The following is a 95,729-nucleotide window of genomic DNA, read 5'->3' on the forward strand; positions in this document are numbered from 1 at the left end:
GCGGGTCGCTGGCCGCGACGCCGATGCGAACGTCTCCCACGTCGACCGCAATTCGTACTCCGCGTCTCAAGGTCGGCTCTCCGTCACAGACTCTGCGTCACTGACTATTCGGGCATGACGCCCCGGCATACAAGTCCCCCGGGGGTGCGGGAGTCCGGTTCCAGACTTCCACACCCACCGGGGGAACGAGGGTAGGGGACGACTCAGGATGTACGTTCGGCGACTGTCCGGGTGACCGCGGCCAGCGCGTCGGCCACCTTCGTCGGGTCCGAACCGCCGCCCTGGGCCACGTCGTCCTTGCCGCCGCCGCCTCCGCCGAGGGTCTGCGCCGCGACACGAACCAGCTCGCCGGCCTTGACGCCACGCTCGCGCGCGCCGTCGTTGGCGGCGACCACGACCATCGGCTTGCCGTTCACCACCGACACGACCGCGACCGCGGCCGGGCGGGTCGCGAGCCGGCCGCGTACATCCAGCGCCAGCTTGCGCAGGTCGTCGGGTGTGGTGCCGTCGGGCAGCCGGCCGACGGCCAGCGCCACGCCGTGCACGTCCTGCGCGCCGTCGGCCAGACCGGCGGCGGCCTGGAGCACCTGGGCACCGCGCAGCGCGGCGATCTCCTTCTCCGCGTCGCGCAGCTTGGCCATGATCGAGGCGACCCGCTCGGGCAGCTCCTCCGGCCGACCCTTCACCACGTCGGTGAGCTGGTTGACGATGGTGTGCTCGCGCGCCAGGAACTTGTACGCGTCGGCGCCCACCAGCGCCTCGACCCGACGCACACCGGCGCCGATCGAGGACTCGCCGAGCAGCTTGACCAGGCCCAGCTGTGCGGTGTTGTGCACGTGCGTGCCGCCGCACAGCTCCTTGGAGTAGTCCCCCATGGTGACCACACGGACCCGGTCGCCGTACTTCTCGCCGAACATCATCACGGCGCCCTGCTTCTTCGCCTCGTCCATCGACATCACCTCGGCGGTGACGTCGAGGTTGCGCGCGAGCACCTCGTTGATCTTTTGCTCGACGTCGGTGAGCACGCTGCCCGGCACCGCGCCCGGCGCGCCGAAGTCGAAGCGGAAGCGGCCCGGCGCGTTCTCCGAGCCGGCCTGCGCCGCGGTGGGGCCGAGCGCGTCGCGCAGCGCCTGGTGGGTCAGGTGAGTGGCGCTGTGCGCGCGGGCGATGGCGTTGCGCCGGTCGGTGTCGATCTGCGCCAGCGCCTTGGCGCCGACCACGACCTCGCCGACCTGGACCCGGCCGCGGTGCACGGTGACACCGGCGACGGGGGTCTGTACGTCGCGGACCTCGACCACGGCGCCGGTCTCGAGGCGGATGCGGCCGGTGTCGGCGAGCTGGCCGCCGCCCTCGGCGTAGAAGGGGGTGTGGTCGAGCACGACCTCGACCTCGTCGCCCTCCTGCGCGGCGGGCGCGGGCACGCCGTCGACGAGCAGGCCGACCACGGTCACCTCGTTGGCGGTGTCCAGGTAGCCGGTGAACACGGTGCCGCCGGCCGAGTCCGCGACCTCGCGGTACACGGACAGGTCGGCAAGGCCCTGCTTGCGCGCCTGCGCGTCCTTCTTGGCCCGCTGCCGCTGCTCGTTCATCAGCCGGCGGAAGCCGTCCTCGTCGACCGCCAGGCCCTGTTCGGCGGCGATCTCCAGGGTCAGGTCGATCGGGAAGCCCTCGGTGTCGTGCAGCAGGAACGCCACCTCGCCGGGGAGCACGCGCGAGCCCGCGCTCTTCGCCTTGACGATCGACTCGTCGAGCAGCGCGGTGCCCTCCTGGAGCCGGGCCAGGAAGCGCTTCTCCTCGGCCACCGAGACCGCGTCGATGCGCTCGGCGTCCTCGACCAGGTTCGGGTACTGCGGACCCATCGCCTTGATCGTGGTCTCGACCAGGTCGTGCAGCGTCGCGCCCTCGGCGCCCATCAGCCGCATGTTGCGGATCGCCCGGCGCATCATCCGGCGCAGCACGTAGCCGCGGCCCTCGTTGCCCGGCACCACGCCGTCGCCGATCAGCATCACGGCGGTGCGCACGTGGTCGGCCACCACGCGCAGCGACACGTCGGTGGTGTGGTCCTGCCCGTAGACCTTGCCGGTGAGTTCGGCGGCGCGGTCCAGGATCATCCGCGAGGTGTCGATCTCGTACAGGTTGTCGACGCCCTGGAGAATGCACGCCAGGCGCTCCAGGCCGAGCCCGGTGTCGATGTTCTTCGCGGGCAGGTCACCCAGGATCGGGTAGTCGTCCTTGCCGGTGCCGGCGCCGCGCTCGAACTGCATGAAGACCAGGTTCCAGATCTCCAGGTAGCGCTCGCCGTTGACCGCCGGGCCGCCCTCCTCGCCGTACGCGGGGCCGCGGTCGTAGTTGATCTCCGAGCACGGGCCGCACGGTCCCGGCACGCCCATCGACCAGAAGTTCTCCGACTTGCCCAGGCGTTGGATGCGCTCGGGGGGCACGCCGATGACGTCGCGCCAGATGCGTTCGGCCTCGTCGTCGTCGAGGTAGACGGTGATCCACAACTTCTCCGGGTCGAGCCCGTAGCCGCCGTCGGCGACCGAGTTGGTCAGCAACTCCCAGGCGAGCGCGATCGCGCCCTCCTTGAAGTAGTCGCCGAACGAGAAGTTGCCGCACATCTGGAAGAACGAGCCGTGCCGGGTGGTCTTGCCGACCTCCTCGATGTCCAGCGTGCGCACACACTTCTGCACGCTGGTGGCCCGCTTGAAGCTCGGCTTGACCTCGCCCAGGAAGTAGGGCTTGAACGGCACCATGCCGGCGTTCACCAAGAGCAGCGTGGGGTCGTCCGCGACCAGCGACGCCGACGGGACGACGGTGTGTCCGCGTTCTTCGAAAAAGCGCAGCCAGCGCTTGCGGATCTCTGCCGACTCCATCAGGTGCCGTCCCTTCGGTCGTACCGTGCCTTGCCTTCGTACAGCTCGCGCGGGTCGTAGTGCTCCCGCCCGTCGTGCCGGTGCTCGTGCGGCTCGCGCGCGCCGGGCAGTATCCGCCGGCTCGGGGCGGGCGGCAGGGCCGCGGCGGCGACGTCGGCGCCGATCGCCCGGTACAACTCCTGCTCGCGCTCCGCCATGCCCGCGCGGACCTCGTCCGCGAAGTACTTGATCGCCTCGCCGATGCCCGTGACATTGTCGGCGACGCCCTCGGGCGTGTACTTGTATGCCTTGTCCTTGACCTTGCGCGCGGCCCAGACGCCGGCGCCGGCGCCGACCGCGATCCAGAACAGTCTCGCCATCGGTCAGCCCCTTCCGCGCATGCTGCGTTGCCGTGCGACCTTCTGCGCCTTCGCCGCGGTACGCACCCGGCGGCTGAGCTCGGCGCGCTGCTGCGCGGACAGCGCGCGGCGCACACCGTAGCTGAACGCGGCGGTCTTCACGAGTGGCCCGCCGAGCGTGGCGGCGACCGTGGAGGACAGCGCGGTGGCGTTCGTGGTCATGGTCTGCACGTTGCCCGCGATCTGGTCGACGCGGCCCATCTGGGCGTTGGTCGCCCGGACCGTCTCGGTGACCTCGTCGAGCAGCGGGACCGCCCGGTCCGCCACCCCTGCGACCAGGGTCGTGGCCTCCTTGAGCACCTTCGCCAGCTTCACCAGAGCCACCGCGAGAAAGGCGACCAGGATCGCCCAGAAAACGGCGATGATCATCAGCGCGACTTCGCCACCCGACACCGTCATGCGCTCCTTGATGAGTGGGATCAGTCGAGGCGGCGGATACGCGTCGCCCACCTCGGAAAACCCGACCCTACCGCGACCGCGCGGGTCCCCTCGTCCGAGGAAACCCGCGCGGTGGGCGTGGCGTGTGTCGCGACCCGGTGTCGTGTGTGGATCGACCTTCGGTGTCGGTTTGTCGATGTCGTCGATCAGCGGGAGTAGTACTCCACGACCAGCTGCTCGTCGCAGATCACCGGGACCTCGCGGCGCTGCGGGAGACGGTCGAGGCGGGCCATCAGCTTGTCGAGGCGGGCCTCGATGTAGCGCGGGGTCTCGGCGGCGGCGAAACCGCCGGCCTGGACCACCTGGAACAGCGGCTTGGCGCGGCTGCGCTCGCGCACGGCGACCACGTCGTCGGGCTTGAGGCGGTAGGAGGGCTTGTCCACCTTGCCGCCGTTGACCTCGATGTGGCCGTGGGTGACCATCTGCCGCGCCTGGTAGACGGTGCGCGCGAAGCCGGCCCGGAGCACGAAGGCATCCAGGCGGCGCTCGAGGTCGACCACCAACTCGTCGCCGGTCTTGCCGGCGTGCTTGTTGGCGCGGTCGAACGCGGCCCGCATCTGGACCTCGGAGATGTCGTACTGGAAGCGCAGGCGCTGCTTCTCCATCAGCCGGGTCTTGTAGTCGGAGGTCTGCTTGCGACCGCGGCCGTGCTCGCCCGGCGGGTAGGGCCGGTTCTCCAGGTACTTGGCGGCCTTGGGGGTGAGCGCCACTCCGAGCGCGCGGCTGCGGCGGATCTTGGGGCGCGTCTGGTTGGTCAAGGTCGGGTCCTCCGTGCAGGGCCGTTCGGGCGGTTCGGGTGGTCGGGGCGATGCGGGTGTGGCCGGTCCGGTCGTGGGTCGAGGCGCCGGGCCGGAGCGGTGGGCCGCCGGTCGGGCCGTCTTGCCAAGATCGGGATACTTAGGTAAGCCTAACCTTAACGAAGACGCGGCCGTTAGCCCACTCGGGGGTCGCAAACGAGCGCCGTACCTGAGCGCCACACCTGGAGGACGCCATGTCTGTTCCCACCGAGGCCAACGCCGGGCGCACCGATGTCTCTTCCCGGCGACCGCGCACCGCCGAGCGGGCCCGCACCCTGGCCGCCCACGCCGGGTCGGCCACCCTGGACCTGCCCGGCGACCGGGAGGAGCATGTGATCCCCGCCGCACGGGCCGTAGAGGCCGACGGCTCGCTGCTGCTGCTCGTCCCGAGCGAGACCGCCGCGGTGGTGCTGACGTCCCGCGACGACGTGGCCGCCGTGCTGCACCTGGTCGACGTCGCGCCGGTGGCCGTGCCGCACCGGGTCCGGGCGCACTGCTGGATCGCGGGCTGGCTGAGCATCCCCACCGGCCCCGACGCCGAGCGCGCCGCCGCGCTGTTGGCCGAGGCGGCTCCCGACCCCACCGCGTCCGAGCGCGCCGGGACGGTCGTGCGGCTGGAGGTCGGCGAAGTGCTGGTCGACGACCTGTGGGGCACCGGGCACGTCGAGCCCGACGACTACGCCGACGCCGCGCCCGACCCGCTGGCCGGGCACGAGGCCGAACTGCTCCAGCACCTGGCCGCGGCGCACGGCGACGACCTGTACCGGCTGGCGATCGTGGCGGGCGCGCCGGCCTGCGCGGACCGGGTGGCGCCGGTGTCGCTGGACCGACACGGCATCCGGTTGCGCACCGGCGGCCCGGACCGCACGTGTGACGTGCGCTTCGAATTCGAGCACCCGGTGGCCGACCCGACGGAGTTGGGCGGCGCACTGCGCCGGCTGCTGCACGGGGTGCACGGGGAGAGCTGAGGCTTTGGCCGGCCGCTGCGGGGCGGGCGCGCGTCGGGGGCGGTCGTCCGGCTCGCGCGAGGTGTTTCGGCGCGGGCTTCGTCCGCCGATCCCGCCGGCCCGTGGCCTCGCATGATGCGGCGCCCGCCGGGCAGTCTCCTCCTCCGTGATCGGCCGTGCCGGGCCGGGCCCCGGTCGGGAACCGGCTAACGTTTCCGGTCGCGGCACCGGGTGGCGATCCACCCGGACGGATCGCCACGGCCGACCGGTCGACGGTGCCGCCGGCGCGAGCCGGATCGCGGCGGGAACGGCGGAAGGGACGACACGGGGTGTCGGAGCAGCACTCGCGACACGAACCGGAGGGATCGGCGGACGAGGTCGGCCGCGCCCATCCGGGCCCTCGCGCGCCCTGGGAGCCGGAGCGGCCGGCGACACCGCGATCCGGCGCCAGCCCGTGGCAGGACCGGCTGCGCACCCAGCTGCGGTTCAGCGGACACACCGCGAGCATCCCGATCGTGCCCGCCCCGGAGAAGCCCGAGGCCGGCCCCTCGGTCCCGCGCGTACTCGATCTCGCGCTGCGCACCGGCGAGTTGCTGCTGGCCAGCGGCGAGGGCGGGGAGGACGTCGAGGCGGCGATGCTCGGCATCACCGACGCGTACGGCCTGGAACGCTGCCAGCCCAATGTGACCTTCGTCGCGATCACCCTGTCCTACCAGCCCTCACTGGTCGAACCGCCGGTCACGGGCGAGCGCGTGGTGCGCCGCCGCGCCGTCGACTACACCCGGCTCGACGAGGCACACCAACTGGTCGAGGCGATCACCCGATCCGAGTTGACCCTGGAGGAGGCGTACCACCGCCTCGCCGACATCCGCCGCAACCGACACCCGTACCCGCGCCCGCTGTTGCTGCTGTCCGCGGGGCTGATCGCGGCCTTCGCGAGCGTGATGGTCGGCGGTGGACCGATCGTGGCCGTCGCGGCCTGCGTCGCGGCGCTGATCGGCGAGCGGTTGGCGCAGCTGCTCGCCGAGCGCGGCGTCCCGGAGTTCTACCAGTTCGTGCTCGCCTCGATGCCGGCCGCCGCGATCACGGTGGTGATGATCAAACTCGGCGCGGGGATCAACCCGTACGCCGTGGTCACCGGCGGGCTGTTCGCGCTGCTGCCGGGGCGGGCCCTGGTCGCCGCCGTACAGGACGGGCTGACCGGCTTCTACATCACCGCCGCGGCCCGGTTGCTGGAGGTCTTCTACCTGATCGTCGGCATCATCGTGGGCATCTCGATCGTGCTGTACATCGGCGACCAGGTGGGCGTGAAGTTCACCGTCGAGGGGACGTTCAACCTCAACGACAACCCCCGCATCGTGCAACTCCTCGCGGCGGGCGGGGTGTCGCTGACCTTCGCGGTGCTGGTCCAGGTACGTCGGGTGCTGCTGCCGATGGCGGCGGCCGGCGGGGCGGTCGGCTGGGCGGTGTTCCAGGTGCTGCGCGAGGCCGGCGCCGCACCGGTCCTGGCCACGGCGGTGGCCACCGGGCTGCTCGGGCTGCTCGGACAGTTGCTCGCCCGGTGGCACGGGACATCGGCGCTGCCGTACGTGATCCCGGCGATCGGCCCGATGTTGCCGGGCAGCGCGATGTATCAGGGCATGCTCGGCCTGGCCCTCGGCCACACGGACAGCGGCTGGCGCAGCCTGGTGAACGCGGCGTCCCTGGCCCTGGCACTCGCGGCGGGCGTCAACGTCGGCTCCGAGGCGGCCCGCTTCGTCCTGCCTTCCCCGCCGCCGCGCACGGGCCGCGAAATGCGCCCGGCATCGAAGCGCACCCGGGGCTTCTGACCGACGGAGGCGGCGGGGATGCGGGCGAGCGGGCGACCGGGTTGCGGGGGCGGCCGGCTCGGCGACACCCACCGGCGCTCGCGGGGCCGGGCGACCGGGGCCACAGCCGCAGGTGCCACAACGTGAACTCCGGCAACACACCGCCCTACGGGCCCGCCTGGCGTATCGAGGAGCGTGCAGACCGGCTCGGCGACGGTGGGTGTCGGCCAAGTCCGCGTAGCCCGCCACGAGGTGCTCGGGGCAGGGTCGCGGGCGAGCGACCACGGGGCCAGTGCACTCGGTCGCGGTCGCAGGGGGCAGGGCCGCAGGCGCTGTCGCGGTCGCGGGGGCGTGGTCGCAGGGGCTGTCCCGGTCACGGTCGCAGGCGCGGGGGCACGGTCGCAGGCGCTGTCCCGATCGCGGTCGCAGGCGCAGACGCGGGGGGCACGGTCGCAGGCGCTGTCCCGATCGCGGTCGCAGGCGCAGACGCGGGGGGCACGGTCGCAGACGCTGTCCCGATCGCGGTCGCAGGCGCAGACGCGGGGGCACGGTCGCAGACGCAGGGTCACGGTCGCGGGCGCGGTCGCGGGCAGACATCAAGGCGCTCGGGGACGCCCACGGTCGCGGGTGCAGGCGCAGGCGTCGACCCGGTCGCGAGCGTAGGCGGCCGAGGGCATGGTGCGCGTGATTGGCATCGCGGGCGGGCGCTCATGCGGGCCGGGTTCGAGTGAACAGGGGCGTGCTCCTGGCAAGCGGGCGCGGCGGCGGGGGCAAGTCTGTACGCGTGCATGGACGTTGGCGGGGCGTGGACGTCGGCGCGGGCACGCACGTAATCGTCGGCGTGGACATGCCCATCGTCGCGGAGTTGGACGTCCGCGCGTGCCGGGCGTCCGCGTCGGCGCCCGTGACCGTGCCCGCGTTGGCGTGCGCGTCGGCGTTGGCGTTGCCGTCGGCGCCCGTGTCCACGTCGGCGTCGGCACGCCCATCGGCGCGGAGCTGGACGTGAGCGCGTCCCAGGCGTCGGCGTCGGCGCCCGTGTCCGCGGCGGCGGTGTCCGCGGCGGCGGGAACGACCCGGGTGGTGGGGGCGTTCGGGTTTTGGGGCTGTGGTCGTGGAGGCCCCGCTTCGACGCGAGTGGGCCTGGCTGCCGGGGCCACGCCGACAGCATGGAGGGCGCCGCATGCCGGACGCGCACGCATCCAACGGGCCGTTCGCCGCGCTGCGCAGGTGGTCGCCGCCGCGTGACACGCCTGTGCGCGCGGTTGTCCTGGTCCTGCCCGGTGGCCGGGCGTACGGTCGGCAACCCGCCTCCACCCGCAACCTGGCCTATCGACGCATGGTGCCGATAGCCCGCTCCGTACACCGCGCGACCCACGCGGCGGGCGCCGAGACCTGGCTGCTGCGCTACCGGGTGCGCGGCTGGAACGAACCCGATCGCGACCCGGTCCAAGACGCGTGGTGGGCCCTCGACGGCATCCGTGCCCGATACCCCGACGCCGAGGTCACCCTCGTCGGCCACTCGATGGGCGGCCGCACCGCGCTGCGGGTGGCCGGCCACGACAGCGTGCGTACGATCTGCGCGCTGGCGCCCTGGATCGAGGACGACGAACCGTACGCACAACTCGCCGGCCGGGACCTGGTCGTGGTACACGGCACGGCCGACCACACCACGAGCCCGAAGGCCTCGCACCGCTACGCGCTGGCCGCGCGCGAAGTCTCCGACCGCGTCTGCCGATTCGAACTCCCAGACGGCCACGCAATGATGCGCCGCGCACCGGCCTGGACCGAACTGGTCCGGCGCACCGTGGTGGGCGCGGTCACCGGCCGCCTGGACCCCGAGATCGCCCGCGCCATGCGAACACCGGCCCCGGACGGCCTCCGCGCCCCCGCGATCGGCGCGAGCGGCTAGTGCTCTGACCGCGTAGGTTCGCCGGGTTGTGCAGCCGCCGGCCGCGCTTTGTCCTCATCGCCGGACGGACCGGCAACCATCCGGGCACACCACCAACGGCTCACGGTCACACAGAGCCGGGGTCGGCATGCAGGGACAGGGCCGCGACGTCGCCGCCGAAGCCCACCACGAGCGAGCCTTCCGGGGTCACGGTCAGCGCATGGACCGGCGCGGGGAACACCAGCTCCCGGCCGATCCGCCGCCCGGCAGCCGGCTCCCACAGGCACACCGTTCCATCCGAACCACCGGTGACGACCCTGAGTTCTCCACCGATCACCGCGGTCTCCACCGCGGACACAGTGCCATCGTGGCCGACCAGCCTGCCGACTTCCCGTCCCATGACCAGGTCCCATACGCGCACGGTGGCGTCGTAACCTGCCGTGATCGCGTGGGCTCGGCCGCCGACGACCGCTGTCGCGACCGCCCACGCCTCGCCGTCGTGGCCCGGCAGAGGCTCCCCGATCGATTGTCCGGTGGTCAGGTCCCACTGCCAGACCGAGCCGCCGCTCATACAGCCCACCGCATGGGGTCTGTCATCGATCACCAGCGTGTCGACGGCCATCAGGAAGTCGTCGTGTCCGGTGAGTTCGCCGACCTGTTCCCCACCGACCAGATCCCAGACCCGCACGGACACGTCGTCGTCGCCGGCGAGCACACACGGTCGCCCGTGGATGACAGCGGTGCCCAGACACCACACCTCACCGTTGATCCCCGGCAGCTCGCCCGTCTGCTGTCGGGTGGCCAAGTCCCACGCGCGTACCGCCCAGTCGCCGGCCGTGACGACGTACGTTCGACCGTCCACGACCTCCGTCGCCACCGCCCACACTCTGCCGGCGAGGTCGCTCATGGGTCCGCCGACCGGCCGGCCGGTCTCAAGGTCCCGCACCCGGACCGTCCGGTCCTTGCTGCCGGTGACCACGACCTGGCGGCCATCCGCGAAGGCTGTCACCACCGCGTCGACACCGCCGGTGTGACCCGACGGGTTCATCCGGAAGTGCCGGTCACTCTGCGCGCCGGTGGACCACAGCACCCGCCATGGCTCGGCGAAGACATCCTCCACCGGCACGGCGGCTATCCGCGAGGACAACTCCCGGTCCCCGTACCGAGCCGCGTCCAGGGCCGGCAGTTGCCGCCGCACCCACGGTGGCACGTCCCGGTGGACGTCCACCGACGCCCGGTAAACCGCAGCCATGAGTCGCGCATCAGAAGTCGCATCGGAAGCCGGCAACCCCATAACCCGCTCCGGATCAGCGTTGACCAACCATCGCAGGTCCGTCCACCACCCTTCCGCCCCCGACGGATCCGATGCCGAAGCAGTCATACGAACCTCGTCACTCACGGCCGAAACTCTAGTGCTGTGACCGGATTGGTTCGTGGTGTTGGTGTGTCGCCGGTGCTGTCGGGTGAAGTCTCGCCTGCCGGCCGGCAGGAACACCGTGCCGGTGATCGCCCGCCTGGTGCAGGCCGACGAGGACACCGTGCGGGAGGTGATCCACCGGTTCAACGAGATCGGGATGAAGTCTCTGGACCCTCGGTGGGCGGGAGGCCGTCCCCGCCTGCTGACGCCTGAACAGGAGGACTTCGTCGTGGCGACGGCCGGCACACGCCCGGCGGGACTCGGCCGACCGTTCACCCGTTGGTCGATCCGCAAACTCGCCGACCACGTGCGAGGCCTGCCGACCCCTCGCATACGCATCGGCCGCGAAGCCCTGCGCGCATTGCTCGAACGCCGGGGCGTCACGTTCCAACGGACGAAGACGTGGAAGGAGTCGGCCGACCCGGACCGCGAGCGCAAGCTCGACCGGATCGAGCACGTCACACGGTACTTCCCCGATCGTGTCTTCGCGTTCGACGAGTTCGGCCCGTTGGGCATCCGGCCCACCGCGGGCGGCTGTTGGGCCCCGGGGGCCGGCCCGACCGCCACCCGGCCACCTACACACGCACCCACGGCGTCACGTACTTCCATGGCTGTTACTCCATGGGCGACGACACGTTGTGGGGCGTGAACCGCAGGCGGAAGGGCATCACGCCGACCTGGGCGGCCCTGCGCTCGATCCGCGCGGCTCGACCCGACGGCGCCTCGAACCACCCCAACCACACCGTCCAGACGCGGCGGCTGCACGCGTATCTGCGATGGCACAACGCGAACGCCCGCCACCCCGACGTCCTCGCCGCACAGCGCAGGGAACGCGCACGCATCCGCAGCGAGAAGGGCATCCGTTGAGGCGGACGCCACCTCGACAACGCCGCATGATCCACCAACCCGGCGAACGTTTCCGGTCACAGCACTGGCTAGGACGTGGCTGCAAGCCCCGTCATTCGGCACCGATCGCGGTCAGGACGTCGGTGCGAGCGGCGGTGCGCGCCGGCCAGACCGCCGCGACGACGCCCACGACGACCCCCAGGGCGAGGAATCCGGCGACGCCGGCCCAGGGCACGACCAGGACCAGATTCGGCAACTTGTCGCGCAGCGTGCCCAGGATCCCCCAGGCCAGGAACGCCCCGACCAGCAGCCCGAGCACCGCACCGAACACCGAGATGACCGTCGACTCGACCCGGACCATCGTGCGCACCCGCGAGCGGTCCAGCCCGATCGCGCGCAACATGCCGATCTCCCGGCGGCGTTCGAACACCGACATGGCCAAGGTGTTGATCACCCCGAGCACCGCGATCAGCACCGCCATGGCCAGCAACCCGTACATGATGTTGAGCAGCAGGTCGACCGTGCGACTGAAGGACTTCCGGATGGCCGCACGATCCTCCACCTGCACGAGCGGGTTGTCGCCGATCGCACGCTCGATCGCCCGCGTGGTCGCGGCGCTGCCGCCGCCCTCGACGCGCACCATGATCGAACGGATGTCGCGGTCGACCGTGTGCCGCTCCAGCAGCGCGGCCGGCACCGTCACCTTGGTCAACTGTTCGAGGTCGCCCTGGATGCCGCCGATCTTGACGGTGCCCCGGGCGCCGTCGGGGTAGCCGATCGGGATCACCGAGCCGACGCCCCATCCCCGCCGCTTGGCGATGTCCGCGCTGATCAGGATCTCGCCGCGGCGCAGCGCGTCGGCGGCGGCGGTACGGCTGCCGGTCTCGGGCGCGGCGAGGCCGTCGAAGTCGATCAGGTGCTCGATGCCCTTGGGGTCCACTCCGATCACCGCCGCCTCGTGGCCGTCCAGCAGCACCGAGTCCCGGATCAGCGGCGAGATCGCGGTGATCCCGGGCACGCGGGCGACGGCGGCGGGCACGCCGGCGTCGAGCGAGGCGCCGTTGACCGTGCCGATCCGGTAGTCCGCGGCGATCTCGGCGATCGCCCGTTCCTCGACGGCCTGCCGGATCGACGCGCCGAGCATGGTCAGGCCGGCGATCAGGGACAGGCCGATGGTCAGCGCGGACGCGGTGGCGGCGGTACGTCGGGGATTGCGTACCGCGTTGCGCCGGGCCAACCGACCGGCCACGCCGAACACACGATCCAGCAGCGGAGTACCCACGGCGATGGCGGGTCGGGCCAGCGACGGAGTGAGCACGAGGACGCCGATCAACAGCAGGAACGCACCGAGCGCGACCGGGACCCGGCCGCTGTCGCCGGCCGCCGAACGCCCGTACACGGTGAGCGCCGCACCGACCGCCGTCACCAGCGCCCCCAGCGCACCGCGGCCGCGCAGTCCGCCGCGGCCCGCCGGTCGCTCCACCGCGTTCAGCGCGGCGACCGGGGGGATCCGGGACGCCCGCCGAGCGGGCAACCACGCGGCGAGGAGGGTGACCGCGCCGCCCACGAGCAACGCAACCGCGATCGTACGGCCCTCCACGATCAGCGGGCCGGCGGGCAGGTGTGCGCCGAATCGTTCCAGCAGCGCCCGGAGCGCACCGGCCAGCGCGATGCCGGTGGCGAAGCCGAGCAGAGAGGCGATCACGGCGACGGCCGCGGCCTCGAAAAGCACGATCCGGGTGACCTGTCCGCTGCGGGCGCCGACCGCGCGCAACAGGGCCAGTTCGCGGGTGCGTTGGGCGACCAGCATGGTGAAGGTGTTGGCGATGATGAACGTCGCGACGAACAGCGCGATGCCGGCGAACGCGAGCAGCGCGATCGTCATCTGCCGGGTGCCGGCCTCGATCATGTCCACCTGCTCGCGGGCGAGCGTACGTCCGGAGGCGACCCGCAGATTGTCCGCGTCCGGCACCACCCGCCGGGCCGCGGCGCGCAACGCCGCCTCGCTCGTACCGGGAACCGGGACCAGGTCGATCTCGGCGTAGCGCCCCGGCTCGAGCAGCAGCCGCTGTGCGGTCGCGGTCTCGAACAGCACGAGCGAACCACCCGACGACACGCGCGGATCGTCGGTCGCGAACACCCCGGTCAGCCGGGCCGCGATCATCGGCCCGCCGAGCGCGACGCGCACGGTGTCGCCGACCCGGAAGCCGCCCTTGTCCGCGGTCCGCACGTCGAGCGCGATCTCGGCGGCGGCGGCCGGTCCGCGCCCGGACCGCATCGGAAAGCGGGGATCGGTGCCGTCGCCGACCGGCGCGAAGTTCGTCCCGATCGTCGTCCACCCCGATCCGAGCAGGTCACCGTGCCGGTCCACCACGCCGGTGAACCCCTCCAGCACACCACGCGCCCGCGCGACACCGGGCAGCGCGCGCAACCGGGCGAGGGTTTCGTCGGTGAGCGTGGGTTCGGGCCGACCGTGCGCGCGCGAGCCGGTGCGGTCGACGTTGTCGTCCAAGACGGCGACGGACACGTCCGCGAAGCTCTTGGAAGCGGTGTTCTTGAACGCCCGCCCCAGGGTGTCCGACAGGACGAGCGTGCCCACGACGAACGCCACACCGAGCAACACCGCGACGGCGGTCATCGCCAATCTGGTCCGGTGTGCAACAACATTGCGCAGCGCGAAACGAAACACGGGCAACTCCAGAAGGACCGAGCACGAACAGCGGAATCCCGCTCATCCTCACCCGCCCCCACCAGCGCGGACGTCCCCCACCGGTAGCCCTCCGCACCCCCCGATCCATCCCCCTGAAGCCCGACCCGACCCCCAAAAGACGGACCCACACGCCACCCCGACGCACGTCCCGAACGCGTCCCGACGCCGGACAGAGCCACCGAGCGGCACGCGGGGGGAACAGCACGGCGCGCGGTCGCGTAGGCGCCATGGGGCCGCCGCACGCAACGGCTCGCCGCACACCGCCGTCCCACGACAGCCCGCACGCAGTCCGGGCCGACCGCGTGCGCCGACACGGGCCTTCTCCGCGAGGTCCGCGCCATCCGGGACGCCCCACCCGGAACGACTCACCTCGCGTAGGCACCTCCACCACACCGATCACCCGACGCGCATCGCCCCCGCGTATGGGGTGGTCGCGGGTCGGTCCAAGGGCGCCCGCGAACGCGCACGCCCACCGTCGCAGGGGGCGGGTGCGAGTGTGTCCTCCCGCCGCGCCGGGCGGGGGCGCCTTCACCTCTGTCGGGGCGGGCGGGGGCCCTTCCCGCCGCGACAAGGGTGCGCGGGGTGGGGTGGAGTCCTCGCGTCGGTCAGGACTTCGGCGGGGTCGGCGTGTTCAGGCGCGTGCGGAGCCACGTGGTGATGTCGGCGTAGCGGGCCTCGGCGCCGTGGCGGGTGGGCTCGTAGTAGGTGCGGCCATGGATGGCGTCGGGCGCGTATTGCTGCGCCGCCACGCCGTCGGGGTCGTCGTGCGGGTAGAGGTAGCCCTGCGCGTGGCCGAGTTTGGCGGCGCCCTTGTAGTGCCCGTCCCGCAGGTGCGGTGGGACGGGACCGGCCAGCCCCTTCCGGACGTCGGCGAGCGCGGCGTCGATCGCCAGGTAGGCGGCGTTCGACTTGGGTGCGAGGGCGAGGTGGATGACCGCCTGGGACAGCGTGATCCGCGCCTCGGGGAAGCCGATCAGCGCGACCGCCTGCGCGGCGGCCACCGCGACCTGGATCGCGGTGGGATCGGCCATCCCGATGTCCTCGCTCGCCGAGATCATCAACCGCCGGGCGATGAAGCGCGGATCCTCCCCCGCCTCCACCATCCGCGCGAGGTAGTGCAGCGCGGCGTCCACGTCCGAGCCCCGGATCGACTTGATCAACGCGCTCGCCACGTCGTAGTGCTGATCCCCGTCCCGGTCGTACCGCACCGCCGCCCGGTCCACCGCGCTCTCCAGCGTGGCCAGGGTGATCGATTCCTCGCCCTTGTCGGCGGCCGACCCCGCACCCGCCTCCAACGCGGTCAGGACACGCCGCGCGTCACCACCCGCGATCCGCAGCAGGTGCTCCTCGGCGTCGGAGTCGAGGGTGAGCGTCCCGGCCAGGCCCCGTTCGTCGGTGAGCGCGCGCTGCACCACCTCGCGCAGGTCGTCATCGGTCAACGACTCCAGGGTCAGCAGGAGCGACCGGGACAGCAGCGGGCTGATGATCGAGAAGTACGGGTTCTCGGTGGTCGCCGCGATCAGCGTCACCCATCGGTTCTCCACGGCCGGCAGCAACGAATCCTGCTGGGCCTTGGAAAAGCGGTGGATCTCGTCGAGGAAGAGCACCGTGTCCCGCCCCTGGGAGCCGGCGTGCCGACGCGCGTCCTCGATCACCGCGCGCACTTCCTTGACGCCCGCCGTGATCGCGGACAGTTCCACGAACCGCTGACGGGTGACATGGCTGACCACATAGGCGAGCGTGGTCTTGCCGGTACCGGGCGGTCCCCACAAAATCACCGAACTCGGCGCGGTGACCCGACTCTCCGACGCCACCAGCCGACGCAACGGCGACCCTTCACCCAGCAGGTGCCGCTGCCCGACCACCTCGTCCAGATCACGCGGCCGCATCCGCACGGCAAGCGGCGCAAGCGAGGGGTCCTTGGCCTGCCGCGCCTCGGCGGCAGCAGTAAAAAGATCGGCATCCACCCAACGACCCTAACCCGCACCCCCGACCCCAACCCCGACGGCAGCCACTCACGAAAACCCCCGGCACGCCCCGAGGCCATCCGGCCCGAACGGGCAAGGACCGGCAACAATCCGAACCAGGCTTCGCGATGCCCACAGACCGAGGCGGGTCGCGGGCAATCCAACGGCTTGCGTTCCCCGGCACCGGCGGCGGCAGAGCTGGAGGACGACCGGATCGACGCCACCGGCGAGACTTCTCGAATGGGCCGGGTACCCCCACGCCCGTTTTACTTCGGTTGCGGGCCGCCGCTCCGGGACCGGGTCCGTCCCGAGGCATCGGCCGCCGCCGGCGCGCGGGGCTCCGAGACCGGGGCTCCCGACGAGACAACTGCACTACTCAACGAAACCCGGCCGGCAACGGCGGAAAAGGCGGGCGCCCAGGTCGAGTCCACCGTGGAACCTGCAGGGGTGGCCCGGGCGCTCCCAACGCGCACGCCGCACCTTTGGCCCCGGGTGGCCGGTCCGAGGCCGGTCCGAGTCGGTGCATGGGCCGCCGCCGGCGTGCGGGGCTTCGAGACTTGGGCTCCCGACGAGACAGACGCATTGCTCACCGAAAACCGGCCGGCAGCGGGGGCAGGGAGGTGGTCGGGTCGAGTCTGCCGAGGAGCCTTCCCGAGGGGGTCGAGTGCTTTCGGCGGGCGTTGCGCTTGCGGTGGCGGGTGGCTGGTGCGGGGCCGGCCAGAGTCGGTGATGGGCCGCCGCCGGCGTGCGGGGCTCCAAGGCCCGGCGCTCCCGACGAGACAGACGCATTGCTCACCGAAAACCGGCCGGCAGCGGGGGCAGGAGGGGCCCGGGTCGAGTTCGCCGGGAGCGTTCCCAAGTGGGTCGGGGCATTTCGGGGGCGTTTGGGAAGAGGGTTGGGGTCCGGAACCGGATCTCGGCGGGTGGTTGGTGGGCTTCGAGCTTCGGTGACCTGCGGTTTTGCGTGGCCGGGGTGAAAAGTCGGGCGCCGAGTGCCGGTTTCGTATGCTGCGCCTCTCTCAACACCGGAACGGAGACCGAAGCCACCCGATCGGAGCCGAATTCGAGCGCTACGACTACCCAAAGGCCGTCGAGAAGACCAAAAGTGCCCAGCAGAGGCCAAACCCGGATCCCGAGACGCCCCAAACAATCCTCACCTGCACTGACCTGCAGTTTTCTCTCGCACCGAGGCAACAGCACCCCACGCAATCCAGGTTCGTGAACCTTCGTCACCCACACGCCCACCGCCCGCCGGAAACACCCGGCCCCCTCACGAAGGCACCCCAGAGGACTCAACCCGACCACCCACCCTGCCCGCCGCCGGCCGGTTTTCACCGACCAACACACCCGCCCCACCGAAACCCCGAGTCTCGAAGCCCCGCACGCCGGCGGCGGCCCACCACCGACTCGGACAGACCCCGCACCAGCCAGCCCGCCACCGCAAGCGCAACGCCCGCCGAAAAGACTCAACCCCCTCGGGAAGGCTCCTCGGCAGACTCGACCCGAGCACCCACCCGCTCCCCCGCTGCCGGCCGGTTTTCACCGACCAACACACCCGCCTCACCGGAAACCCCAAGTCCCGAAGCCCCGAGCGCCGGCGGCGGCCCATCACCGACTCTGGCCGGCCCCGCACCAGCCACCCGCCACCGCAAGCGCAACACCCGCCGAAAGCACTCGACCCCCTCGGGAAGGCTCCTCGGCAGACTCGACCCGAGCACCCACCCGCTCCCCCGCTGCCGGCCGGTTTTCACCGACCAACACACCCGCCTCACCGGAAACCCCAAGTCCCGAAGCCCCGAGCGCCGGCGGCGGCCCATCACCGACTCTGGCCGGCCCCGCACCAGCCACCCGCCACCGCAAGCGCAACGCCCGCCGCCTGTCGCCCTCGCGTCGTCCCGCCCCCGCGCTGCCCCCGCGCGTGTCGCGATTCGGGCCGGGTGGCGCGACGGCCGACGCCGGCCCGGGGGTTCGTCGGTGGCGTGGGTCAGCGTAGGACGCCGGCTGATTTGGCTGTTTGGAGCCATTCGGGGAATTCGTTCATCAGGTTGTCGTAGAGCGTGGCGTCGGGCATGCGGCGGGGGTCGGCGCCTGCTTCGAAGAAGCCTGCGTTGTCGACCACGCGGTACTTCGGGGCGGGCAGGTCGTCGAGGCGGTGCAGGAAGCGGAATTCGTCTCGGCCGAAGCCGATGAACTGCCAGAAGATGGGCAGTTCGGCCGCCTTGCACAGAGCCTTCTCCGCGGCCTTGGCGTTGTTCGGCGCGCCGTCGGTCTGGAAGATCACGAAGGCCGGGTCGGTCGCGCCGCACGAGCGGTAGTGCGCGATCACCGCCTCCATCGCGGACACGTAGTCGGTGGTGCCCATGTGGCCGAGCTTCTTGTGCAGCGCGGCGATGCGGCCGCCGTAGTTGTCCAGCGAGATCTCCTCGGCCGCGTAGGCCTTCGTGTCGAAGAAGATCACCGGCACCGTGCCGTCGTCGTCGAAGTGCGCGGCTGCGGCCAACACCCGGTCGGCGAGCGCCTGGACGCTGCCGTTCTTGTAGAACGGCGCCATGCTGCCCGAGCGGTCGAGCACCAGATAGACCGCCGCCCGCACACCGGCCAGCCTGTTCTTCTCCAGGCTGACCCCGGCCGCCTTGTAGAGGCTGACCAGGCCGGGCGCGGAACGCTCGATCTTGTCGAGGCTGACCGCCGAGCCGCTGCCGCTGCGCACGGTGGCCGAGGGTGTCGCGCCGACCGGAGGCGGAGCCGCCGGGGCCGGTGCAGGCTTCGACTTCTTGCGACCGAACAGCGAGAAGGGCATGGCGAGGCTCCCAGCAGTCGAACGAGTCGGGTGGCCGCCCCCTCCCGGGGGCTTCCCGCGCCTACGCTCCCAGATGCCCCACCCCCACGAACAGGGGCAGATCCCTCACGAATCGGCCATGTCGCACCCCGCCCGCCCGCGCCGAACCCGGTCGGCCGTCCACCCCGGCGGCACCACCACCACCTCGCCCACGTCCCCGGCCCACATCACCTGCGGCCCGAACGCCTCGGCCAGCGCCACCACCGCCCGCTCCACCGCGCCCTCCCCCGGAGCCCGGCAGGTCAGCCCGGACGCCGGCTCGTCGGCGCCGATCCGCTTGCGCTCACCCGCGACCGCCAGCGCGAGGCCGCCCAGATGATCGCCGTCACCACCCCCGGGCCGCTCCGGGAGCGGATCGGCCACCTCCGCGCCGTCGACCCACAGACTGAACCAGCAGCGCGCCGACAACCCTTCGCCCCGCAACACCCCCAACAGATCGCCGACTTGCGGATACGACGCGGCACGCGCCTCCTCCAGGAGGTCGGCCGGCACGGGCGTGCCGAACGACTCGACGAACTCCAGGCCTCCCTCGCCGTCGGTGAACCACCGCAGCGGATTGATATGCACGGTGTGGCTCATGCGACCTCCCGATTCGAGCCCCGACCTCGACCCGCTCCAGCATCCCGCCCGCCTCCGACATGCGAGGCGACCCGAACCCCCGCCCCGGCCTCGGCGCCGGCCCCCGCCTCCACGGCAACGAGCGCACCACCTCCGCCCGTTGCACCATCGCCGGCCTCGCCGCTCGCCGCCCGCTCCAGTGCCGCCGCGCGCCGCCGCCGCGACGCGTAGAACCACTCCTGCCATTCCCGCGTGCCCTCGATCGCCTGCACGCGCGCCATCGCGTACAACCGCACCGGCGGCGAGCCGCGATATCGCATATTGGCCATCGTCCCGTCGGGCTCGGTCAGGAAGCGCCCGATGGCGCCCTGCGTCCAGCCGCGCCCCAGCACGGTCGACCGCGTCACGTACTCCGCCGGCGCCCGCCGCTTGGTCAAGTCCACCGCCATGTCGGCCTCCCCGAGGTAGTGCGAACCGATCTCGGCGACCGGCTCGACTCCCAAGGTAGGCATCGATGCCTGTGCTTGCTTCCCTCTTGTGCAGAAGCGTTTTTCCTACGCCCGCTCCCGTCTCCACACGCCCCCACCTCCGCGCGCCCCGCCCCACACACACCCGCCCCACCCCCGCACGCCCCCAACGCCGAAGGGCGGCCGAGCCATTGGCCCGACCGCCCCACAACATCCACCGACGGATGGTTACGCCTTCTCTGCCGCTTCCGCAGCCGCGCCCTCACCCGAACCCGAGCCGGACCCCGAACCCGACTTCGGCTTCGCGTCGATCCCCGCCTCCCGCCGCTGCTGCACCGTGATCGGCGACGGCGCCCCGGTCAACGGATCCCCACCGGAAGCCGTCTTCGGGAACGCGATCACATCCCGAATCGACTCCGCCCCGCCCAACAACGCCACCAGCCGGTCCAACCCCAACGCGATCCCACCATGCGGCGGCGGCCCATACGCGAACGCGTCCAGCAGGAACCCGAACTGCGACTGCGCCTCCTCCTCCGACATCCCGATCGCCGCGAACGCGCGCTCCTGCACGTCCCGACGGTGGATACGGATCGAACCGCCGCCGATCTCGGTGCCGTTGAGCACGATGTCGTACGCGTTCGACAGCGCCTCGCCCGGGTTCTTGTCGAACCCGTCCAGCCACTCCGCCGTCGGCGCCGTGAAGGGGTGGTGGATCGCGTGCCAGCCCTGGTGGTTGCCGGCCGCGTCCTCGATCGGCTCGAACATCGGGAAGTCGACGACCCAGAGGAAGTTCCACTTCGACTCGTCGATCAACGACCCGCGCCGGGCGATCTCCAACCGCGCCGCGCCCAGCAGTTCGAGCTGCGCCGTGCGCCGCCCGGCCGCGAAGAAGATGCAGTCGCCCCTGCTCGCCCCGGTCGCCTCGACCAAGCCGGCCAGGTGCTCCTCGGACAGGTTCTTGGCCACCGGGCCGCGCAGTTCGCCGGTCTCCGCGTCGACCAGCACATAGGCGAGCCCGCGCGCCCCGCGTGCCTTGGCCCAGTCCTGCCAGCCGTCCAGCTCCTTGCGGGTCTGCGCGGCGCCGCCGGGCATCACCACCGCGCCGATGAACTCGGCCTGGAACACCCGGAACGACGTGCCCTCGAAGTAGGCCGTCAGGTCTACCAGTTCGCACCCGAAGCGGGTGTCCGGCTTGTCCGAGCCGTAGCGCGCCATCGCCTCGGCGTAGGGCAGCCGGGGCAGCGGCAGCGCGATCTCCACGCCGTGCACCTCGCGCCACACCCGCGCGATCAGCTTCTCGGTCAGCGCCAGGATGTCCTCGGCGTCGCAGAACGACATCTCGACGTCCAGCTGGGTGAACTCCGGCTGCCGGTCGGCCCGGAAGTCCTCGTCCCGGAAACAGCGCGCGATCTGGTAGTAGCGCTCCATGCCGGCCACCATCAACAGCTGCTTGAACAGCTGCGGCGACTGCGGCAGCGCGTACCACGAGCCCGGCTGCAGCCGCACCGGCACCAGGAAGTCGCGGGCGCCCTCGGGCGTGGAGCGGGTCAGGTACGGCGTCTCGATGTCGAGGAAGTCGTGGTCCTCCATCACCTCGCGGATCACCCGGGTGACCTTCGAGCGCAGCCGCAGGTTGCGCGCCATCGACGCGCGCCGCAGGTCGAGGTAGCGGTGCTTGAGCCGCACCTCCTCGTTGACCGTGCCTGGGGTGTACTCCTCGATCGGGAACGGCAGCGGCGCCGCCTCCGACAGGATCTCGAAGTCGTCCACGACGACCTCGACCGCCCCGGTGGGGATCTCGGTGTTCTCGTTGCCGTCGGGACGCACCCGCACGTCGCCGGTGACCCGTACGCAGAACTCGGAGCGCAGGTTGTGCACCGTCTCCAGGTCGCGGAAGACCACCTGCACGGTGCCCGAGGCGTCGCGCAGGTCCACGAACGCCACGCCGCCGTGATCGCGCCGCCGGGCCACCCAGCCGGCGAGCGTCACGGTGTGGCCGGCGTGCTCGGCGCGGAGCGTCCCGGCGTCATCGGTGCGGATCACTGAAGCTTCTCCTTCAAGACGGTGACGACCTGGTCGAGCGGGACCGGGGTCTGGTCCCCGTTCGACAGGTCCTTGATCTGGGCGACGCCCTCGGTGAGGTCACGATCGCCGACGACGATGGCGTAGCGGGCGCCGGATTGCGACGCGGCCTTCATGGCGCCCTTGAGCTTCTTCCCGCCGAACGCCATGTCGGCGGGAATGTCCTCGATCCGCAGCTGGGTGACCATGGCGAACACCGCGCGGCGGGCCGCGTCGCCGATCGCCACGCCGTAGACGTCGCAGTCGGCGGGCGTCTCCACGGTCTGGCCCTCGGCCTCCATCGCGAGCATCGTGCGACCGATGCCCAGCGCCCAGCCCACCGAGGGCAGGTCGGGGCCGCCGAGGTCCTCGGACAGGCCGTCGTAGCGCCCGCCGCCGCCGATCGCCGACTGCGCGCCGAGGCCGTCGTGCACGAACTCGAACGTGGTGCGGTTGTAGTAGTCGAGGCCCCGGACCAGCCGGGGGGTGTCCTCGTAGGCGATCTCCAACTCGTCGAGCATGCCGCGCACGAACGTGTGGTGTGCGGCGCACGCCTCGCACAGGTGGTCGGTGATCAGCGGGGCGTCGGCGATCAGCGCCTGCACCTCGGGCCGCTTGTCGTCGAGCACGCGCAGCGGGTTGATCTCGATCCGCGCGTGCGTCTCCGCGTCCAGGTCGAGCGCGCGCAGGAACTCCTGCAGCTTGGCCCGGTAGACGGGGCGGCACTCGCGGCAGCCGAGCGAGTTGAGCAGCAGCCGGAAGTCGCGCAGGCCGAGCTTTTGGAAACCCTCGGTGGCCAGCGCGATCATCTCGACGTCGACCAGCGGGTCGTCGCTGCCGATCGCCTCGGCGCCGACCTGGGTGAACTGCCGGGTACGGCCGGCCTGCGGACGCTCGTAGCGGTAGTACGAGCCGAAGTACCACAACTTCACGGGCAGTCGGCCCGCGTACAGGTTGTGCTGGAGCACCGAGCGCATCACCGCCGCGGTGCCCTCGGGGCGCAGCGTCAGCGAACGGCCGCCGCGGTCCTCGAAGGTGTACATCTCCTTGGTCACGATGTCGGTGGACTCGCCGACGCCGCGCAGGAAGAGGCCGGTCTCCTCGAAGGTGGGGGTCTCGATGTACTGGAATCCCGCGTCGCGCAGTTCCAGGCCGAACTGGATCCGGATCCGGTTGAACGTCTCCGAGTACGGCGGGAGCATGTCGAAGGTGCCCTTGGGGGCGTTGAAGGTACTCACGGTATGAAAATCCGTCACATTCCTCGGTGCGGTCCCGCGGGCGGCGTCAGCTCTTGCAGATACGGATTGCTCGCGCGCTCGCGGCCGATCGTCGTCTGGGGGCCGTGGCCGGACAGGACGACGGTCTCGTCCGGCAGGGGCAGACACACCCGGGACAACGAGCGCAACATCTGCGCGTGATCGCCGCCGGGCAGGTCGGTGCGTCCGATGGAGCCGGCGAACAGCAGGTCACCCGAGTACAGGATGGGCGGGATGTCCGCGCTTCCCTGGGTGCCGAAGGCCACCGACCCCTGTGTATGGCCGGGCGCATGATGGACCGTCAGCTCAAGGCCCGCGAGTTCGAGCACGGCGCCGTCGGTGAGCAGGCGCACGTCCTCGGGTTCGGTGAAGGTCATCCCGCCGAACAACTGCTGTCCCACGCCGAGCGACAGGCCCTTGGCCGGGTCGGAGAGCAGGTCGCGGTCGTCGGGGTGGATCCACGCGGACACCTTGTGCTCGGCGCACACCGGTACCACCGAGAACATGTGATCGATGTGCCCGTGGGTCAACACCACCGCCACCGGGCGCAGCCCGTGCTCGCGGACGATGTCCTGTACGCCGTCGAACGCGTCCTGCCCGGGGTCGACGATCACGCACTCCTCGCCGGCGCCCGGAGCGACCACGTAACAGTTGGTCTGGAAGGACCCTGCGGGGAACCCGGCGACGATCACGTTCGTCCTCTCGGTCTCGGGGTCTTCCGGCGACGGGGGCAAGCACGGAAGTATGCGGCGGACGTGGGAATCGGATACGAGACTACCGGCGCGCGGGGGCGGATCGCGAACCGGTTCCGGGGGTGCGTGCCTAGACTGTGCGCGAGCTGCGGCCGGTTCTGCGCGTGTGGGATCACCGCAGGTCGGGACCGGTACACCGATCCCGTCACGGTGCCGGAAGCCGTCGTCCGGCGCAGGCTCGGTCGCACGGCCGTCCGGGTCGAGTCCCATCCACATCGAGTCCGTTCGAACCATTCGAATCCAGGAGAGCACGCGGTGGTCACCAAACAGCAGCGCCAGCGACAGCTCGCGCGCGAGAAGTTCGAGCGCCAGCAGCAGCGACGCGGGACCGCGCACGCACGCCGGCGCCGGCGCAATCAGGTCGTCGCCGCGGTCGCGGCGGTGGTCGTGGTGGCGGGTGGCGGGGCGTGGCTCGCGGTGGCGACGAGTGACGACGACAAGGACGACAAGAAGACGAACGCGGCGAACACCCCGCCGAGCACGCAGCCCTCCGCGCCGCAGTCGCCGCCGCCCGCCGCCAAGCCGAAGACGTGTGCGGCGCCGGCGCCGGGCGAGCCGACGAAGGAGCAGTTCGGCGCGGAGCCCGCGATGTCGATCGACACCGCGGGCGCGTACACGATGACGCTCAAGACCACCTGCGGCGAGGTCAAGGTCGCCCTGGACGCGGCCAAGGCGCCGCACACGGTGAACTCGTTCGCGTTCCTGGCGGGCAAGAAGTTCTTCGACCACACCAAGTGCCACCGGCTGACCACGGGCGGCCTGGCGGTGCTCCAGTGCGGCGACCCGACCGGCACCGGCACGGGTGGTCCGGGGTACAAGTTCGTCGACGAGAACCTGGGCACCGCCGGCGCGGACGGCACCGCGCCCTACCCCGCGGGCACGGTGGCGATGGCGAACTCCGGTCCCGGCACCAACGGCAGCCAGTTCTTCCTGGTCACCGGGGACAGCAAACTGCCGCCGAACTACACCCCGTTCGGCAAGGTCACCGGCGGGATGGACGTCCTGCAGAAGATCGCCGCCGCGGGCACCGAGGACGGCGGCAGCGACGGCGCGCCGCACGAGAACGTGGTCCTCGACAGCGTGACCGTGGCCAAGTAGCAACCGACCGCACGCGTGTTCCACCGCGACTCCCCGGGCACGGCCCGGCCCGCGCCCGGGGGGTCCTGTGTAGAGTGCGCCGCATTCAGCATCGAAGGAGGCCGCTGTGAGCAGCGACCCGTGGGGCCGCGTGGACGAGCAGGGAAACGTCTTTGTCAAGACGGCGGACGGTGAACGCTCCGTCGGTTCGTGGCAGGCGGGTTCCCCGGACGAGGCCCTGGCCTACTTCCGGCGCAAGTACGAGGGACTCGCCGTCGAGGTGGAGTTGCTCGCGCGACGGGTACGGACCACCGACCTTGCGCCCAAGGACGCCCACCACGCGATCGAGCGCCTGCGCGCGAGCATCGTCGACGCGAACGCGGTCGGCGATCTGGAATCGCTGGTCAAGCGCCTGGACGCGCTGGTGACCGTGGTGGATTCCAAGCGCGAGGAGCGCAAGGCCACCCGCGCGAAGGCGCAGGAGGAGGCGCAGGGCGCCAAGGAGCGGATCGTCGCCGAGGCCGAGCAGCTGGGCCAGAGCACGGACTGGCGACCGGCCGGCGAGCGACTGCGCGCGCTGGTGGACGCCTGGAAGGCCGTGCCGCGCCTGGACCGCAAGGCCGACGACGAACTGTGGCACCGGTTCTCCCAGGCCCGGTCCAACTTCGCCAAGCGCCGCAAGGCGCACTTCGCGGAGCTGGACGGTCAGCGCGACAGCGCCAAGCGGGTCAAGGAGAAGTTGGTCGAGGCGGCCGAGGCGCTGTCCTCGTCCACCGACTGGACCGACACCGCGGCGCGCTACCGCGACCTGATGAACGACTGGAAGGCCGCCGGTCGGGCCCAGCGCGATGTCGAGGAAGAGCTGTGGCAGCGCTTCCGGGCCGCGCAGGACGTGTTCTTCGCGGCGCGCAGCGAGGTGTTCGCCGAGCGCGACTCCGAGCAGCGGGAGAACCAGGCCGCGAAGGAGGTGCTGCTCGTCGAGGCCGAGGCGATCCTTCCGGTGACGGACGTCAAGGCGGCCCGGGCGGCGCTGCGCTCGATCAACGATCGCTGGGAGGCCATCGGCCACGTCCCGCGCGATGCCCGGCCGAGGATGGAGGCCCGGCTTCAGACGGTCGAGCGGGCCATCCGCGAGGCCGAGGAGGAGCTGTGGAAGCGCACGAACCCGGAGGCCCGGGCTCGCGCGCAGGCGGCGGTGGACCAGATCCAGGCATCCATCGACAAGCTCACCCAGCAGGCGGAGAAGGCCCGCGCGGCGGGCAACGAGCGCAAGCTGCGCGAGGCCGAGGAGTCGATCGCGGCTCGCGCGCAGTGGCTGGCCGAGGCGAACAAGGCGCTGGAGGAGTTCTCCGGCTGAGCGGGTCGAGCGGCCGGCCGGACGGGCCGAGCGGTTCGAGTCGCGCGGGCGCGCGCGTACGCGGACTCCTCGCGTAGGCGCGGCCGGCGCCGCGACGCGGCGACGCACACCAGGCACGGGCGGACCCGGATCGGCAATCAGCCGGTCCGGGTCCGCCCGTGCCTGGTGTGCGGCCCGTTATCGGTCCGCCCCCGTCCGACGCGCGAGTGCCGGAACCGGGCCGCTGCTCGCTCTCGCGGCGGGGACACGCAACCCCTCGGCGCGCGCCCGCCGCGTACCTCCTCGGCCGCCGAGCCGACGCGATCGGGCGATCAGTCGATCCGCGTCCACCCCTCGCGCTGTCGGCCCCACCACGTCCGACGCGCGGATGCCGCAAACGGGCCGCTGCTCGCTCTCCTGGCGGGCCCGCCGCGCAGCGCGCGCACCCGCGGCGCGTCCCCTCCGGCCGCCGAGTCGACGCGATCGCCCGTGTCCCTCGCAGGTCCGCCTCACCGGTCGGCGTGCGCCGAGCCGGTCCGACCTAGCGGATCACCCCGGGACACCTCGCGGCCGTCGATCCTGGTCCGGCAGTCCCGGCGCGGCCGAGCCCACCGCGTTCGCGGCCCGCCTTCGGTCACACTCGCGACCGACCGCTCCCGAACGCCCCACCCCGCCCGCAGGCATCGCGGCGGCTCCGAGCGCCGCCCACAGCGCCCCGCCTCGCTCCCCCGGATGCGATGACCGAGCGGCGCCGGAAAACCCTCCCGACGCCGCCTCCCGCCCCGCGACGGGCTACTGCTGCCGCCCGCTGGTCACCCGGTACGCGTCGAACACGCCCTCGACCCCGCGTACCGCCTTGAGCACGTGCCCCAGGTGCTTCGGATCGCCCATCTCGAAGGTGAACCGGCTCACCGCGACCCGGTCGCGCGTGGTGGCCACCGACGCCGACAGGATGTTCACGTGCTGGTCCGACAACACGCGCGTGATGTCCGACAACAACCGGGACCGATCGAGCGCCTGCACCTCTATCGCCACCAGGAACACCGAGGACGCGGTCGGCGCCCACTCGACGTCGACGATGCGCTCCGACTGCCGGGACAACGACTCCACGTTGCCGCAGTCCTGGCGGTGCACCGAGACGCCGTTGCCCCGGGTGACGAATCCGATGATCGGATCGCCGGGCACCGGCGTGCAGCAGCGGGACAACTTGACCCAGATGTCGTCGACACCCTTGACCACCACGCCCGGATTGCCGGTCGAACGCGGCCGGCGCCGGGTGGTGGTCGGCCGGGTCGCCTCGGCCAGGTCCTCGGTCGCGCCCTCCTCGCCGCCCAGCGACTCGACCAGGCGCTGCACGATGGTCTGCGCCGAGACGTGCCCCTCGCCGATCGCGGCGTACAGCGAGGAGATGTCGGGGTAGCGCAACTCGTGCGCCAGCGTCACCAGCGTGTCCCCGCCGCCCGACATCAGCCGCTGCAGCGGCAGGCCCTGCTTGCGCATGGCCCGGGTCAGGCCCTCCTTGCCCTGCTCGATCGCCTCCTCGCGGCGCTCCTTGGAGAACCACTGGCGGATCTTGTTGCGCGCCCGGGGCGACTTCACGAAGCCGAGCCAGTCGTGGCTGGGCGCCGCGGTCTCGCTCTTGGAGGTGAACACCTCCACCAGGTCGCCGTTGTCCAACCGGCTCTCCAGCGGCACCAGCCGCCCGTTCACCCGGGCGCCGATGGTGCGGTGTCCCACCTCGGTGTGCACCGCGTAGGCGAAGTCGACCGGGGTCGAGCCGGCCGGCAGCGCTATCACGTCGCCCTTGGGCGTGAAGACGAAGACCTCCTGGCTGGAGAGGTCGAAGCGCAGCGACTCCAGGAACTCGCCCGGATCCTCGGTCTCCCGCTGCCAGTCCAGGAGTTGGCGCAGCCACGCCATGTCGTTGGCCGGGTCCTCGCCCTTGCGCGCGGACTTGGTGTCGGTCTTCGCGGCGCCCTTGGCACCGACCGCCTCGGCCTTGTACTTCCAGTGCGCGGCGATGCCGTACTCGGCGCGGCGGTGCATGTCGAAGGTGCGGATCTGCAGTTCGACGGGCTTGCCCTCGGGCCCGATCACCGTCGTGTGCAAGGACTGGTACATGTTGAACTTGGGCATCGCGATGTAGTCCTTGAACCGCCCGGGCACGGGGTTCCAGCGCGCGTGGATCGTGCCGAGCGCCGCGTAGCAGTCGCGGACCGAGTCGACCAGGACCCGGATGCCCACCAGGTCGTAGATCTCGGTGAACTCGCGGCCGCGCACGATCATCTTCTGGTAGACCGAGTAGTAGTGCTTCGGCCGCCCGGTCACCGTCGCCTTGATCCGCGCCGAGCGCAGGTCGCCCTGCACCTGGTCGGTGACCAGGGCCAGGTATTCGTCCCGCTTGGGCGCGCGCTCGGCGACCAGGCGCACGATCTCGTCGTACATCTTGGGGTAGAGGATGGCGAAGGCCAGGTCCTCCAGCTCCCACTTGATCGTGTTCATGCCCAGGCGGTGCGCCAGCGGGGCGTAGATCTCGAGCGTCTCGCGGGCCTTGCGCTCCTGCTTCTCCCGCTTGAGGTAGCGCATGGTGCGCATGTTGTGCAGCCGGTCGGCGAGCTTGATCACCAGCACGCGCGGGTCCTTGGCCATCGCGATGACCATCTTGCGCACGGTCTCGGCCTGCGCCGCCTCGCCGAACTTGACCTTGTCCAGCTTGGTCACGCCGTCCACGAGCATCGCGACGGTGTCGCCGAAGTCGCGGCGCAGCGCGTCGAGCCCGTAGTCGGTGTCCTCGACGGTGTCGTGCAGCAGTCCGGCCATCAGCGTCGGCGGGTCCATGCCCAGCTCGGCCAGGATGGTGGCGACTGCGAGCGGGTGGGTGATGTACGGGTCGCCGCTCTTGCGCCGCTGGCCGCGATGCCAGCGCTCGGCGGTGGTGTAGGCGCGCTCGATCTGGCGCAGGTCGGCCTTGGGGTCGTTGACCCGGACCACCCGCAGCAGCGGCTCCAGGACCGGGTTGTAGACGCTGTTGCGCTGCACGCCCAGGCGGGCCAGGCGGGCGCGGACCCGGCTGGGCCCGTCCACCCGCAACGAGCGCGAGCGCTCGCCGGTGCGCGAGGCGCCCGCCGCGCCGGGTGCCGCCTTGGCGACCGGTCGCGGGCCTCGGGCCTCGGGTCCGGCCGCACCGGCCGCGGGGCCGCTGTGGCCGTCGCTGCCACGGGGGCCGTCGGCGCTGTCCTCGGACGCGGGGCCGCGGGTCTCACCCGGGCCGGGCCGGTTCGCGGGCGGCTCGGCCGACGCCGCGGGCCGCTCCTGCGGCGGTTCGGCGTGCGCGTCGGCGCGGGCCCGGGCAGGAGCCTCCTCGGCTCCTCCGGCGCTCACCGGCGGATGACCCGCGGGTCCCGGTGTGGCACGTGTGGCGTCGTCCGAGGGAGCCGCGTGTTCGACGGCATCCCCCGAGGACGACGCGACGGGCGCGACCTCGTCCGGCAAGGGAACTCCTCCCACAGATGACGGAAATTCCATCGTACTGACCCGCGCCGTCGACACTCGGCCATCCGGTTCGGCGGCCGCCGAAACGGCGGAGGCCGGAGGCTCCCCGGCTGGGGCGCCTCCGGCCTTCGGACACCGGCCGCGGGCGGCGTGTCACACGACGATGAACGACTCCAGCGCGCCGTCCGGCAACACCGGCGCGAGCCGGGCCCGGCCGGCCAGGAAGCCGAGTTCGAGCAGGACCTCGACCCCGACCACCTCGGCTCCGGCCCGCCGGACCAGGTCGATCGTGGCCTCGACGGTCCCGCCGGTGGCGAGCACGTCGTCGATCACGAGCACCCGGTCACCGGCCTCGAACGCGTCCTGGTGCACCTCGAGGGTGGCCGAGCCGTATTCCAGCTCGTAGGACTGCGCGTAGGTGGCGCACGGCAGCTTGCCCGCCTTGCGCACCGGCACGAAGCCGGCCCGGGCCCGCAGGGCGACCGGAGCGGCGAGGATGAAGCCGCGGGCCTCGATCCCCACCACCTTGTCCACCCGGCCGGCGCAGCGCTCGGCCAGCGCGTCGACCAGGGCCGCGAAGGCGACCGGGTCGGCGAGCAGCGGCGAGATGTCCTTGAACACCACGCCCGGCTTCGGCCAGTCCGGCACGTCCCGGATCCGGCTGTCGAGCAGTTTGCGCAGCTCGTCGGGGTCGGTGGCCATCAGCGCTTCCTCTTGCCGCCGGGACGGGTGCGCGCCCGGCCGCGCGCGGCGCCGGCACGCGCCGCGCCGCCCTGCGCGGGTACGGTCTCGTCCTCGTCCGCCTCGCTCTGCTCGTCCACGTCCGGGTGACCCTCGGCCTGGTCCGCGGGGATGCCCGCGGCCTCGGCGGCCTTGGCCGCCTTCGCCTCGGACGCCCGACGCTGGGCCACCTTCTTCGCGAGCAGCCGCATCTCCGGCGACCGCTCCTTGAGGTCGGCCAGTATCGGCGTGGCGATGAAGATCGACGAGAACGCACCGGCGGCCAGGCCCACGAACAGTGACAGCGCGATGTCCTTGAGCATGCCCGCGCCCAGCAGCCCGCCACCGACGAACAACAGCGAGGCGACCGGAAGCAGGGCGACCACGGTGGTGTTGATCGAGCGCACCAGGGTCTGGTTCAGACCCGCGTTGGCCGCTTCGCTGTAGGTGCGCTTGGTCTGCTTGGTGATGTTCTTGGTGTTCTCCTTGACCGTGTCGAATACCACGACCGTGTCGTACAGGGAGTAACCGAGAATCGTCAGCAGACCGATCACCGTGCCCGGCGTCACCTCGAAGCCCACCAGGGCGTACACCCCGATGGTGATCACGATGTCGTGGATGAGCGCGACCAACGCCGCCACGGCCATACGCCACTCGAAGGCGAAAGTGAGGTAGATCACCACCAGGATCATGAAGATCACCAGGCCCTGGAGGGCCTTCTTGGAGATCTCCTTGCCCCAGCTGGGACCGACCACCTGCGTGTTGATCTTGTCGGGCGCGACCTTCAGATCCTTGGCGATGGCCGCCGCGATCTGCTTGGTCTTGTCCGCGTCGGACTCGGCGAGCTGGATCCGCAGACCGCTGCCGCCGACCTTTTGCACTATGGCCTCGGTGCCGTCGGTGAACGGCTCCACCGCCTTGCGCGCGTCGCCCTGCGAGGCCGGTGTGTCCTGGATGGTGTAGACGGACCCGCCCTTGAACTCGATGCCCTCGTGCAGCCCGCGGCCGAGCAGGCCGCCGACCGCGAGCACCAGGATCAGCGCCGAGATCGAGTACCAGATCTTCTTGCGACCGACGAAGTCGAACGAGACGTCACCGTGGTGCAGCCGGACGCCGATGTTCTTGATGTCACCGAAGCGACTCATCACGCCTCCTTCACGCCGGGCGCGCGCCCACGGGAGCGACGACCGCGATACGACTGGCGCTGATTGGCACCGAGCGCGACGGGGTCGAGGCCGGACCACTTGTGGCCGTCCGCGAAGAACCTGCGCCGGGCGAGGATCGTCATGAGCGGCTTGGTGAACAGGAACACCACCACGACGTCGAGCAGCGTGGTCAGGCCGAGCGTGAACGCGAAGCCCTGGACCTTGCCGACCGAGACGATGTAGAGCACCGCGGCGGCCAGGAACGACACCGCGTCGGACACCAGGATGGTGCGCCGGGCGCGGGGCCACGCCTTCTCCACTGCGGGTCGCAACGTGCGACCCTCACGGATCTCGTCCCGGATGCGTTCGAAGTACACGATGAACGAGTCCACCGTGATACCGATCGCGGCGATCGCGCCGCAGACCGCCGGCAGGTTGAGTGCGAAGCCGATGCTTCGGCCGAGCAGACACATGATGGCGTAGGTCAGGGCCGCCGAGACCACCAGACTCGCGATGCTCACCAGGCCGAGGCCGCGGTAGTAGAACAGCGAGTACAGGATGACCAGGACGATGCCGATCGCACCCGCGATCAGACCGCCCCGGAGCTGGTCGCCACCGAGCGAGGCGGACACCGTGGTCACGTCGCTCTTGGTGAAGGACAGCGGGAGCGCGCCGTACTTGAGCACGTTCTCCAGGTCCTTGGCCGAGCTGCGCGAGAAGTCGCCCGAGATCACCGCGCTGCCGCCGGGGATCTCCGCCTTGACCGACGGGGCGGAGACGACCACACCGTCCAGGTCGATCGCGAAGCGGTTGGTCGGGTACTTGCCCTGCGCCAGGTCACCGGTGATCTTGGTGAACTTGCCGGTGCCGGAGTCGCTGAACTTCAGCTCGACTTCCCAGCCACCGACGGAACCGTTCTGCGGCAGCTGCGCCTTCGACGAGGACACGTCGGTGCCGGGGATCAGCACCGGGCCCAGGATGTACTTCTCGGCGTTCTCGCCCTGGGTGCGGCTGCACGCCACGGTGGGCTTGTCCTCCGGAATGGGCTCCGTACCCAGGCCCCGGTTCTCCGGGAGGTTGCAGTCCAGATTGGTGTACTTCGCGCGCAGCTCGGGCGTGATGCCGTTCGCGTCGGCGCCGGCCGGCGGGGTGTTCGCCGGAGGCGTCGCGGGCGGAGTCGTCGCGGGCGGAGTCGTCGGCGGCGGCGTCGGGGCACCGGACGCGTCCTTCAGGTTCGGGATCACCCGGCCCTGCGGCTTGTTCGACTCGGCAGCCGGCGGCGTACCCGCGGGCGGGGTGCTCGCCGGCGGCGCGCTCGCGGGCGGCGTCGACGGCGGGGTCAGCGGCAGCTTGGTCCCGCTCTGGGGAGCGACCGGCCCGGCCTCGAGCACGGGACGGAAGAACAGCTTCGCGGTCTGTCCGACCTGCTCCGCCGTCTCCTTCTCGTTCTTGCCCTTGGGGATGCTGATGACGATGTTCTTGTCGCCCTCGGTCTGCACCTCCGCCTCGGACACACCGAACGCGTTGACGCGCTGGCGGATGATCTCCACCGCGGTCTGCATGTTCGTCTTGTTGACCGCGCCGTTACGGCCCTGGTCGGCCTTTGCGGTGAGCGTGACACTCGTGCCGCCCGCGAGGTCGATGCCCAGACGTGGGGTCTTGTCCCCGGTCGAGAACATGATCGCGTACAACGCCACGATCACGACCCCGATGAAGGCAAGGACCCGTCCCGGGTGCCCTCGGGAACTCGATTTCGGTGCTGCCACCTTCGCCCAATCTCCCTCTCGATGCCGCCGCGTCGGGATTGCCCCACGGTCGCCGGCACGGCACGGCGCCCGACGGATGGTCGGGCGCTCTCGTATCCGGGGTGTCACCCCCGGTCACATGACTGTATTGCTCCGCGGTGGCCCTGGGACCACCGCGGCCACCACGAGCCGAGCTAGTCCTGCTTGTCGTCCTTGCGCAGCCGGTCGCCGGTCTCGGGCGCCTTGCTCGCGCCCTCGGCCTTGGTCACGTCCACGGTCTTGCCGTCCGCGGCGTCGGCGTCCTCGCCGGCCTCGGGCTTCTTGTCCAGACGTACGGCGTCGTCGCCGGGCTCGGCGGCGTCGTCGTGCTCGTCGTCGGCCTCGTCGTCCTCGGGCTCGTCGCCGGAGGACAGGACGGCCGCGATGGCGCTCTTCACGAAGCGGCAGTGCACGTCGGGGGCCACCTCAAGGATGACGGAATCGTCCTCGACCTCGGTGACCGTCGCGTACAGACCCGCGATCGTACGGACCTCGGCCCCCGGAACCAGCGAGTTCTGCGTTTCCATGGCCTGTCGCTGGCGTGCCTTCCCGGGCTTGATGATCAGGAAGTAGAACACCACGACGATGATTACTGGCAGGAGGAGGGTAAGCGGGTCCACGGCTTGAAACGATTCCTTCCCAAGGCCGCGCGGCGGCCCGGACGGTGACACTCGGCCGGCCACGGCGCGGCAGCCTCGGCGGAGTCTAGACGGGTACTTACTACAGGAACAACGACTACCGGCCGCATGCGTTCCCGACACGCAGCGGCCTCACTCGGTTGCATCCTTACCGGTCACGGCGCCGTTGTCGAACAACACGCTCTGTTGTGCGCCGTGCCGATCGGGCAGCGCCCCCTGTGGGGGGTTCAGTCCCAGATGCGCCCACGCCTTGGCGGTGGCCACCCGGCCGCGGGGCGTGCGGGCCAGGAAACCGCTGCGGACCAGGAACGGTTCGGCGACCTCCTCGACCGTCTCGGTCTCCTCCCCCACCGCCACGGCCAGCGTGGACAGGCCCACCGGACCGCCGCTGAACAGCGTGGCCAGAGCCTGGAGCACGGCCCGGTCCAGCCGGTCCAGACCCAGCGCGTCCACCTCGTAGACGTCGAGCGCGCGGGCCGCGATGTCCCGGTCGACCTTGCCGTTCGCCCGCACCTGCGCGTAGTCGCGGACCCGGCGCAGCAGCCGGTTGGCAATCCGCGGCGTGCCCCGCGAGCGGCCGGCGATCTCCGCCCCGCCCTCGGCGGACAACTCGACGTCGAGCAATCTTGCCGAACGATTCAGTACCCGTTCGAGTTCGGCGGGCGCGTAGAAGTCCATGTGTCCGGTGAAGCCGAACCTGTCGCGCAGCGGCGGCGGCAGCAGTCCCGCCCGGGTGGTCGCGCCCACCAGGGTGAACGGCGGCAGGTCCAGCGGGATGGCGGTGGCCCCGGGTCCCTTGCCGACGATGATGTCGACCCGGAAGTCCTCCATCGCCATGTACAACATCTCCTCGGCGGGCCGCGACATGCGGTGGATCTCGTCGAGGAACAACACCTCGCCCTCGGACAGCGAGGACAGGATCGCGGCCAGGTCGCCTGCGTGCTGGATGGCCGGGCCCGAGGTGATCCGGATCGGTACGCCCATCTCGGCCGCGATGATCATCGACAGCGTGGTCTTGCCGAGCCCGGGCGGGCCGGACAGCAGCACGTGGTCCGCGGTCGCGCCGCGGCCGAGCGCCGCGGTCAGCACCAGGGACAACTGCTCGCGCACCCGCTCCTGGCCGATGAACTCGTCCAGGTTCTTCGGGCGCAGCGCGGCCTCGACGGCCTGCTCCTCGCCGTCCGCCTCGGCGGTCACCAGGCGTTCGCCGTCCTGCGTCATCGTGTTCCGCCCAGGGTCGTGGTCGTACGGCCTGCGTTCATCCTGCCGGACGCCGGCGACATCCCCGGCACCGCGCTTGCCGCGTCGTGGCCGGCTCGCCGGGAGGGGTTCATCGGCGGTTCAGGCCGCGCAGGGCCGATTTGAGCAGGGCGCCGATGTCGGGGGTCGCGGCGCCGTCGGCCTCGGGGGCGACCGCGTCGACCGCCTCCTCCGCCTCGCGGGCGGCGTAGCCCAGGCCGACCAGGGCGGCGTGCAACTGGTCGCGCCAGCCCGCGCTCACCGGGCCGGCGACGCCGACCGCGCCGGTGGGCGCGCCGAGCTTGTCCTTCAGGTCCAGGAGCAGCTTCTGCGCGCCCTTGGGGCCGATCCCGGGTACGGCGGTCAGCGCCTTGGCGTCCTTGGCGGCGACCGCGGCGCGCAGCGCGTCGGGGCTGTACACGGCGATCATCGCGAGGGCCAGCTTCGGGCCCACCCCGTTGGCGGTCTGCAATACCTCGAACGTGCGCTTCTCGTCGTCGTCGGCGAAGCCGAACAGGGTGAGCGAGTCCTCCCGGACCACCAGCGACGTGGCCAGTCGCGCCGGTGTGCCGACCCGCAGGCCGGCGAGCGTGGTGGGTGTGCACTGCACGGCCAGGCCGACCCCGCCGACCTCGACGACGGCGGTGTCGGGGCCGATGCCGGCCACCGTTCCGGAGACGAACGCGATCACCCGAGTGCTCCTGCGTGGTTGGTGAGGTGGGGCGGTGTGGCCGGGGCGGCCCCGGTCAGCGGCGGGTGCCGCGCGGGAGCCGGCCGGCCGGGGTGCGGGCCGCGGCGACCGCCGCCGCGAGCCGGTCGGAGGCGCCGCCGCGCCAGATGTGGCAGATCGCCAACGCCACCGCGTCGGCGGCGTCGGCCGGTTTCGGCGGACCGTCCAGGCGCAGGATACGCGTCACCATGGCGCCGATCTGGGCCTTGTCGGCGCGCCCGCTGCCGGTCACCGCGGCCTTGACCTCGCTGGGCGTGTGCAGCGTGACCGGCAATCCGCGCCGCGCGGCGCACACGATGGCCACGGCGGAGGCCTGCGCGGTGCCCATCACGGTGCTCACGTTGTGCTGGCTGAACACCCGCTCGACCGCGACGCAGTCCGGGCGGTGCCGCTCCAGCCACTCCTCGATGCCCTGTTCGATGCCGAGGAGTCGGGCGTCGATCGTGGCGTCAGCGGGTGTGCGCACGACGCCGGCCTCGATCATCCGCAGCGGTTTGCCCACCGCGCCGTCGACGACGCCCACGCCGCATCGGGTCAGACCGGGGTCGACCCCCAAGACCCGCATGCCGCGCCCCTCTCGTGTCGTATTCGCCTCGCGTTCGCGGCGTTCCCGTGTGGTTCCCGCGTCGTCGCCTGTCGCATCGCGGCAACCGGCCCCCGATACGAACACGTGTTCGCCCGAGGAAACCCTAGTGCAGCCGCGCCGATCCCCTCGGTATCGCCACTCCGTGATCACTCGTTCGAGCGACACGTAGGCTTGTCCCGATCGATAACGCCCCGATGACAGCCCTGTGACGATCGTTGCCCAAGCGGCCCGGTCGCCGACGGGGAGCCCGCACGGGCAGCGCTAGGGTCGCTTGCAGACTGCTCCCCGCTCGCCGCCCGGAAGGTTTTCATGCCGTCGCCGTCCATGCCGGTCGTGGTGACCCCACCGGCCGCCGAGAAGGGTGCGACCAGGATGCCGGCGGCCCCCGACACCGTGTTCGCGGACGGCCTCGCAGAGCGTGTGCGACTCGGCGGCGCCGAAGCGCTCGGCCGTGCGCGGGCGTCCTTCCGCCCGGCGCGCACGGCGGTGTTCGGGTATCTGATCGCGCGCGCGATCAACCTCGTCGTGCTCGCCCTGATGGCGCTGGCGACGGGCAAGCCGTTCTGGTCGAAGCTGGGCTCCTGGGACGGTGCGTGGTTCCGCGACATCGCCGACTTCGGTTACGTGGACAAGATCCCGGTCTCCCCGACCGGCAAGCCGTACTGGACCAACGTCGAGTTCTTCCCCGGCTACCCGTGGGCGGTCCGTCTGGTCTGCGACCTGACCGGGCTGTCCGCGCTCAACGCCGGGATGGTCGTCACGGCGGTCGCCGGCGTGGTGGCCGCGTGGGGGTTGTACGCGCTCGGGCGCGAACTGACCGGCAGCCACCGGGTGGCCACCCTGTTCGCGCTGCTTTGGGGGGTGGCGCCGGGTTCGATGGTGCTCACCATGGTCTACTCCGAGGCGCTGTTCGTGGCGTTCGCCTCGTGGGGCCTGCTGGCGGTGGTGCGCCGACAGTGGACCCTGGCCTGCGTGTTGTGCCTGTTCGCGGGGCTGACCCGCAACACCGCGTTCGCGCTGGTCGCGGCGCTGGGGGTGACGGCGCTCGCGGTCGTGCTGCGGCGGCGGGAGGACGGCACGCGGGTGGGCCTGATGGCGCCCGAGGCGCGGCGCCCGGTGCTGGCCACGCTGATCTCGCCGCTGGCCTGCGTGGGCTTCATCGCGTGGGTGGGTTGGCTGGCCGGGCGCCCCGACGGGTGGATGTGGATCCAGGACAAGGCCTTCAACCTGCGGTTCGACGGGGGCATAAGCACCGTCCAGTGGATGAACAAGTACCTCACCCACCTGGGCCGACCGATCTACGTGGTCTGCACGTTCGTGATCATCCTGTCGGTGGCGCTGATGATCTGGTCGTTCCGCGACCGCCGGATCCCGCTGTCGGTACACGTCTACGGCGCCGTGGTGATGTTCCTGGCGCTGACCACGAGCAACGGCTGGTTCTTCCACTCCAAGCCGCGCTTCATGCTGCCGGCCTTCACCATCCTGCTGCCGCTGGCCCGACTGATGGTCAAGTGGCCGCGCGGGGTGGTGATCTCGATCCTGGTGGCCGGGGCGGCGTTCTCCGGGTGGTACGTGGGTTTCCTGCTGTACGTGATAAACACCAACCCGTAGCCGGGGGGGGGCGAACCCGAATGTATGTGGGGCCGACGGCGGTTGCCGTCGGCCCCACATACATTCGGAAAATCCGACCTACTCGTCGATCTTCGCCATGATCTCGTCCGACACGTCGAAGTTCGCCCAGACCTCCTGGACGTCGTCGCTGTCCTCCAGGGCCTCGATCAGCCGGAAGATCTTGCGCGCGCCGTCCTCGTCCAGCTCGACCGAGACGCTGGGCAGGAAGTTGGCGTCGGCCGAGTCGTAGTCGATCCCGGCGTCGACGAGCGCGGTGCGCACGGCGACCATGTCGGTGGCCTCGCTGACCACCTCGTAGGTCTCGCCCAGGTCGTTGACCTCCTCGGCACCGGCGTCGAGCACCGCGCCCAGGATGTCGTCCTCGCTCAGGCCGTTCTTCGGCACGATCACAACGCCCTTGCGGGTGAACATGTACGACACCGACCCCGGGTCGGCCATCGAGCCGCCGTTGCGCGTCATCGCGACCCGCACGTCGGACGCCGCGCGGTTGCGGTTGTCGGTCAGGCACTCGATCAGCACCGCGACACCGTTCGGCCCGTACCCCTCGTACGTGATCGACTGGTAGTCGGCGCCGCCGGCCTCCGCACCGGAGCCGCGCTTGACCGCGCGGTCGATGTTGTCGTTCGGGACCGAGGACTTCTTGGCCTTCTGAATGGCGTCGTAGAGCGTCGGGTTGCCGGCGACGTCACCGCCGCCGGTGCGGGCCGCCACCTCGACGTTCTTGATCAGCTTGGCGAAGAGCTTTCCGCGCCTGGCGTCGATGACGGCCTTTTTGTGCTTGGTGGTCGCCCACTTCGAGTGGCCGGACATCCGCCTCTACTCCTTCGGGTCGCGGGTGCGCTGCACGGACCTGTACAGGCTGGAAGATCCTACCGGCGCGCGGACTCAGAGCGTGGCACGGACCATGTCCACGAAGTACGCGTGCACGCGCCGGTCGGGGGTGAGCTCGGGGTGGAAGGACGTGGCGAGCAGGTTGCCCTGGCGAACCGCCACGATCCGGTCGCCGTACGGCTCGGCGCTCAGCCGGGCCAGCACCTCGACCTCGGCGCCGACCGACTCGACCCACGGGGCCCGGATGAACACGCCGTGGATGGGGTCGCCGCCGTCGAGGCCGGCGAACGGGACGTCGGCCTCGAACGAGTCGTTCTGGCGCCCGAACGCGTTGCGCCGCACGATCATGTCGATCCCGCCGACCGTCTCCTGGTCCTCGCGGCCGTCCAGGATCTTGTCCGCGAGCATGATCATGCCCGCGCACGAGCCGTAGACCGGCATGCCCTCGGCAACGCGCGCGCGCAGCGTCGGGAACAGGCCGAAGGAGACCGCGAGCTTGGACATCGTGGTCGACTCGCCACCGGGTATGACGAGCGCGTCGAGGTCGGCGAACTCCTCGACCTTGCGCACCGGGCGCGCGATCGCGTCGAGTTCGGCCAGCGCGATGGCGTGTTCGCGCACGTCGCCCTGGAGGGCGAGGACACCGATGATGGGGGTGGTGGACACGTCAACCTCGTCCGGTCGTAGGTACCGAGCCGGGGGGGGCGGCCGGGGGGGGGGGGGGCCGCCCCGCCCCGCGGGCGGGTGGTGGGGGGCGGGCCCGCCCCCGCCCGCGGGGGGGCGGGCGGGGGGGGGGGGGGGGGGTGTGTTTGGCGGGCGCGGGGGGGGGCGTCCCCCGGGTTGGGGGGGGTGGGGCACCGTAACCCCGCGGGGGGTGGTGGGGCCGGCGCGGGCCCCCGGGGGGGGGGGGGTGGGGCCCCGGCCCACGGCATGTGCGAAGTGCCGCGGGACTACCAGCCGCGGCCGGCGTAGCGCTGCTCGGCGGGGAGGGTGTCGATGTTGATGCCGACCATCGCCTCGCCCAGACCGCGCGAGACCTTGGCGATCACGTCCGGGTCGTCGAAGTGCAGGGTCGCGTCCACGATCGCCTTGGCGCGCTTGGCCGGGTCGCCCGACTTGAAGATGCCGGAGCCGACGAACACGCCCTCGGCGCCGAGCTGCATCATCATCGACGCGTCGGCGGGGGTGGCGATGCCGCCCGCGGTGAACAGCACCACCGGCAGCTTGCCGGCCTCGGCGACCTCCTTGACCAGCGCGTACGGCGCCTGGAGGTTCTTCGCGGCGACGAACAGCTCGTCCTCGTCGAGGACCGAGAGCGCCTTGATGTCCTTGAGGATGGTGCGCATGTGGCGGGTGGCCTCGACCACGTTGCCGGTGCCGGCCTCGCCCTTGGAGCGGATCATCGCCGCGCCCTCGGTGATCCGGCGCAGCGCCTCGCCGAGGTTGGTCGCGCCACACACGAAGGGGGTGGTGAAGCGCCACTTGTTGATGTGGTTCGACTCGTCGGCCGGGGTGAGCACCTCGGACTCGTCGATGTAGTCCACGCCGAGCGACTGGAGCACCTGGGCCTCGGCGAAGTGGCCGATGCGGGCCTTGGCCATCACGGGGATGGACACGGCGCCGATGATGCCGTCGATCATGTCGGGGTCGGACATGCGCGCGACGCCGCCGTCCTTGCGGATGTCGGCCGGCACGCGCTCGAGCGCCATGACGGCGACCGCGCCCGCGTCCTCGGCGATCTTCGCCTGCTCGGCGTTGACGACGTCCATGATCACGCCGCCCTTGAGCTGCTCGGCCATGCCGCGCTTGACCAGGTCGGTGCCGGTCTGGGGGGTTGCGGGGGTGGTGGACACGGATGACCTCACACAGATGCGATCGACGACGGTTGGCTCCATCGTACGGGTGATGTGGATCCTAATGTCATGCCACCCCGGCGAATTACCCGGGCCAATCTGTCCACGGTGGCCTGCACGTGGCTCCTGTCAGGACCCACCGGGCTGCAACGTGCGGGGTTCCTCGTCGTCCATCTCGAAGGTGACGGGGTACGGGGCGTGGCCGGCCAGCCGCAGGTAGCGCACCAATCGGTGCCGGCGCACCGCCCGCGCGCCGCGCACCGCGTCGTTGTGGAATCGCCGCGCCATCGGCACGCGGCGCACCGCGGTCTGCAGTTCCGCGACCAGTTCCTCGCCGCCGGGTCGCGCCCGCAGGTCGTCCGCCTGGGCCGGGTCCTCGAACAGGAACCGCAGCGCCCGGGTCAGATCGCTCTCCGCGACCTCACGCTCCTCCTCGGCGGCGTTGCGCGCCTCGTGCGCGGCGCCGGCCAGCACGAGCGAGGACGCCGGATCCAAAAGCCCCGAGGTGGCGATCTCCTGCGCCACGGCCGAGCGCCGCAACAACTGCGCGTCCAGGGCCGCCCGACTGGAGTCCACCCGCGCATGCAGCCGATCGAGCCGCCCGGCGGTCCAGCTCAGGTACACCCCGACCGCGAGCACGGCGATCAAGATCCAGATGACAGTCATCACCCGGCGACCCTAGTACGCGCCGCCGGGGACGTTCGCTATGCGGCGGGTGCTCCGGCGGTGACGGTTTCGTAGACGCCGAGGATGTCCGTGCCGACGGTCTCCCAGTCGTAGCGCCGCACGTGCTTGCGCCCGATCTCGCGCAACTCGTCCCGCCGCGCCGGGTCCCGCAACAGGCCCACGGCGGCGGCGGCGAGCGCCTCGGCGTCCTCCACCGCGAACAACTCCCCCGCCCGCCCGCCGTCCAGCACCTGGCGAAACGCGTCCAGGTCGCTCGCCAGCACCGGCGCCGCCGCCGACATCGCCTCGACCAGGATGATCCCGAAGCTCTCGCCGCCGGTGTTCGGCGCCACGTACACATCGACGCTGCGCAACAGCCGTGCCTTGTCCAGGTCGCTGACCATGCCGAGGAACGTGACCTGCCCGCGCAGCGCCTCCGGGAGATCCTCCACCGCCTCCTCCGCGTCGCCGCGTCCGGCGACCAGCAGTCGCACGCCGGGAAACGCCTCGACGATCCTCGGGAACGCCTCGATCAGGGTGGGAAGTCCCTTGCGCGACTCGTCGATTCGCCCGATGAAGCCGATGGTGGGCGCCTCGGGCGTGCCCTGCCACGCGGGCTCGACGGGCGCGTCGGCGAAGAAGCCGACATCGACCCCGTTCGGGATCACCACCGCGTCGCCGCCCAGGTGTTCGACCAGCGTACGGCGCGCGTACTCGCTGACCGCGATCCGCGCGCTGATCTTCTCCAGCGCGGGTTGCAGGATCGGGTAGGCCGCGATCATCGCGCGCGAGCGGGCGTTGGAGGTGTGGAACGTGGCCACCACCGGCCCGGACGCCGCCCAGCACGCGAGCAACGACAGGCTGGGGGTGGCCGGTTCGTGGATGTGCAGCACGTCGAAGTGCCCGTCGTGGATCCACCGCCGCACCCGCGCGGCGGACAGGAAGCCGAAGTTGAGCCGGGCCACCGAGCCGTTGTAGCGCACCGGCACGGCCCGCCCGGCCGGCACCACGTAGTCCGGCAGCGGGGTCTCGTCGTCGGCCGGCGCCAGGACCGAGACCTCGTGGCCGCGGGCGATCAGGTTCGCCGCCAGGTCCCGCACGTGGTACTGGACACCGCCCGGCACGTCCCACGAGTAGGGGCAGACGACGCCGATCCTCACTTGGCCCCCTCGATCCGGGCGAGCCGGCGTCGGTCCAGGTCGGCGAGCCACAGCGGCTGGAGCATGTGCCAGTCCTGCGGGTCGCGCGCGATCGCCCGCGCGTAGGCGTCGGCGACCTGCTGCGTCATCACCGCGATCTTCTCCCGGCGGGTGCCCTCGGCCGGCACCTCGATCTCCGGGTGCAGCGTGCCGCGGATGACCTTGCCGTCCCACGGGAGGGTGACCGGGATCAGCGCCGCGCCGGTCTGGACGGCCAGCGCGGCGGGCCCCGCCGCCATCCGGGTCGCCTCGCCGAAGAACGTCACCGGCACCCCGGCGGCGGTCAGGTCGCGGTCGGACAGCAGGCACAACAACCGGCCCTCGCGCAGCCGCCGCGCCAGCGTGCCGAACGTGTTGCCATCGCCGCCGGTCAGCGGCAGCACCTCCATGCCCAGCGACTCGCGATAGGCGACGAAGCGCCGGTAGAGCGACTCCGGCCGCAGCCGCTCGGCGACGGTGGTGAACGGATAGCCCTTGAGCGTGATCCAGGCGCCGGCGTGGTCCCAGTTGCCCATGTGCGGGAGGGCGAAGATGACGCCCTTGCCGCGCGCGCTGCACTCGTCCAGCAGCGTGACGTCGCACTCCATGCGGGACAGCACCGTCTCCTGGTCCCACACCGGAAGGCGGAACGCCTCCTGGTAGTAGCGCAGGTAGGACCGCATGCCCTCGCGCGAGACCTCGCGAATGCGCTCGGGTGTGGCGTCGGGCCCGAGCACGCGGCGCAGGTTGGCCTCGAGTTGCCGCACCCCGCCGCCGCGCCTGCGCCACGCGACGTCGGCAATCTGCCGAAAGAGCGCGGTGGCGACCGGTTCGGGCAGCCGCTTGACCACGGACCAGCCCAGGGCGTACCCGGTGTCGGCCAGTCGCTGCCCGACCTCGGTCATGCCTTGTCACCTCCGGGCAGTGCGTTGTCGATCGCGGACGCCGAGCGATGCACCGCGATCATCCGCTGGAAGACGGTGATCACGCTGCCCACGGCGATGAACCAGAGCGCCGCCTCCTGGATGTACGGCACACCGAGCCCGTCGAGACCGGTCGCCACCAGCGAGATGACCAGCCGTTCGGCCCGCTCGATCAACCCGGACACGTCGCACGCCAGCCCCAGGCTCTCGGCGCGGGCCTTGCAGTACGACACCACCTGGCCGGAGCCGAGGCAGACGATGGCCAGGATCGACATCCGCAGGTTGTCGCCGTCGCCCGCGAACCAGATCGCCAGCGCGCCGAAGATCGCGGCGTCCGCGACCCGGTCGAGCGTGGAGTCGAGGAACGCCCCCCACTTGGTCGAGCGCCCCAACTGGCGCGCCATGTTGCCGTCGACCAGGTCGGAGAAGATGAACGCGGTGATGACGAGCGTGCCGGTGAGGAACCAGCCGATCGGGAAGAACACCAGCGCCGCGACGACCACCCCGAGGGTGCCGATCAGCGTCACCGTGTCCGGACTCACGTTGTGGCGCAGCAGGAAACTCGCGAACGGGGTGAGCACACGCGTGAAGAAGGCACGAGCGTATTTGTTGAGCATCGCCTTCCCGAAGGATTGCCGGGGCGGCGGGGGATCCGAGGGACTCGACCCGCCTGGTGCGCCCATCGTACTGACGCGGTCGCACGTCCCGAGCCCCCCGTCGTCCGGGCGTGCCGCACCCGGGCGTGCCGCGTTGGAGAAGGGCGCGTACGGCGAGGACACTTGTACTCGGTCCGGCGTCGGGGCAATGCTGCCGTTCAGGAATCGATTTGCGGACGTTGGCGTACCGACGACCGACTTTGCACCTGCGCGTCCGGGACGTCTGCGACGACCGCACCCAGATGGACAACCAGGAGGTGGCACATGGCGGATAAATCCGGAGCTAGCGCCGGAACCGTCGGCAGGGTAACCGCACCCGCGAGCCCGAACGCGGTACGCAACGTGGTGTTGGTGGGCCACACGGGCGCCGGCAAGACGACATTGGTGGAGTCCCTGCTCGTGGCGACCGGGACGATTCCCCGGGCCGGTCGCGTCGAGGACGGGACGACCGTCTCGGACTACGAGGACATCGAACACCGCCAGCACCGGTCGGTGGCGTTGTCGCTGTGCCCCGTCGAATACGAGGGCGTCAAGATCAACCTGCTCGACACCCCGGGCTACGCGGACTTCGTCGGCGACCTGCGCGCCGGTCTGCGTGCCGCGGACGCGGCGCTGTTCGTGGTCTCGGCCGCCGACGGCGTGGACGGCTCGACCCGGATGATCTGGGACGAGTGCGCCTCGATCGGCATGCCGCGCGCGATCGTGATCACCAAGCTCGACCAGGCCCGCGCCGACTTCGACGAGATGGTGCTGATCTGCCAGCGCGTGTTCGGCGACCCCGACTCGGACACCGTGCTGCCGCTCTACCTGCCGCTGCACGGCGAGGACGAGAGTGTGGCCGGTCTGATGGGCCTGCTCACCCAGCGCGTCTACGACTACTCCTCCGGCACCCGGCAGAGCCTGGACCCCGATCCCGAACACCTGCCGCTGATCGAGGACGCCCGCAACCGGTTGATCGAGGGCATCATCGCGGAGAGCGAGGACGAGTCCCTGATGGACCGCTACCTCTCCGGCGAGCGGATCGACGTGGACACGCTGATCGGCGACCTGGAGACGGCGGTCGCCCGCGGCTCGTTCTACCCGGTGCTCGCGGTCGCGCCGGACGGGCTGGGCACCATCGAGCTTTTGGAGGGCATCGTCCGGGCCTGTCCCGCGCCGCCCGAGCACGAGGTCCTGCCGGTCACCACGCCCGACGGCAAGCCGCGTGACCCGCTGACCTGCGACCCGGAGGGCCCGCTGGCGGCCGAGGTGATCAAGACCACCTCCGACCCGTACGTGGGCCGCATCTCGCTGGTCCGGGTCTTCTCCGGCACGCTGCGCCCGGACATGACGGTGCACGTGTCCGGACACGGGATGGCCGATCGCGGCCACGAGGACCACGACCTGGACGAGCGCATCGGCGCCATGTCCGTCCCGCTGGGCAAGCAGCAGCGCTCGCTGAACCGGGGCATCGCCGGCGACATCGTCGCGATCGCCAAGCTGACCCGGGCCGAGACCGGCGACACCATCTCGGACAAGGACGATCCGCTGCTGATGGAGCCGTGGATGATGCCCGACCCGCTGCTGCCGGTCGCCATCCGCGCGCACAGCAAGGCCGACGAGGACAAGCTCTCCCAGTCGCTGGCCCGCCTGGTCGCCGAGGATCCGACGCTGCGCCTGGAGCACAACACCGACACCCACCAGCTGGTCCTGTGGTGCATGGGCGAGGCGCACGTCGAGGTGCTGCTCGACCGGCTGCGCAGCCGCTACGGGGTCGCGGTGGACGCGGTGGCGCACCGGGTGTCGCTGCGCGAGACGTTCGCGGAGAAGGCGAGCGGGCGCGGTCGACACGTGAAACAGTCCGGCGGACACGGGCAGTTCGCGATCTGCGAGATCGACGTGGAGCCGCTGCCGGGTGGGAGCGGGTTCGAGTTCGTGGACAAGGTCTTCGGTGGCTCGGTGCCGCGCAACTTCATCCCGTCGGTGGAGAAGGGCGTGCGCGCGCAGATGGACAAGGGCGTCGCGGCCGGCTATCCGATGGTGGACCTGCGGGTGACGCTGACCGACGGCAAGGCGCACTCGGTCGACTCCTCCGACATGGCCTTCCAGATGGCGGGCGCGCTCGCGCTGCGCGAGGCCGCCGCGAGCACCCGGATCCACCTGCTCGAGCCGGTCTCCGAGGTGCGGGTCACCGTCTCCGACGAGTACGTGGGCGGCGTGCTCAGCGATCTCAGCTCGCGCCGCGGCCGCGTCGTGGGCACCGAGCCCATCGGCTCGGGCCGCACCCTGATCCGGGCCGAGGTCCCGGAGATCGAGATCAGCCGCTACGCGATCGACCTGCGCTCGATCAGCCACGGCACGGGCCAGTTCGCCCGCACCTACTGCCGCCACGACCCGATGCCGCCGCAGTTGGCCGCGAAGGTCACGGAGGACGCGGAGTCCTGACGCTCGACCGCGCGGCACGACCGGCCGGTACGACGGGCCGGCCGGTCGGGTCGCCGCGCCGCCTTGGCGCCCCGCTGCTTGCCGCCCCGCCGCTCCCGTCAGGGGATCGGCAGCGGACGGTCCAGGGCGGTCAGGGTCAGCAGTACGCCGGCCGACGTCCAGGCCAGGGGGGCCACCGAGGCGGGTTTGCCGTCGGCGGAGACCTTCTCGGGAAGGGAGCCGGCCGCGGTGCGGTGGTCGGCCAGCCAGTCGAGCCGCAGCCGCGCACCGGCCCGGTCCCCGCTCGCCGCGCTGAACAGCGCGAACGACGCGGTCTCCGGGGTCCACGCCGCCGTCGGGTCGCCGGCCCAGTGCTCACCCGGCAGGATGCCCCCGTTGGGCAGCGTCAGCCGTTCGGCGGCGCCGCGAACCGCGCTCGCGACCCCGGCGTCGGCCGGCGCGAACGGCGGGCCCAGCCACGTCACCGCCGTGTCCGCGCCGCCCTTGGCCGAGGCCGTGCGCGGGTAGTCGTGCCGGCCGAAGGTGTCCCGGATCGCGCGGTCGAGCCGTTGTGAGGGTGCGGCCCAACGTTCGGCCGCGACCGGGTCGGTCCGGCGGGCCAGGTCGACGGCTGCCCGCAACCCGGCCGACAGCGGGGCGGCGGTGCCCAGGGTGACCTGGTCGGTCCGGGTCTCCCAGTAGTCCGGGCCGCGTGGCGGCAGCCCGTTCGGCCGCAGCCGCCCGGTCACCGCGTCGCCGGCCGCGCGCACCATGGGCCACAGCTCGGCGAGCGCGGCGGTCGTCTCGGGGGCCTTCGGGTCCTGGTGGACGTACCAGAACCAGACCGCCCACGGCACCCAGCCGTTGCCGTCCAATTGGGCGGCGCGCTTGTCCCCGACGGGGCCGCCGTCCAGCCGATAGCGCGCCTCCCAGGTGCCGTCGGGGCGTTGCAGCGTGGCCAGCTTGCGCAGTACGTCGAGCGCTTCGCGGCCGTGCCCGGTGGCGGTGTAGGCCGCCGCGACCCACGCGGCGTCGCGCGGCCAGACGTACCTCCAGATGCCGTACCAGGCGGCGGCGACCGACCCGTCCGGCTGGGTCAGGACGCGCATGTCGAGCAGCGCGCGCTCGGCCATCTCGCGGTCGCGCGGCGTCGCCCCGGGGACGGTGCCCCGGGCGAGCCAGGCGCGCTCGGCCTCGGTGGGCGCGGCGGGCGGCGCGTCGGTGGGCAGCGCGATCGGGCCCTCGGGGCCGGATATGACGCCGCCGAGGAGCAGCGGCCGGGTGGTGGGCGGGGGTGGGGCCGCGCCGCCGACGAAGACGACGATGGCGGCGGCGAGCAGTACGCCGATCGCGGCGATGCCGAGGGAGCGGGCCCTGCCGAGCGAACGCCCGAGTCGGGGCCCCCTGTTCGCCACGTTCGCCGTCTCCGCCCCCGGGCCCCCCGTCGCCTTCGTGGCAACCGGGCCGTTACTCGTTCGGCCCAGTCTAGGCATCGTCCGATCATCGTTCGAACGCGCGTCGGCAGACGTCCCGACCATCCACCGCGCCCTCGCCCGCATCGCGCCCGCCTCGCCGTACGACCCGTGACCACGAGCCGGAGCGGGCGGGGACGGATCAGCCGAAAGTACGACGAGTCTACGAAGTCGGATCCGGGTCGGGCTCGGCGACCGGCGCCAAACCGGTCGAACAGGTGATTCGTCGGCGTTCCGCGACCAGGGACCAGACGCCGGCGACCAGCACGGCCAGGCCGACCAGGACATATGCGTTGCCCACGAGCAGCTGCCATCCGTGCAGGTTCAGCTCCCCACCGTCACCGAACGGCACCGTCCACACGATCCCGCTCGGCAGCACCCCGGAGACCCGGGCCCGGTGCATCGGATAGGCCGCGGCCACGGCGAGCACCGCGACCAGCGCGAGCGTGGCGGCCGGGGCGCGGGTGCGCCGGACCCGGTCGATCAGCACCACGACCAACGGCAGCGCCCACGCCCAGTGATGGGTCCAGGAGATCGGCGACACCAACAGCGCGGTCAGCGCGCACAGGCCCACCCCCGTGAGCGTCGCCCCGCGCCGGGCCGCCCGCACCGCGAGCGTCATCCCGACCGCCGCCACGAACAGCGCGAGCAGCGGCCACAACCACCCGGGAGGCGTCTGGGCGCCGAACTGCCGGGTCAGTGCGCCGTGCACGGACTGATTGCCGGGGAACTGGGCCAGTCCGATCCGGGTGTCGTCCAGGAACAGGCCGCCCCAGTAGTCCGCGCACTCGCGGGGCAGTACCGCGAACGCCGCCGCGAAGGTGGCGACGAACACGCCCAGCGCGGTCAGTCCCTCACGGACCCGGCCGGTCAGCAGCAGATACGGGATGAAGATCGCCGGCGTCAGCTTGAGCCCGGCCGCCAGGCCCACCCCCACACCGGCGAATCGGGCACCGCGCGCCCGCGCGAAGTCGGACAGCACCAGGACGAGCAGCAGCAGGTTGATCTGGCCGAAGCGCAGGTTCTCCTGGACCGGCTCGGTCCACAACAGCGCGGCGGCGGTCAGCGCGGTCGCCTTCACCCGGTCCCCGCGCGACCCGACGATCCCCCACGCGAGCCACGTCGCCACCACGAGCAGCACGAGGTTGCCCGCCACCCCGAGCACCTCGACCGCGCCCCACGGCAACCACGCCAGCGGGGTGAATGTCAGCCCGGCCCACGGCGTGTAGGTGAACGGCAACCGGCCGGGCCGGATCGTGTACAGCTCGCCGTCGCCGGCCAGCACCTCCAGGCCGCCCTGGCGATAGACCTTCAGATCGCCCAGCCACCACATGTCGGCGGACCCGAACGTGCCCAGCAGCAGATACGCGGTGATCGAACACGCGGCCACCGCGAGGGCCGTCCGCCGGGTCACCCCGCAGCGATGACGGTGTCCGGCCGCAGGTGGGCCGGCATCGCACACGCGGGCGTCCCGCCGGGCATGCGGTCGCGGTTGTCGGCCACCAGCCGGTACACCCCGTGCGCCGCGATGCTGACCGGCTGCACGCGCAGCGCCGCGCCGGCCAGGGCCCACGGGCCGCCCGCGTTCATCAGCAGCTTGGCCACCGCGTGGTGGCCGCCGTACACGGTGCCCACGGGAGTCACCCACAACACCTCGTGCTCGGCGCGGTGCTGCTCGACGCCCAACTCCTCCAACTCGGCGAACTGCCAGGCCACCACGTCGGCGTCGAACGGAATGTGCTTTTGCGCGAACTCCACCGACCGGGTGCAGAAACCACAGTCGCCGTCGTACACGAGAACCGGTCGTGCGCTCAAAGTTCTTCTCCTCAACAACCGCTGACAACCACTGACAACCGCTCGGATCCTGCGGGTGGACGGGTCAGTCGACCGGCCAGGCGGTGGCCAACATCTCGCGCGTGTCCGCGAGCAGTTGCGGCAGCACCTTGGTGTGCCCGACCACGGGCATGAAGTTCGTGTCCCCGCCCCACCGGGGCACCAGATGCTGGTGCAGGTGCGCGGCGATGCCGGCCCCGGCGACGTGGCCCTGGTTCATCCCGATGTTGAAGCCCTGCGCCCCCGAGACCTTGCGCAGCGTGCTCATCGCCAGCTTGGTGAACCGGGCGAGTTCTATCGTCTCGGCGTCGTCGAGGTCGGTGTAGTCGGCGACGTGCCGGTAGGGCACCACCATCAGGTGGCCGCCGTTGTACGGGTACAGGTTCAACACCGCATAGACCTGCTCACCCCGCGCGACGACGAGCCCGTCGACATCGCTCAGCGAGGGAATCCGGCAGAACGGGCACCCGTCGTCGGGGGTCGGCCCCGACGGCTTGTTCTCCCCCTTGATGTACGCCATCCGATGGGGAGTCCACAGCCGGGCGAAGGCGTCCGGCCCCCCAACCCCGTCCTGGATCTCGGGCTCGCTCGTCATGCCAGGAAGCATATGCCGTGGGCACACGCCGACCACGACCCGGTGACGGGCCGGCGGCGGCCCGGTGATCGCACTGCCGCGCGATCACCGGGCCGCCGCCGACGACATCGCGTCAGACCTGAACGCGGTCCCGGACGGCCTTGACGATCTCGGCCACCGCGGCGTCGACCGGGACGCCGTTGTTCTGCTCGCCGTTGCGGTAGCGGAAGCTCACCGCGCCGGCCTGGACGTCCTCGTCGCCCGCGAGCAGCATGTACGGGATCTTGTCCTTGTTGGCGTTGCGGATCTTCTTCTGCATGCGGTCGGCGGAGTCGTCGATCTCGACCCGGATGCCCTGCGCCCGGAGCTTGGTCGCGACCTCCTCCAGATACGGCACGTGCTCCTCGGTGATCGGGATGCCGACCACCTGGACCGGCGCGAGCCACGGCGGCATCTTGCCCGCGTAGTGCTCGAGCAGGACCGCGAAGAATCGCTCGATCGAGCCGAACAGCGCGCGGTGGATCATCACGGGCTGCTGCCGGGTACCGTCGGCGGCGGTGTACTCCAGGTCGAAGCGCTCGGGCAGGTTGAAGTCGACCTGGATGGTCGACATCTGCCAGGTCCGCCCGATCGCGTCCTTGGCCTGGACCGAGATCTTCGGCCCGTAGAACGCGGCGCCGCCCGGGTCGTCGACCAGTTCCAGGCCCTGCTTCTGCGCGGCCTGGCGCAGCGTCTCGGTGGCCTCGGTCCAGTTCTCCTCGGTGCCGATCGACTTCTCCGGGTTCCTGGTGGACAGCTCCAGGTAGAAGTCGTCGAGGCCGTAGTCGCGCAGCAGGTTGAGCACGAACGTCAGCAGCGAGTCCAGCTCGCCCGCCATCTGGTCGCGCGTGCAGTAAATATGCGCGTCGTCCTGGGTGAAGCCGCGCGCGCGGGTCAGCCCGTGCACCACGCCCGACTTCTCGTAGCGGTAGACGGTGCCGAACTCGAACAGGCGCAGCGGGAACTCGCGGTAGGACCGGCCCCGGGCCCGGTAGATCAGGTTGTGCATGGGGCAGTTCATCGGCTTGAGGTAGTAGTTCTGCCCCTCGTCCAGCTCCATGGGCGGGTACATGCCGTCGGCGTACCAGTCCAGGTGGCCGGAGACCTCGAACAGCTTGCCCTTGGTGGCGTGCGGCGTGTAGACGAACTGGTAGCCCGCCTCCTCGTGCCGGCGCCGCGAGTAGTCCTCCATCGTGCGGCGGATGATGCCGCCCTTGGGGTGGAAGACGGCCAGGCCGGAGCCGATCTCCTCGGGGATGGAGAACAGGTCCAGCTCCGCGCCGAGCTTGCGGTGGTCGCGCTTCTCGGCCTCCTCGAGGAAGGTCGTGTAGGCCTTGAGCTCGTCCTTGCTCGGCCACGCGGTGCCGTAGATGCGCTGGAGCTGCTTGTTCTTCTCGCTGCCGCGCCAGTAGGCGGCGGCGGAGCGCATCAGCTTGAACGCGGGGATCAGCCGGGTGGTGGGCAGGTGCGGGCCTCGGCAGAGATCCTTCCAGCACAGCTCGCCGGTCTTCGCGTCCAGGTTGTCGTAGATGGTCAGCTCGCCCGCGCCGACCTCGGCGGACGCGCCCTCGGCGGCCTCCGCGGCGGAGCCCTTGAGGCCGATCAGCTCCAGCTTGTACGGCTCGTCGGCAAGCTCCGCGCGCGCGTCCTCGTCGGTGGTGACCCGGCGGGCGAAGCGCTGCCCCTGCTTGACGATCTCCTGCATCTTCTTCTCGATGCGCTTGAGGTCGTCGGGGTGGAACGGGGTCTCGACGTCGAAGTCGTAGTAGAAGCCGTCCTTGATCGGCGGGCCGATGCCGAGCTTGGCCTCGGGGAACAGCTCCTGTACGGCCTGCGCCAGCACGTGCGCGGCGGAGTGGCGCAGGATGTTCAGGCCGTCGTCGGAGCCGATCAGGACGGGCTCGACCTCGTCGCCGTCGACCAGGACGTAGGCCAGGTCGACCAGTCGGCCGGCCACGCGCGCGGCGACCACCGAGCGGTCGCCGTCGAAGAGCTCGGCGGCCGTCGTGCCCGTGGTCACCACCCGCTCGTCCCGGTCCGGGTCGCGGCTGATGGTCACTCGGGCTTCGGACACCGTTCGTCTCCTGACATGTGGTTGGCGGATGTCGCGTGGCGCGGCTCGGCTCGCTGGTACGCCGATGCGCTCGCTCGCACACCGATGCTATCGAGCCGGGAGCGGGAACCTTGCCTCGGTTTCCCCACCCCGCGCGGGCGCCGGCCCGGCGTGGGGGCGCCGGAGCGGAGGTGTCGGCGGAGGCACCTGCGCAGTCGTGTCGCCGTCGCGTCGCCGTCGCGACGACGAAAGATGGCGCCCCGACTTCCCACAGGGTCACTCCTTCGGGTGAGAATAGGGCCCGTGACGCAACGGATGGCCTCGCTGGCAGTCCCGCTGCGGCCGGTCATCCGGCTGTTGGCCGGGGCTGTGCTGGCGTGCGCCGCGCTCCTGGGCAGCGCGTTTCCGGTCCACGCCGAGTCGCTGCCGTCGACCGCGACCATTCCGACGGTGTGTCCCTTCCATCACACGGCGCACGAGCAGCGGGACGCGGGCGGTCCGCACGACAAGGGCGACGGTTCGGGACGCTGCGGGGATCGCTCGCACGCGTGTGTGCCGGCCACCGTCCCGCCGCTGCCGCCGGTGGTCGCGCCCGCGCCGTGCTCGATGTTGCCGCCGTGGTTGGCCGATCCGGACGCCGTCGGCATCGCGCCGGCACCCACGCCCGCCAAGGACGCCCCCGATCTGACGGTGCTCTGCGTCAGTCGTACGTGATCCGCGCGGCACACCTCGCACGGTCCACAGACGTATCCCGGAATCGGAATAAGGCGGAGCCATGGGGCAACAGTCCCCCAACACCTCGAAGAAGCAGAGCAAGGCACAGCGATCCGCCAGGATGGCGGCGACGCGTGAGCGGGTGGCCGCGCAGCGCGAGGCGGAGCGCAAGGCCGCCAAGCGTCGTTCGGCGATCATCTTCGGCGCTTCCGGCATCGCGGTCCTCGCCTTGGTGGCGGGGTTGACCGCCGTGGTCATGTCGTCGAGCGACGACGACAAGAAGTCGAGCGCGAACAACGTCATCGCCGACGTGCGGCCCGACCCCAACACCAAGAGCGACATAGCCGGCGTAAGCGCGTACACCGCGGCGCAGGGGCACATCGCCAAGCCCAAGGAGGTCACCTACCGGCAGGTTCCGCCGGTGGGCGGCGAGCACGACCCGGTGTGGCAGAACTGCGGGATCTACGACGCGCCGATTCCCAACCGCAACGGCGTGCACTCGCTGGAGCACGGCACGGTCTGGATCACGTACCAGAACAACCTGCCCGCGGACCAGCTGGAAGTGCTGAAGTCCAAGGTCAAGGGCAAGACGTACATGATGCTGAGCCCCTACGACGGCATCGACAAGCCGATCGTCGCCTCGGCGTGGGGCCTGCAGCTGAAGCTGGACAACGCGAGCGACCCGCGCCTGGACCAGTTCATCACGAAGTACAAGGAAGGCAAGCAGACTCCGGAGCCCGGTTCGCCGTGCACGGGCGGGGTCGGGAAGCCGACCTCGTGAGGCCGCGCGCACGTGTCGCGACGATGATCGCGACGGGGCTGCTGGCCGTTCCGGTCCTGGCCGCCTGTTCCTCGGACGACTCCGGCAAGCCGGCCGCCCCGCCCGCGCCCGCGCGGGCGCTGGGTCCGGCGCCGGCGGCGGTGCCGAATCCGCCGGCGGACGACTCGGTGGAGGCGGGGTTCGCGCGCGACATGCGCACGCACCACGCGCAGGCCGTGCAGATGGGGATGATGATCCGCGATCTGACCCAGGACGACGCGACGCGCAAGCTCGCGTACGACATCGCGCTGACCCAGCAGGAGCAGATCGGCCGGATGGCGTCCTGGCTCCAGATGTGGGGCCTGACGCTCGGCTCGACCCGGCCGGTCATGCAGTGGATGACGCCGGGTTCGATGCCGGGCCACTCCGGGCACGGCACGCCGGCCGCCGGTGCGGACACGCAGCTGATGCCGGGGATGGCCACTCAGGCACAGTTGGACAAGCTGGCGACGTTGCGCGGCAAGGACGCCGAGGTGATGTTCCTCCAGCTGATGATCGCGCACCACGAGGCGGGTGTGGCGATGGCCCGCGAGGGCCAGGCGCGCGCGCAGGTCCAGCAGGTCAAGGATCTGGCGAACACGATGGTCGTCGGGCAGAGCTCGGAGATCGACCTGATGCGCTCGATGTTGACGGAGCGCGGGGCGGGTTAGGCGCGGGGCGGGTGGGACGAACCGCGGTGTACGCCCGGCTCGTCCGCCCGCCGGACATGCGTGTGGGGCACGGGATGCACATCCCGTGCCCCACACGTGTCGGATCGTCTCACGCCTCGGCGGTCGCCTCGCCGGTGTGGCGTCGGCGGCGGACCTCGCGCACGACACGTGCCGGCACGCCGACGATCAGCGGGACGGAGGCGCCCAGCGCCATACCGCCGAGGGCGACCAGGAGCGGGCTGTCCTCGACGATGTGGCCGGCCAGCGTGCCGACCGTCATCGCGTACGACACCGAGATGACCGCGCCGACCAGGGTGGCCGCGCGGAACTGCGGTGGCGGGTAGCCGAGTCGGCCGGCGAGCATGTTCACCGCGGTCCGCCCGCCGGGCAGGAATCGGGCCGCGATCAGCGCGGACATGCCGCCCTTGGCGAGCGCGTTGCGGGCCAGGTCCATCGCCTTTTGCCGGCGCGGTCCGAGAACGGCGTCGCCCCCGCGGCGAAGCCGTGCGCGGCCGACCGCGTAGGCGCACTGGTCTCCGACGAAGGCACCGATCGCGGCGGTCAGCAGCACCAGGGCCAGATAGCGCACGTCGCCGTCGGCGACCGCCGCGGCGGCCATCACGAGTTCGTCGCCGGGCACGATGGGCACCACGGCGTCGATGGAGACGATCAGTGGCATCACCAGCCACAGCCAGGGCGAGAACAGCAGCCCGGTCCCGGCGCCGGTCACTGGAGTACCCCCGACCACGCGCAGTGGATCGGGGGACGGGTATCGGTCACCGGGAGATCATCGCGCGATCGCCCATCCGGTGGAACATCGGGTCCGGGTCACCGACGCTCACGGGACGTGATACGGCCGGAAAAACACCGATCTCGACCCTCGGTTCGCACCGAAATTCGGGTCCTCACCATGTCGACTTCCCGACATGGGCGCGCTTCGGGCGGTCGGGGTGGGACCCGGTCACGACGGCGCGGTCTCACGGCGTCACGGCCTCACGAGGAACGCCGCTCGACCAGCGTCGTGCCCAACACCGCGGATGTCCCCGGGCCCCCGCCGGCGATCCGCTCCAGCAGCAACCGCGTCATCAACCGACCCTGCTCCGCGACCTGTTGCCGCACCGTCGTGAGCGCGGGCTCGGCCCACCCCGCGACATCCGCGTCGTCGAAGCCGACCACCGCGACATCCTCGGGCACGCGCCGACCCGCCGCCGCCAACGCCGCCATCGCGCCGACCGCCATCAGGTCGGACGCCGCGAACACCGCGTCCAGGTCCGGCGCCTGGGCCAACAGGGTGCGCATCGCGGCGGCCCCGCCGGCCCGACCGAAGTCCGCGTGCGCGACCAGCGCCGGCCCGGGTACCGCGTCCAGGTAGCCGCGCAGCCGGTCCACGCCCGCACACATGTCCTGCGGGCCGGCGATCGTGGCGATCCGCCGTCGTCCGCGCGCGCTCAGGTACTCCACCGCGGCGCGCGCACCGCCCACGTTGTCCGCGTCCACGTAGACGAAGTCGGCATCCGGACCGAGCGGTCGCCCGCCCACCACCACGGGCATGCCCGCGTCGTGCAGCCGACCCGCCAGCGAGTCGTCGCCGTGCAACGACACCAGCAGCGCCCCGTCCACGTGGCCGCCGCGCAGATACCGCTCCAGCCGGTCCTGCTGCGCGGCCGTGCGCACCATCATCAGCACGAGCTGGTTGTCGGTGTCGGCCAGTTCGGCGCCCACGGACCGCACGATCGCCGACAGGTACGGATCGCCGAAGAGCCGGGTCTCCGGCTCCTGGACGACCAGCGCCACCGAGTCGGTGCGCCGGGTGACCAGCGTGCGGGCCGCGCGGTTGGGTACGTAGCCGGTCCGCGCGATCGCCGCCTCGACCACCTCGCGCACCCGCGGGCTGACCTTGGGTGAGCTGTTGATCACCCGGGAGACGGTGGCGCGGGACACCCCGGCCACCGCCGCCACCGTCTCCAGGGTCGGCGGTTCGGCCGCCGAGGCGACCTTGCTCCGACCGTCAGTCCTGGTCAATGCTCCCCAATCCGTCCGAGGCCGGCTCGGCTTCGGGCACCCGATCGCCGGCGATCAACGCCGCGTACCAGCGTGCGCTGTGCTTGGGCGTACGCCGACCGGTCGCGAAGTCCACGTGCACGATGCCGAAGCGTTTGGCATAGCCGTACGCCCACTCGAAATTGTCCAACAAGGACCACACGAAGTAGCCCCGGACGTCCACCCCGTCGTCGACGGCCCGGCCCACCGCCGCGACGTGCGCCGCGATGTAGGCCGTGCGTTCGACGTCCTCGATCGTGCCGGCCGGGTCCATCCGGTCCTCGTAGGCCGCGCCGTTCTCGGTCACCATCAGCGGCAGGCCCGGCGCCTCGGCCCGCAACCGGTTCAGCACGTCGTACAGCCCGCTCGGGTCGACTCCCCAGCCCATCGCGGTGCGCTCGCCCGGCACCTGCGCGAAGCGCACGTCCGGGCACGCGGGCCACGGGGAGTACACGCTCGCGCCGTGCCCGTCGTCCCGGGGCGCGGCGGCCCGGGACGTCTCGGTGTCGCCGTCCTCGGCGCCGCCCACCAGGAGCGGCGTGTAGTAGTTCACCCCGAGCACGTCGATCGGCCGGGCGATCTCGCCGAGATCGCCGTCGCGGACGAACGCCCAGTCGGTCACCGAGGCGGTGTCGCGGAGCACGTCCGCCGGATACTCGCCGCGCAGCAGCGGGTCGAGGTGGATCCGGTTGGCCAGGCCGTCCACCCGACGCACCGCATCCAGGTCCGCCGGCCGGTCCGAGAGAGGGCGCACCGCCGCCGGATTGAGGGTGATCGCGATGCGATGCCCGGCCGGCAGTTCGGCCCGCAACGCCGCGACGCCGAGCCCGTGGGCGAGCAGCAGATGGTGGTTCGCACGCAGCGACAACTCCTGGTCGGTCGCCCCCGGCGCGTGTACGCCCGATCCGTGGCCCAGGAAGGCGGAGCACCAGGGCTCGTTGAGCGTGGTCCAGTCGCGCACGCGGTCGCCGAGCCGCGCCGCCACCAGCCGCGCGTAGTCGGCGAATCGGGCCGAGGTGTCGCGCGCGCCCCATCCGCCCGCGTCCTGGAGCGCCTGGGGCAGGTCCCAGTGGTACAGCGTCGCGTACGGATCCACGCCGTGCGCGAGGAGTTCGTCCACGAGTCGATCGTAGAAGTCCAGCCCGGCCGCGTTGACCGGGCCGCTGCCGGTGGGCCACACCCGCGCCCAGGCGATGGAGAACCGGTAGGCGCCCAGGCCGAGTTCGGCCATCAGGGCGACATCCTCGCGATAGCGGTGATAGTGGTCGGTGGCCACGTCGCCGGTGTCGCCGGCGTGCACCCGGCCCGGGACGCGGCTGAACGTGTCCCAGATCGACGGCGCCCGTCCGTCCTCGGCCGCGGCCCCCTCGATCTGGTAGGCGGCGGTGGCGGCGCCCCAGACGAATCCGGGCGGGAAGCGGTCGGCGAACCGGGTCGACGAGGCCGGGGCCTGGTCGGTGGTGAGGGCGTGGTCGGTCATGATCGGATTTCCTTACGTAGGAGGTGGGTCGGCCGGCTCGACGGCGTGTGCTCAGCCCTTGACCGCGCCCTGCATGATTCCGCCGACGATCTGCCGGCCGAGCAGGCCGAAGACCACCAGGACGGGCAGCGTGCCCAGCAACGTCCCGGCGAGGATGATCGATTGGTCGTGCACGTATCCCCCGCCGAGCGAGTTGATCGCGACCTGCACGGTCGGATTGCTCGACGACAGCGCGATGATCGGCCAGAAGAAGTCGTTCCACGTGGTCATGAAGGTGAGCAGACCGAGGACCGCCATCGCCGGGCGGGCGATCGGTACGACGATCGACCAGAAGATCCGCGCGTAGGACGCACCGTCCACCCGGCCGGCCTCGATCAGTTCGTCGGGCAGCGCCTCCATCAGGTACTGCCGCATGAAGAACACGCCGAACGCGGTGACCAGCGTGGGCAGTACGACGGCCTGCAACTGGTTCACCCACTGCAACTTCGCCATGATCATGAACAGCGGGATCAGCCCGAGCTGCGGCGGGATCATCATCGTCGCGACGGTGATCCCGAGCAGCGCGCCGCGCCCCCGGAACCGCAGCTTGGCGAAGGCGAATCCGGCCAGCGTCGAACACAACACGGTGCCGGCGGCGACGGTGATCGACACGATCGTCGAATTGATCAACGCCTGGACGATGTCGGCCTCGTCGAGGGCCTTGTCGAAGTTGGAGAGCAGGTTGCCACCGGGCGTGAAGGGCGGCGGCACGTGGTTGATGTCCGCGTTGCTGCGGGTGGCGGCGACGATCGACCAGTAGAAGGGGAAGATCGAGAGCAGGGTCGCGAAGCCCAGGATCAGGTATACGAGCGGCCCGCCGTGGAGTTGACGCGAGCGCCTGGACCGACGGACGCGCCCAAAGCGCCGGGAGCGATCTCGCGGCGGGGCAACCGATGCACCGGCCATGTCAGCGGCCCTCCCGGATTTCGCGACGCGAACGGCGCCCGGCGACAAGCGCGTTGGCCCCGATGACGAGAAGAATGATCAGGAACGTGGTCCACGCGATCGCAGACGCCTTGCCGAGCGCGTAGTTGCTCCACCCGGTCTCGTACATGTAGAGCCCGATGGTCTGGTACTGGTGCGAGGCCCCGCCGCGCACGCCGATCGGGCCGCCCTGGAGCAGCAGCGGCTCGGCGAAGATCTGCATCGCGCCGATCGTCGAGACCACGACGGTGAATACGATCGTGGGCCGCAGTCCGGGGATGGTCACGTGCCGGAACTGATGCCAGGACTTGGCCCCGTCGAGCGCGGCGGCCTCGTAACGATCGTGCGGAATGGCCTGCATCGCGGCGAGATAGATCAGCGCGTTGTAGCCGACCCAGCGCCAGGTGACGATGGTGGAGATGGCGATCTGCGAGGTCCAGGTGCCGTTGTACCAGTCGACGTTGTCGACGCCGAACAGGCCGAGGAACCAGTTGACCATGCCGTAGTCCCGCCCGAACAAACCACCGAACACCAGCGTCGCGGCGGCGACCGACGTCGCGTAGGGCATCAGGATCGCGACCCGGAAGAAGGTCCGCCCCCGCAACCGACGGTTGAGCAGATGCGCCAGGCCGAGCGCCATGCACAACTGCGGCACGGTCGAGATCACGCCGATGGTGAAGGTGTTGCGCAGCGCCTTCCAGAAGAAGGGGTCGTGCCAGAGGTTGGTGTAGTTCTCCAGGCCCAGCCAGGTCATCTCATCCGGGTTCTGCAACCGGACGCGGTGCAGCGAGATGTAGCCGGTGTAGAGCAGCGGGAACAGCCCGAAGGCAACGAAGAGCACAAAGAAGGGCGCAACGAAGCCGTACGGGGACGCGGCATCGACCCGCCGCCGCCATACCTGACGGGACGTCGGGAAGACGGTGCCCGCCCGAGAACGCGAGCCGGACCGAAATCGGGACCCCGGCCAACGCGGGAATCGAGTCGCAGAACCGGAAGGTGGCGGAGCCGCCATCGAAATCACTCCGGACAGGGTGAGGTGGGTGAGCGGTCGTGGGGGCGGGCGGGGGTGTCGGGGACGGGCGGGGGCGAGCGAGCACCGGGACGGGCGTGGGGGCGGGCGCTCGTCGGGCGGGCGAGACGGGCGCTGGGGCGGGCGCAGGGGCGGGCGGGCGCCGGACCGACATGGGCGTCGCCCCCTGGCGTCGTCCGGAGGCCGACCACCCGCTCGACACGGGAACCAGCCACCGACTCGACCCGGGAGCGCGCCCCTCGCTCGGTGCAGGGGCCGACCACCCGCTCAGCACGGAGGTCGACGACCCACTCGACACAGAGACCGGCCACCAACCCGACATGGGCACCCCCCGACCCGGTCCGGAGGCCGACCACCCGCTCGACACGGGAACCAGCCACCGACTCCACCCGGGAGCGCACCCCTGGCTCGGATTGGGGGGCGACCGCCGGCAGCGCAGAAGCCGGCCACCGGCCGCGGCATCGGGACCGGCCGGCCGCTCGACGCGGGACCGGCGCCGCCGATTCGACGCGGAGGATGTCGCACCCTGGCCCGGCACGGACCCGCCACCGGCCGGGCACGGCGGTCGGCCACCCCGCTCGGGGCGGGACCGACCACCGGCTCGCCGCGGCGGTCGACCCGCTCGGCTCGGCGCCGGGGAGTCGGCCGCCGGCTCGGGTGCCGAGGGGTCGGCCGCCGGCTCGGGACGGGGGTCGGCCGCCCGCTCGGTGCGGGCCTTCGTATCCGGCCCCCGCCGCTCGCACGTCGCCGGGTGCCGCCGCCGTCGTCAGCTTGCGAGGGCGTTTTTGACCGCGTCGCGTGCTCGCTTCCACGCGTCGTCCGGTTTGACCCCCTGGGCCTCCACGGACGTCAGTGCGGTGGTGATGTTGTCCTTGATGTCGTTGTGCCGAACCCCGGTGACCTGCACGGGCATCCGTTCCGCCGCCGCGCTGAAGATCGCACCGATGGGCGCGTTGTTGAAGTAGGGATCCAGCGTCGCCTTGACGCTTTCGATCGCCCCGGTCTTGGACGGGAAGTTCCCCTGCTTCCGGAACATCTTCGCCTGCTGCTCGGGCGCGGTCAGCCAGGCGACCAGTTCGGCCGCTTCCTTGTGGTGCTTGCCGCCCTTGGGAACGGCGAGGTACGAGCCGCCCCAGTTCCCCGTCCCACCGGGCCCCGCAGCGACGTCCCACTTGCCCTTGCCTGCGTCACCGGCCTGGGTCTTGATGTACCCGATCATCCACGCCGGGCACGAGAGCGAGGCGAAGCCGTCGGCCGAGAACGCCTGGTTCCAATCGCTCTGGAACTGCTGCAAAGCGGCCGACAGTTTCCCGTCGGCGGCCTGCGCGGCCAGGTCCCACGCGTGCTTGACGGTCGGATTGGTGTCGTAGATCGGCTTGCCGGCCGCGTCGTAGTAGGACTCCTGCTGCTGCCCGATGATCGCGTTGTACAACCCGGTCACACTGTCCAGGTAATGCGTCTTCTTCGGCGCGTTCGCCTGGAACTGCCGCCCCAGTTCGACGTATCCCTCCCACGTCGACCAGCGCCGCGCCAACTCCTCGCGATCGGTGGGCAGTCCGGCCGCCCGGAACAGATCGCTGCGATAGCAGATCGCCATCGGCCCGATGTCCGTCCCGACCCCCAGCACCTTCCCGTCGGCGGTGGTCGCCGCCTTGCTCTTCCACGGCAGGTACTCGGCATTGCCGCCCGCGAGGCCCAGCGAGTTCAGATCCACCCACTTGTCGGCCTGGTTCCGTACGACGTCGGCGATCCGCCCGACCTCGATGCCCTGGATGTCGTCGATCCCGCCCCCACCGGCGAGCCGGGTCTGCACGGTACGCCAGTAGTCCTCCTCCTTCTCGGTGTCGTGCTGAACGATCCTGACGCCCGGGTGCGTCTGCTGATACTCGGCGTACAACCCGGCCTCCTCGAAGCCGAACGTGCCGAACAGCCCGACGTTCAGGGTGACTTTGCCGTCGCCCGAGCCGGACCCCCCGTCACCCCCACACCCGGCGAGAACGGATCCGACCAACAGCGCGGTACACAGAGCGGACAGGGCTCTGACTCGACCACGAACGTAGCGCGTGCGCATGGAAAGACCTCCTGATGACCCTGCATCCGGGACGGCGATGAGCGAGGTACGTCGTGCGGCGGTACGAAACTGCGGCGGTGCGGTCGTCCATGGCGGCCCGACACCAACGGCACGGCAACACGGAACACGCGCCATCGACGCGGCCGGGCCCACGCCGTGAGAGCGCTCTCACAACGTGCTCAGGAGCCTGTCCTGCCCCATCACCCTTGTCAATACTTCAAAGGCCCCACACCCACCCCGAGCCCACAAACCCCACCGAACGCCCAGAAGCCCCGGACCACTTTCGTGATCCGGGGCTCCGGCAAGCGTGGGCGATACTGGGATCGAACCAGTGACCTCTTCGGTGTGAACGAAGCGCTCTCCCGCTGAGCTAATCGCCCGGGTGCAGGGAGAACATTACCGCATGGGTGGGGGCGGTTGTGACCGCCCTCCGCGGGTGGGGCGCGAGGAGCCGCCCGGGCTGGGGGGCGGCTCGCGGGGGGTCAGAACGGGAGGGCCATGCCGTATTTCCACAGGTACAGGGCCACTGCCGCGGCGATCAGGAGCAGGCCGATCGCGAGCATGATCATGTTGCGGCGGCGGGTCTTGGGGTCGAGGGCGCGGGTGGCGGCCCTGGTGACCTTGTCCTTGGTCCACAGCAGCGTGCGCTGCGCCCAGACGAATTCGGTGCCCAGGACGGCGAGGCCGAGGAAGATGACCGCCCAGCCGGGACCGGGCAGCGGGAGCATGATGATGCCGCCCACGATGATCGCGAAGCCGATGATGGCGACGCCGATCTGCCAGGTCATGTGCAGCGGCTTGGAGCGCTTGATGAAGGCCGGCGCGCGGGAGCCGAATGGTTTCGCCTCGGGCGCCCCGGTGGTTGTGCCGGCCTTCGTCGCGCCCTCGGGTGCCGCCGCTGCGGCCGGGTCGTCCCGGTCGGCGGTGGGCTTCCCGGCGGCGTGCGCGCTGTTCTCCGCGACCCCCGTGTCCATCGTCCGTCTTCCTCTCTCGTCGTACCGGCCGTCGTCCACCGGATGCCTCCGTTCGCCCGGGGCCGGCGCCGACCTCGGCCCGGCCTGGCTTGACAACGCTACAAGGGGGCAGAGGTTCGGTGCAGACCTTACGGTCGGGGACCGACCCGGGCGGATCGGTCCGGGCGATCGGAGCGACCCGATCCGATCGCCTGTTCCCTTCCGGAAATCATGCGGGCGAACGTTACACCTCCGCATCGCTCTTAAGGAGTACCCAGACGCCCGTATATCGGGCAGAGACGTTTACAAGAGGTCCGCAGGTGGGATGTTGCGAACGCCGACGTGCGAATCCCCGAGCGCACACTGAGCGAAAGGCCATGGCGCTTATGAACACCACGGTCAGCTGTGAGCTGCACCTGCGCCTCGTCGTCTCGAGCGAGTCCTCATTGCCGGTCCCCGCGGGACTGCGCTACGACTCGTCGGACCCGTACGCCGTGCATGCGACCTTCCACACGGGTGCCGATGAGACGGTCGACTGGGTCTTCGCCCGCGACCTTCTCGCCGACGGGCTGCGTCAGCCCTCGGGCACCGGCGACGTTCGTGTGTGGCCCTCTCGGAGCCACGGACAGAGCATCGTGTGCATCGCCCTCAGCTCTCCCGAGGGCGAGGCCCTGCTCGAAGCGCCCGCACGGGCCTTGGAGTCGTTCCTGAAGCGTACGAACGCTGCCGTGGCCCCCGGCAACGAGCACCGCTTCTTCGATCTCGACCGGGAGCTGTCGCAGATCCTCGCCGAGAACTGAGCTCTGGCACGGCGGACACGCCCCTGTCCGACGGCGCCGGGTTCACACGTCAGCGCTCCGCCGCACCCATCGTCCACACGGTGGGGGCGGCGGAGCGTTTTCACGTCCCGACCGGTGGACGGCCACGCCGACGACCCCGAACCGTCCCGGCCCTCCGACGAACGAACGGTCGGACGAGCGAGCGCAAGAGCGCACGAGCGGCCCGGCGATCCGAATACGCGTCCGACCCGGGCGCGCCACAAAGAAAGCGCGCATTCGAACACATTTTCCGGCACGGCGCGCGTCGCATAGGCCCGACTCGGGCGGGACTATCCCGCCGCATAGGCATCGCATCGGCGCCGCCACAACCGCATGGGAATGCGTTCACATTCACCATCCCCGACCGCTCCCGTTGTGCCCGGACACGGATTAGCACCTCACGCTGACCCGCGGTAACCGACGGTATCCCGGGGAAATCCGCAAATCGGGATTCCCCGACTTCAGATCCCGCGCCTGCGCAACAGTTCCTCGATCTCCGCGAACTCGTCGTCGCCCCCGCTCGTACGCGACGATCGCCGTGAGCGCGGCGCGGCGGCCGGCTTCGGCTGTTTGCTGCGCGGCGGCGCACCGCCCGAACCGCCCGCTCCCGCCGCCGGACCGCCGTCGCCGAGCAGCGCCGCCAGGTCGGACGAGATGGCGGAGGTGGCGGAGGTGGCGGACGCGGTGCCGCTCGACTCCGGGGACTTCTTCTTTCCGCCGACCATGCGGGTGATCATCAGCAGGATCACGGCGAACGCGAGGATCGCGACGCCGCCCCACGCCTTGAGGCCGAAGGCGAGGTCGGTCGCCCAGTCGGCGACCGCGCTGCCCACCCGGCGGCTCAGCGTGGCCAGGCCGGTCAGGTACAGGCCGATCGGGAACAGCGCCGCGGCGGTCCACCGCGTCGCGTTCAGGAAACGTCGTTGGCGAGCCTTTTGTACCGCGATGACCAGGCCCAGGCCCGTCAGCGCCATGCACAACGCGCCGGTCACCACATCTGCGCCGGACATGCGCTCGGCCTCCTCGTTCGAAACCTACGAAGCTTCGTTGTCGGTCGGCGTCGATCGGGATCGGTCGACGGCCGTTGCCGTCCTGCCTCCATCGTGGCCGTCTCGGTCCTCGAACACCACGATCGACGGTCGGTTCGGTACTCGGGGAGGACACCGACCGACTCATCTCCTCCCCGTGGAGTAGAGCCAGGATCAGGGATGTTCCCCACTTCTCACAGGATGGGTTTCCCCCAATAACGCGTACGCGGCACGAATCGAGCCCCGGTGAGCACCTTCGTGAACTCCGGGGTACGGGCCTCGTCGGGCAGGTCGATGGCCAGCTCGGGCAGCCCCTGGGTCGCCGTCACGTGGCCGGCGGCGCGCAGGAGCGTCGCGGCGGCCTCCGGGTTGCGCGCGGTCAGCGCCAGGACGACGCCGTGCGCCACCCACACCGCCGCGCCATCGCCCAGCGTGTACGGGGCGGGCGCGGTGGGGTGGTCGAGGCGGGCGTGCGCGCGGGCCCGGGCGGCGGGTTCGGACCACCCCGCCGCGCGCAACGTCGCCGCGCAGCGGTGCAGTTCCGCGGCGCACCACGCCTCGCGTTCGTCGGTGTCCATCATCCGCACCCCGTGCGGCAGGCCGGTGGCGCGCACCGGGGCCACCAAGCGGGTGCTGTCGGGCGCGTAGCCCAGGGCGGAGACCAGACCGGTGGCCGCGCGGTTGCCCTCGGGCACCGCGGCGGCCATCCGGGTACAGCGCCGGCCGCGCATGATCTCCTCGGCCGCGAGCATCGCCACGCACCCGTGTCCTCGGCGGCGGCGCGACGGCAGCACCTGGATGTGCAGGATCCATCCGGTGCCGGTGCCCCACGGGCCGAGCGGGGTCAGGTGTACGCCGCCGACGGATCGGCCGTTGGCGCAGATCGAGTACACGCCGTCCCGGCCCGGTCCGGCCGGTCGCAGAGTGGTGGTCATCGCGTCCCCCCGCCTTGCCGATGTCGCGCCCCGTCATCGGCAGTGCTGCCCGCGCGCGGACCCGGTCAACCTGCGCCGGAGCGCCGACCGCGAGATCGCGGGCGCGATCGGGGCGACCGGCGCACCGGCGCGGACGGGCCGGACGGTCCCGGGCGGGCCGGCGTCCGGGTCAGGGGTCGATGTCGGCGGCGGCGCGGGCGGCGAAGATCTCCATCGCCTTGCGGGTGAGCGGGCCGGGCGCGATGCGGGTGTGCTCGTCGATCCGGTGCACCGCCTGGATGTCGCGCAGCGACGAGGTCAGGAACACCTCCTCCGCGTCGGCGAGCGCGGTCATCGGCAGGTCGATCTCCTCGGCGCCGACCCATTCCAGGACCAGCGCACGCGAGACGCCGGCCAGGCAGCCGGCCGACAGCGGCGGGGTGACCAGGCGGCCGTCGAGGACCACGAACACGTTGGAGCCGGTGCCCTCACACAGGTTGCCCGCGGTGTTCGCGAACAGCGCCTCGCTCGCGCCGTGCCGGGCGGCGTGGCCGAGCATCACCACGTTGTCGGCGTAGCTGGTGGTCTTGAGCCCGGTGGTCGGCGCGTTCTCGTTGCGGGTCCACGGGACGGTGACCACTGCGGTGCTCTCGCCGCGGGGTTTGGCCGGGGCGAGGGCGACCACCAGGGTCGGCGCCGCTCCGCCGCGCTCGGAGCCCAGTGGTGAGCGGCCGCCCGTGTAGGTGATCCGCAGTCGAGCGATGCCCGGCAGCGGGTTGGCCGCCAGCACCTCGGCGCACGCGTGGCGCAGCAGGTCGAGGTCGGGGTCGGGTAGCCCGAGGCCGCGCGCGGAGCGGGTCAGCCGGGCCAGGTGCCGGGTCGTCGCGAAGGCCTGTCCGTCCCGCGCCTTCAGCGTTTCGAAGACGCCGTCGCCGACGGTCAGCCCGTGGTCGTCCACCGGGACCACCGCGTGTTCGTCGTCGACGAGGCGGTCGTTCAACCAGATTCTGCTCATGCGCCCTCCGAGGTGTCCGCGGGGTTGTATCCGACGCGATCCCGCGCGGCCCGATCCTGCCCGGTCCCGGGCTCGGGTGGGTAGCCGGGAGCGGTCGGCGCCGTGGGCCGCGGGCGCTCGCCGAGGTGATCCGGGGCCGTTGCGCGCTCGCGGGCGCCGATGTGCTCCGGGCTCGCGGGGTGCTCCCGGCCGCCGGCGTCCGCCGAGGCGGGCGAGTGCTCCGCCGCGGTATCCGGCCGGTACTCGGCCCCGACCGGGTCCGCCCGGTACTCCCCTTCTGCCCGGTACTCCCCCGTCGCCACCGCGAGCAGGTTCCGCGCCTTGAGGCGGGTCTCCTCCCACTCGCGCTGCGGGTCGGAGTCGTACGTGATGCCCGCGCCGGTGCCGAAACAGAGTCGGCCGTCGCGGACGAAGAAGCTGCGTATGCCCACCGCGAGCGAGCCCTCGCGGCGGTCCGCGTCCACCCAGCCGATCGCGCCGCAGTAGGGGCCGCGCGGGACCGGCTCCAGTTCCTCGATGATGCGCAGCGCGCTGCTCTTGGGGGCGCCACTGACCGATCCCGGCGGGAACGTCGCGGCGAGCAGTTCGGGCCAGCCGACGCCGGGGGCCAGCGTGCCGGCGACGGTGGAGACGAGGTGGACCAGGCCCGGGTGCCGTTCGACCACGCACAACTCGGGCACGGTGACCGAGCCGATCGCGGCGGCGCGGCCCAGGTCGTTGCGGACCAGGTCGACGATCATGACGTTCTCGGCGTGGTCCTTGGGCAGCAGGTCGGCCTCGGTCCGGCCGGTGCCCTTGATCGGGCCGGAGCTGACCCGGTCGCCGACGCGGTGCAGGTACAGCTCCGGCGACGCGCACGCGACGTGGACGCCGTGTTCGGGCAGTCGGATCACCCCGGCGTACGGCGCGGGGTTGCCCAGCGCGAGCCGGCCCGCCAAGCCGACGATGTCGGCGTCGGCGGGCAGCGGGGCGCTGAGCATGCGGCACAGGTTGACCTGGTACACGTCGCCGGCGGCGATGTACTCGCGGATCCGGCGCACCCCCGCGCGGTACGCGTCGGCGCCTAGCGAGTCGGTCCACGTGTGCGCGGGCGGTCCGGTCCACGGGGCGGCCGGCAGCGGGGCCGGGCGCACGTGGTCGAAGCGGGCGCAGATCGGGTCGCCCTCGAAGTCGGCGACCACGGCCCAGAAGCCGTGCGAGTCCAGGGCTGCCGGGTCGCGGGTGACATCCCGCAGTCCGGTGGCCAAGCGCCCGCCGAGGTGGGCGATGGGGGGAGGCTGGCTCACGTGTTCGTTCCGGGGTCGCGACCGCGGCACCTGCTTGAGGATCGGCGCGCGGGTCAGGACGCCATTGTAGGAGGCGGCCGATCGGCGCGGCCGGCCCGGGCGGCCCGGCGTCGGCCGCCGCGAGCGCCCCCCTCGCGCCGGTGCGACGCGCCCGGAAGTGCCCCGAATCGATTCCGCGTTCCCGTGTGACGCTCGGGCACGGCATGATGCGGCACGGGTGGATGGAACCCGGCGACCCCGAGACCGGCGACCACCCCTCCCGGTCGGTTCGCCCGACCCGTCGAAGTCTCCACCGCATCACGCGATCGAAGGACGTTCATCCGTGCACTGTTCCGCCTGCGACACCTGGTCTACGCGGGCCGACCGCTGTTCGTACTGCGGCGCCGTCCCGGCCGTCGCGCCGCAGCAGGCCGGCGCCGTGTCGGCCCCTGTGGTCACCGGGTCGACCGCGGCCCCGGCGCCCACGCCGCCGGATCCGTACGCTCCGCCCGCACCCGCGCCCACCGGGGTGCATCCCGCCGGGGTGTATCCGGGCGCCTATCCGCCCGCGCCCGGTGCGTTCGCGCCGCAGGCGCCCTACGGCATGCCGGGGGCGTATCCGGCCTCGCCCTTCGGGGGCTGGATGCCGCAGCCGTTCCGCTCCCTGCGCGGGCTCGCCGTGACGTTGTACATCCTGCTGCCGCTGTCGGCGGTGTTCGCGGGGCTGTGCGCGGCGGCGTTCTTCCACCGGGCCGACGTGCTCCGGCAGATCGTCGACGCCGGCGACCTCGGTGTCACGGACTCGCTGCGCACTCGGGCCGAGGACTCGGACTCGCTGGTCGCGGGCGCGATCACGTTCCTGGTGTTGTCGATGATCGCGACGGCGGTGCTGTTCATCATCTGGATGTATCGGGCCCGAGCCAACGTGGACCTGTTCGGCCCGTCGAAGCAGCACCTGTCCACCGGGTGGGCGGTCGGCGGTTGGCTGGTGCCGGTGGTGAGCCTGTGGTTCCCGAAGCTGATCCTGCACGACGTGTGGCGCGCGAGCGATCCCCGGACCGCCGAGCGCGGCGGTCGTACGCCCGGGCGGCTGCCGCTGTTGTGGACCTGGTGGGTGCTGCTGGTCGGCGCGTCGGTGTTGTTCTTCGCGAGCCGGCTGTCCTACCCGCTGGGTGACGACATCGAGCTGTCGGACGCCGATCGGCTGCAGACCATCGACATCCTGTCGGGGGCCGCGGACATCGTGTTGATCCTCGCGGCGGTCGCGGCGATCTTCGTGGTTCGCAAGATCACCACGTTCCAGCACGAGCGCGAGGCGCTGGCGTTCGCGTCGGGGCTGGTCCCGGCTCCGGGAGCGGCGGGCGGTTTCCCGGCGGGGGCGCCGACGCCGTGGGCGGCCTATCCGGCGCAGGCGCCGACCGGGCAGTACTTCGCTCCGCCGGTGCCGGCCGCGTCCGGTGCGCCCGGCGGGTTCGCGCCGCCGGCGCAGACCGCGCTCGGCGCGCCGCCGGTCCCACAGGCTCCGGTGGAGGGCGCGACGGCGGCTGCGCCGGTCACTCCCGCGCCTCCGGCCGAGCCGACGCCGGTCGCATCCGCGTCGGCCGTGGCCAGGCCGGTGGCAGCCCCGCCGCCGCGCCCCGCGGCGCCGCCGACGGCGGGGGCCGAGGCTCCCGACGCCACACCGGCCGCCGCGGCCGAGTCAAGCGACACGGACGAATCGGCAGAGGCGGCACCGGCCGTTGCCGCGGCCGACGGCGAAGCCGAGTCGGTCGAAGCGGCGACGGCCGTCGTACCGGCTGCGGAGGCCGAGTCGGTCGAAGCGGCCACAACCGTCGTACCGGCCGCCGAGGGCGAGTCGCCTGAAGCGGCGACCACCGTCGTACCGGCCGTGGACACCGAGTCGGTCGAAGCGGCCACAACCGTCGTGCCGGCCGCCGAAGGCGAGTCGCCTGATGCAGCGACCGCCGTCGTACCGGCTGCGAAAGCCGAGTCGGTCGAAGCGGCCACAACCGTCGTACCGGCCGCCGAGGGCGAGTCGCCTGAAGCGGCGACCGCCGTCGTACCGGCCGTGGACACCGAGTCGGTCGAAGCGGCCACAGCCGTCGTGCCGGCCGCCGAAGGCGAGTCGCCTGATGCAGCGACCACCGTCGTACCGGCTGCGAAAGCCGAGTCGGTCGAAGCGGCCACAACCGTCGTACCGGCCGCCGAGGGCGAGTCGCCTCATGCGGCGACCGCCGTCGTACCGGCTGCCGAGGGCGACGAGGCGACGGCCGTCGTGCCGGCCGTTGAGGTCGAGTCGGCTGATGTGGCGGCGGCCGTTGTTCCGGCTGCCGAGGGTGACGCGGTGACGGCTGTTGTGCCGGCCGTGGATGTCGAGGCGGCTGCTGTAGGGGCGTCCGGCGAGCCGGTTTTGTTGGGGAAGTCGAGCGCGGGCGGGTCCGATGTGGTGGCGGGTGAGGCCGGCCCTTCCGAACTGCCGCAGGTTCCCGCTCAGTCGGCTGCGGCGGTCGAGCGTGCGTCCGACGCGAGCGCGGACGAGGTGCCGGCTCCCTCCGGTCCCGTGGATGCCGGAGTTGATGCCGAACCGGCGCCGTCCGGGGAGCGGCGCGGGTGATCTCGGGGTGCTCCGGGCTCACGCGATGGAGCACGGGGTCCGACGTCGGGTGCACAGCGGTTGAACACCTGCCGTCGTAACGGCGGCCCAACCCGCCGCCCGGCCCCCCGTCGGCGCTCGCCGAAGGCCGGTTCGAACCCTCTCGGTTCGGGCCGGCCTCGGTCGTTTTCGCAGGTTGCGCGGGTCGCGCGGCGGGGCGCGCGGGGAATCGGTTTTTGTGATGGCCCTCGGATCCGCTAAAGTTCTCAACGTCGCCGGGACGCGGAAACGCAACCCGGGTCGACAGGCGGACGTGGCTCAGTTGGTAGAGCATCACCTTGCCAAGGTGAGGGTCGCGAGTTCGAATCTCGTCGTCCGCTCGGAAGAAGTAGAGGAATGTGGTGGGCAACCACTATGGTTCCTTCACTTGGTGGAGTGGCCGAGAGGCGAGGCAACGGCCTGCAAAGCCGTCTACACGGGTTCAAATCCCGTCTCCACCTCCAAGAGAACCCGGGCCTGGTGCCGAGGGTGATCTGCCCGCGCGATTAGCTCAGCGGGAGAGCGCTTCCCTGACACGGAAGAGGTCACTGGTTCAATCCCAGTATCGCGCACGCTGCACAACCGTCGTACCGCTACACCACCCGCGCGATTAGCTCAGCGGGAGAGCGCTTCCCTGACACGGAAGAGGTCACTGGTTCAATCCCAGTATCGCGCACGGGCAGTACCGAAGGGCCGGAGGATCTCGATCCTCCGGCCCTTCGGCTTACCTCGGCGGATGTTCGTGCGGCGGGCTCGGTACGAAGTCGGGCGCGGCCAGCCGGGCCAGTCGCTCGCGCGTCGGCTCGTCTTGGGGCACGTAGACGCTCAGCCGCTGGCCGGGTGAGGTGGCGAGGTCGGCGGGCATTCCCCGGACGTGCAGCACCCCGACGTCGCGGTGACGGAAGAGTTTGGTCCGGGTGCGGGTGAGCGAGACCGGATGGGCCGCCCAGGTCGTCGCGAACTCGGGACTGGCGGCGATCAGTTCGTCGACGAACGCGGTCCACAGCGGATCGCCGACATTGCGCGCGTAGCTGCCGCGCAATACGCCGACCACGCCCGCGCACTCCTCCCGCCACTCGTGGAAGGGGTTGCAGCACGCGGGCCGGGTGAACAACTCCCAGATCACATTGCGCCGCTGCCTCGGCGCCGCGACCAGGCTCGGGAACATCCGGGCGTAGAGCGCGTTGTAGGCCAGCACGTCGTAGCGGCCGTTCAGCACCACCGCCGGCAGCGTGGCGAAGTCGTCGAGGACGGTCTGGGTGTCCGAGTCGACCTCGTCCTCGGCGCGCAGCGTGGCCAGGCTCGGCACGCAGGCCAGCCGCTTGACGTGTTCGTACTCGACGCCGTCGAGCCGCAGCGTGCGGGCGATGCCGCCGATGACCTGGGCGCTGACGTTGATCGGGCGGCCCTGTTCGAGCCAGGTGTACCAGGTCACCCCCACGCCGGACAGCTGTGCGACCTCCTCGCGGCGCAGCCCGGGTGTGCGGCGTCGGCGGCCGGCGGGCAGGCCGACCTGTTCCGGGCTGATCCGCTCGCGTCGGCTGCGCAGGAAGGCGCCCAACTCGGCTCGGGAGGCGGCGCGTTCGGGGCGGACGTATTCCGGTGCGGCGCGCCCGGCGTCGGCTGTCGGGGCCGCTGCCGGCCCGATCGGCGGGTCGACTCGCTCCGGGGCGGCCGGGCGGTGGGTGGCGTCGGTGCGCGGGCTGCCGGTCATCGACCCATCCTGCGCCGATCGTCGCCTCGATTGCCAGGTGCCTGGTGATACCAGGATAACCAGGCTACTGGTCCGGGTACCCGGCGCCGGGCAGAGTCGCTGCCATGAACGATACGGATGTGAAGTCGGGCGGCGGCGCCCGGCACGGGGACGGGGAGCGGGTGACGACGCCGGCGGCCGGGGTCGTCGGATCGACCGCTCCCGACGAGGGAGGCTCTCGGGCGTCGACCGCCCGGGAGCGGCGAGGGACGGCGGAGGGCCGCCGAGAGGACGGGAATCGGGTCGCGGGCGCGGGCACGCTGCTGCTCGTGGTGCTGGTGGCCGGGCAGTTCATGGCGGTGCTGGACTCCTCGATCGTCAACGTGGCGGCTCCGGTGATGCGTTCGGACCTGCATACGTCGGGCGCCGGGCTGCAGTGGGTGATCGCGGGCTACACGATCGTGTACGCGATGTTGCTGATCACCGGATCGCGGCTGGGCGCGATCTTCGGGTTCGGGCGGGCGTACCTGGCCGGGCTCGGGTTGTTCACGGTGGCCTCGCTGGCCTGTGGGCTGGCCGGTTCCACCGGGGAGTTGGTGGCGTTCCGGTGCCTGCAGGGCGCGGGGGCCGCGTTGTTGGTACCGCAGGTGTTGACGCTGATCCAGCGCCGGTTCGAGGGACGACGGCGGACGGCGGCGATGGGGCTGTACCAGACCGCGATAGCCGGCGGCGCGGTCGTCGGGCAGATCGTGGGTGGGGTGCTGGTCGACGCGGATCTGTGGGGTACGAGTTGGCGGCCGGTGTTCCTGGTCAACGTGCCGCTGGGGGTGCTGTTGCTCGCGGTCGGGTGGCGGGCGCTTGGCGGCGACCGGCCCGGGCCCGACGAGCGCACGGGCTGGGGGCGGCTGGACGTGCCGGGCGTACTGGTCTTGGCGCCGGCGATGTTGGCCCTGGTGGTGCCGCTGGTGATGGGGCACGAGCAGGGCTGGCCGGTGTGGGGGTGGCTGGTGCTCGCCGCGGGGCTGGTCGCGATGGGCGCGTTCGCCCTGGTGGAGCGCCGGGTGTCGGCGCGCGGCGGGTCGCCGCTGGTGCCGGGCGCGGTGTTGCGCTCCCCCGGGCTGCTGTCCGGCGGGATCATGCTGCTGGTGGGGGTGGCGAGCTACAACGGGTTCCTGTTCACCCTCGCGCTGCACCTGCAGTCGGGGCTCGGCGACAGTCCGCTGCGGGCCGGTCTGACGTATGTGCCGTGCGCGATCGGGTTCGCCGTCTCCGGGTTGTGGTGGGGGCGGTTGCCCGAGCGGATCCGGGCGCACCTGGGATATCTGGGCTTCGCGCTGGTGTCGGTGTCGTACGTGGGCATGGCGGCCTCGGTGCACGGTGGGCGGGACGGCGGCGTGGCGCTCGCGGTCGGCCTGGCCGGGATGGGCCTGGGTCAGGGCGCGGTGCTCGGGCCGCTGATGGCGAGCGCGCTGGGGCGGGTCCGGCCCGAGCACGCGGGTGACGCGAGTGGGGTACTGGTCACGCTGATGCAGTTCGGCGGCGTGGTGGGGGTGGCCACGTTCGGCACCATGTTCCTGTCCACGACGGGCGCCGGCGCGCATGCCTCGGCGCACGCGGCGGTGCTCACTTTCGTGGTACTGGCCGTGGTGAACCTGGGCGTGGCGCTGTGGGTGGGACTCGGCATGGTGCGGAGGCGGGCGGGTCGGCTCGCGTGAGCCGGCGGTGTGCCCGTACCCGAACGTGCGTGCGCCGGACGGACCCGGTCGGGTCCGTCCGGCGCACGCAACCGGGGTCAGTCGTTCTCGGGCCAGCGTCTGCCCGCCGCGCGGCGGGCGTCCTGTTCGGGTGAGGTCTGCGCTCGGGCGGCCGTACCGGAGCCGGTCGCGGCGGGCTCCCGGGGCGTCTGGGCGTCGGCGGCCCCCTCGGCGGCGCGCTCCGCCTCCTCGGCGGCCTTCGCCTCCAGGCCGGACATGGTGCGCAGCGGTACTTCCTTGATGAAGAAGACCAGGACGAACGCCACCGCCATCACACACGCGGCGATCAGGAACACCAGCTGCATCGCCTCGGAGAAGCCCTCCTTGAACGGCGCGGCCAGTCTCGGGTCGAGGTGCTGGATGAACGACGAGTCGCTGAGCACACCGGAGCCTTGCGCGCCGCCGGGACCGGGATGGCGGACCATCTCGATCACCGGCGCGTTGGCCGGATCGGCGAGCACGGCGGGGTCGGCGAGCGCGGAGTTGAACGCGGGTGTCTGCGCGTCGCGGGTGAACGCCTTGGCGATCTCCCCGGAGACGTTGCTGAACAGCACGGACAGGAACACCGCGGTACCGGCGGTGGCGCCCATCTGCCGGAAGAAGGTGGCCGCCGAGGTGGCCACGCCCATGTCCCGGGGCGGTACCGCGTTCTGCACCACCAGGATCAGCGTCTGCATGCACTGACCGAGGCCGATGCCGAGCAGGACCATGAACATGCTGGTGGTCACGAGGGAGGTGCCGGCGTCGACGTAGAGCGCGAACAGGCCCATCGCTATCGCCGCGATGCCGGTGCCGAGGATCGGGAAGATCTTGTACCGGCCGGTCTTGGAGGTGATCTGGCCGGACAGGATGGACGAGCCCATCATGCCGACCATGACCGGGATCATCAGCAGGCCGGCCTTGGTCGGACTGGCGCCCTTGACGATCTGGAAGTATTGCGGGATCAGCATGAACCCGCCGAACATCGCCATGCCGAAGATGACGCCGATGAGCGACGCCAGGCTGAAGATGCGGTCGGAGAACAGGCGCATCGGGATCAGCGCGTCCTCGCCCATGCGGCGCTCGACGAGGATCCAGCTGATCACGCCGACGGCGCCGATCAGGTAGCAGGCGAGCGAGACTCCCGAGCCCCACCCCCATTCGCGGCCCTGTTCGGCGACGATCAGCAGCGGGACCACGCCCATGGCCAGGGTGATCGCGCCGAACCAGTCGATCCGGTGCGGCCGGCGGGTATGCGGGATGCGCAGCACCTTGCCGACCACGAGCAGCGCGACCACGCCGACGGGCACGTTGACCAGGAAGACCCAGCGCCAGCCCGCGATGCCCAGGATCTCGTCCTGGCCCGCGAAGAACCCGCCGACCAGCGGCCCGAGCACGCTGGAGGTGCCGAAGACGGCGAGGAAGTAGCCCTGGTAGCGGGCACGTTCGCGGGGCGCCACGACGTCGCCGATGATCGCGAAGGCGAGCGACATCAGGCCGCCGGCGCCGAGGCCCTGGAGGGCGCGGAAGCCGGCCAGCTCGTACATCGAGGTGGAGAACGTACAGGCGGCCGAGCCGACCACGAAGATCGTGATGGCCGCGAGGTAGAACGGTCGCCGGCCGTACAGGTCGGAAAGCTTGCCGTAGAGCGGCGTGGCGATCGTCGAGGTGATGAGGTAGGCGGTGGTCGCCCACGCCTGCCGGCTGAGCCCGTGCAGGTCGTCGGAGATGGTGCGGATCGCGGTGGAGACGATCGTCTGATCGAGCGCGGCGAGAAACATGCCGGCCATCAGGCCGTACATGATCGTCATGATCTGACGGTGGGTCAGGCCGCTGTCTCCCGCTGCCGGCTGCGGCCGGACCTGCGGTTTCGTGTCGGTCATGCGGTGGGGCCTTCCGGCGCGCCGGGCGCGGCGTCGCGCGCCGGTGCCTGTTCGCGTTCGAGGTCGTCGTTGAAGCGGGCCAGGAGGTGTACGAATGTCCGGCGTTCGTCGGTGGACCAGTCGCGGGTGACCCGATCCAGCTCGGCCTGGCGGCGGCTGCGGTACACCTCGAACGCCTGCTCGCCGGTGTCGGTCACCGCGAGCAGCGTGCCGCGGCCGTCGTTGGGGTCCGGGCGGCGCTCGACGAGGCCGCGCTGGACCAGCGAGGCGATCTGTCGGCTGACCGTGGACACGTCCAGGTAGGTCATCGCGGCCAGGTCGGTGACCCGGCGGGGTCCCTCCATGACGAGATAGGCCAGCAGCAGCCGGTCTCCCCCGTCGGGAATCGGACCGCTTTCGGCGCGACTGCGCGCCTTGGCCGCGGCCGAGAGCCGCATGAGACGCGCGAGTTCGCGTCCCAGTTCGTCGGGTGCGCGGCCGGCTGTCGGCTCGTCGCACGGTGTCGTCGCGGTATCGATGACCGCCCCCCTTGTCGCTCGCCGTGCGTTATCTGCATGGCTCAACCAACAATACCGTGATTCGCCGTCGGGGCCGATTCGGCGGGGCGGAGCGAGGGCGCTTGCGCGGGCGCCGGGTGGTCGGCTAGTCGGCGGGGCCCGCGCGGGTGGACGCGCGCGGGAGCGGGGACGATACGGAGCTTGCGCGTGCGGGCGGCAGCGACCCCGGGCTCGTTCCGGGCCCAAGGCCCGGCCCCGGGCGTGGGACGGACGAGGCGGTCGGACGACCGGTGCCGCTCGCGGGTGCCGTCGCGACCGCACCCGTCGGCCGCGCGCCGGCCGATCCGGGCTCGGCCCCAACCTCGGCCCCATCCACCGGCGCCGCCTTGCGCCCGGCTGCGCCCACCGGCGCCGGATTGCAACCGGCCGCGTCCCCGGGTGCCGAGCCACGCCGGGTTGCGTCCCCGGATGCCGAGCCACGTCCGGTCGCATCCTCAGGTGCCGAACCGCGCCGGGTTACGTCCCCGGGTGCCGAGCTGTGCCCGGTCGCATCCCCGGGCGCCGAGCCGCGCCCGGTCACGTCCCCGGGCGCCGAATCACGCCCGGTCGCATCCCCGGGCGCCGAGCCACGCCCGATCGCATCCCCGGGCGCCGAGCCACGCCCGATCGCATCGTCAGGTGCCGAACCGCGCCCGATCGCATCGTCAGGTGCCGAACCGCGCCCGATCGCATCGTCAGGTGCCGAACCGCGCCGGGTTACGTCCCCGGGTGCCGAGCTGTGCCCGGTTGCGTCCCCGGGTCCCGAACCACGCCCGGTCGCATCCCCGGGCGCCGGGCCGTGCCCGGTTGCGGCGCCGGGTGCCGAATCGGGCCCCGTCGCGTCCGGCGAGCGCGACGCGTTTCCGGTCGCGTTCGGGGGGTCGAGTGCCGGGTCGGGGAGTGGGGGTGTCTCGGGGGTCGGGGTGGGCGGCGGGGGCGTTGTGGTGGGGGGTGTGCGCTTTGTGGTGGGCTTTTTGGGGGTTGGGCGTTTGTCCGGGTCGCGGTAGCCGAGCCGGCGGAGTTCGTCGAGTGTCCAGCCGCCGGCCAGGGCGTCGGACCAGGCCTGGAGCGCGCGTTGTTCGCCGGCCGCCGCGGCCTGGAGCAGGGGCTCCAACTCGGCGGTGGATGCGGCGAGTTCGCGAATCAGGTCGATGCGCCGGTCGAGCAGGGCACGGGCGGCCGACTCCGCGTCGCGGATCAGAGCGTCGTCGATCATGCGCGCACCGTAATGGAGTCGGGGTTGCCGCGGCCCGCCGACAAGCCGACGAGCCCTCGCGCATCACCCGAACCGGGCGCCCTGCGCGTCCCGCGCGGGTGCGTGACGAGCGGCACGGAACTCGACCCATGCTCATCTGACTGCCCGTCAGCTATGGTGACGAGGTGCCTGTCTCGCGACTATTGGGCACTCGCGCGGGGCGCCCTGTCGGCGCCGCGCCGAGGGTCCGGGTGCCGGGGCCGGCCGCACGGCTGCAGCAGGCTCGGCCGGCCGGCCGACCGCGCGGCACATGTACGACCGCACGACAGGGAGTGAGTGACCATGCGCTTGGGCGAGGTGGCGGGCGCCGACCTGCAACGCTTCGGAAAACCGCTCGACGGGATCCGGGTCCTGGCCATCGAACAGATGCAGGCGCTCCCCTACGCCACCCAGATGTTGGCCCGCCTGGGCGCCGAGGTGGTCAAGATCGAGTCGCCGGGCGTCGGCGAGTCCGGACGCGCCGCGCTGCCGATGATGACCGATCCGCTCGGCCGCAACGTCGGCGTCACCTTCCTGCGCAACAACCTCGGCAAGCGCAGCGTGACCGTCGACCTCAAGCATCCCGAGGGCCGCGAGATAGTGCTGCGCCTGGCCGCAAAGGCGGACATCGTCTGCGAGAACTTCAAGCCCGGCACGGCCGGCCGGCTCGGCCTCGGCTTCGAGGACATCGCCGCCGTCAATCCGCGCGCGATCTACCTGTCGGTGTCCGGCTTCGGCAACACCACCGAGTCGCCCTACGCCTCCTGGCCCGCGTACGCCCCGGTCGCCGAGGGCATGGCCGGCCTGTACGACTTCAAGCGGGACCCGAACACGGCGCCCGTGGTGTCCCCGCTCGGGGCGCTCGGCGACTCCGGCTCGGCGCTGTTCGCGGTGATCGGGGTGCTCGCCGCGCTGCGCCACCGCGACGCCACCGGCGTCGGCCAGTATGTGGACATCTCCATGTTCGACGCCATGGTTGCGCTCAACGACGCGGGCATCAGCTACTGGTCGATGGGGCTCAAGGACCCGGGCCTGGCCCCGCTGATCAACCACTCGTTCCGGGCCTTCGACGGCTACTTCCTGATCCAGTGCGCCCGTCCGCACATGTTCGCGGCGCTGGCCGACCTGGTCGGGAAGCCGGAGTGGCGCACCGACCCCCGGCTGAGCGGGCCGCAGGCCTGGTTCGACCACATCGAGGACATCCTGCGCCCCGGCATCGAGGAGTGGGCCGCGGACAAGTCGCGTCTGCAGGCGTGCGCGGCGCTGAGCGGCGTCGGGGTCGCGTCGGGGCCGGTGTACAACCCGGGCGACGTGATCGACGACGAGCACGTGCGCAATCGCCACATGCTCGTCGAGATGGAGCGCACCGACGGGGAGCCGGCACCGATCCTGTCCCCCGGCAACCCGGTCAAGCTCTCCCGCGTCGCCGAAGGCCCGGAGAGCCGAGTGCCGTGGGTGGGCGAGCACACCGCCGAGGTCCTGGGCACCGAACTGGGCATGTCCCGCGAGGAGATCGACCGACTCGCGGCCGCCGGGGCGATCGGACTGGAGACGCCGTAGCCGACGGCCCGACCCACCGGCCACCGCGGCGGCGACCCGGACACCCGGCGCCGCCACGGCACCACGCAGCAACCGAACAAGCCGGCAACCGAGTAACCGAGCAACCCCAGCAACACGACGAACCCGAGTGGAACGAGGCGGAAGCGGAGAAATGACGACTGACGGAACCGCAGTTTCGACGGGACGCGGCATCCTCGGATACGGGGCCTACCTGCCCTACCGGCGCCTCGACCGCAAGACCATCGCCGCCGTGGCCGGCACCGGAGGCGGCAAGGGCACCCGTACGGTCGCGTCCTTCGACGAGGACACCACCACCCTGGGCGTCGAGGCCGCCCGCAACACGCTGCGCGCCACGCCCGGGGCCGACCCGCGCGCGCTGCTGTTCGCCACGGTCGCCCCCGCGTACACGGACCGCACCAACGCGACGGCGATCCACGCGGCGCTGCGCCTGGACGGGTCGGTGCCGGCGATGGACGCCGCCGGCTCGGTGCGCTCCGCGGCCGGGCTGCTCCGGCTCGCCCTGACCGGCGCCGACAGCGCGCTCGTGGTCGGCGCGGACATCCGGGTCGGCCTGCCCGGCAGCCCCGACGAGGCGGCCGGCGGCGACGGCGCCTCCGCGCTCCTGGTCGGCGGCCCCGCCGACGGCCCGGTCCTGGCCGAGTACCTGGGCGGCGCCGCCGCCACGGCCGAGTTCGTCGACCGCTGGCGCACCCCCGGCGATGTGCGGTCGAAGGTGTGGGAGGAGAAGTTCGGCGAGAACAACTACCTCGCCGCGGGCCGCCGGGCCTGGACCGACGCGCTCAAGGCCACCGGCCTGACCGCCGACCAAGTGGACCACGCCGTGGTCGCCGGCCTGCACGGGCGCGCGGTCGCCGGCCTCGGCCGCCGACTCGGGCTGCGTGAGGGCGTGCTCGGCGACGACCTCTCGGGCACCGTCGGCAACACCGGCGCGGCGCACCCGGGCCTGCTGCTGGCCGCCACGCTGGAGGCCGCCGCCCCGGGCGCGGTGATCGCGCTGGTCGTGTTGTCCGACGGCGCCGACGTGTTCCTCTTCCGCGCCGGCGACGCGCTCGCGGCCTACCGGCCCACCCGCACGGTCGCCGAACAGATCGCCGGCGGCGCGCCGCTGCCGTACGGGAAGTACCTGGCCTGGCGCGGGCTGCTGCCGGTCGAGCCGCCGCGCCGCCCCGAGCCCGCGCGTACCTCGTCCTCGGCCGCGGTGCGCTCGGTGGACTGGAAGTACGGCTTCGTCGGCGCCCGGGACCGGGAGAGCGGCGCGGTGCACCTGCCGCCGCAGCGGGTGTCGATGACCGGTGGCAACGTGGACGACATGGAGCCGGTGCCCACCGCCGATGTGCTCGGCACGGTCAAGACGTTCACCGTGGACCGGATGGCCTACTCCCCCAGCCCGCCCGTCGTGTTCGCCGTCGTGGACTTCGACAACGGCGGCCGGCTGCCGATCGAGTTGACCGACATGGACGCGAGCGAGGTCGCCATCGGGGACCGGGTCGAGCCGACCTTCCGCCGGCTGGGCACCGCCGACGGGATCCACAACTACTTCTGGAAGGCCCGCCCCGTGCGGACCGCCCGAGCCGCCGAGGAGGCATAGGCATGGGATCGCACGGCATCAAGGACCGCGTCGCCATCGTCGGGATGGGCTGCACACCCTTCGTCGAGCACTGGGACCGGGGCACCGACGACCTGCTGATCGAGGCGACCGCCGAGGCGTTCGCCGACGCGGGCGTGGGCAAGGAGCAGGTCGACGCGTACTGGCTGGGCACCGCGCAGTCGGGCATGTCCGGGCTGACCCTGGCCAAGCCGTTGCAGCTCCAGGGCAAGCCGGTCACGCGCGTGGAGAACATGTGCGCGACCGGGTCGGACGCGCTGCGCCAGGCCGCCTACGCGGTCGCGTCCGGAGCGTACGACGTGGCCATGGCGGTGGGCGTCGAGAAGGTCAAGGACGGCGGGTTCCAGGGCCTGAACGCCTTCCCGATCCCCGGCGACGGCACCGCACGCACCCTCACCGCGGCGGCCATGTTCTCGATGGTGGTGCCCGCGTACGGCGAGAAGTACGGGGTCTCCGAGGCGGAGATGCGCGAGGTGCTCTCGCACATCGCGGCGAAGAACCACTACAACGGCGCGCGCAACCCACGCGCGCAGTTCCGCAAGGAGATCGCCGCCGAGAAGATCTCCGCGATGCCCAAACTCGCCGGGCAGCTGGGCGTGTTCGACTGTGCGGGCGTCGCGGACGGTGCGGCGGCGGCGATCGTGGTCCGGGCCGAGGACGCGCACCTGTACACGGACAAGCCGCTGTACATCAAGGCGCTGTCCCTGGTGGCGGGCAACGGCTCGGGGGTGATCGACCCGGAGTACGACTACACCACGTTCCGGGAGATCGCCGCCTGCGCCGAGGACGCGTACCGCCAGGCCGGGATTACCAATCCGCGCGAGGAGTTGGCGATGGCCGAGGTGCACGACTGCTTCACGCCGACCGAGCTGGTCCTGATGGAGGACCTGCGGTTCGCCGATCGTGGCACCGCGTGGAAGGACGTGCTGGCCGGCGCGTTCGACCTGGACGGTCGACTGCCGGTCAACCCGGACGGCGGGCTGAAGAGCTTCGGGCACCCGGTGGGCGCGTCCGGGCTGCGGATGATGTTCGAGGCGTGGCTGCAACTGCGGGGCGCGGCGCCGGCGGAGCGGCGGATCCCGGCGGACGGGCGCAAGTTGGCGTTGACGCACAACCTGGGCGGGTATCCGGGCGACATGGTGTCGTTCATCTCGATCCTGGGGAACGAGTTGGGCTGATCCGCGCGGCGGCGGGGTCGACGCCGCGGACCGGTGCTCGGCGTCGCGACACGCCGTGTCGCGACGCCGCTGTTCAAATCCGGTCGGGTGGGGTGTCCGGTTCTGTTCGCGTGGCCCGCAGGGGGCTCGATCGTGGTCGCGATCGAGCCCCTTTCGCCATCTCCGGACAGCCGAAATGGGCAATCCGCCACAAGCATGCCGGTTACCGTGGTTTCATCCGCGTCCGGGCCTTTGATGTGCGACAGTTCATTGCACCCCTGCCAGGTCATGTCCGGAGGAGCGCGAGCGGATGCGCGAACGGCCCGAACACCCCGTGGACGCAGCCGCCGTGGCGGATCGGTCCCAGTGGCGTGCGCACATCGGCCGGATGCGGGCCGAACTCGACGCCCTGCGGCGCGAATTCGGTCCCGGCGCGGGACCGGGCGGCCTGTCGGGCCCGATCCTCGCGGGTGAGGATCCCGCGGCCGGCGACGAGGCGTATCGGCGCGACCTGCTGTGCGATCTGCTCGCGTGCAGCCTCGGTCGGGCGGCGGAGTACCTGGCCCGGCTGAGTCTGGACATCGACGACCCCGAGCACCGGCAGGCGGACGATCCGGGGCTCGCGGCCTGTACGCCGGCGCGCAGCGCGATGCGGCCGTCCGATGTCGGGCCGGCGGCGCCCTTCACCGCTTCCACCACCTTGACGCCCTTCACGGTCGACGACGTCGAGCACGCCGCGCTGCCCTGGCGGCACCTGCGCCGGTTGTTCGTCGAGCCGGATCCGAGCGGTCTGCTGCCCGAGCAGCGCGGGACCTGCGCGCCGCGCGAGGCCGCGCCCGGCTCGGGTCCGGTGGCCAGCGCCGAATGGCATCTCGATCGCGACGACGTGCGCTGGTCGGCGGAGATGTACGCGCTGTTCGACCGGGACCGGGCGCTCGGACCGCTGCCGCTGGCCGCGTTGGCCGAGCACGCGGCGGCCGAGGACCGGGCGTTCGTCGCCGACCTGGTGCGTGAACTGCTCGAACAGGCGAACGGTGTCGAGGGCGAGTTCCGGATCGTGCGCCGCGACGGCACCCGGGTGTCCGTGCAGTTCGTCGGCGAGCCGGTCCTCGACGCCGACGGCACCCCGCACGCGATCTGGGCACTGCTGCGCGACATCACCGAACTCCGACGCACCCAGCAGGCGTTGACCGAGACGCGGGCGCAACTGCTGGCCCAGCGGCGACTGTTGCGCTCGGAGCATCGCATCGCCGCCGAGTTGCAGCGGGTGGTGATGCCGTGGTGGACCCGGCCGATCGAGTTGCCCGGGATCGAGGTGGCCACCCGCTACTTTCCCGCCGAGCAGGACTCGAAGGTGGGCGGCGACTGGTACGACGCGCTCGCGCTGCCGGACGGGGACGTGCTGCTCGCGGTCGGCGACATGTCCGGGCACGGGGTCGCGGCGGCGTCCGGGATGACCACGCTGCGCGGGGCGCTCCAGGGGGTGGCGATGACCGGGGCGGGGCCCGCCGCGATGCTGGCGGCGCTGAATCGGATCGTGGTGCATACGCTGCCCGCGGACAAGGTGGCCACCGCCGTGTGTGCCCGATTCGCGCCGGCGACGCGGGTGTTGACGTGGGCGCAGGGCGGGCATCCGCCGCCGCTGCTGTACCGGGAGGGGGCCGGGCGGGCGCTGGCGGCGCCGTTCGGGGTGTTGCTCGGTGCGTTGGACGAGCCGGAGTTCGTCGAGGACCGGGTCGAACTCCGGTCCGGAGACGTGTTGTTGATCTTCACCGACGGGCTGGTCGAGCGCCGTGGGCGCGGTACGGAGGAGGCGGTCCGCGCGCTCCTGGGCCTGGGGCCGCTGGTGCTGGGGGCGAGCGCGCGGACGTGCGTGGACGTGGTGCTCAGCCGGCTGGGGCACACCCGGTACGAGGACGACGCCTGCGTGATGGCGATGTGCGTGCGGTGAGGGTCGACCGTTGCGGCGGTGGGCAGGCGTGCGGTGTCGGTCGGTCGTGGGGGCGGTCGAGCGTCCGGTGGCGGCTCCTCGGATGGTGTCGGATGACCGTTCGAGGGCGGTCGCCCGATCGGTGGCCGGCCGGGCGGTGGTGGGTGGCGTTCAGGTGCCCTCGGCGAGTTCTCGGCGGAGCGCGTGTACCTCGGGGACGTCGCGGTAGCGGTCGGTGAGTTTGCGCAGCACCTCCAGGCGGTCCCAGGTGCGCTTGGAGCTGACCTCGCCGGCCGCGCGGACCGCGAGCCGGGCGTGGTGCGCGCCCCGGTCCGGTTGGCCGTCCAGAAGGCATGCCGAGGCCAGCGAGATCAGGTCGAAGGTCTTCGCCCGCTCGTGCCCCCTGGTGCGCAGCTCCAGTGCCTTCTCCGCGTGTTCCTGTGCGCGTCCGGCCGCCGTCGGGTCCACCTCGGCCAGCGTGCGGTACACCAGAGCCTGCATGCCGTGCAGGTCGGCCGCATCGAAGAAGGCCACCCAGTCCGGATCCTGCTCCGGGCGCGACCGGCCGAACTCCGCCTCGGCCCGACCCAGCGTGCGTCGACAGTCCGCGGCCCGGCCGAGCGCGGCCTGCGCCCACGCCTCCACGGTGTGGAACATCGCGCGGGTGGTCGCGCCCGCCCGATCGCCCGCCGTACGCTGCGCCAGTTCGATCAGCGCGAGCGCGTCGGCCGGGCGCTCCAGGTGCACCATCTGCCGCGCCGCGCGCGACAACGCCTCGGCCGCGCGTGGGAGATCGCCCGCCTCCCGGGCCGCGTGCGCCGCGATCACGAAGTAGTTCTGCGCGGTGGGGTCGAGCCCCACGTCGTGCGACATCCAGCCGGCCAGCGCGGCGAGGTTGGCCGCCACGTGCCACAGTCGGCGGGTGACCGGCAGCGGGTTGGGATAGGTCAGCAGATTGCCGACCTCGTTCAACTGGCCGATCACCGCCTTGCGTTGCAGTCCGCCGCCGCGATCCGCATCCCAGGTGCGAAAGACCGTGACCGCGTTCTCCAGCGCGGTGACCTCCTCGGCGCCGATCGGTCCGGCGTCCGCGAGGCCGTAGGACACCGGATCGGCGGGCGCGCCGCGCGGGTTGGGCACCCCGAGCCCCGGGCTGAGCCAACGATCGAAGTTGGCCACCAGCGCCGGACCGGCGACCAGCGCGAACCCGCCGCCGGTGAAGCCGTGCCGGTTGAGCATCAGGTCCATGCCGGTGAACTCGGTCAGCGCGGTCACCGTACGGTCCGTGCTCCACGGCAGGTCCTCCTGGACGACCTGCGCGTTGTGCCGGGGGCGGCCGGTGAGGCCGAGGTCCTCGGAGGTGACGACACGCCCGAGCCGCTCGGTGAAAAGCGCGGCCAGGACCCGGGGAACCGGGTCGCGCGGACGCTCGCCGTCCTCCAGCCAGCGCCGGACCCTCGAGGTGTCCGTGGCAAGCTGGGGATGGCCCATCGCGGCGGCCCGCCGGTTGACGAGTCGGGCGAGTTCGCCCTTGGACCACCCGGTCAGGGCGAAGAGGTCCACCAATTTGGTGTTGGGTTCCCGGCGCATTGCAAACCGCCCGTTGATGTGGGGACCGTGGCTCGAAAGCGTCCTCGGGAGGCCGCCTGCCGGACCGAGGCTAGCCGGGTCCGGAGCAGCCGGCTCCGATTCGCCAGGGTTCGCCAGGGTGCGCCACGTGGATCACCACCCGGATTCGGGAGTGTTGTGGATGGTGGATCCGGCACGTGGGCCCCCACCCGTCGCGCGGCCGGGTCCGCCCCTCGGCAGCGCAGGAAGGTTTACATGTCATCCACGACGTCCACCACCCCGGGCCGCTCGACCACCCCAGGATCCGCCGCCTCACGACCGGGCATTCCCGGGCCGAACAGGCGTATGCCCACCGGTGGTTCGGCACCCGCCGGCACGGTGGCGGCGTCGAACACGGCGATCTCGGCGAACGCCGCGGTCGCGACCGGCGCGGCCGTGGCCGCCGGTGGAGCGGGCCCGGGAGTACCTCGCATGCCGCAACAGGGTCCGGGTCCGGAGGCGGTCGCCGCGCTCGCCGCGCGGGTGTGTCCCGGCTTCACCGCAGGAGCGGTACTGCGGCGCACGCCGCGCTCGTTGCTGCTGTCCGGATCGGTCGCGCGCGGCCCGGTCGTGGTGAAGTACCTGACCGACCCCTCGCCGCACTGGCTTCAGCGTTTCCGGCACGAGGTCAACGCGTATCGCACCTTCACCCGCCAACGGCCGCCGGTGCGGGTGCCCAGGCTGATCGCCGCCGATCCCGAGCGGCGCATCCTGGTGATGGAACACGTGGCCGGCCGACCGGCGGCCAACGAGCGTCATCCGGGCACCGCACTGGCCCGGGCCGACGTACGCGCGGTGTTGCACACGTTCGCCACCCTGAACCGGTGGAAGCCCCCGCCCGGGTCGTTCCCGCTCGCGTTCGACTATCCGGCCCGGGTCGACCGGTACCACAAGCTCGGCCTGCTCACCGATCGCGACGCCGGCGACCTGGCCCAGCTGCTTCGCGGCCTCAGCCGGGTGCCCGCGCAGTTCTGCCACGGCGACGCGGTGTTGTCCAACGTGCTGCTGACCGCGCAGGGCGCGGCGCTGGTCGACTGGGAGTCGTCCGGCTACCACCTGCCCGGCTACGACCTGGCCGTGTTGTGGACCCTGCTGGCCCGGGATCCGATGACCCGCCGGCAGTTGATCCAGACCGCCCAGCAGTCCGGCTCGCTCGCGCGCGACGCGTTCCTGGTCAATCTGATGCTGGTGCTGGTCCGGGAGATCCGGCTCAACGACGTGGGTCCGGTCGGCGAGGAACAGCGCCGGCTGTTGCGCCGGCTGCACGACGACTGCGGGATGGTCCGCCGAGCGGTGCGCGCGGCGATCGGCACCCGGTAGCGCGGGCGGCTCGCGGTGCGCGGTGCTGCCCGCCCCGCGAGCCCTGCGATCCCGCCGGCCCGCGACCCTGCGGCCTCAGCCGCCGAAGGTCTCCGCGTCGATCGGCTTGAGGAGTTGGAAGACGTCGTCGGTGATCGGGCGATCCCAGGTCACGATGCGCACCAGGACGTTGTCGCTGCGGTCGAACTCCACGCAGGCGAGCCGACCCTCGGCGTACTTGACCTTGCGCACGATCAGCAGGTCGTCGCCGAGCATGATCGGAGTGTCCTCGGTGGACAGCTCCTCCGGCATCTCCTCGTGGCCGAGGGCGGCGACGAGCTGTTGGGCCTCGATCCGGCCGACGCCTTCCTCCCGCGCGGGCGAGCCGGGCGGCAGGTTGCCGATCAACATCGCGGGGCCGCGGTTGGCCAGCAGGTCGTAGCGGACGAAGATCCCCTGGCAACTGCCGTCTTCCCCGGGCAACATGGCCACGACCACGGAACCGGGCCAGTCACCGAACGGGATGGCGAGAACGTCGAAATCCGGCCCGGACGGGGGGCGGCGGCGCAGGAAACCCATACAGACATGCTAGTGGCCCCCCACCGTGCCGCCGGCCACACCCACCGCCGCACGCGCGCCGGTTGCGGCGCGGCGGCTTCGGGCAGCCGGGCCGCTGCGGCAGCGAGCGGGGCGGGGCACCGTACCCGTCGGGAATCGGCGCCGCAAAAGCCCCAAGGCCCGCACCCTGCACGGGCGCGGGCCTTGCTAGGTCTGCGGTCCGTTGCCGGAGCCGCGGGACCGATTCAGAGCGGGCGAACCATCTCGGCCTGCGGGCCCTTCTGACCCTGCGTGACCTCGAACTCCACGCGCTGGTTCTCCTCCAGCGAACGGTAGCCGTTCGTCTGGATGGCGGAGAAGTGGACGAAGACGTCAGCGCCGCCGTCGTCCTGCGAGATGAAGCCGTAGCCCTTGTCGGCGTTGAACCACTTGACCGTACCGGTGGCCATGTCTTGATTCCTTCACGTAACCCACGGACACCACACCTCGTGATGCCCGGGTCGCGAACCGTCGAGTGGTCCCACTCCCCGCGTTACCCCGGGATGCCCTCGCTGTGAGGAGCGAAAAACGCCCACGGCTGTTGATGTCCGCAGGCGTTGGACGTGCGAGGGAACTACATCTACTGCTGCAACCGCGGACAACGCTACATGCCAAAGACTGCTCCGCAACAGCCCTTCGCAGTGCGAATCCGCCCGTCACCAAAGCGGTTAACGGGGGGCATAGCCGGCACACGCCGCGCGGTTCATCCGCGTGGGTGACACAACTGGGCGCAACCGAGGGCTGACCAAGCGTCAGTCATGCGCACGCTCGGAGCGGGGCGCGCGACCGCGCGAAGCGCGCGCCGGGGGAGCGCCGGGGAGGGCGCCCCGAAAGGCCCCCGAAAGCCACAAAGGCCCGGAGAACCCGTGATCGCGGCCCGGCGAGGAGCCTCGTGAACTCCGGCGTGCGGGCCTCGTCGGGCGGGTCGATGGCCGGCTCGGGCAGCCCCTGGGTCGCCGTCACGTGGCCGGCGGCGCGCGGGAGCGTCGCGGCGGCCTCCGGATTGCGCGCGGTCAGAGCCGGTACGACGCCGTGCGCCCCCTGCACCTCCGCACCTCCGCACCCCGCCCCGTCACCCCGTCGCCCATCGCACCACCTGGGAGCCGGGCTTCCGAGGAGTCGAGGAGTCGAGGAATTCCGAACGACCCGTCGGACCCGCAGGGTTTCCTGGGGGTGTGTCGGACCCGCTCGAACATCCCTCGAACGGCCCCCGAACACACGGATGTTCACGTGATTTTCGTGTCCGCGCCATCGTTTTCCCGTTGGGCCTTCGCGGCCTGTGCCTAGCGTTTCGTCATGGCTGCATCGACTGCCCCGCCTGCACCCCCGGCCCCCGCGTATGTGCCCTCGCCAACGCAGGCCGCGCCGGTCGCGCCGAGTTCGGACAGGGCGGTGGCCCGAATACCCCTGCGGCTGCCCCGGGGGCTGCGGCCGATGGGGGCGGTGCCGGCGAGGCTGTACGGGTTCGTGGCGCTGGTCCTGACCGGCATCGTCGTACTCGCCGCCGGGATCGCGGTCGGCTCCGGAAATGCCAGATCCGGCCTCGACGAGGTCGCGCACACCTCGGCCCCCCGCGCGCGTGCCGCGGCCGACCTGTACTTCGCGCTCGCCGATCTGGACGCGCAGGTGGCCAACGTGCTCCTGGTCGGCTCCGACGAGCAGATCGGCAACCGGCAACTGGCGCTGCGGCAGATGCGCCAGCGGCGCGCCTCGGTCACCGAGAACATCCAAAAGCTCGCCGCGGGCGGCGCCTCGTCGCGGACCGTGCAGACGCTGATCGACGGGCTCGGCAAGTACGACGCGTATGTCGCGCAGGCCCGCCTGGAGGACGATCAGGTCGAGAATCGCGCCATCGCCCGCCCGCCGGTCGTCGCGCTCAACTACTTCGTGAACGCCACCTCCCTCCTGCACGACGAACTGCTGCCGGCCGCCGACGCGCTCGGCCGCGGCGCCGGCGAGAAGCTGGCCTCCGACGCGGACGCGGACCGTACGCACGCACGCTGGGCGGCGCTCGCGATCGGGCTCGTCGGCCTGGTGCTCGTGGTGATCCTGGTCGTCGGCCAGGTCTGGTGGGCCCGCCGCTTCCGCCGGGTGGTGGTGCCGGGGCTGGCCGCGGTGACCATCGCGGTGGCCGCGCTCACCGGCACGGCCGCCGTCCTGTTCACCGACCACGCGTCCCGGCTGCGCGACGCGGAGACTCAGGCGTTCGATCCGTTCCTGACGCTGGCCCGGGCCCGGGCGACGGCGTCGGAGGCGAACGCGGACGAGAGCCGGTTCGTGATCCTGCCCGAACGCGCCCGGGCGTACGGCCAGGCCTTCAAGGACAAGTCGATCGAACTCGACAAGGCCGTGCCGAGCCGGCAGGTCGCCACCCGCCTGGAGGCCTTCCGGCGCGACGATCAGGCACTGCGGGCGGCGGTCGCCGGGGGCCGGCTGGATGTCGCCGTCGGGCTGGCCACCAACGTCGGCCGCGGCAACCTGGCCTTCGACTTCTACGACTACCAGACCGCGCTGGCCGTGGCCGCGGAGGCGGAGCACACCGACTTCGAGAACCGCACGGACGACGCCGCCGACGCGCTGACCGGCTGGCCGTGGGTGCCGATCGGGATCCTCGGGGTGTGCGTGGTCCTGGTCCTGGCGAGCGCGCGACCGCGGCTGCGGGAGTACGCGAAGCGCTGAGCCCGCGGCGGTCGCGGGCGCGGACTCGGGCGGCCCGTACCGGCGGGCCCGACCGGCCCGCGCGGCGCCGCCGGCTCATATCTTTGCCACAGTCAAGTGTTGGCGACGGTCGCGGGCGTCACAGTTTCCCGAGGGCATCCAAACGATATTTCCTCTGGAATATCGACCGGCCGACGCCTTACGCTCCGCCCATGGAATTCAACCTTGCCGACCTCTTCGAGCGCGCGGCCGGGGAATACCCCGAACGCGAGGCGATCGTCGCGAACGGTGAACGCCGTACATATGCCCTTCTGGAGGAACGGGCGAATCGCCTCGCCCACCACCTTCAGGACTCCGGGGTCCGGCCGGGCGATCATGTCGCGGTCTACGCCTTCAACATCATCGAATGGGCGGAGGCGATGCTCGCGATCTACAAGATCCGAGCCGTCTGCATCAATGTGAATTTCCGTTATGTCGCGGACGAACTGGCCTACCTCCTCGACCAGGCGAAGCCCGTCGCCATGGTCTTCCAGCGCCAGTTCACCGGGCGGGTCGCCGAGGTCGCGCCCAAGGTCCCCTCGCTGCGCCACCTGCTCGTGGTCGAGGACGGCGCCGAGAGCGGCGCCGCCGACCCGGTCACCGCGGAGTCCCTGGGCGCGCTGCGCTACGAGGACGCGCTGGCAGCCGGCTCCCCCGCCCGCGACTTCGGCCCGCGCTCCGGCGACGATCTGTACCTGCTGTTCACCGGCGGCACCACCGGTCTGCCCAAGGGTGTGGTGTGGCGTCAGGAGGACGTCATCTTCGCCCTCGGCGGCGGCATCGATCCCACCAACGGGCAGCGCATCTCGCGGCCCGAGGAGATGGTCGAGAAGGGCCGCAACGGGCAGATGACCACCTTCCCGATCGCGCCGCTGATGCACGGGGCGACCCAGTGGGGGGTGCTGCAGAACCTGTCCAAGGGGCACCGTGTGGTGCTCATCGACAAGTTCGACGCGCACAGCGTGTGGGAGCGGGTCGAGGCGGAGAAGGTCAACGTCGTCCTGATCACCGGCGACGCGATGGCCCGTCCGCTCCTGGAGGCCCTGGACGAACCGCGCGACGGGCGCGCGGCCTACGACCTGTCCGCCCTGTTCGCCCTGTCCTCCAGCGCGGCGCTGTTCTCGCCGTCGCTGAAGGAGGAGTTCATGGAGCGCCTGGGGATCGTGGTCAGCGACGCGATCGGCGCCTCCGAGTCCGGCGCCAACGGCGTCGGCGTCGCGGTCAAGGGCCAGACCGAGCAGCAGAGCGGCATCACGGTCAAGGCGGTCCCCGACTCGGTCGTGCTCGACGAGGACCTGAACCCGCTGCCCGCCGGCGTGGTCGGCCGCCTGGGCCGCAAGGGCAACATCCCGCAGGGCTACCTGGGCGACCCGGTCAAGACGGCCGAGGTCTTCCGCACCGGCCCCGACGGCACCCGCTACGTGGTCCCGGGCGACTACGCCCGACTGGAGGGCGACGGCCGGATCACCCTGCTCGGCCGCGGCTCGGCGACGATCAACTCGGGCGGCGAGAAGATCTTCACCGAGGAGGTCGAGGGCGCGGTCAAGGCCCACCCCGAGGTCTACGACGCGATCGTGGTCGGCATCCCGGACCCGCGCTGGGGCCAGACGGTCGCGGTGGTCGTGCAGCCCCGCGAGGGTCGCGCCCCGAGCCTGGCGGCGATCCAGGAGCACTGCCGGACCAAGATCGCCGGTTACAAGGTGCCCAGGGTGATGCGCGTGGTCGACCAGACCCAGCGCACGCCGACGGGAAAGCCGGACCTGCAATGGGCTCTGGCGATCGCTTCGGCACCGGAGGAAAGCAATTCCGCTCCCGCTTCCCCTGCTGCTTCCCCTTCCGCTTCCGGATAGACCCGCTACTGCCGCTGCCACGACCCGAAAGGTTCGCGGCACGAAAACGAGACGCCGAATACACCGCCCGGGATTTCCCGGGCGGTGTATTCGTATATCGGCTCAGACCGCCCGCTCGCGCCCCTCCCAATAGGGATCCCGGAGTCGCCGCTTCTGCAACTTCCCATTCGGATCGCGCGGCATCGTCTCGACGAAGTCCACGCTCCGGGGCCGCTTGTAGCCGGCCACCTGTCCGGCACAGAACTCGAGCAATTCCTCGGCCAGGGCGGGACCGGCCGCGAAGCCCTCGTTGGCCTCGACGACGGCCTTGACCTCCTCACCCCAGTCCTCGTGCGGGATGCCGAAAACCGCCGCGTCGCCGACGGCCGGGTGCCGCAGCAGCGCGCCCTCGATCTCGGCGGGGTAGATGTTCTGACCACCGGAGATGATCATGTCGATCTTGCGGTCGCGCAGGTACAGGTAGCCGTCCTCGTCGAGCAGGCCCACGTCGCCGACGGTGAACCAGTCGCCGATCCGGCCCTTGCGGGTCTTCTCGTCGTCGCGGTGGTACTTGAACGCCCCGGCCCGCATGAGCATGTACACGGTGCCGATCTCGCCGGCCGACAGCCGATTGCCGTCGTCGTCGAAGATGCCGATCTCGCTGATCGGCCAGGCCTTGCCGACCGTCCCGGGCCGATCCAGCCACTCCTGCGCGGAGCAGAACGTGCCGCCGCCCTCGCTGGCGGCGTAGTACTCCTCGACGCACGGCCCCCACCACTCGATCATCGCCCGCTTGACGTGCTCGGGGCAGGGCGCGGCGCCGTGCACGGCGTGCCGCAGGGACGACACGTCGTACTTGGCCCGCGTCTCCTCCGGCAGTTGCAGGAGCCGGTGGAACTGGGTCGGCACCATGTGCGTGGTGGTGACCCGGTAGCGGTCGATGAGCCGCAACATCTCCTCGGGCCGCCACTTGTCCATCAGAACCACGGCGTGCCCGATGTGCAGCGACTGCTGCGCGTGTTGGAGCACGGCGGTGTGGTAAAGCGGCGAGCCGACCAGGTGCACGTTGTCGTCGTACGGTTTGACGCCGTAGATCAGCAACGTGCCGCCGTAGCGGGCCTCTTCGGGCGTGCCCCCGGACAGCGGCCGACGCACGCCGCGGGGGCGGCCGGTGGTGCCCGAGGTGTAGTTCATCGTCACGCCCACGCTGCGCTCGGTCGGCGGTTCGGCCGACTGCCCCTCGCTCAGCTCGGCGAACGCCCGAAAGCCCGGCACCACCCCGACGGCGAACCGCGCCGCCGCCGGCACCCGGGCCTCGTCGGCCGCGGCCACGATCGTGTCCGCGAAGCGCTCGTGCCCGATCAGCACCTTGGCTTCGCTGTCGGCGAGGATCCAGGCGATCTCGGGACCGACGAGGTGATTGTTGACCGGCACCAGGTACATCCCGGCCTGCGCCGCGGCCATGTAGGCCACGATGTACTCGGCACAGTTCGGCAGGATCGCGGCGAACACGTCGCCGGTCCCCAGCCCGGCCGCCCGCAGACCGTGCACGAGCCGGTTCGACGCGGCGGCCAACTCCCCCGCGGTCCACTCGGCGCCATCGGGATCCACCAGCGCGAGCCGGTCCGGATTGGCCTGCGCATGGGCCCAGAAGCCGTTCGCCACGTGCGGTTCCCTTCGACTGCCCCGGTTACTTGACAATGTCTGACATTGTGACGGGAGCAAGCCCAGAAAGAAAGGGTGCCTTACTGATTCCTGGCGAAGCAGGCCCTGGAAGCGGACTCCGGACGATCAGGGAGTCGAGGGATCAGGGAATCGGGAACCTCAGTCGCCGGAACCGAGCTTCGGCAGCCGGTCGGGCGACGGCTGGACCTCCGGACCGAGCCGGTCCATCGCCCCTCTGATGTGCGGCGACGGGTACACCGCACGAATCACCGGCGTCGCGGCCCCAACGACCCGACGCAGCACCTTGAGCCCTGGCCGGGCCACCACCGACGGCAGACCACGTGTGCCGTACAGCTCCTTGGCCCAGTCGGGCAACGCGGCGTACGCCAACTCGGCGACCTGTCGCCACAACACCTCACGGCCGAGCACCAACATCAACGGCACCGGCGGTCGCCGCAGGAAGTCGAACACGTCCTGCGCCTCGTCCGACATGGCAAGCTCGGGTCGAATCCCGTCGAAGTAACGATCGAGGTCGGCCGACGACCCGGGCACGTCGTCCGCAGCGAGCCCGACCAGTTCGGCCGAACGACGCTGCTCGTCGACGTAGCGATCGGCGAGCGCGTCGGTGAACGGGAACCCGGCCTGCCGGGCCACGGAGAGGTAGGACCCCACCTCGGCGCAATGTATCCAGCGCAGCAACTCCGGGTCGTCTATGCGGTACTTCTCCCCCGTGGTGGGGTCGACGGCCCGCAACCCGGCATGAATCCGCCGCACCCGAGTGCCGGCCCGCTCCGCCTCGGCCCGCGTCCCATAGGTGGTCACCCCGACGAAGTCCGCCGTCCGGAACAGCCGCCCCCAGGGATCCTTCCGAAAGTCCGAGTTCTGCACCACGGCCCGCACCGCCCGAGGATGCAACGCCTGCAGATAAAGCGCCCGCACCCCGGCCACCCACATCACCGGATCCGCGTGCAACTGCCAGGTAACGGAGCTCGGCCCGAACAACCCGGCCACATCGGACCCGTAGGCCGCCTTGGACCCGTAGGCCGCCTCGGGCACACCGGCCACCTCGGCCCCAGCCACCTCGTCAACGCCCCACCGCACGTCGCCCACCGACCCACCTTCCCGAACCCGACCCGAACCTCGCCCGGCCCTACGAGGGTACGACCCCGGCCGCACGCCCCCGAGCCCCGATTCGGTCGGGTCCGCCGAGGAACCTTCCGGGGTGGGTCGAGTGCTTCCGACGGGGGCTGCGCTTGTGGTTGCGAGCCTGCCGGTGCGGGGCTGGTCCGGGTCGTGGGGGTGGGCCGGTGGCGGGGTGTGGGCTTCGGGGTGGGGCTTGCGTCGGGGCGGGTGCCCGGGTCGGGGGAAAAGCGGCCCGCGGCGGGTGGCCGGGAGGGGGGTCGGGT

General features: G+C 71.6%; 74 protein-coding genes, 5 tRNA genes and 2 pseudogenes (1 of these 81 cut by a window edge). 26 read left to right on the plus strand and 55 right to left on the minus strand.

Translation table 11 applies throughout. The features are described from left to right. The 5 genes from ruvX to rpsD form a co-directional block, all read right to left on the minus strand. Positions 1-70: the 5' portion of a Holliday junction resolvase RuvX gene (gene ruvX / locus ACFXKZ_RS42545; protein ID WP_380010208.1), read on the minus strand. 428 nt of this gene lie to the left of the window's left edge; the window shows 70 of its 498 coding nt (coding positions 1-70); its start codon is at positions 68-70; its stop codon lies beyond the left edge, outside the window. Between the two features lie 133 nt (positions 71-203). Then, the gene (gene alaS, locus ACFXKZ_RS42550; protein ID WP_380010211.1) at positions 204-2,873 is read right to left on the minus strand and encodes an alanine--tRNA ligase; all 2,670 of its coding nucleotides are present in this window, start codon (positions 2,871-2,873) and stop codon (positions 204-206) included. Beyond that, positions 2,873-3,232, minus strand: coding sequence for a DUF6167 family protein (locus tag ACFXKZ_RS42555; RefSeq protein ID WP_380010214.1), 360 nt, complete (start codon positions 3,230-3,232; stop codon positions 2,873-2,875). The genes alaS and ACFXKZ_RS42555 overlap by 1 nt, the downstream gene beginning before the upstream one ends. Positions 3,233-3,235: 3 nt before the next feature. Beyond that, positions 3,236-3,670 carry a DUF948 domain-containing protein gene (locus ACFXKZ_RS42560; protein WP_126643356.1) on the minus strand — a complete coding sequence of 145 codons (435 nt, stop codon included), beginning with the start codon at positions 3,668-3,670 and terminating at the stop codon, positions 3,236-3,238. Between the two features lie 185 nt (positions 3,671-3,855). Next, positions 3,856-4,467, minus strand: coding sequence for a 30S ribosomal protein S4 (gene rpsD / locus ACFXKZ_RS42565; RefSeq protein ID WP_380010218.1), 612 nt, complete (start codon positions 4,465-4,467; stop codon positions 3,856-3,858). Positions 4,468-4,700: 233 nt separating this feature from the next. Between rpsD and ACFXKZ_RS42570 the strand changes: the two genes are divergently transcribed. The 4 genes from ACFXKZ_RS42570 (at position 4,701) to ACFXKZ_RS42585 (ending at position 9,170) form a co-directional block, all read left to right on the plus strand. Further along, a complete protein-coding gene (locus tag ACFXKZ_RS42570) occupies positions 4,701-5,474 on the plus strand; it encodes a DUF2470 domain-containing protein (protein ID WP_380010221.1) in 774 nt (257 codons plus the stop codon). Positions 5,475-5,782: 308 nt separating this feature from the next. Beyond that, on the plus strand, positions 5,783-7,282 hold the full coding sequence (locus ACFXKZ_RS42575) for a threonine/serine exporter ThrE family protein (RefSeq protein ID WP_380010224.1): 1,500 nt from the start codon (positions 5,783-5,785) through the stop codon (positions 7,280-7,282). 763 nt (positions 7,283-8,045) lie between these two features. Further along, complete coding sequence (locus tag ACFXKZ_RS42580; RefSeq protein WP_380010227.1) at positions 8,046-8,267, plus strand: hypothetical protein; 222 nt, start codon at positions 8,046-8,048, stop codon at positions 8,265-8,267. A gap of 174 nt (positions 8,268-8,441) precedes the next feature. Further along, the gene (locus ACFXKZ_RS42585) at positions 8,442-9,170 is read left to right on the plus strand and encodes an alpha/beta hydrolase (RefSeq protein WP_380010230.1); all 729 of its coding nucleotides are present in this window, start codon (positions 8,442-8,444) and stop codon (positions 9,168-9,170) included. 106 nt (positions 9,171-9,276) lie between these two features. Here ACFXKZ_RS42585 and ACFXKZ_RS42590 read toward each other — a convergent pair whose 3' ends face one another. Continuing rightward, entirely contained in the window at positions 9,277-10,401 is a 1,125-nt protein-coding gene (locus ACFXKZ_RS42590) for a WD40 repeat domain-containing protein (protein ID WP_380010233.1), read from the minus strand. Between the two features lie 181 nt (positions 10,402-10,582). Between ACFXKZ_RS42590 and ACFXKZ_RS42595 the strand changes: the two are divergent. Next, positions 10,583-11,433, plus strand: a pseudogene (locus ACFXKZ_RS42595) (helix-turn-helix domain-containing protein). A 91-nt stretch (positions 11,434-11,524) separates the two neighbouring features. On the opposite strand, the gene ACFXKZ_RS42600 reads toward ACFXKZ_RS42595, so the two are convergent. The 8 genes from ACFXKZ_RS42600 to ACFXKZ_RS42635 form a co-directional block, all read right to left on the minus strand. Then, on the minus strand, positions 11,525-14,050 hold the full coding sequence (locus ACFXKZ_RS42600; RefSeq protein WP_380010236.1) for an ABC transporter permease: 2,526 nt from the start codon (positions 14,048-14,050) through the stop codon (positions 11,525-11,527). Between the two features lie 677 nt (positions 14,051-14,727). Continuing rightward, a complete protein-coding gene (locus tag ACFXKZ_RS42605; protein WP_380010239.1) occupies positions 14,728-16,089 on the minus strand; it encodes a replication-associated recombination protein A in 1,362 nt (453 codons plus the stop codon). A 1,984-nt stretch (positions 16,090-18,073) separates the two neighbouring features. Further along, on the minus strand, positions 18,074-18,889 hold the full coding sequence (locus ACFXKZ_RS42610) for a vWA domain-containing protein (protein ID WP_380010242.1): 816 nt from the start codon (positions 18,887-18,889) through the stop codon (positions 18,074-18,076). A 105-nt stretch (positions 18,890-18,994) separates the two neighbouring features. Next, complete coding sequence (locus ACFXKZ_RS42615; protein WP_380010245.1) at positions 18,995-19,507, minus strand: hypothetical protein; 513 nt, start codon at positions 19,505-19,507, stop codon at positions 18,995-18,997. Continuing rightward, complete coding sequence (locus ACFXKZ_RS42620; RefSeq protein WP_380010248.1) at positions 19,504-19,998, minus strand: hypothetical protein; 495 nt, start codon at positions 19,996-19,998, stop codon at positions 19,504-19,506. The genes ACFXKZ_RS42615 and ACFXKZ_RS42620 overlap by 4 nt, the downstream gene beginning before the upstream one ends. Before the next feature lie 183 nt (positions 19,999-20,181). Next, the gene (aspS, locus tag ACFXKZ_RS42625) at positions 20,182-21,996 is read right to left on the minus strand and encodes an aspartate--tRNA ligase (protein WP_380010251.1); all 1,815 of its coding nucleotides are present in this window, start codon (positions 21,994-21,996) and stop codon (positions 20,182-20,184) included. Beyond that, positions 21,993-23,252 (minus strand): histidine--tRNA ligase, encoded by a 1,260-nt coding sequence (gene hisS / locus ACFXKZ_RS42630; protein ID WP_380010254.1) that lies wholly within the window; start codon positions 23,250-23,252, stop codon positions 21,993-21,995. Before hisS ends, aspS begins: the two co-directional genes overlap by 4 nt. 14 nt (positions 23,253-23,266) lie before the next feature. Beyond that, positions 23,267-23,962, minus strand: coding sequence for an MBL fold metallo-hydrolase (locus ACFXKZ_RS42635; protein WP_380010257.1), 696 nt, complete (start codon positions 23,960-23,962; stop codon positions 23,267-23,269). A gap of 315 nt (positions 23,963-24,277) precedes the next feature. On the opposite strand from ACFXKZ_RS42635, the gene ACFXKZ_RS42640 reads away from it, so the two are divergent. Both ACFXKZ_RS42640 and ACFXKZ_RS42645 read left to right on the plus strand, forming a co-directional pair. Continuing rightward, positions 24,278-25,120, plus strand: a complete 843-nt coding sequence (locus tag ACFXKZ_RS42640; protein ID WP_380010260.1) for a peptidylprolyl isomerase — start codon at positions 24,278-24,280, stop codon at positions 25,118-25,120. 106 nt (positions 25,121-25,226) lie between these two features. Continuing rightward, on the plus strand, positions 25,227-26,456 hold the full coding sequence (locus ACFXKZ_RS42645) for a DUF349 domain-containing protein (protein WP_380010263.1): 1,230 nt from the start codon (positions 25,227-25,229) through the stop codon (positions 26,454-26,456). Positions 26,457-27,227: 771 nt separating this feature from the next. Here ACFXKZ_RS42645 and ACFXKZ_RS42650 read toward each other — a convergent pair. The 8 genes from ACFXKZ_RS42650 to ruvC all read right to left on the minus strand — a co-directional run bounded on the left by ACFXKZ_RS42650 (position 27,228) and on the right by ruvC (position 36,748). Continuing rightward, entirely contained in the window at positions 27,228-29,927 is a 2,700-nt protein-coding gene (locus ACFXKZ_RS42650; RefSeq protein WP_380010266.1) for a RelA/SpoT family protein, read from the minus strand. Between the two features lie 153 nt (positions 29,928-30,080). Beyond that, positions 30,081-30,629: an adenine phosphoribosyltransferase gene (locus ACFXKZ_RS42655; protein ID WP_380010269.1), complete on the minus strand. Its 549-nt coding sequence runs from the start codon at positions 30,627-30,629 to the stop codon at positions 30,081-30,083. Next, positions 30,629-31,792 carry a protein translocase subunit SecF gene (gene secF / locus ACFXKZ_RS42660; RefSeq protein ID WP_380010272.1) on the minus strand — a complete coding sequence of 388 codons (1,164 nt, stop codon included), beginning with the start codon at positions 31,790-31,792 and terminating at the stop codon, positions 30,629-30,631. The genes ACFXKZ_RS42655 and secF overlap by 1 nt, the downstream gene beginning before the upstream one ends. After that, a complete protein-coding gene (secD, locus tag ACFXKZ_RS42665) occupies positions 31,792-33,558 on the minus strand; it encodes a protein translocase subunit SecD (RefSeq protein ID WP_380010275.1) in 1,767 nt (588 codons plus the stop codon). Before secD ends, secF begins: the two co-directional genes overlap by 1 nt. Positions 33,559-33,731: 173 nt before the next feature. After that, positions 33,732-34,196 (minus strand): preprotein translocase subunit YajC, encoded by a 465-nt coding sequence (gene yajC / locus ACFXKZ_RS42670; protein ID WP_380010278.1) that lies wholly within the window; start codon positions 34,194-34,196, stop codon positions 33,732-33,734. A 150-nt stretch (positions 34,197-34,346) separates the two neighbouring features. Further along, positions 34,347-35,435, minus strand: coding sequence for a Holliday junction branch migration DNA helicase RuvB (gene ruvB / locus ACFXKZ_RS42675; RefSeq protein ID WP_380010281.1), 1,089 nt, complete (start codon positions 35,433-35,435; stop codon positions 34,347-34,349). A 109-nt stretch (positions 35,436-35,544) separates the two neighbouring features. After that, a complete protein-coding gene (gene ruvA / locus ACFXKZ_RS42680) occupies positions 35,545-36,144 on the minus strand; it encodes a Holliday junction branch migration protein RuvA (RefSeq protein ID WP_380010284.1) in 600 nt (199 codons plus the stop codon). 55 nt (positions 36,145-36,199) lie between these two features. After that, entirely contained in the window at positions 36,200-36,748 is a 549-nt protein-coding gene (gene ruvC / locus ACFXKZ_RS42685; RefSeq protein ID WP_078974441.1) for a crossover junction endodeoxyribonuclease RuvC, read from the minus strand. Positions 36,749-37,078: 330 nt separating this feature from the next. Here ruvC and ACFXKZ_RS42690 point away from each other — a divergent pair, with 330 nt between their 5' ends. Further along, positions 37,079-38,380, plus strand: coding sequence for a glycosyltransferase family 39 protein (locus tag ACFXKZ_RS42690; protein ID WP_380010288.1), 1,302 nt, complete (start codon positions 37,079-37,081; stop codon positions 38,378-38,380). A gap of 78 nt (positions 38,381-38,458) precedes the next feature. Here the strand turns inward: ACFXKZ_RS42690 and ACFXKZ_RS42695 are convergent, their stop codons facing one another. From ACFXKZ_RS42695 to pgsA, 7 genes are all read right to left on the minus strand, one after another. Further along, the gene (locus ACFXKZ_RS42695; protein WP_380010291.1) at positions 38,459-39,211 is read right to left on the minus strand and encodes a YebC/PmpR family DNA-binding transcriptional regulator; all 753 of its coding nucleotides are present in this window, start codon (positions 39,209-39,211) and stop codon (positions 38,459-38,461) included. A gap of 75 nt (positions 39,212-39,286) precedes the next feature. After that, on the minus strand, positions 39,287-39,898 hold the full coding sequence (gene pdxT / locus ACFXKZ_RS42700; RefSeq protein WP_380010294.1) for a pyridoxal 5'-phosphate synthase glutaminase subunit PdxT: 612 nt from the start codon (positions 39,896-39,898) through the stop codon (positions 39,287-39,289). 284 nt (positions 39,899-40,182) lie between these two features. Further along, entirely contained in the window at positions 40,183-41,127 is a 945-nt protein-coding gene (pdxS, locus tag ACFXKZ_RS42705) for a pyridoxal 5'-phosphate synthase lyase subunit PdxS (RefSeq protein WP_078974445.1), read from the minus strand. An 87-nt stretch (positions 41,128-41,214) separates the two neighbouring features. Then, on the minus strand, positions 41,215-41,751 hold the full coding sequence (locus ACFXKZ_RS42710) for a hypothetical protein (protein ID WP_380010413.1): 537 nt from the start codon (positions 41,749-41,751) through the stop codon (positions 41,215-41,217). 38 nt (positions 41,752-41,789) lie between these two features. Then, the gene (locus tag ACFXKZ_RS42715) at positions 41,790-42,911 is read right to left on the minus strand and encodes a glycosyltransferase family 4 protein (RefSeq protein ID WP_380010298.1); all 1,122 of its coding nucleotides are present in this window, start codon (positions 42,909-42,911) and stop codon (positions 41,790-41,792) included. Beyond that, positions 42,908-43,834, minus strand: a complete 927-nt coding sequence (locus ACFXKZ_RS42720; RefSeq protein WP_380010301.1) for a phosphatidylinositol mannoside acyltransferase — start codon at positions 43,832-43,834, stop codon at positions 42,908-42,910. The genes ACFXKZ_RS42715 and ACFXKZ_RS42720 overlap by 4 nt, the downstream gene beginning before the upstream one ends. Continuing rightward, positions 43,831-44,535 carry a phosphatidylinositol phosphate synthase gene (gene pgsA, locus ACFXKZ_RS42725; RefSeq protein ID WP_380010304.1) on the minus strand — a complete coding sequence of 235 codons (705 nt, stop codon included), beginning with the start codon at positions 44,533-44,535 and terminating at the stop codon, positions 43,831-43,833. Before pgsA ends, ACFXKZ_RS42720 begins: the two co-directional genes overlap by 4 nt. Positions 44,536-44,772: 237 nt before the next feature. Between pgsA and ACFXKZ_RS42730 the strand changes: the two genes are divergently transcribed. Then, a complete protein-coding gene (locus ACFXKZ_RS42730; protein WP_380010307.1) occupies positions 44,773-46,932 on the plus strand; it encodes an elongation factor G-like protein EF-G2 in 2,160 nt (719 codons plus the stop codon). A gap of 98 nt (positions 46,933-47,030) precedes the next feature. Here ACFXKZ_RS42730 and ACFXKZ_RS42735 read toward each other — a convergent pair whose 3' ends face one another. The 5 genes from ACFXKZ_RS42735 to thrS form a co-directional block, all read right to left on the minus strand. Beyond that, positions 47,031-48,326 (minus strand): hypothetical protein, encoded by a 1,296-nt coding sequence (locus tag ACFXKZ_RS42735; protein ID WP_380010310.1) that lies wholly within the window; start codon positions 48,324-48,326, stop codon positions 47,031-47,033. 220 nt (positions 48,327-48,546) lie between these two features. Next, positions 48,547-49,797 carry a glycosyltransferase 87 family protein gene (locus ACFXKZ_RS42740; RefSeq protein WP_380010313.1) on the minus strand — a complete coding sequence of 417 codons (1,251 nt, stop codon included), beginning with the start codon at positions 49,795-49,797 and terminating at the stop codon, positions 48,547-48,549. After that, entirely contained in the window at positions 49,794-50,198 is a 405-nt protein-coding gene (locus ACFXKZ_RS42745; protein WP_380010316.1) for a thiol-disulfide oxidoreductase DCC family protein, read from the minus strand. The genes ACFXKZ_RS42740 and ACFXKZ_RS42745 overlap by 4 nt, the downstream gene beginning before the upstream one ends. A gap of 64 nt (positions 50,199-50,262) precedes the next feature. Beyond that, the gene (locus tag ACFXKZ_RS42750) at positions 50,263-50,823 is read right to left on the minus strand and encodes an HIT family protein (protein ID WP_380010319.1); all 561 of its coding nucleotides are present in this window, start codon (positions 50,821-50,823) and stop codon (positions 50,263-50,265) included. A gap of 100 nt (positions 50,824-50,923) precedes the next feature. Next, positions 50,924-52,903 (minus strand): threonine--tRNA ligase, encoded by a 1,980-nt coding sequence (gene thrS, locus ACFXKZ_RS42755; protein ID WP_380010322.1) that lies wholly within the window; start codon positions 52,901-52,903, stop codon positions 50,924-50,926. A gap of 282 nt (positions 52,904-53,185) precedes the next feature. Between thrS and ACFXKZ_RS42760 the strand changes: the two genes are divergently transcribed. From ACFXKZ_RS42760 to ACFXKZ_RS42770, 3 genes are all read left to right on the plus strand, one after another. Then, positions 53,186-53,596, plus strand: a complete 411-nt coding sequence (locus ACFXKZ_RS42760; RefSeq protein WP_380010325.1) for a hypothetical protein — start codon at positions 53,186-53,188, stop codon at positions 53,594-53,596. A 61-nt stretch (positions 53,597-53,657) separates the two neighbouring features. Beyond that, a complete protein-coding gene (locus tag ACFXKZ_RS42765) occupies positions 53,658-54,377 on the plus strand; it encodes a DUF3105 domain-containing protein (protein WP_380010328.1) in 720 nt (239 codons plus the stop codon). A 23-nt stretch (positions 54,378-54,400) separates the two neighbouring features. Further along, positions 54,401-55,066, plus strand: a complete 666-nt coding sequence (locus ACFXKZ_RS42770) for a DUF305 domain-containing protein (protein ID WP_380010330.1) — start codon at positions 54,401-54,403, stop codon at positions 55,064-55,066. A gap of 109 nt (positions 55,067-55,175) precedes the next feature. On the opposite strand, the gene ACFXKZ_RS42775 is transcribed toward ACFXKZ_RS42770, so the two are convergent. The 8 genes from ACFXKZ_RS42775 to ACFXKZ_RS42810 all read right to left on the minus strand — a co-directional run bounded on the left by ACFXKZ_RS42775 (position 55,176) and on the right by ACFXKZ_RS42810 (position 63,624). Further along, on the minus strand, positions 55,176-55,796 hold the full coding sequence (locus ACFXKZ_RS42775; RefSeq protein WP_380010333.1) for a DedA family protein: 621 nt from the start codon (positions 55,794-55,796) through the stop codon (positions 55,176-55,178). Between the two features lie 263 nt (positions 55,797-56,059). Continuing rightward, complete coding sequence (locus tag ACFXKZ_RS42780; protein ID WP_380010336.1) at positions 56,060-57,088, minus strand: LacI family DNA-binding transcriptional regulator; 1,029 nt, start codon at positions 57,086-57,088, stop codon at positions 56,060-56,062. Continuing rightward, a complete protein-coding gene (locus ACFXKZ_RS42785; protein WP_380010339.1) occupies positions 57,075-58,586 on the minus strand; it encodes a glycoside hydrolase family 1 protein in 1,512 nt (503 codons plus the stop codon). Before ACFXKZ_RS42785 ends, ACFXKZ_RS42780 begins: the two co-directional genes overlap by 14 nt. A gap of 51 nt (positions 58,587-58,637) precedes the next feature. After that, on the minus strand, positions 58,638-59,531 hold the full coding sequence (locus tag ACFXKZ_RS42790; RefSeq protein WP_380010342.1) for a carbohydrate ABC transporter permease: 894 nt from the start codon (positions 59,529-59,531) through the stop codon (positions 58,638-58,640). A 1-nt stretch (position 59,532) separates the two neighbouring features. After that, complete coding sequence (locus ACFXKZ_RS42795) at positions 59,533-60,561, minus strand: carbohydrate ABC transporter permease (protein ID WP_380010345.1); 1,029 nt, start codon at positions 60,559-60,561, stop codon at positions 59,533-59,535. A gap of 784 nt (positions 60,562-61,345) precedes the next feature. After that, the gene (locus ACFXKZ_RS42800) at positions 61,346-62,650 is read right to left on the minus strand and encodes an extracellular solute-binding protein (RefSeq protein WP_380010348.1); all 1,305 of its coding nucleotides are present in this window, start codon (positions 62,648-62,650) and stop codon (positions 61,346-61,348) included. A gap of 308 nt (positions 62,651-62,958) precedes the next feature. After that, a tRNA-Val gene (locus tag ACFXKZ_RS42805) sits at positions 62,959-63,030 on the minus strand. 102 nt (positions 63,031-63,132) lie between these two features. Further along, complete coding sequence (locus tag ACFXKZ_RS42810; RefSeq protein WP_380010351.1) at positions 63,133-63,624, minus strand: TIGR02611 family protein; 492 nt, start codon at positions 63,622-63,624, stop codon at positions 63,133-63,135. Between the two features lie 365 nt (positions 63,625-63,989). On the opposite strand from ACFXKZ_RS42810, the gene ACFXKZ_RS42815 reads away from it, so the two are divergent. Continuing rightward, entirely contained in the window at positions 63,990-64,403 is a 414-nt protein-coding gene (locus ACFXKZ_RS42815; protein WP_026218464.1) for an SsgA family sporulation/cell division regulator, read from the plus strand. 479 nt (positions 64,404-64,882) lie between these two features. On the opposite strand, the gene ACFXKZ_RS42820 is transcribed toward ACFXKZ_RS42815, so the two are convergent. The 4 genes and pseudogenes from ACFXKZ_RS42820 to ACFXKZ_RS42835 all read right to left on the minus strand — a co-directional run. After that, entirely contained in the window at positions 64,883-65,431 is a 549-nt protein-coding gene (locus ACFXKZ_RS42820) for a hypothetical protein (RefSeq protein WP_380010354.1), read from the minus strand. Positions 65,432-65,643: 212 nt separating this feature from the next. Further along, positions 65,644-66,384 carry a GNAT family N-acetyltransferase gene (locus ACFXKZ_RS42825; protein ID WP_380010357.1) on the minus strand — a complete coding sequence of 247 codons (741 nt, stop codon included), beginning with the start codon at positions 66,382-66,384 and terminating at the stop codon, positions 65,644-65,646. Positions 66,385-66,553: 169 nt separating this feature from the next. Further along, positions 66,554-67,378, minus strand: coding sequence for an aminotransferase class IV (locus tag ACFXKZ_RS42830; RefSeq protein ID WP_380010360.1), 825 nt, complete (start codon positions 67,376-67,378; stop codon positions 66,554-66,556). Between the two features lie 272 nt (positions 67,379-67,650). Beyond that, a pseudogene (locus ACFXKZ_RS42835) lies at positions 67,651-68,664 on the minus strand (chorismate-binding protein); the annotation flags it as partial. A gap of 322 nt (positions 68,665-68,986) precedes the next feature. On the opposite strand from ACFXKZ_RS42835, the gene ACFXKZ_RS42840 reads away from it, so the two are divergent. The 5 genes from ACFXKZ_RS42840 to ACFXKZ_RS42860 all read left to right on the plus strand — a co-directional run bounded on the left by ACFXKZ_RS42840 (position 68,987) and on the right by ACFXKZ_RS42860 (position 71,951). Next, a complete protein-coding gene (locus ACFXKZ_RS42840; protein WP_380010363.1) occupies positions 68,987-71,257 on the plus strand; it encodes a DUF4328 domain-containing protein in 2,271 nt (756 codons plus the stop codon). Between the two features lie 286 nt (positions 71,258-71,543). Next, positions 71,544-71,616 (plus strand) — tRNA-Gly (locus ACFXKZ_RS42845). 49 nt (positions 71,617-71,665) lie between these two features. Then, a tRNA-Cys gene (locus ACFXKZ_RS42850) sits at positions 71,666-71,739 on the plus strand. Between the two features lie 36 nt (positions 71,740-71,775). Continuing rightward, a tRNA-Val gene (locus ACFXKZ_RS42855) sits at positions 71,776-71,847 on the plus strand. A 32-nt stretch (positions 71,848-71,879) separates the two neighbouring features. Beyond that, a tRNA-Val gene (locus ACFXKZ_RS42860) sits at positions 71,880-71,951 on the plus strand. A gap of 48 nt (positions 71,952-71,999) precedes the next feature. On the opposite strand, the gene ACFXKZ_RS42865 is transcribed toward ACFXKZ_RS42860, so the two are convergent. Beyond that, a complete protein-coding gene (locus ACFXKZ_RS42865; RefSeq protein ID WP_380010366.1) occupies positions 72,000-72,989 on the minus strand; it encodes a helix-turn-helix transcriptional regulator in 990 nt (329 codons plus the stop codon). 104 nt (positions 72,990-73,093) lie between these two features. On the opposite strand from ACFXKZ_RS42865, the gene ACFXKZ_RS42870 reads away from it, so the two are divergent. Beyond that, a complete protein-coding gene (locus ACFXKZ_RS42870; protein ID WP_380010369.1) occupies positions 73,094-74,683 on the plus strand; it encodes an MFS transporter in 1,590 nt (529 codons plus the stop codon). A gap of 77 nt (positions 74,684-74,760) precedes the next feature. Here the strand turns inward: ACFXKZ_RS42870 and ACFXKZ_RS42875 are convergent, their stop codons facing one another. Both ACFXKZ_RS42875 and ACFXKZ_RS42880 read right to left on the minus strand, forming a co-directional pair. Then, positions 74,761-76,584, minus strand: coding sequence for an MDR family MFS transporter (locus ACFXKZ_RS42875; RefSeq protein WP_380010372.1), 1,824 nt, complete (start codon positions 76,582-76,584; stop codon positions 74,761-74,763). Then, entirely contained in the window at positions 76,581-77,021 is a 441-nt protein-coding gene (locus ACFXKZ_RS42880; protein WP_380010375.1) for a MarR family winged helix-turn-helix transcriptional regulator, read from the minus strand. Before ACFXKZ_RS42880 ends, ACFXKZ_RS42875 begins: the two co-directional genes overlap by 4 nt. Positions 77,022-78,657: 1,636 nt before the next feature. Between ACFXKZ_RS42880 and ACFXKZ_RS42885 the strand changes: the two genes are divergently transcribed. The 4 genes from ACFXKZ_RS42885 (at position 78,658) to ACFXKZ_RS42900 (ending at position 84,649) form a co-directional block, all read left to right on the plus strand. Then, positions 78,658-79,914 (plus strand): CaiB/BaiF CoA transferase family protein, encoded by a 1,257-nt coding sequence (locus ACFXKZ_RS42885; RefSeq protein WP_380010416.1) that lies wholly within the window; start codon positions 78,658-78,660, stop codon positions 79,912-79,914. Between the two features lie 151 nt (positions 79,915-80,065). Further along, on the plus strand, positions 80,066-81,523 hold the full coding sequence (locus ACFXKZ_RS42890; protein ID WP_380010378.1) for an OB-fold domain-containing protein: 1,458 nt from the start codon (positions 80,066-80,068) through the stop codon (positions 81,521-81,523). Positions 81,524-81,525: 2 nt separating this feature from the next. Continuing rightward, positions 81,526-82,719, plus strand: a complete 1,194-nt coding sequence (locus ACFXKZ_RS42895) for an acetyl-CoA acetyltransferase (protein WP_380010381.1) — start codon at positions 81,526-81,528, stop codon at positions 82,717-82,719. A gap of 289 nt (positions 82,720-83,008) precedes the next feature. Next, positions 83,009-84,649, plus strand: coding sequence for a PP2C family protein-serine/threonine phosphatase (locus tag ACFXKZ_RS42900; RefSeq protein WP_380010384.1), 1,641 nt, complete (start codon positions 83,009-83,011; stop codon positions 84,647-84,649). Between the two features lie 150 nt (positions 84,650-84,799). Here ACFXKZ_RS42900 and ACFXKZ_RS42905 read toward each other — a convergent pair whose 3' ends face one another. Beyond that, a complete protein-coding gene (locus tag ACFXKZ_RS42905) occupies positions 84,800-86,218 on the minus strand; it encodes a hypothetical protein (RefSeq protein ID WP_380010387.1) in 1,419 nt (472 codons plus the stop codon). Positions 86,219-86,448: 230 nt separating this feature from the next. Next, entirely contained in the window at positions 86,449-86,670 is a 222-nt protein-coding gene (locus tag ACFXKZ_RS42910; RefSeq protein ID WP_143657823.1) for a hypothetical protein, read from the minus strand. Here ACFXKZ_RS42910 and ACFXKZ_RS42915 point away from each other — a divergent pair. After that, the gene (locus ACFXKZ_RS42915; protein ID WP_380010390.1) at positions 86,669-87,556 is read left to right on the plus strand and encodes an aminoglycoside phosphotransferase family protein; all 888 of its coding nucleotides are present in this window, start codon (positions 86,669-86,671) and stop codon (positions 87,554-87,556) included. The two genes, ACFXKZ_RS42910 and ACFXKZ_RS42915, sit on opposite strands and share 2 nt — an antisense overlap. A gap of 75 nt (positions 87,557-87,631) precedes the next feature. Here ACFXKZ_RS42915 and ACFXKZ_RS42920 read toward each other — a convergent pair whose 3' ends face one another. Then, a complete protein-coding gene (locus tag ACFXKZ_RS42920; protein ID WP_380010393.1) occupies positions 87,632-88,114 on the minus strand; it encodes a hypothetical protein in 483 nt (160 codons plus the stop codon). A gap of 224 nt (positions 88,115-88,338) precedes the next feature. Continuing rightward, entirely contained in the window at positions 88,339-88,542 is a 204-nt protein-coding gene (locus ACFXKZ_RS42925; protein ID WP_020557813.1) for a cold-shock protein, read from the minus strand. A gap of 886 nt (positions 88,543-89,428) precedes the next feature. Between ACFXKZ_RS42925 and ACFXKZ_RS42930 the strand changes: the two genes are divergently transcribed. Together ACFXKZ_RS42930 and ACFXKZ_RS42935 are read left to right on the plus strand one after the other, a co-directional pair. Continuing rightward, a complete protein-coding gene (locus ACFXKZ_RS42930) occupies positions 89,429-90,811 on the plus strand; it encodes a hypothetical protein (protein WP_380010396.1) in 1,383 nt (460 codons plus the stop codon). 191 nt (positions 90,812-91,002) lie between these two features. Continuing rightward, a complete protein-coding gene (locus ACFXKZ_RS42935; RefSeq protein WP_380010399.1) occupies positions 91,003-92,679 on the plus strand; it encodes an acyl-CoA synthetase in 1,677 nt (558 codons plus the stop codon). A 102-nt stretch (positions 92,680-92,781) separates the two neighbouring features. Here ACFXKZ_RS42935 and ACFXKZ_RS42940 read toward each other — a convergent pair whose 3' ends face one another. Then, a complete protein-coding gene (locus ACFXKZ_RS42940) occupies positions 92,782-94,323 on the minus strand; it encodes an acyl-CoA synthetase (RefSeq protein ID WP_380010402.1) in 1,542 nt (513 codons plus the stop codon). 159 nt (positions 94,324-94,482) lie between these two features. Next, positions 94,483-95,334 (minus strand): oxygenase MpaB family protein, encoded by an 852-nt coding sequence (locus tag ACFXKZ_RS42945; RefSeq protein ID WP_380010419.1) that lies wholly within the window; start codon positions 95,332-95,334, stop codon positions 94,483-94,485. Between the last annotated feature and the right edge of the window lie 395 nt (positions 95,335-95,729).

This window comes from Embleya sp. NPDC059237 (assembly GCF_042754105.1).
Classification (GTDB): Bacteria; Actinomycetota; Actinomycetes; order Streptomycetales; family Streptomycetaceae; genus Embleya.

What these genes read in the sequence shown, in the direction of transcription:
- ACFXKZ_RS42710 (WP_380010413.1), bottom strand. Translation starts at nt 41,751, where the DNA reads ATGACTGTCATCTGGATCTTGATCGCCGTGCTCGCGGTCGGGGTGTAC.
- ACFXKZ_RS42930 (WP_380010396.1), top strand. Translation starts at nt 89,429, where the DNA reads ATGGCTGCATCGACTGCCCCGCCTGCACCCCCGGCCCCCGCGTATGTG.
- ACFXKZ_RS42885 (WP_380010416.1), top strand. Translation starts at nt 78,658, where the DNA reads ATGCGCTTGGGCGAGGTGGCGGGCGCCGACCTGCAACGCTTCGGAAAA.
- ACFXKZ_RS42560 (WP_126643356.1), bottom strand. Translation starts at nt 3,670, where the DNA reads ATGACGGTGTCGGGTGGCGAAGTCGCGCTGATGATCATCGCCGTTTTC.
- ACFXKZ_RS42905 (WP_380010387.1), bottom strand. Translation starts at nt 86,218, where the DNA reads ATGCGCCGGGAACCCAACACCAAATTGGTGGACCTCTTCGCCCTGACC.
- ACFXKZ_RS42910 (WP_143657823.1), bottom strand. Translation starts at nt 86,670, where the DNA reads ATGCGAGGTACTCCCGGGCCCGCTCCACCGGCGGCCACGGCCGCGCCG.
- ACFXKZ_RS42925 (WP_020557813.1), bottom strand. Translation starts at nt 88,542, where the DNA reads ATGGCCACCGGTACGGTCAAGTGGTTCAACGCCGACAAGGGCTACGGC.
- ACFXKZ_RS42895 (WP_380010381.1), top strand. Translation starts at nt 81,526, where the DNA reads ATGGGATCGCACGGCATCAAGGACCGCGTCGCCATCGTCGGGATGGGC.
- ACFXKZ_RS42815 (WP_026218464.1), top strand. Translation starts at nt 63,990, where the DNA reads ATGAACACCACGGTCAGCTGTGAGCTGCACCTGCGCCTCGTCGTCTCG.
- ACFXKZ_RS42820 (WP_380010354.1), bottom strand. Translation starts at nt 65,431, where the DNA reads ATGTCCGGCGCAGATGTGGTGACCGGCGCGTTGTGCATGGCGCTGACG.
- ACFXKZ_RS42935 (WP_380010399.1), top strand. Translation starts at nt 91,003, where the DNA reads ATGGAATTCAACCTTGCCGACCTCTTCGAGCGCGCGGCCGGGGAATAC.
- ACFXKZ_RS42730 (WP_380010307.1), top strand. Translation starts at nt 44,773, where the DNA reads ATGGCGGATAAATCCGGAGCTAGCGCCGGAACCGTCGGCAGGGTAACC.
- pgsA (WP_380010304.1), bottom strand. Translation starts at nt 44,535, where the DNA reads ATGGGCGCACCAGGCGGGTCGAGTCCCTCGGATCCCCCGCCGCCCCGG.
- ACFXKZ_RS42795 (WP_380010345.1), bottom strand. Translation starts at nt 60,561, where the DNA reads ATGGCGGCTCCGCCACCTTCCGGTTCTGCGACTCGATTCCCGCGTTGG.
- ACFXKZ_RS42585 (WP_380010230.1), top strand. Translation starts at nt 8,442, where the DNA reads ATGCCGGACGCGCACGCATCCAACGGGCCGTTCGCCGCGCTGCGCAGG.
- ACFXKZ_RS42600 (WP_380010236.1), bottom strand. Translation starts at nt 14,050, where the DNA reads ATGACCGCCGTCGCGGTGTTGCTCGGTGTGGCGTTCGTCGTGGGCACG.
- ACFXKZ_RS42750 (WP_380010319.1), bottom strand. Translation starts at nt 50,823, where the DNA reads ATGCTTCCTGGCATGACGAGCGAGCCCGAGATCCAGGACGGGGTTGGG.
- ruvB (WP_380010281.1), bottom strand. Translation starts at nt 35,435, where the DNA reads ATGACGCAGGACGGCGAACGCCTGGTGACCGCCGAGGCGGACGGCGAG.
- ACFXKZ_RS42555 (WP_380010214.1), bottom strand. Translation starts at nt 3,232, where the DNA reads ATGGCGAGACTGTTCTGGATCGCGGTCGGCGCCGGCGCCGGCGTCTGG.
- ACFXKZ_RS42655 (WP_380010269.1), bottom strand. Translation starts at nt 30,629, where the DNA reads ATGGCCACCGACCCCGACGAGCTGCGCAAACTGCTCGACAGCCGGATC.
- ACFXKZ_RS42765 (WP_380010328.1), top strand. Translation starts at nt 53,658, where the DNA reads ATGGGGCAACAGTCCCCCAACACCTCGAAGAAGCAGAGCAAGGCACAG.
- ACFXKZ_RS42870 (WP_380010369.1), top strand. Translation starts at nt 73,094, where the DNA reads ATGAACGATACGGATGTGAAGTCGGGCGGCGGCGCCCGGCACGGGGAC.
- ACFXKZ_RS42610 (WP_380010242.1), bottom strand. Translation starts at nt 18,889, where the DNA reads ATGCCCTTCTCGCTGTTCGGTCGCAAGAAGTCGAAGCCTGCACCGGCC.
- ACFXKZ_RS42620 (WP_380010248.1), bottom strand. Translation starts at nt 19,998, where the DNA reads ATGCCTACCTTGGGAGTCGAGCCGGTCGCCGAGATCGGTTCGCACTAC.
- ACFXKZ_RS42890 (WP_380010378.1), top strand. Translation starts at nt 80,066, where the DNA reads ATGACGACTGACGGAACCGCAGTTTCGACGGGACGCGGCATCCTCGGA.
- ACFXKZ_RS42875 (WP_380010372.1), bottom strand. Translation starts at nt 76,584, where the DNA reads ATGACCGACACGAAACCGCAGGTCCGGCCGCAGCCGGCAGCGGGAGAC.
- ACFXKZ_RS42865 (WP_380010366.1), bottom strand. Translation starts at nt 72,989, where the DNA reads ATGACCGGCAGCCCGCGCACCGACGCCACCCACCGCCCGGCCGCCCCG.
- ACFXKZ_RS42915 (WP_380010390.1), top strand. Translation starts at nt 86,669, where the DNA reads ATGCCGCAACAGGGTCCGGGTCCGGAGGCGGTCGCCGCGCTCGCCGCG.
- ACFXKZ_RS42790 (WP_380010342.1), bottom strand. Translation starts at nt 59,531, where the DNA reads ATGGCCGGTGCATCGGTTGCCCCGCCGCGAGATCGCTCCCGGCGCTTT.
- ACFXKZ_RS42770 (WP_380010330.1), top strand. Translation starts at nt 54,401, where the DNA reads ATGATCGCGACGGGGCTGCTGGCCGTTCCGGTCCTGGCCGCCTGTTCC.
- ACFXKZ_RS42690 (WP_380010288.1), top strand. Translation starts at nt 37,079, where the DNA reads ATGCCGTCGCCGTCCATGCCGGTCGTGGTGACCCCACCGGCCGCCGAG.
- ruvC (WP_078974441.1), bottom strand. Translation starts at nt 36,748, where the DNA reads ATGCGGGTCTTGGGGGTCGACCCCGGTCTGACCCGATGCGGCGTGGGC.
- ACFXKZ_RS42570 (WP_380010221.1), top strand. Translation starts at nt 4,701, where the DNA reads ATGTCTGTTCCCACCGAGGCCAACGCCGGGCGCACCGATGTCTCTTCC.
- alaS (WP_380010211.1), bottom strand. Translation starts at nt 2,873, where the DNA reads ATGGAGTCGGCAGAGATCCGCAAGCGCTGGCTGCGCTTTTTCGAAGAA.
- ACFXKZ_RS42695 (WP_380010291.1), bottom strand. Translation starts at nt 39,211, where the DNA reads ATGTCCGGCCACTCGAAGTGGGCGACCACCAAGCACAAAAAGGCCGTC.
- ACFXKZ_RS42615 (WP_380010245.1), bottom strand. Translation starts at nt 19,507, where the DNA reads ATGAGCCACACCGTGCATATCAATCCGCTGCGGTGGTTCACCGACGGC.
- ACFXKZ_RS42830 (WP_380010360.1), bottom strand. Translation starts at nt 67,378, where the DNA reads ATGAGCAGAATCTGGTTGAACGACCGCCTCGTCGACGACGAACACGCG.
- ACFXKZ_RS42785 (WP_380010339.1), bottom strand. Translation starts at nt 58,586, where the DNA reads ATGACCGACCACGCCCTCACCACCGACCAGGCCCCGGCCTCGTCGACC.
- ACFXKZ_RS42920 (WP_380010393.1), bottom strand. Translation starts at nt 88,114, where the DNA reads ATGGGTTTCCTGCGCCGCCGCCCCCCGTCCGGGCCGGATTTCGACGTT.
- ACFXKZ_RS42825 (WP_380010357.1), bottom strand. Translation starts at nt 66,384, where the DNA reads ATGACCACCACTCTGCGACCGGCCGGACCGGGCCGGGACGGCGTGTAC.
- ACFXKZ_RS42720 (WP_380010301.1), bottom strand. Translation starts at nt 43,834, where the DNA reads ATGACCGAGGTCGGGCAGCGACTGGCCGACACCGGGTACGCCCTGGGC.
- pdxS (WP_078974445.1), bottom strand. Translation starts at nt 41,127, where the DNA reads ATGGAGCCAACCGTCGTCGATCGCATCTGTGTGAGGTCATCCGTGTCC.
- ACFXKZ_RS42810 (WP_380010351.1), bottom strand. Translation starts at nt 63,624, where the DNA reads ATGGACACGGGGGTCGCGGAGAACAGCGCGCACGCCGCCGGGAAGCCC.
- ACFXKZ_RS42590 (WP_380010233.1), bottom strand. Translation starts at nt 10,401, where the DNA reads ATGGCTGCGGTTTACCGGGCGTCGGTGGACGTCCACCGGGACGTGCCA.
- ACFXKZ_RS42900 (WP_380010384.1), top strand. Translation starts at nt 83,009, where the DNA reads ATGCGCGAACGGCCCGAACACCCCGTGGACGCAGCCGCCGTGGCGGAT.
- secF (WP_380010272.1), bottom strand. Translation starts at nt 31,792, where the DNA reads ATGAGTCGCTTCGGTGACATCAAGAACATCGGCGTCCGGCTGCACCAC.
- ACFXKZ_RS42800 (WP_380010348.1), bottom strand. Translation starts at nt 62,650, where the DNA reads ATGCGCACGCGCTACGTTCGTGGTCGAGTCAGAGCCCTGTCCGCTCTG.
- ACFXKZ_RS42880 (WP_380010375.1), bottom strand. Translation starts at nt 77,021, where the DNA reads ATGCGGCTCTCGGCCGCGGCCAAGGCGCGCAGTCGCGCCGAAAGCGGT.